Source organism: Oricola indica (assembly GCF_019966595.1).
In the GTDB taxonomy this organism is placed as follows: domain Bacteria; phylum Pseudomonadota; class Alphaproteobacteria; order Rhizobiales; family Rhizobiaceae; genus Oricola; species Oricola indica.
Genome location: NZ_JAINFJ010000001.1, coordinates 111,309 through 224,945, shown reverse-complemented (window position 1 = coordinate 224,945; position 113,637 = coordinate 111,309). Strand labels below are relative to the sequence as shown.

Annotated in this window: 111 protein-coding genes (2 of these 111 running past the window's edge); 75 read left to right on the top strand and 36 right to left on the bottom strand. The window is 61.9% G+C overall.

The annotated features are described in order from the left end of the window. From LC343_RS01100 to hemA, 11 genes are all read left to right on the top strand, one after another. A protein-coding gene (locus tag LC343_RS01100) for an ABC transporter substrate-binding protein (protein WP_223475243.1) crosses the window boundary here: on the top strand, positions 1–1,022 show its 3' portion. It extends 214 nt beyond the left edge of the window; 1,022 of the gene's 1,236 nt are visible here — the last part of the coding sequence; its start codon lies off the left edge, out of view; its stop codon occupies positions 1,020–1,022. Between the two features lie 83 nt (positions 1,023–1,105). After that, positions 1,106–1,996: a carbohydrate ABC transporter permease gene (locus LC343_RS01095; RefSeq protein WP_223475242.1), complete on the top strand. Its 891-nt coding sequence runs from the start codon at positions 1,106–1,108 to the stop codon at positions 1,994–1,996. Between the two features lie 109 nt (positions 1,997–2,105). Then, positions 2,106–2,933 (top strand): carbohydrate ABC transporter permease, encoded by an 828-nt coding sequence (locus LC343_RS01090; protein WP_428982503.1) that lies wholly within the window; start codon positions 2,106–2,108, stop codon positions 2,931–2,933. Between the two features lie 5 nt (positions 2,934–2,938). Then, positions 2,939–4,033: an ABC transporter ATP-binding protein gene (locus LC343_RS01085; protein ID WP_223475240.1), complete on the top strand. Its 1,095-nt coding sequence runs from the start codon at positions 2,939–2,941 to the stop codon at positions 4,031–4,033. Between the two features lie 14 nt (positions 4,034–4,047). Continuing rightward, the gene (locus LC343_RS01080) at positions 4,048–4,434 is read left to right on the top strand and encodes a glycoside hydrolase family 2 protein (RefSeq protein ID WP_223475239.1); all 387 of its coding nucleotides are present in this window, start codon (positions 4,048–4,050) and stop codon (positions 4,432–4,434) included. Beyond that, entirely contained in the window at positions 4,431–5,120 is a 690-nt protein-coding gene (locus LC343_RS01075) for a D-lyxose/D-mannose family sugar isomerase (protein WP_223475238.1), read from the top strand. Before LC343_RS01080 ends, LC343_RS01075 begins: the two co-directional genes overlap by 4 nt. 21 nt (positions 5,121–5,141) lie before the next feature. Then, complete coding sequence (locus tag LC343_RS01070) at positions 5,142–5,897, top strand: sugar phosphate isomerase/epimerase family protein (RefSeq protein ID WP_223475237.1); 756 nt, start codon at positions 5,142–5,144, stop codon at positions 5,895–5,897. An 11-nt stretch (positions 5,898–5,908) separates the two neighbouring features. After that, a complete protein-coding gene (locus LC343_RS01065) occupies positions 5,909–7,039 on the top strand; it encodes a Gfo/Idh/MocA family protein (RefSeq protein WP_223475236.1) in 1,131 nt (376 codons plus the stop codon). A gap of 64 nt (positions 7,040–7,103) precedes the next feature. Then, positions 7,104–8,153 (top strand): L-glyceraldehyde 3-phosphate reductase, encoded by a 1,050-nt coding sequence (mgrA, locus tag LC343_RS01060; protein ID WP_223475235.1) that lies wholly within the window; start codon positions 7,104–7,106, stop codon positions 8,151–8,153. Next, the gene (locus tag LC343_RS01055) at positions 8,150–9,766 is read left to right on the top strand and encodes a glycoside hydrolase family 43 protein (protein WP_223475234.1); all 1,617 of its coding nucleotides are present in this window, start codon (positions 8,150–8,152) and stop codon (positions 9,764–9,766) included. The genes mgrA and LC343_RS01055 overlap by 4 nt, the downstream gene beginning before the upstream one ends. Before the next feature lie 164 nt (positions 9,767–9,930). Then, positions 9,931–11,148, top strand: coding sequence for a 5-aminolevulinate synthase (hemA, locus tag LC343_RS01050; protein WP_223475233.1), 1,218 nt, complete (start codon positions 9,931–9,933; stop codon positions 11,146–11,148). Between the two features lie 3 nt (positions 11,149–11,151). On the opposite strand, the gene LC343_RS01045 is transcribed toward hemA, so the two are convergent. Continuing rightward, positions 11,152–12,264: a YeeE/YedE family protein gene (locus LC343_RS01045; protein WP_223475232.1), complete on the bottom strand. Its 1,113-nt coding sequence runs from the start codon at positions 12,262–12,264 to the stop codon at positions 11,152–11,154. A 114-nt stretch (positions 12,265–12,378) separates the two neighbouring features. Between LC343_RS01045 and LC343_RS01040 the strand changes: the two genes are divergently transcribed. Further along, positions 12,379–13,308, top strand: coding sequence for an MBL fold metallo-hydrolase (locus tag LC343_RS01040; RefSeq protein ID WP_223475231.1), 930 nt, complete (start codon positions 12,379–12,381; stop codon positions 13,306–13,308). Between the two features lie 17 nt (positions 13,309–13,325). On the opposite strand, the gene LC343_RS01035 is transcribed toward LC343_RS01040, so the two are convergent. From LC343_RS01035 to LC343_RS01025, 3 genes are all read right to left on the bottom strand, one after another. Further along, positions 13,326–14,426: a YeeE/YedE family protein gene (locus LC343_RS01035; protein ID WP_223475230.1), complete on the bottom strand. Its 1,101-nt coding sequence runs from the start codon at positions 14,424–14,426 to the stop codon at positions 13,326–13,328. A gap of 111 nt (positions 14,427–14,537) precedes the next feature. Beyond that, positions 14,538–14,879, bottom strand: coding sequence for an ArsR/SmtB family transcription factor (locus LC343_RS01030; protein WP_223475229.1), 342 nt, complete (start codon positions 14,877–14,879; stop codon positions 14,538–14,540). A 95-nt stretch (positions 14,880–14,974) separates the two neighbouring features. Next, the gene (locus tag LC343_RS01025; RefSeq protein WP_223475228.1) at positions 14,975–15,352 is read right to left on the bottom strand and encodes a thioredoxin domain-containing protein; all 378 of its coding nucleotides are present in this window, start codon (positions 15,350–15,352) and stop codon (positions 14,975–14,977) included. A gap of 76 nt (positions 15,353–15,428) precedes the next feature. On the opposite strand from LC343_RS01025, the gene LC343_RS01020 reads away from it, so the two are divergent. From LC343_RS01020 to LC343_RS00970, 11 genes are all read left to right on the top strand, one after another. Continuing rightward, positions 15,429–16,187, top strand: coding sequence for a cytochrome c biogenesis CcdA family protein (locus LC343_RS01020; protein ID WP_428982502.1), 759 nt, complete (start codon positions 15,429–15,431; stop codon positions 16,185–16,187). A gap of 11 nt (positions 16,188–16,198) precedes the next feature. Then, on the top strand, positions 16,199–16,786 hold the full coding sequence (locus LC343_RS01015; protein WP_428982480.1) for a thioredoxin family protein: 588 nt from the start codon (positions 16,199–16,201) through the stop codon (positions 16,784–16,786). Between the two features lie 244 nt (positions 16,787–17,030). Then, positions 17,031–17,495, top strand: coding sequence for a sulfur oxidation c-type cytochrome SoxX (soxX, locus tag LC343_RS01010; protein ID WP_223475227.1), 465 nt, complete (start codon positions 17,031–17,033; stop codon positions 17,493–17,495). A 22-nt stretch (positions 17,496–17,517) separates the two neighbouring features. Further along, positions 17,518–17,973, top strand: coding sequence for a thiosulfate oxidation carrier protein SoxY (gene soxY / locus LC343_RS01005; RefSeq protein ID WP_223475226.1), 456 nt, complete (start codon positions 17,518–17,520; stop codon positions 17,971–17,973). 22 nt (positions 17,974–17,995) lie between these two features. Beyond that, entirely contained in the window at positions 17,996–18,322 is a 327-nt protein-coding gene (gene soxZ, locus LC343_RS01000) for a thiosulfate oxidation carrier complex protein SoxZ (RefSeq protein ID WP_223475225.1), read from the top strand. A 95-nt stretch (positions 18,323–18,417) separates the two neighbouring features. Further along, on the top strand, positions 18,418–19,239 hold the full coding sequence (gene soxA / locus LC343_RS00995) for a sulfur oxidation c-type cytochrome SoxA (RefSeq protein ID WP_223476082.1): 822 nt from the start codon (positions 18,418–18,420) through the stop codon (positions 19,237–19,239). Between the two features lie 112 nt (positions 19,240–19,351). Then, positions 19,352–21,046, top strand: a complete 1,695-nt coding sequence (gene soxB / locus LC343_RS00990; protein WP_223475224.1) for a thiosulfohydrolase SoxB — start codon at positions 19,352–19,354, stop codon at positions 21,044–21,046. A gap of 107 nt (positions 21,047–21,153) precedes the next feature. Then, the gene (gene soxC / locus LC343_RS00985; protein WP_223476081.1) at positions 21,154–22,410 is read left to right on the top strand and encodes a sulfite dehydrogenase; all 1,257 of its coding nucleotides are present in this window, start codon (positions 21,154–21,156) and stop codon (positions 22,408–22,410) included. After that, positions 22,394–23,491, top strand: coding sequence for a c-type cytochrome (locus LC343_RS00980; protein WP_223475223.1), 1,098 nt, complete (start codon positions 22,394–22,396; stop codon positions 23,489–23,491). The genes soxC and LC343_RS00980 overlap by 17 nt, the downstream gene beginning before the upstream one ends. Before the next feature lie 114 nt (positions 23,492–23,605). Next, positions 23,606–24,277, top strand: coding sequence for a c-type cytochrome (locus LC343_RS00975; protein WP_223475222.1), 672 nt, complete (start codon positions 23,606–23,608; stop codon positions 24,275–24,277). A gap of 38 nt (positions 24,278–24,315) precedes the next feature. Further along, entirely contained in the window at positions 24,316–25,587 is a 1,272-nt protein-coding gene (locus LC343_RS00970; protein WP_223475221.1) for an NAD(P)/FAD-dependent oxidoreductase, read from the top strand. Between the two features lie 78 nt (positions 25,588–25,665). Here the strand turns inward: LC343_RS00970 and LC343_RS00965 are convergent, their stop codons facing one another. Genes LC343_RS00965 through LC343_RS00945 form a run of 5 tightly spaced genes read right to left on the bottom strand, consistent with a single transcriptional unit; the run spans position 25,666 to position 29,646 of the window. After that, the gene (locus tag LC343_RS00965) at positions 25,666–27,417 is read right to left on the bottom strand and encodes a SulP family inorganic anion transporter (protein ID WP_223475220.1); all 1,752 of its coding nucleotides are present in this window, start codon (positions 27,415–27,417) and stop codon (positions 25,666–25,668) included. Positions 27,418–27,428: 11 nt separating this feature from the next. After that, a complete protein-coding gene (locus tag LC343_RS00960) occupies positions 27,429–27,845 on the bottom strand; it encodes a protein tyrosine phosphatase family protein (protein WP_223475219.1) in 417 nt (138 codons plus the stop codon). Positions 27,846–27,861: 16 nt separating this feature from the next. After that, on the bottom strand, positions 27,862–28,746 hold the full coding sequence (locus tag LC343_RS00955; protein ID WP_223475218.1) for an MBL fold metallo-hydrolase: 885 nt from the start codon (positions 28,744–28,746) through the stop codon (positions 27,862–27,864). 34 nt (positions 28,747–28,780) lie between these two features. Then, positions 28,781–29,215 carry a DUF6691 family protein gene (locus LC343_RS00950; RefSeq protein WP_223475217.1) on the bottom strand — a complete coding sequence of 145 codons (435 nt, stop codon included), beginning with the start codon at positions 29,213–29,215 and terminating at the stop codon, positions 28,781–28,783. Positions 29,216–29,217: 2 nt separating this feature from the next. Further along, on the bottom strand, positions 29,218–29,646 hold the full coding sequence (locus LC343_RS00945) for a YeeE/YedE family protein (RefSeq protein WP_223475216.1): 429 nt from the start codon (positions 29,644–29,646) through the stop codon (positions 29,218–29,220). Positions 29,647–29,787: 141 nt separating this feature from the next. Between LC343_RS00945 and LC343_RS00940 the strand changes: the two genes are divergently transcribed. The 3 genes from LC343_RS00940 to LC343_RS00930 all read left to right on the top strand — a co-directional run bounded on the left by LC343_RS00940 (position 29,788) and on the right by LC343_RS00930 (position 31,950). Beyond that, entirely contained in the window at positions 29,788–30,081 is a 294-nt protein-coding gene (locus tag LC343_RS00940; RefSeq protein ID WP_223475215.1) for an ArsR/SmtB family transcription factor, read from the top strand. A gap of 98 nt (positions 30,082–30,179) precedes the next feature. Then, positions 30,180–30,983: a 3-oxoadipate enol-lactonase gene (pcaD, locus tag LC343_RS00935; RefSeq protein ID WP_223475214.1), complete on the top strand. Its 804-nt coding sequence runs from the start codon at positions 30,180–30,182 to the stop codon at positions 30,981–30,983. A 160-nt stretch (positions 30,984–31,143) separates the two neighbouring features. Further along, the gene (locus LC343_RS00930) at positions 31,144–31,950 is read left to right on the top strand and encodes a GGDEF domain-containing protein (protein WP_223475213.1); all 807 of its coding nucleotides are present in this window, start codon (positions 31,144–31,146) and stop codon (positions 31,948–31,950) included. Positions 31,951–32,037: 87 nt separating this feature from the next. Here the strand turns inward: LC343_RS00930 and LC343_RS00925 are convergent, their stop codons facing one another. Continuing rightward, positions 32,038–33,156: a 5-methyltetrahydropteroyltriglutamate--homocysteine S-methyltransferase gene (locus LC343_RS00925; protein WP_223475212.1), complete on the bottom strand. Its 1,119-nt coding sequence runs from the start codon at positions 33,154–33,156 to the stop codon at positions 32,038–32,040. 103 nt (positions 33,157–33,259) lie between these two features. Further along, positions 33,260–34,165: an AraC family transcriptional regulator gene (locus LC343_RS00920; RefSeq protein WP_223475211.1), complete on the bottom strand. Its 906-nt coding sequence runs from the start codon at positions 34,163–34,165 to the stop codon at positions 33,260–33,262. A gap of 194 nt (positions 34,166–34,359) precedes the next feature. Between LC343_RS00920 and LC343_RS00915 the strand changes: the two genes are divergently transcribed. From LC343_RS00915 to LC343_RS00885, 7 genes are all read left to right on the top strand, one after another. Continuing rightward, positions 34,360–35,811 carry an aldehyde dehydrogenase gene (locus LC343_RS00915; RefSeq protein ID WP_223475210.1) on the top strand — a complete coding sequence of 484 codons (1,452 nt, stop codon included), beginning with the start codon at positions 34,360–34,362 and terminating at the stop codon, positions 35,809–35,811. Between the two features lie 49 nt (positions 35,812–35,860). Continuing rightward, positions 35,861–37,063 carry an amino acid ABC transporter substrate-binding protein gene (locus tag LC343_RS00910; RefSeq protein ID WP_223475209.1) on the top strand — a complete coding sequence of 401 codons (1,203 nt, stop codon included), beginning with the start codon at positions 35,861–35,863 and terminating at the stop codon, positions 37,061–37,063. 67 nt (positions 37,064–37,130) lie between these two features. Continuing rightward, positions 37,131–37,997, top strand: coding sequence for a branched-chain amino acid ABC transporter permease (locus LC343_RS00905; protein ID WP_223475208.1), 867 nt, complete (start codon positions 37,131–37,133; stop codon positions 37,995–37,997). Next, positions 37,994–38,962 carry a branched-chain amino acid ABC transporter permease gene (locus tag LC343_RS00900; protein WP_223475207.1) on the top strand — a complete coding sequence of 323 codons (969 nt, stop codon included), beginning with the start codon at positions 37,994–37,996 and terminating at the stop codon, positions 38,960–38,962. The genes LC343_RS00905 and LC343_RS00900 overlap by 4 nt, the downstream gene beginning before the upstream one ends. Then, complete coding sequence (locus tag LC343_RS00895; RefSeq protein ID WP_223475206.1) at positions 38,959–39,693, top strand: ABC transporter ATP-binding protein; 735 nt, start codon at positions 38,959–38,961, stop codon at positions 39,691–39,693. Before LC343_RS00900 ends, LC343_RS00895 begins: the two co-directional genes overlap by 4 nt. Then, positions 39,686–41,002 carry an ABC transporter ATP-binding protein gene (locus LC343_RS25200; protein ID WP_338018562.1) on the top strand — a complete coding sequence of 439 codons (1,317 nt, stop codon included), beginning with the start codon at positions 39,686–39,688 and terminating at the stop codon, positions 41,000–41,002. The genes LC343_RS00895 and LC343_RS25200 overlap by 8 nt, the downstream gene beginning before the upstream one ends. Before the next feature lie 31 nt (positions 41,003–41,033). Then, positions 41,034–42,491 (top strand): aldehyde dehydrogenase family protein, encoded by a 1,458-nt coding sequence (locus LC343_RS00885; protein ID WP_223475205.1) that lies wholly within the window; start codon positions 41,034–41,036, stop codon positions 42,489–42,491. 60 nt (positions 42,492–42,551) lie between these two features. Here the strand turns inward: LC343_RS00885 and LC343_RS00880 are convergent, their stop codons facing one another. Genes LC343_RS00880 through LC343_RS00865 form a run of 4 tightly spaced genes read right to left on the bottom strand, consistent with a single transcriptional unit; the run spans position 42,552 to position 47,104 of the window. Then, complete coding sequence (locus LC343_RS00880) at positions 42,552–44,264, bottom strand: thiamine pyrophosphate-requiring protein (protein WP_223475204.1); 1,713 nt, start codon at positions 44,262–44,264, stop codon at positions 42,552–42,554. A 27-nt stretch (positions 44,265–44,291) separates the two neighbouring features. Continuing rightward, positions 44,292–45,647 (bottom strand): TRAP transporter large permease, encoded by a 1,356-nt coding sequence (locus LC343_RS00875; protein ID WP_223475203.1) that lies wholly within the window; start codon positions 45,645–45,647, stop codon positions 44,292–44,294. A 4-nt stretch (positions 45,648–45,651) separates the two neighbouring features. Next, positions 45,652–46,161 (bottom strand): TRAP transporter small permease, encoded by a 510-nt coding sequence (locus tag LC343_RS00870; protein WP_223475202.1) that lies wholly within the window; start codon positions 46,159–46,161, stop codon positions 45,652–45,654. 7 nt (positions 46,162–46,168) lie between these two features. Further along, positions 46,169–47,104 carry a TRAP transporter substrate-binding protein gene (locus LC343_RS00865; protein ID WP_338018561.1) on the bottom strand — a complete coding sequence of 312 codons (936 nt, stop codon included), beginning with the start codon at positions 47,102–47,104 and terminating at the stop codon, positions 46,169–46,171. Positions 47,105–47,628: 524 nt separating this feature from the next. Between LC343_RS00865 and purU the strand changes: the two genes are divergently transcribed. The 3 genes from purU to LC343_RS00850 all read left to right on the top strand — a co-directional run bounded on the left by purU (position 47,629) and on the right by LC343_RS00850 (position 51,261). Further along, positions 47,629–48,486 carry a formyltetrahydrofolate deformylase gene (purU, locus tag LC343_RS00860; protein WP_223475201.1) on the top strand — a complete coding sequence of 286 codons (858 nt, stop codon included), beginning with the start codon at positions 47,629–47,631 and terminating at the stop codon, positions 48,484–48,486. A gap of 328 nt (positions 48,487–48,814) precedes the next feature. Then, complete coding sequence (locus tag LC343_RS00855; RefSeq protein WP_223475200.1) at positions 48,815–50,788, top strand: methyl-accepting chemotaxis protein; 1,974 nt, start codon at positions 48,815–48,817, stop codon at positions 50,786–50,788. Then, entirely contained in the window at positions 50,788–51,261 is a 474-nt protein-coding gene (locus LC343_RS00850; protein ID WP_223475199.1) for a chemotaxis protein CheW, read from the top strand. The genes LC343_RS00855 and LC343_RS00850 overlap by 1 nt, the downstream gene beginning before the upstream one ends. A 21-nt stretch (positions 51,262–51,282) precedes the next feature. Here LC343_RS00850 and betA read toward each other — a convergent pair whose 3' ends face one another. From betA to betI, 5 genes are read right to left on the bottom strand one after another with little or no spacing between them, the layout of a single operon-like run. Beyond that, a complete protein-coding gene (gene betA, locus LC343_RS00845) occupies positions 51,283–52,944 on the bottom strand; it encodes a choline dehydrogenase (protein ID WP_223475198.1) in 1,662 nt (553 codons plus the stop codon). Positions 52,945–52,959: 15 nt separating this feature from the next. Next, the gene (gene betB / locus LC343_RS00840; RefSeq protein ID WP_223475197.1) at positions 52,960–54,423 is read right to left on the bottom strand and encodes a betaine-aldehyde dehydrogenase; all 1,464 of its coding nucleotides are present in this window, start codon (positions 54,421–54,423) and stop codon (positions 52,960–52,962) included. Continuing rightward, entirely contained in the window at positions 54,420–55,064 is a 645-nt protein-coding gene (locus tag LC343_RS00835) for a glutathione S-transferase family protein (RefSeq protein WP_223475196.1), read from the bottom strand. Before LC343_RS00835 ends, betB begins: the two co-directional genes overlap by 4 nt. A 1-nt stretch (position 55,065) precedes the next feature. Then, positions 55,066–56,583, bottom strand: a complete 1,518-nt coding sequence (betC, locus tag LC343_RS00830) for a choline-sulfatase (protein WP_223475195.1) — start codon at positions 56,581–56,583, stop codon at positions 55,066–55,068. Beyond that, positions 56,580–57,170: a transcriptional regulator BetI gene (gene betI, locus LC343_RS00825; protein ID WP_223475194.1), complete on the bottom strand. Its 591-nt coding sequence runs from the start codon at positions 57,168–57,170 to the stop codon at positions 56,580–56,582. The genes betC and betI overlap by 4 nt, the downstream gene beginning before the upstream one ends. 102 nt (positions 57,171–57,272) lie before the next feature. Here betI and choX point away from each other — a divergent pair, with 102 nt between their 5' ends. The 15 genes from choX to gph all read left to right on the top strand — a co-directional run bounded on the left by choX (position 57,273) and on the right by gph (position 69,473). Beyond that, positions 57,273–58,196, top strand: a complete 924-nt coding sequence (choX, locus tag LC343_RS00820) for a choline ABC transporter substrate-binding protein (protein ID WP_223475193.1) — start codon at positions 57,273–57,275, stop codon at positions 58,194–58,196. Between the two features lie 164 nt (positions 58,197–58,360). Further along, the gene (gene choW, locus LC343_RS00815; RefSeq protein ID WP_223475192.1) at positions 58,361–59,200 is read left to right on the top strand and encodes a choline ABC transporter permease subunit; all 840 of its coding nucleotides are present in this window, start codon (positions 58,361–58,363) and stop codon (positions 59,198–59,200) included. Next, positions 59,197–60,231, top strand: a complete 1,035-nt coding sequence (gene choV / locus LC343_RS00810) for a choline ABC transporter ATP-binding protein (RefSeq protein ID WP_223475191.1) — start codon at positions 59,197–59,199, stop codon at positions 60,229–60,231. The genes choW and choV overlap by 4 nt, the downstream gene beginning before the upstream one ends. A gap of 106 nt (positions 60,232–60,337) precedes the next feature. Then, positions 60,338–61,465: an iron-sulfur cluster carrier protein ApbC gene (apbC, locus tag LC343_RS00805; RefSeq protein ID WP_223475190.1), complete on the top strand. Its 1,128-nt coding sequence runs from the start codon at positions 60,338–60,340 to the stop codon at positions 61,463–61,465. Positions 61,466–61,591: 126 nt separating this feature from the next. After that, positions 61,592–61,828, top strand: coding sequence for an Lrp/AsnC ligand binding domain-containing protein (locus tag LC343_RS00800; protein ID WP_223475189.1), 237 nt, complete (start codon positions 61,592–61,594; stop codon positions 61,826–61,828). Positions 61,829–61,890: 62 nt separating this feature from the next. Then, positions 61,891–63,024 carry an ABC transporter substrate-binding protein gene (locus LC343_RS00795; protein ID WP_223476080.1) on the top strand — a complete coding sequence of 378 codons (1,134 nt, stop codon included), beginning with the start codon at positions 61,891–61,893 and terminating at the stop codon, positions 63,022–63,024. Positions 63,025–63,088: 64 nt separating this feature from the next. Further along, positions 63,089–64,009: a branched-chain amino acid ABC transporter permease gene (locus tag LC343_RS00790; protein ID WP_223475188.1), complete on the top strand. Its 921-nt coding sequence runs from the start codon at positions 63,089–63,091 to the stop codon at positions 64,007–64,009. Then, positions 64,009–64,989, top strand: a complete 981-nt coding sequence (locus LC343_RS00785) for a branched-chain amino acid ABC transporter permease (protein WP_223475187.1) — start codon at positions 64,009–64,011, stop codon at positions 64,987–64,989. The genes LC343_RS00790 and LC343_RS00785 overlap by 1 nt, the downstream gene beginning before the upstream one ends. Beyond that, the gene (locus LC343_RS00780) at positions 64,982–65,731 is read left to right on the top strand and encodes an ABC transporter ATP-binding protein (protein ID WP_223475186.1); all 750 of its coding nucleotides are present in this window, start codon (positions 64,982–64,984) and stop codon (positions 65,729–65,731) included. Before LC343_RS00785 ends, LC343_RS00780 begins: the two co-directional genes overlap by 8 nt. Continuing rightward, positions 65,728–66,417, top strand: coding sequence for an ABC transporter ATP-binding protein (locus LC343_RS00775; RefSeq protein ID WP_223475185.1), 690 nt, complete (start codon positions 65,728–65,730; stop codon positions 66,415–66,417). Before LC343_RS00780 ends, LC343_RS00775 begins: the two co-directional genes overlap by 4 nt. A 13-nt stretch (positions 66,418–66,430) precedes the next feature. After that, on the top strand, positions 66,431–67,252 hold the full coding sequence (locus LC343_RS00770) for an alpha/beta hydrolase (RefSeq protein WP_223475184.1): 822 nt from the start codon (positions 66,431–66,433) through the stop codon (positions 67,250–67,252). A 57-nt stretch (positions 67,253–67,309) separates the two neighbouring features. Beyond that, positions 67,310–67,477, top strand: coding sequence for a hypothetical protein (locus LC343_RS00765; RefSeq protein WP_223475183.1), 168 nt, complete (start codon positions 67,310–67,312; stop codon positions 67,475–67,477). A 26-nt stretch (positions 67,478–67,503) separates the two neighbouring features. Then, positions 67,504–68,190 carry a ribulose-phosphate 3-epimerase gene (rpe, locus tag LC343_RS00760; RefSeq protein WP_223475182.1) on the top strand — a complete coding sequence of 229 codons (687 nt, stop codon included), beginning with the start codon at positions 67,504–67,506 and terminating at the stop codon, positions 68,188–68,190. Positions 68,191–68,208: 18 nt separating this feature from the next. Further along, on the top strand, positions 68,209–68,766 hold the full coding sequence (locus tag LC343_RS00755) for a thioredoxin family protein (RefSeq protein WP_223475181.1): 558 nt from the start codon (positions 68,209–68,211) through the stop codon (positions 68,764–68,766). Next, positions 68,763–69,473, top strand: a complete 711-nt coding sequence (gene gph / locus LC343_RS00750; protein ID WP_223475180.1) for a phosphoglycolate phosphatase — start codon at positions 68,763–68,765, stop codon at positions 69,471–69,473. The genes LC343_RS00755 and gph overlap by 4 nt, the downstream gene beginning before the upstream one ends. A gap of 4 nt (positions 69,474–69,477) precedes the next feature. Here gph and LC343_RS00745 read toward each other — a convergent pair whose 3' ends face one another. Continuing rightward, entirely contained in the window at positions 69,478–70,272 is a 795-nt protein-coding gene (locus LC343_RS00745) for an inositol monophosphatase family protein (protein ID WP_223475179.1), read from the bottom strand. 238 nt (positions 70,273–70,510) lie between these two features. Here LC343_RS00745 and LC343_RS00740 point away from each other — a divergent pair, with 238 nt between their 5' ends. Continuing rightward, a complete protein-coding gene (locus tag LC343_RS00740) occupies positions 70,511–70,957 on the top strand; it encodes an SRPBCC family protein (RefSeq protein ID WP_223475178.1) in 447 nt (148 codons plus the stop codon). A 45-nt stretch (positions 70,958–71,002) separates the two neighbouring features. Here LC343_RS00740 and LC343_RS00735 read toward each other — a convergent pair whose 3' ends face one another. Both LC343_RS00735 and LC343_RS00730 read right to left on the bottom strand, forming a co-directional pair. Next, on the bottom strand, positions 71,003–72,394 hold the full coding sequence (locus LC343_RS00735) for a sensor histidine kinase (protein ID WP_223475177.1): 1,392 nt from the start codon (positions 72,392–72,394) through the stop codon (positions 71,003–71,005). Further along, complete coding sequence (locus tag LC343_RS00730; RefSeq protein ID WP_223475176.1) at positions 72,381–73,058, bottom strand: response regulator; 678 nt, start codon at positions 73,056–73,058, stop codon at positions 72,381–72,383. The genes LC343_RS00735 and LC343_RS00730 overlap by 14 nt, the downstream gene beginning before the upstream one ends. Before the next feature lie 165 nt (positions 73,059–73,223). Here LC343_RS00730 and LC343_RS00725 point away from each other — a divergent pair, with 165 nt between their 5' ends. From LC343_RS00725 to cyoD, 7 genes are all read left to right on the top strand, one after another. Continuing rightward, positions 73,224–73,793 (top strand): HdeD family acid-resistance protein, encoded by a 570-nt coding sequence (locus tag LC343_RS00725; RefSeq protein WP_223475175.1) that lies wholly within the window; start codon positions 73,224–73,226, stop codon positions 73,791–73,793. A 1-nt stretch (position 73,794) separates the two neighbouring features. Continuing rightward, positions 73,795–76,467 carry a bifunctional lysylphosphatidylglycerol flippase/synthetase MprF gene (mprF, locus tag LC343_RS00720; RefSeq protein ID WP_223475174.1) on the top strand — a complete coding sequence of 891 codons (2,673 nt, stop codon included), beginning with the start codon at positions 73,795–73,797 and terminating at the stop codon, positions 76,465–76,467. Positions 76,468–76,524: 57 nt separating this feature from the next. After that, positions 76,525–77,208, top strand: coding sequence for a hypothetical protein (locus tag LC343_RS00715; RefSeq protein ID WP_223475173.1), 684 nt, complete (start codon positions 76,525–76,527; stop codon positions 77,206–77,208). An 83-nt stretch (positions 77,209–77,291) separates the two neighbouring features. Next, positions 77,292–78,164, top strand: a complete 873-nt coding sequence (locus LC343_RS00710) for a cytochrome ubiquinol oxidase subunit II (protein ID WP_223475172.1) — start codon at positions 77,292–77,294, stop codon at positions 78,162–78,164. Continuing rightward, entirely contained in the window at positions 78,161–80,254 is a 2,094-nt protein-coding gene (locus tag LC343_RS00705; RefSeq protein ID WP_223475171.1) for a cbb3-type cytochrome c oxidase subunit I, read from the top strand. The genes LC343_RS00710 and LC343_RS00705 overlap by 4 nt, the downstream gene beginning before the upstream one ends. Further along, positions 80,251–80,880: a cytochrome c oxidase subunit 3 gene (locus tag LC343_RS00700; protein WP_223475170.1), complete on the top strand. Its 630-nt coding sequence runs from the start codon at positions 80,251–80,253 to the stop codon at positions 80,878–80,880. Before LC343_RS00705 ends, LC343_RS00700 begins: the two co-directional genes overlap by 4 nt. Beyond that, complete coding sequence (gene cyoD / locus LC343_RS00695) at positions 80,877–81,182, top strand: cytochrome o ubiquinol oxidase subunit IV (RefSeq protein ID WP_223475169.1); 306 nt, start codon at positions 80,877–80,879, stop codon at positions 81,180–81,182. Before LC343_RS00700 ends, cyoD begins: the two co-directional genes overlap by 4 nt. 9 nt (positions 81,183–81,191) lie before the next feature. Here cyoD and LC343_RS00690 read toward each other — a convergent pair whose 3' ends face one another. The 7 genes from LC343_RS00690 to LC343_RS00660 form a co-directional block, all read right to left on the bottom strand. Next, positions 81,192–82,730 (bottom strand): DHA2 family efflux MFS transporter permease subunit, encoded by a 1,539-nt coding sequence (locus tag LC343_RS00690; RefSeq protein WP_223475168.1) that lies wholly within the window; start codon positions 82,728–82,730, stop codon positions 81,192–81,194. Next, positions 82,727–83,731 (bottom strand): HlyD family secretion protein, encoded by a 1,005-nt coding sequence (locus tag LC343_RS00685; RefSeq protein ID WP_223475167.1) that lies wholly within the window; start codon positions 83,729–83,731, stop codon positions 82,727–82,729. Before LC343_RS00685 ends, LC343_RS00690 begins: the two co-directional genes overlap by 4 nt. Before the next feature lie 65 nt (positions 83,732–83,796). Continuing rightward, positions 83,797–83,946: a DUF3096 domain-containing protein gene (locus tag LC343_RS00680; protein WP_223475166.1), complete on the bottom strand. Its 150-nt coding sequence runs from the start codon at positions 83,944–83,946 to the stop codon at positions 83,797–83,799. Next, positions 83,943–84,467 carry a DUF1269 domain-containing protein gene (locus LC343_RS00675; RefSeq protein ID WP_223475165.1) on the bottom strand — a complete coding sequence of 175 codons (525 nt, stop codon included), beginning with the start codon at positions 84,465–84,467 and terminating at the stop codon, positions 83,943–83,945. The genes LC343_RS00680 and LC343_RS00675 overlap by 4 nt, the downstream gene beginning before the upstream one ends. A gap of 87 nt (positions 84,468–84,554) precedes the next feature. Beyond that, entirely contained in the window at positions 84,555–85,337 is a 783-nt protein-coding gene (locus tag LC343_RS00670; protein WP_223475164.1) for a 3-hydroxybutyrate dehydrogenase, read from the bottom strand. 34 nt (positions 85,338–85,371) lie between these two features. Beyond that, entirely contained in the window at positions 85,372–86,109 is a 738-nt protein-coding gene (locus tag LC343_RS00665) for an acetoacetate decarboxylase (RefSeq protein ID WP_223475163.1), read from the bottom strand. After that, on the bottom strand, positions 86,106–87,227 hold the full coding sequence (locus LC343_RS00660) for a patatin-like phospholipase family protein (protein WP_223475162.1): 1,122 nt from the start codon (positions 87,225–87,227) through the stop codon (positions 86,106–86,108). The genes LC343_RS00665 and LC343_RS00660 overlap by 4 nt, the downstream gene beginning before the upstream one ends. A gap of 337 nt (positions 87,228–87,564) precedes the next feature. Between LC343_RS00660 and LC343_RS00655 the strand changes: the two genes are divergently transcribed. From LC343_RS00655 to LC343_RS00610, 10 genes are all read left to right on the top strand, one after another. Then, the gene (locus tag LC343_RS00655) at positions 87,565–88,455 is read left to right on the top strand and encodes a mechanosensitive ion channel family protein (protein ID WP_223475161.1); all 891 of its coding nucleotides are present in this window, start codon (positions 87,565–87,567) and stop codon (positions 88,453–88,455) included. Between the two features lie 91 nt (positions 88,456–88,546). Then, positions 88,547–90,178: an FMN-binding glutamate synthase family protein gene (locus tag LC343_RS00650; RefSeq protein WP_223475160.1), complete on the top strand. Its 1,632-nt coding sequence runs from the start codon at positions 88,547–88,549 to the stop codon at positions 90,176–90,178. A 27-nt stretch (positions 90,179–90,205) separates the two neighbouring features. Further along, positions 90,206–91,918, top strand: coding sequence for a thiamine pyrophosphate-dependent enzyme (locus LC343_RS00645; RefSeq protein WP_223475159.1), 1,713 nt, complete (start codon positions 90,206–90,208; stop codon positions 91,916–91,918). Between the two features lie 195 nt (positions 91,919–92,113). Further along, positions 92,114–93,550, top strand: coding sequence for a cardiolipin synthase (cls, locus tag LC343_RS00640; RefSeq protein ID WP_223475158.1), 1,437 nt, complete (start codon positions 92,114–92,116; stop codon positions 93,548–93,550). 520 nt (positions 93,551–94,070) lie between these two features. Continuing rightward, entirely contained in the window at positions 94,071–95,141 is a 1,071-nt protein-coding gene (locus LC343_RS00635; protein WP_223475157.1) for a substrate-binding domain-containing protein, read from the top strand. Between the two features lie 80 nt (positions 95,142–95,221). Continuing rightward, on the top strand, positions 95,222–96,721 hold the full coding sequence (locus LC343_RS00630; protein WP_223475156.1) for a sugar ABC transporter ATP-binding protein: 1,500 nt from the start codon (positions 95,222–95,224) through the stop codon (positions 96,719–96,721). A 1-nt stretch (position 96,722) separates the two neighbouring features. Beyond that, on the top strand, positions 96,723–97,685 hold the full coding sequence (locus tag LC343_RS00625; protein ID WP_223475155.1) for an ABC transporter permease: 963 nt from the start codon (positions 96,723–96,725) through the stop codon (positions 97,683–97,685). Then, positions 97,682–98,665: an ABC transporter permease gene (locus tag LC343_RS00620; protein WP_223475154.1), complete on the top strand. Its 984-nt coding sequence runs from the start codon at positions 97,682–97,684 to the stop codon at positions 98,663–98,665. Before LC343_RS00625 ends, LC343_RS00620 begins: the two co-directional genes overlap by 4 nt. Beyond that, positions 98,665–99,546, top strand: coding sequence for an SMP-30/gluconolactonase/LRE family protein (locus LC343_RS00615; RefSeq protein WP_223475153.1), 882 nt, complete (start codon positions 98,665–98,667; stop codon positions 99,544–99,546). The genes LC343_RS00620 and LC343_RS00615 overlap by 1 nt, the downstream gene beginning before the upstream one ends. A gap of 169 nt (positions 99,547–99,715) precedes the next feature. Further along, positions 99,716–100,486: a GntR family transcriptional regulator gene (locus LC343_RS00610; RefSeq protein WP_223475152.1), complete on the top strand. Its 771-nt coding sequence runs from the start codon at positions 99,716–99,718 to the stop codon at positions 100,484–100,486. Between the two features lie 144 nt (positions 100,487–100,630). Here the strand turns inward: LC343_RS00610 and LC343_RS00605 are convergent, their stop codons facing one another. Beyond that, entirely contained in the window at positions 100,631–101,179 is a 549-nt protein-coding gene (locus LC343_RS00605; RefSeq protein WP_223475151.1) for a 2,4'-dihydroxyacetophenone dioxygenase family protein, read from the bottom strand. 149 nt (positions 101,180–101,328) lie between these two features. On the opposite strand from LC343_RS00605, the gene LC343_RS00600 reads away from it, so the two are divergent. After that, the gene (locus LC343_RS00600; protein ID WP_223475150.1) at positions 101,329–102,060 is read left to right on the top strand and encodes an SDR family NAD(P)-dependent oxidoreductase; all 732 of its coding nucleotides are present in this window, start codon (positions 101,329–101,331) and stop codon (positions 102,058–102,060) included. Between the two features lie 8 nt (positions 102,061–102,068). Here LC343_RS00600 and LC343_RS00595 read toward each other — a convergent pair whose 3' ends face one another. Continuing rightward, positions 102,069–102,857, bottom strand: coding sequence for an IclR family transcriptional regulator (locus tag LC343_RS00595; protein ID WP_223475149.1), 789 nt, complete (start codon positions 102,855–102,857; stop codon positions 102,069–102,071). A 140-nt stretch (positions 102,858–102,997) separates the two neighbouring features. Further along, the gene (locus tag LC343_RS00590) at positions 102,998–104,311 is read right to left on the bottom strand and encodes an FAD-binding oxidoreductase (protein ID WP_223475148.1); all 1,314 of its coding nucleotides are present in this window, start codon (positions 104,309–104,311) and stop codon (positions 102,998–103,000) included. Positions 104,312–104,563: 252 nt separating this feature from the next. Here LC343_RS00590 and LC343_RS00585 point away from each other — a divergent pair, with 252 nt between their 5' ends. The 4 genes from LC343_RS00585 (at position 104,564) to LC343_RS00570 (ending at position 109,024) form a co-directional block, all read left to right on the top strand. Continuing rightward, entirely contained in the window at positions 104,564–105,580 is a 1,017-nt protein-coding gene (locus LC343_RS00585; RefSeq protein WP_223475147.1) for an ABC transporter permease, read from the top strand. 98 nt (positions 105,581–105,678) lie between these two features. After that, positions 105,679–106,662, top strand: a complete 984-nt coding sequence (locus LC343_RS00580; protein ID WP_223475146.1) for a sugar ABC transporter substrate-binding protein — start codon at positions 105,679–105,681, stop codon at positions 106,660–106,662. 52 nt (positions 106,663–106,714) lie between these two features. After that, on the top strand, positions 106,715–108,259 hold the full coding sequence (locus tag LC343_RS00575) for a sugar ABC transporter ATP-binding protein (RefSeq protein WP_223475145.1): 1,545 nt from the start codon (positions 106,715–106,717) through the stop codon (positions 108,257–108,259). A 3-nt stretch (positions 108,260–108,262) separates the two neighbouring features. Continuing rightward, positions 108,263–109,024, top strand: a complete 762-nt coding sequence (locus LC343_RS00570; RefSeq protein ID WP_223475144.1) for an SDR family NAD(P)-dependent oxidoreductase — start codon at positions 108,263–108,265, stop codon at positions 109,022–109,024. A 65-nt stretch (positions 109,025–109,089) separates the two neighbouring features. On the opposite strand, the gene LC343_RS00565 is transcribed toward LC343_RS00570, so the two are convergent. The 3 genes from LC343_RS00565 to LC343_RS00555 are packed head-to-tail and all read right to left on the bottom strand — an operon-like array spanning position 109,090 to position 111,313. After that, positions 109,090–109,677 (bottom strand): SDR family NAD(P)-dependent oxidoreductase, encoded by a 588-nt coding sequence (locus tag LC343_RS00565; protein ID WP_223475143.1) that lies wholly within the window; start codon positions 109,675–109,677, stop codon positions 109,090–109,092. Further along, positions 109,674–110,456 (bottom strand): SDR family NAD(P)-dependent oxidoreductase, encoded by a 783-nt coding sequence (locus LC343_RS00560; protein WP_223475142.1) that lies wholly within the window; start codon positions 110,454–110,456, stop codon positions 109,674–109,676. The genes LC343_RS00565 and LC343_RS00560 overlap by 4 nt, the downstream gene beginning before the upstream one ends. A 20-nt stretch (positions 110,457–110,476) precedes the next feature. Then, positions 110,477–111,313: a fumarylacetoacetate hydrolase family protein gene (locus LC343_RS00555; RefSeq protein ID WP_223475141.1), complete on the bottom strand. Its 837-nt coding sequence runs from the start codon at positions 111,311–111,313 to the stop codon at positions 110,477–110,479. A gap of 582 nt (positions 111,314–111,895) precedes the next feature. Between LC343_RS00555 and LC343_RS00550 the strand changes: the two genes are divergently transcribed. Then, positions 111,896–113,637: the 5' portion of a thiamine pyrophosphate-dependent enzyme gene (locus tag LC343_RS00550; protein WP_223475140.1), read on the top strand. 610 nt of this gene lie beyond the right edge of the window; only the first 1,742 of its 2,352 coding nucleotides appear in the window; it begins with the start codon at positions 111,896–111,898; the stop codon falls past the right edge of the window.

The following is a 113,637-nucleotide window of genomic DNA, read 5'->3' as shown; positions in this document are numbered from 1 at the left end:
TCAGTCGCATCACCGGCGGCGATCCGATGGGCGCTTTCCAGTTCAACCACGGACGTCAGGCGGAGGATCTGATCGAGGCCGGTCTGCTGCGCGATCTGACCGATATCGCCGAAGCCGAAGGCTGGAAGGAAAAGGTCAATCCGCCGTCGCTGCTCGACGGCTGCACCGTTGATGGACGCATCTACTGCACCCCCGTCAATATCCACTCCTGGCAGTGGCTGTGGCTTTCTCACAAAGCCTATGAGGACGCCGGCGTTCCGGTCCCGACCAATTGGGATGAGTTCGTCGCCGCCGCTCCGGCTCTCAGGGAGAAGGGTATTCTTCCGATGGCTGTGGGTCAGCAAAGCTGGCAGCAGAGCGGTCTTTTCAACGTTCTCATGTCGTCTCTCGTTCCCGTCGAGATCTTCAACAAGGTCTATGGCGACAAGGACGCCGAAGTCGCGGCTGGTCCTGAGGTTGCCCGCGTGTTCAAGGCTGCTGCCGATGCGCGCGAAATGTCGGAGGGCTCGACCGTCCAGTCCTGGAACGAGGCGACCAACCTCGTGATCACCGGCAAGGCCGGCGGTCAGATCATGGGTGACTGGGCACAGGGCGAATTTTCCGTCGCCGATCAGAAGGCGGGCACCGAGTATTCTTGCCTTCCCGGTCTGGGCGTGACTGAAGTTCTCGGCACGGGCGGTGACGCGTTCTACTTCCCGGTCCTGGACGACGAGGAGAAATCGGCGGCGCAGGCCGAACTCGCAGCGCTTCTTCTGAAGCCTGACGTGCAGGTTGCCTTCAACCTGAAGAAGGGCTCGCTGCCGGTTCGTGGCGACATCGATATGTCGACCGCCAATGATTGCATGCAGAAGGGCCTGAAACTGCTGTCCGAAAACAAGCTGGTGCCGGATACCAACCAGCTGCTCACGCCGGACACGACGTCGCAGATCAACGATCTGTTCGCGGAGTTCTTCGCCGACGCATCGATCACGCCGGAAGACGCGCAGGAGCGTTTCGCCGAAATTATCGCCAGCGCTGACTGATCCGCTCAGACACGTATCGTGCCGACCTGCCGCAATGGCGGGCCGGCATCCAGCCGGCCAATAAGAACGCACGGGGAATGCGCATGGCTTCGGGACGCCCGAACCAGCTTTTTCGCAACAAGACGGCGAAGATCGCAGCGATTCCGATGATCCTGACCGCGATGGTGGTCTTCATCGGAGGGACAGGCTGGACGGTCGTCTATTCGTTCACGAAATCCAAGCTGCTGCCAAAGCTGGAATGGGTCGGCCTCGACCAGTATGAACGGCTCTGGAACACCAATCGCTGGATCGTCTCGATCGAGAATCTGGCGGTCTACGGCCTCTCGATGCTGGTCCTCAGTTTCGTTATCGGCTTCCTTCTGGCTGCCCTGATGGACCAGAAGATTCGGTTCGAGAACACGTTCCGGACCATCATGCTCTATCCCTTCGCGCTGTCCTTTATCGTGACGGGTCTGGTTTGGCAGTGGCTGCTCAATCCCGAATTCGGCATTCAGGGGATCGTGCGCGATCTCGGCTGGGAAAACTTTGCTTTCGACCCGCTCTACAATGCTGATCTCGCGATCTTCGGCGTCATGCTCGCCGCGCTATGGCAGGGCTCGGGGCTCGTGATGGTGCTGATGCTCGCCGGGCTTCGCGGCATTGACGAGGAAATCTGGAAGGCGGCGCGGATCGACGGCATTCCGACATGGAAGACCTATCTGTTCATTATCATCCCGATGTTGCGGCCTGTCTTCATTACGGCGCTGGTGCTGATCACCAGTGGTATCATCCGGGTCTACGACCTCGTGGTCGCGCAAACCAGCGGCGGCCCCGGGCTGGCGACCGAAATGCCCGCCAAATACGTCTACGACTACATGTTCCGCGCCCAGAATCTCGGCCAGGCCTTCGCCGCATCGACGATGATGCTGCTCGCGGTCCTGGTTGTGGTCGTGCCGTGGGCCATGATGGAATTCGGGGGCCGGAAAAATGACTGATATCGCCACCGCTACGGCCGCCGCGTCGATCGGCTTGCCCGAGGAAACCCGTACCGACGACGGTCCGCGCGGTCCGCGGCCGGTGCGCGCGCTCTCGCGCCGCAACATCATGCTCTACGGCACGCTGATCGTCGTATCGATCTACTATCTGCTGCCGCTTTACGTGATGGTGGTCACCTCGCTGAAGGGCATGCCCGAGATCCGCGTCGGCAATGTCTTTTCGCCGCCGCTGGAGATCACTTTCCAGCCTTGGGTCAAGGCGTGGGGCGAGGCCTGTACGGGGCTGAATTGCGACGGGCTGAGCAGGGGATTCTGGAACTCCGTCCGGATCACCATTCCTTCCGTGATTGTATCGATCGCGATCGCCTCCGTTAACGGCTACGGCCTCGCCAATTGGCGCTTCAAGGGCGACAATTTCTTCTTCACGATCCTGATCTTCGGCGCGTTCATCCCCTATCAGGTGATGCTCTATCCGGTCGTGATCATTCTGCGGGAAATCGGCCTCTACGGGTCGCTGACGGGTCTGGTGATCGTGCACTCGGTGTTCGGGATGCCTATCCTGACGCTGCTGTTCCGGAACTACTTCACCTCGCTGCCCGAGGAATTGTTCAAGGCTGCTCGCGTCGACGGCGCCGGCTATTGGGGCATCTATTTCCGGATCATGCTGCCGATGAGCCTGCCGATCTTCGTTGTCGCGATGATCATCCAGGTCACCGGCATCTGGAACGACTTCCTCTTTGGCACGGTCTACACCAAGCCGGACTTCTGGCCGATGACCGTTCAGCTCAACAACATCGTCAACTCGGTGCAGGGGGTGAAGGAGTACAACGTCAACATGGCGGCGACGCTGCTGACCGGCCTCGTTCCTCTCGTCATCTATTTCGTGTCCGGCAAGCTGTTCGTCCGCGGTATCGCCGCCGGCGCCGTGAAAGGTTGATTGCAATGCATAGCGTATCCATCCGCGATGTAAGCCTGAATTTCGGGGCTGTCCGCGTCCTGGAGAAACTCAATCTCGATGTCGGCGAAGGCGAATTCCTCGTCCTTCTGGGGCCGTCGGGCTGCGGGAAATCGACCTTGCTCAACTGCATCGCCGGCCTGTTGGACGTGTCCGATGGGCAGATCTTCATCAATGGGAAGAACGTGACGTGGGAGCAGCCGAAGGACCGGGGCATCGGCATGGTGTTCCAGTCCTACGCGCTTTATCCGCAAATGACGGTCGAGGGCAATCTGAGCTTCGGGTTGAAGAACCAGGGCGTTCCGCGCGCCGAAATTCGCGAACGCGTCGATCGCGCGGCGAAGATGCTGCAGATCGAACCCTATCTTCAGCGCAAGCCCGCACATCTTTCGGGGGGGCAGCGCCAGCGCGTGGCCATTGGCCGCGCGCTGGTGCGGGAAGCCGGCGTTTTCCTTTTCGACGAACCGCTCTCCAATCTCGATGCCAAGCTTCGGTCTGAACTGCGCGTCGAGCTCAAGCGGCTGCACCAGAAGCTCGCCCACAACACGATGATCTACGTCACGCACGACCAGATCGAGGCGCTGACGCTTGCAGACCGCATCGCCGTGATGAAGGGCGGCGTCATCCAGCAACTCGCCGACCCGCATACGATCTACAATCGGCCGAGCAATCTCTATGTCGCCGGCTTCATCGGTTCGCCCTCGATGAGTTTCCTCGACGGCGATATCGTCGCCAAAGGCGACGGGCACGTCTTCCGGATCGGAGAAAACGAAATTCCGCTGGACGGCTATGTGGCTGACAACGCGATCAGGCCTGAGGCCGAGGCGGTGTTCGGTGTCCGCCCGGAACACGTGGAAATCGTGCCAGAGGACCAGGAGTCCGCGTCGGCGATATATCCCGGGACTGTTGATCTGGACGAACCGATGGGTGCCGACAGCCTGGTCTGGATCACCTTTGCCGGGCAGACGCTTTCGGCGCGCGTCGATTCTTCACGCCGCTTTTCGCCCGGCGAGAAAGTTCGCCTCGGCTTCAACCTGTCGCTGGCCTCGATCTTCGACAAGCAAACCGAAAACCGCATGTAGGACGCGCTGCCGTCATGAATGCACATGTGACACCTGTCGCACCGCCGCGTCCGGCGGTGGTATCGCCGGATTTATCGGGCCTTTGGGCGCTGTCCAATGACGGTCACGCCCGCTCCATGTCCGAGGCGGCGGCGGACAGCCTGAAGGACAGCGAGTTCATCGGCTGTCGCATAGGTGTCGAGGCGCATTGCGAGGATGCCGTATGGCGTCTAAAACTCCGTGCGGAAAAGCCCGCCTTCTTCGTTTCGATCGAGGCGGACATCCCGGGCCGTTTCTCCGACAACGCCTTCACGCTTTTCCCCGGACACGAAGCAGAGATCGCCTTCACGCCCGAGTTCGCCGGCGCAAAACCGGCTTTCACCGTCCGCGATCTCCACTCTGCAACATGTGGTCCATCATGAAACGCTCGGTCATCAACGACATCATCCGCGAAAGCGACGCCTTCATCCGTTCCTTCGGCTATGTCATGCCGCCTTTTGCATACTGGTCGCCCGACGAACTGAAAGCACGCGTGGCGAGCGACAGCGCCCGCATCCGCGATCATTGCATGGGATGGGACATCACGGATTACGGTCAGGGCCGGTTCGAGGAACTGGGTCTGTTCCTGTTCACGGTTCGCAACGGCAACAACGCGAATGTCGATGCGGGCCGGGGCATGCTCTATGCCGAGAAGATCATGATCTCCGGCGAGAACCAGATCTCGCCGATGCATCGTCACAATCTCAAGACCGAGGACATCATCAACAAGGGCGGCGGAACGCTTGTCCTCGAATTGTTCAAGGCGAACCCGGACGGGTCTATCAGCGACAGCGACGCGGTGCGGGTGTTCACCGACGGGACGATTCGCAGCCTGCCGGCAGGCGGGTTGCTCAAACTGGCGCCGGGCGAGAGCGTGACGCTGGAGCCGGACACCTGGCATGCCTTCTGGGGCGAGGGCGGCAAGGTGCTCATCGGCGAGGTCTCCAACGTCAATGACGACCGGACCGACAATATTTTCCGCGAGCCGATCGGCCGGTTCTCCACTGTCGAGGAGGACGCCGATCCGCTCCATCTCCTCGTTTCCGATTACGACCACTGGCTCAGTTGAGCCTATTCCAGGGATGTTGCGATGACCGAGTTTTCCTACCAGCTCTACAGCTCCAGAAATTTTCCGCCGCTTTCCGAGACCCTCGGAATGCTGGGCCGGCTCGGTTACAAGCAGGTTGAGGGGTATGGCGCGTTGTTCGCGGACAGAGATGCGCTCGACGACCTGAAGGCGGGTCTCGCGGCGAGCGGGCTGTCCATGCCGACCGGGCATTTCGGCCTCGACATGATACGCGACGAACCTCAACGCGTGCTGGATATCGCCGGGGCGCTCGGCATACAGGGTGTTTTCGCGCCATTCATCGCGCCGGACCAGCGCCCGGCGGATGCGGCCGGCTGGCGTGCGCTGGGCGAAGAGCTATCCGCGGCCGCCGCGCCGTTTCGCGATGCCGGACTGACCTTCGGCTGGCACAATCATGATTTCGAGTTCGCGGCGACCGGGACCGGCGAGATGCCGCTTGACCTGATCCTCGCGGGCGATCCGGACCTTGCGCTGGAACTGGATGTCGCCTGGGTGGTGCGGGGCGGGCAGGATCCGCTCGCATGGATCGATAAATATGCCGGGCGCATCGCCGCGGTCCATGTCAAGGACATCGCGCCGCAGGGCGAATGCACCGACGAGGACGGCTGGGCCGATGTCGGCCATGGCGTCATGGACTGGCCGGCGATCATGGCCGCGCTGCGCGAGACGGGCGCTCGCTGGTTCGTCATGGAGCACGACAATCCGAGCGATCACGAGCGTTTCGCGCGTCGCTCGATTGAAACCGCCCGTACCCTTTGAGGAAATCTCTCATGAACAAGCTTCGTGTCGGCATCATCGGATGCGGCAATATCTCGACGTCCTATCTGCGCCTTGCTCCGCTGTTCAAGGCGCTGGAAATCCGCGCCGTGGCGGATCTCAATATCGGGGCCGCGAAGGCGCGTGCCGACGAGTACGGCGTCATCGCGATGGATGTCGCCGAACTTCTCGCCTCAAAGGAGATCGACGTCGTCGTCAACCTGACCATCCCGGATGCGCATTTCACGGTGACGAAGTCGATCCTCGATGCGGGCAAGCACGCTTATTCCGAGAAGCCGCTGGTTCTCTCGCTGGAAGAGGGCAAAGCCCTGCGAACGCTGGCCGACGAGAAGGGCCTGCGGGTCGGGTCTGCGCCTGACACCTTCCTTGGCGGCGCGCATCAGCTGGCGCGGGCGCGTATCGATGAAGGGCTGATCGGCGAGGTCGTTGCGGGTACATGCCATGTCATGTCGCATGGCATGGAACACTGGCATCCGAACCCCGATTTCTTCTTCATGCCGGGTGCCGGTCCGGTGCTCGATATCGGGCCCTACTACATCACAAACCTGATTCAGCTGATCGGTCCGGTGAAACGGGTGGGCGCGCTGACTTCTTCGGCGACGCCGACGCGCACGATCCTCTCCAACCCGCGCAAGGGCGAGGAAATCCCGGTCGGGACACCGACCAACATCCATGCGCTTCTGGAGTTCGAAAACGGAGCGACGATCACACTGTCGGCGAGTTGGGACGTGTGGGCGCACCGCCATGCGAATATGGAACTCTACGGCCTCGAAGGCTCGCTTTTCGTGCCCGATCCGAATTTCTTCGGCGGCGTGGTCGAACATGCCGGTCGTGACGGGAAGATCGCGCCGCTGGAAGCCTGGGAACATCCGTTCGGCGTTGCAAATGAAGAGCATCCCGGCGGCGCCCGGGCGAACTACCGGACGGCCGGTCTCGCTGACATGGCGCAGGCGATCGTCGATGGCCGTGCGCATCGCTGTTCGCTCGACCTTGCCATCCATGCGGTCGATGTGATGACTTCGATCCTCAAATCGGGTGAGACCGGCGGTTTCGTCGAGATGACGACCACATGCGCGCGTCCGGAAGCCTTGTCGCCGGATGATGCCCGAAAACTGATGGGTTGATGCCCGCGTGGCGTGGCCAAGCGGGCGCGCCTGTCAAACGCCAACAGGATTCCAGGGAAACGCCATGACCTATGTGCCCGCCGAAAACCGCTACGAGACAATGGTTTACCGCCGCTGCGGGAATTCCGGCCTGAAGCTGCCGGCGATCTCGCTCGGCCTGTGGCACAATTTTGGCCACGACACACCGCACGATACAAAGCGCGCCATCGTCCAGACCGCCTTCGATCACGGCATCACCCATTTCGATCTCGCCAACAATTACGGTCCTCCCGCCGGCAGCGCCGAGGAGGCGATGGGCGAGTTGCTGAAGACCGATCTACGGGGCTATCGCGACGAACTGATCATCTCGTCGAAGGCCGGCTACATGATGTGGCCGGGGCCGTATGGCGAATGGGGTAGCCGGAAATACCTAATCGCCTCCTGCGACCAGTCTCTGAAGCGGATGGGGCTCGACTATGTCGACATCTTCTATTCGCACCGCTTCGATCCGGATACGCCGCTTGAGGAAACCATGGGCGCGCTCGACCAGATCGTCCGGTCCGGCAAGGCGCTCTATGCCGGGATATCCTCCTACAATTCCGAGCGGACGCGCGAAGCGGTCGCGATTCTCGAGGAGCTGGGCACGCCCTGCGTGATCCACCAGCCGTCCTACAACATGCTCAACCGCTGGGTGGAGCGAGACGGTCTGAAGGATACGCTGCAGGAACTGGGTATCGGATCGATCGCCTTCACGCCGCTTGCCCAGGGCATGCTGACGAACAAGTACCTGAAAGGTATCCCTGAAGACAGCCGGGCCGCGCAAGGCAAGTCGCTGAAGACCGAGTTTCTCAACGAGCAGGCACTTCACCATATCCGAAAGCTCGACGAGATCGCCGGGCGGCGTGGCCAGACGCTGGCGCAGATGGCGCTGGCCTGGGTGTTGCGCGACGGCGGCATCACCACGGCTCTGATCGGCGCATCGCGGCCGGGCCAGGTGATCGATTGCGTCGGCGCGGTCTCCAACCTGGAGTTTTCGGCGGAAGAACTCGCGGAGATCGACAAATATGCCGATGAGGAAAACATCAATCTCTGGGCGCAATCCGCAGAGCAGCAGAAAGGTGCAGCAGAGCGATGATCCGCAACCCGATCCTGCCCGGTTTCAATCCGGATCCGTCGATCTGCCGCGTTGGTGAGGATTACTTCATCGCGACCTCCACATTCGAGTGGTATCCCGGTGTTCAGATTCATCACTCGCGCGATCTCGTGAACTGGACGCTTGTCTCGCGCCCGCTCGCCCGCAAAGGGCTGCTCGATATGCGCGGCAATCCCGATAGCTGCGGCATCTGGGCGCCGTGCCTGTCGCATGCCGATGGCCGCTTCTGGCTCGTCTATACCGACGTCAAGCGCTATGACGGCAATTTCAAGGATGCGCCGAACTACATCACCACCTGCGAGACCATTGACGGCGATTGGTCCGACCCCTGGTACGTCAACAATTCCGGCTTCGACCCGTCACTTTATCATGACGACGACGGCCGCAAGTATTTCATGAACATGCAGTGGAACTATCGCGGTCCCGGAACTGGCGGAAATCCCGAGAATTCAAGCTTCGACGGAATTCTCCTGCAGGAGTGGTCGCCGGAAAAGGGGCTCTTCGGCCCGGTGAAAAACGTCTATCTCGGGACGTCACGCGGGCTGACCGAGGCGCCGCACATCTTCAAGCGCAATGGCTGGTATTACCTGACCACCGCGGAGGGGGGCACAGTCTACGACCATGCCGTGACGATGGCGCGTTCGCGCTCCATCTGGGGGCCGTACGAGGACCATCCGAACAAGTATCTCATGTGCGCGGCGGATGCGCCGGATCATCCGATCCAGAAGACCGGGCATGGTCAGTATGTCGAGACGCATGACGGGCAATTCTACCACACGTTCCTGATGGGTCGGCCCATTCCGGGGCCGGACGGGACGGGCCGCTTCTGTCCGCTCGGACGCGAGACCGGTATCGAGCGTGTCGCATGGGGCGAGGACGACTGGCTCTATCTGGAAGGCGGCGGCATGCTTGTGCGGACGGAACTGCCGGGTCTCGCCGATGTCGAGCCGAACCCGCCTGTCGCCTATCACACCGATTTCACGGGCGGTCAGTTGCCGCCGGAATTTCAATGGCTGCGGTCGCCGGATACGGAAAAGCTTTACCGGATCAACAATGGCTCGCTCAGCCTGTTCGGTCGCGAGAGCATGGGCAGCTGGTTCGAGCAGTCGCTCGTCGCGCGGCGGCAAGAGCATTTCGTCTATACCGCCGAGACTGAAGTCGAGTTCGAGCCGACGACCTATCAGCAGGCGGCGGGGCTCACGACCTATTACAACCGCTTCAAGTTTCACATGCTTCTGGTCACCGACGAGCCGGGGCAGGGGCGGTCGCTTTCGGTCGTCTCATGCCTGGGCGATTTTCCGGACGGAGCGCTGACCTATGCTCTCGACAAGCCTCTTCCCTGTCCGGACGGTCCGATCGGGATGAAGGTCGAGGTCGATCACGCTTTGCAGCAGTTCTTCTGGAAGCAGCCGGGCGGCGAGTGGCAGCCGATCGGGCCAAAGCTCAATGCTGCGATTATCTCCGATGAGGGCGGGCGCGGCGGCCACGGGTCTTTCACCGGCGCATTCGTCGGCATGTTCGCGATGGACATGACCGGGCAGGGCAAGGAAGCGCGGTTCTCGCATTTCTCCTATGTGCCGGAAGGCGCGTCCTGACAGGAAGTCAGCTTCGGAAACAAGGGTTTGCCGGTGCAACCTGCCGGATTGATTCAAGGCGAAGCGGCGTCTGGTTCCAGGTAAAGGGTGCGGTGCAGCAACGAATCCCGGTTGACGCACGTGGAGCTGTATCGCATTTTCCCGAGACATATAGGGAAAACTCTATGCATTTCGAGGACTTTTTCACCGACCGTCTTTCGTCGTTGCGTGATGACGGGAACTACCGAGTTTTTGCGGATCTCGAGCGGCATGCGGGTGAGTTCCCGAAGGCGACGCGGTATCGCGCGGACGGCTCGAAGCAGGACGTGACGGTCTGGTGCTCGAACGACTATCTCGGCATGGGCCAGAACGACAGGGTCGTGGCGGCGATGCACGAGGCGATCGACAAATGCGGCACCGGCGCGGGCGGCACGCGCAACATTTCCGGCACCAACCACTACCATGTCATGCTGGAACGCGAACTGGCCGACCTGCACGGCAAGGAAGCGGCGCTGATCTTCACGAGCGGCTATGTCTCCAACTGGGCGGCGCTCGGCACGCTGGCCTCGAAGATCCCCGGCATCATCGTCTATTCGGACGCGCTGAACCACGCCTCGATGATCGAGGGCATCCGTCATTCGCGCTGCGAAAAGCGCATTTTCAAGCACAATGACTGGAAGGACCTCGACCGGCTGATGAGCCAGGACGATCCGGCGGCGCCGAAGCTGGTGGCCTTCGAGAGCGTCTATTCGATGGATGGCGACATCGCGCCGATCGCGGAGATCTGCTCGGTCGCCGAGAAGCACAATGCGATGACCTATCTCGACGAGGTGCATGCGGTCGGTATGTACGGTCCGCGCGGCGGCGGTGTGGCCGAGCGCGAGGGCCTGATGGACCGTCTGACGGTGATCGAGGGCACGCTCGGCAAGGCCTTCGGCGTGATGGGCGGCTACATCACGGGTTCGTCGAACCTGATCGACTTCGTGCGTTCGTTTGCCTCGGGCTTCATCTTCACCACGGCGCTTCCGCCTTCGCTTGCCGCCGGCGCGACGGCGTCGATCCGGCATTTGAAGGAAAGCCGGGCGGAACGCGAGATGCACAAGGCCAATGTGGCCAAGGTGCGCGCTGCGCTGGACGCGCGTGGTATCCCGCACATGCCCAACCCGTCGCATATCGTGCCGGTGATGGTGGGCGATGCGAAGAAGTGCAAGTGGATCTCCGACATCCTGCTCGACAGCTACGGGATCTATGTGCAGCCGATCAACTACCCGACGGTCCCGGTGAAGACGGAACGGCTGAGGATCACGCCGACGCCGCTGCACACCCAGGCCGACATCGATCACCTCGCCACAGCGCTCTGCGACCTGTGGTCCCAGTGCGCACTCGCAAGGGCGGTGGCGTAGCTTCTATTCTGCTGCGGGAACGCCGAAGGGAGGCGTCGCGGGGGCTGCTTCCTCGTATCGGCGGTCGATCAGCCAATCGGTCACGCCGGCCGACAGCCACATGGAAAACAGCGTGATCCATGCCGTCAGCGCGAAGACCGAGGCTCCGGTGACGCCGGCTCCGACCGCGCAGCCGCCGGCTAGCATGCCGCCGAAACCCATCATCGCCGCACCCAGCAGATAGCGCCGCATCGACGCGCCGTCATGAAAGCCCTGCAGCTTCAACTGTCCGGTCAGCCATGCAGCGAGGAAAGAGCCAGCGAACACGCCGGGCACCAGCCCAACCTCGAAATCGATCATCGATCCGGGCGGCGTCAGGAAAAGCATCAGCGTGTCGGCAGACGGACCGGTGAATGTCAGGGCGTTCATCTGGATCGGCTCGAAGACGATACCGCGCATGGTGTGCGTGAACAGCCATGCAAGCGGCACCATCAGTCCGACGAGGAATGCAGCGAAAGTACGCCACGCGCCGGCGCGGCTCCATGTGGCGGTAATCACCGCGAGGATAAGGGCGATCGCTCCGGCGGATGCTGCCTGGGTCGTGTTCAGGCCTGTCATCACAAGCAGGTCGTTGCCGCCGGTCGATACGGTCGTCAGCGGCCGTGCAAGCGTTTCGCGCACGGGCGACAGGAAGCCGCGCAGGCTGGCCTGCGCGACGACGGCGAAGACGAGGCCGGAAAGAAGCGAGCGCAGATTTCCGGTGGCGGACAGGACGAGGAGGCGGCTGGCGCAGCCGCGCGCCAATACCATGCCGCTGCCGAACAGGAGGCCGCCGAGCGCCGCGCCCGAGAGGCTTTGCGGCGAGGCGATCTGCCTGGCCTCGGTTGTCGCCAGGAGACCGAGGGCGGCGAGCGCCTGCGTCCCGGCGACAGCCGCGGTGAACACAATGAGCCAGATGGTGACTTTCTCGCCGATCTTGCCGCGCGAGAATTCCACCGTGGCGGCACGCAGGCAAAAGCGGCTCTGCTGGGCGAAAGCGCCGAAAAGGGCGCCGATCAGGCCGCCACCAAGCGCTAGCGTCCAGTTCTCGCCGATGCGGTCTATGATTGCGATCAGTCCGTTCGCCAACATTTCCATGGGCATTTCCTCCCGCGAATGGATGACCGAATTAGCGGGTTCAGGCGTTGACCTTGATCAAGCAGGTTCGCATATATTCAAATACGACAATATTTGAAACGCGGGAGGACTACGATGAATATGAAGGATTTGACGCGTCGTGACGCGATGGCACTGATCGGCGCGACGGCTGCCTTGCCGCTCATACCGGGATTGAGCACGCGCGCCGTCGCCGATATCGCGCTCGGCGCGAAGACGGTGACCACCGTCAGCGACGGAAACCTCGTCCTGCCGCTGGATTTCGTGTTTCCGGACGTGCCGCAGGACGAACTGGTGGCCTTGCTCGAAGCGGCCGGGCAGGGCGCAGGCGGCGCGGTCGAGCCCGACTGTAACGTGACGATCCTCAAGGATGGCGACCGGGTCGTTCTCTTCGATGTCGGTTCGGGGCCGAACTTCATGCCGAGCGCGGGCAAGATCCTCGACAATATCGACGCGGCCGGAATCGCGCCGGAAGACGTGACCGACGTGCTGTTTACCCACGCCCATCCGGACCATATCTGGGGCCTGCTCGACGATTTCGACGAGTTCGTCTTCCCGGAGGCGAACTACTACATCAACCAGGTCGAATGGGACTACTGGCGGGCCGACGACACGCTCGATGCGATGCCGGAAGCCAGGAAGAGCTTCGTCGTTGGCGCGCAAAACCGGCTTTCGGCGCTGGAAGACGTCATCCAGTTCTTCAATTGGGGCGACGAGGTCTTGCCGGGAATCGAGGCGGTGGATACGCGCGGGCATACGCCGGGACATACGTCCTTCGCGATCCATGACGGCAGCGAAAGCGTGCATGTGATCGGCGACGCGGCGACGAACTCGATCATCTCGTTTGCGCATCCGGAGTGGCCTTCGGGCTCCGATCAGGACACGGAAACCGGGGTTGCAACGCGTGTCGCCCTTCTCGATCGGCTGGCCGGAGACCAGAGCCGCATTGTCGGTTTCCACCTGCCGGAAGGTGGAATCGGCCATGTCGAAAAAGACGGCACGGGCTACCGTTTCGTGGCGTCGTAGAAGCCGTGTGAGTGGCGTTACTCGGCCGGCTGGCTATGCCGGCCGTGACGGCGCATGAATGCGAAGGGCGTCCCCTCCAGCAGATAGGCGAGGCCCATACGCGCGCCGAAGGCAATGCCGGCCAGCGCAAGCGGCGCGGAAAGCGCCATGACGGATACGGCGCTGACGCCCTGTCCGATGGTGCAGCCGAGCGCGAAGACACCGCCGGTACCCATCAGGAAAGCCCCCACGAGATGGCGGCTCAATTCGCGCGCGTCGTCACAGGCTTCCCAACGCATATCGCGCGAGCGCCATGCGCGCAGGGTCGCGCCAATCAGGACGCCGGCGACGAGGCCGACGCCGTAATCCGGCAGTGTTCCCGTGACCGTGATGATCTGAAGCATGGCGTCGCCGAGCGGCATGACGAAGGATCCGGCCTCGATCTGGACCGGCTGGAAGAGGCGACCGGAATAGGTCGAGGTCACAAACCACCCGCCGGCGATACCGGTGCCGATGACGACGCCCGATACGAGCTTCTCGCGGTCGCGGCGGAACCGGGGGTCGCGGAAGATCCAGTAGAACAGGGCGGCCGCAACCACCGCGGCCGTCGCCAGGGTCAGATCCAGACCGGTATAATGGGAAAGCAGGGCGCCCAGCGATTGGCCTCCGACGCTGCCGAGATCGATCGAAAAGCGGTCGAGAAGGCCGACCCTTACATGGCCGAGGAGACCGCGCTGTGCGGCCAGTGCGGCCAGCGCGATGCCGGTCAGCACGACGAGTGCACGCATGCTGCCGCCGCCCAGCCTGATAATCGCGCCGAAACCGCAGGTGCCGACAAGCGCCATGCCGAATCCGAACATGATCCCGCCGATGATGGCGCCGGCCACGGGCAGGGGCTCGGTCAGGTAGAAGCTCTGCGAGATGTTGATCCAGCCAAGCGCCTGCATGATCTGCGTGAGGACCAGCGCGACCGCGCCCGCCAGTGCCCAGGATCGCAAACCGGTGCTGTCGCCGGCAAACCAGTGACGCTCCAGTGCGGACATGGTGCAGAAGTGGTTGCGTCTGGCGACGTAACCCACGACGGTGCCTATCAATACACCAGAGATCGGCAGCGCCCACGCGCTATCGAGCAGAAACATTCCAACTCCTCCCGCGCTTCTTGCCGGCGCATCGTTGTGGTGAAACTGCCTGTTTTGGCGAAGCTTGGCAAGCAAGCCGCAGCACGCGCCCGGTCGGTTACTTCCGGTTTCCTAGCTGCGCACCGGACGGCAGAATAGTTCGTAGAGTGTCTCGACGACCGACGAGACTTCCTCGCCGGCGACGCTGTAATAGATCATGCGTCCTTCGCGCCGCGTATTGACGAGCCTGTCGAACCGCAGCCGTGCCAGTTGCTGTGACACTGCCGCCTGCGGCATGGACAGAATTTCCTCGAGTTCGGAAACGGATTTTTCGCCCTCCGACAAGATGCAGAGGATCAGCAGCCGGGTCTCATGGGACAGCGCCTTGAGCAGATCGCTCGCCTGTCGCGCCTGCTCGATGAGGGCGTCGGCGTCGGCGATTGGCATTTCCGGGTTGAACTTCGGCAGTGGCATTTTCGTTTCCGATCTTCAGATATCGAATCCGGTATATATAACTCGAAACCTCCACCGTTCCACATGCAATCCCGCAGCCGGAACGCGTGGATTTCTCAACCGGCCGGAGGCCGATCGAGCTTCTGCAACATCTCTCCGAGCAGATACCAGAAAAACTCGTCACCCGTATAACCGCGCATTCGCCCGATTTCCACGCCATTGTCGACCAGCACGAAGGTCGGGGTGAAGCGCTCGACGCGAATACCGGCGAGATCGTCCGGTAGCTTCTTGTGAATGTCGACGCGGCGCAGCGGCGCGATCTGTCCTTCCTCCGTCTTTGGATAGGCCGGGCCGATCTCGGCGTTCCACCGCGCGCACCATGAGCAACCAGCCTGCTCGAACATGATGAGTTCGGCCGCGTTCGCCGGTATCGCGGCCGCCACTGTAAGCGGTATCGCCGCCAGCAACGCCAGTATTGAATTGCGTATTTGCATTTTCCCTGCTCCGCGGGCTTGCCATTGCTCATATACATATAGCATTGTGTGCATGTTTTACAGCCCGCTTGTCCAGATGGCGACGGGGGAGGAGAAATACGTGTTCGATATCGGTTTTGGCGCCGCCTTTTTGGCGGGCCTGTTGTCGTTTGTTTCGCCCTGCGTGCTGCCGATCGTGCCGCCATACCTCGCCTATCTGGCGGGCGTCAGCTTTTCCGATCTGCAGAGCGAAGAACTGGAGCGCGATCGCGCGCGTCGGATCATCTGGTCCGCCATCGCATTCGTCATCGGTTTCAGCACCGTATTCGTCGCGCTGGGGGCGACGGCGAGCATCGTCGGGCAGACGATCGCGCAGTATTTCAACATGCTGTCGATCGTGGCTGGCGTCATCATCCTCGTGATGGGGCTGCATTTCCTTGGCGTGTTCAGGATTGCCTTTCTGTATCGCGAAGCGCGCGTCGATGTGCGCAACAAGCCGGCGGGTTTCATCGGTGCGTATATCATGGGGCTGGCTTTCGCATTCGGCTGGACCCCTTGCGTCGGCCCGGTGCTGGCCGCGATCCTGTTCATCGCGGGGGCCGAGGACACGATCTGGCGCGGTGCCGGCCTGCTGGCGGTCTACTCGCTGGGCATCGGTCTTCCCTTCGTTCTCGCCGCGGTTTTCGCCAGCCGGTTCATCGGCTGGGCGAACCGCTTCAAGCGGCACATGGCAACCGTCGAAAAGGCGATGGGCGTGCTGCTGGTGATCACGGGGCTGTTGTTCATGACCGGTCAGATGTCGAGAATCGCCCAATGGCTTCTCGACACGTTCCCGGTATTCTCAACCATCGGATAGGAGACGAGACCATGAAACGCATGATTGCTTTTGTCGCAATGCTGATGATGGCCGTTGCCACGCCGGCAATGGCCGTCGAGATCGGCGATGACGGACTGCACAAGCAACCCTGGTTCTCTCTGACCTTCAAGGATATCGCCGAGGATATTCAGACCGCGAAGGAAAACGGCAAGCGTCTGGCGATCATTGTGGAGCAGCGTGGATGCATCTACTGCAAGGAAGTTCATGAGGTTGTCCTCGCGGACCCGGAGGTCAGCGATTACATCAAGGAGCACTTCATGGTCGTGCAGTACAACATGCACGGTGCCGAGGAGGTCACGGATACCGACGGCGACGTGCTGACCGAGAAAGAGGCCGCCAAGAAGTGGCGATTGCTCTTCACGCCGACGGTTCTGTTCATGCCCGAAGACCCGCCTGAGGACATGGATGCCGGTCAGGCTGCCGTTGCCATGATGCCCGGTGCATTCAAGAAGGGTACTTTTCTTGAGATGTTCGTCTGGGTGAACGACAAGGGCTACGAAGGCGAAGAGAGCTTTCAGACCTATTACAATCGTCGCTGGCGTGAAAAACATGGCGACGCATCCCAAGCCAATCAGTGATCGCCAAATGGAATATGGCGCGGCTTTTGGGCGGGCGAGGTTCGGGAGAAACCCCGATCAAGTCGCTGGATGTGGAATAGCGACGAATGTCGAATAACAAACATTCAAATAATCATATTCATCCATTGATTGCCGCAAGCGTTTTGGATAGCGTGCGCATTCAGAGTGGTGTGCGGTGAACCCGCGACGCTTGGGATGGGGGCGCCTGTGGAGGGGAGCCCCAAAGGAGGAGGAACGACTGCCCATGGTTTTCAGTACAAGGAAATGGCTTGCAGCGGGTGCGGCAATCGTCGCGACCACCGCCGTGGCCTATAGCGAGACGGCTCCGGGCGACGTCGCCATCGAGGATGGCGTGGTTACCGAATCGCTGACCGGGCAACCGGGTGACGCGATGGCCGGTCGTGCGACATTCGCCGACCGCAAGCTCGGCAATTGCCTCGCGTGCCACGCCGTCAGCGATCAGAGCGAGCAGCTCTTTCATGGCGAAGTCGGTCCGGAGCTCGATGGTGTTGGCGACCGTTGGTCGACCGAGGAGCTTCGCGCGATCGTTGTGAATTCGAAGGCGATCTTCTCGGACGAGACGATCATGCCCGGTTTCTACTCGCTGGATGTCGGCGTTCACGTGCGCGAGGACCTCGTCGGCAAGACGATCCTGACAGCCCAGCAGGTCGAGGATGTTGTCGCCTACCTGGCGACGCTCAAGGAATGATCTTCCAAGGAAGGAGACAGTAATGACAATAACACGGCGTTCCATGCTCACCCTTTCGGTGGGCGCAGCCATCGGGGTTGTCGCCGGAATGCGCTCGGGTCCCGCTTCGGCGACTGCTGAGGATGCCATGGCCAAGGTCATGGAATTCGCTGGCGGCACGGAGCCGGCAACGGGCACGATCACGCTCGATGCCCCCGAAATCGCAGAGAACGGCAATACGGTCCCCGTTTCCGTTTCGGTCGAAAGCCCGATGACGGCTGACGACTACGTGGAGTCGGTGGCGATCTATGCGGACGGCAATCCCAGCCCCGACGTGATCACCTTCAATTTCACGCCGATGAGCGGTGAGGCCTCGGCCACGACGCGCATGCGGCTGGCGAAGACCCAGAACGTGATCGCGGTCGCGAAAACGAGCACGGGTCAGGTGTTCATGGACAAAAAAGAAGTCAAGGTGACCATCGGCGGCTGCGGCGGCTGATCGAGACCGGAGGTTAAAAGAAATGGCATCTGTTAAACCACGCGTCAAAGTGCCCAAGTCCGCTTCTGCGGGTGAGGTCATCACAATCAAGACGTTGATCAGCCACCCGATGGAATCGGGTCAGCGCAAGGATGGCGACGGCAATCCCATTCCGCGGCAGATCATCAACACGTTCACATGCGAATTCAACGGCCAGACGGTGTTCTCCTGCGACATCGAGCCGGCCGTGTCCGCGAACCCCTATCTGGAGTTCACGGCCAAGGTCGGTGAAGCCGGAACGTTCAAGTTCACCTGGGTGGACGACGACGGATCCGTCTACACCGAGGAAAAGGAAATCGCGCTCAACTAAAGCGCTCGGCCTGCGCGGGAGGGCAGGCCGGAACACCCTGGCCGGGAGGAAAACCTTTGAAGCATCAATATCTTGTAACAGCAGCCGCAATCGCGATGGGATGTGCGCTCAGCGCAACGGCCTTTGCTGGCGGGCCTGTCGATGAACAGCTGGTCATCGATGGTGAAATCGAGATGACGACCCGGACGGAATCCGTCGAGGGCCATCCGCTCGATGAAGTCATCTCCGGCTGGCACTACCGCACCAAGGAAACACGGGCGCTCGAGGCGGACACGTTCGAGAACCCCGCCATGCTCTATGTCGAGGAAGGCCAGGACATCTGGAATACCGTCGAGGGCACCGAGGGCAAATCCTGTGCGACCTGCCACGGAGACGCTTCAGAATCCATGGCCGGCATCGGTGCGCATTATCCCAAATGGGATGCGGATAGCGGACGCCCGATCAATATCGAGCTGCAGATCAACAAGTGTCGCGAAGAGAACATGGGCGCCGAGCCCTATGCTTTCGACAAGGGCGGCCAGAAACCTTTGACGGCGTTCATCAAGCATCAGTCGCTTGGTCAGCCGGTTTCCCTCGATCTCGCTGAAGGCGAAATGCAGAGCTGGTGGGAGAAGGGTGAGGAACTCTACTACACGCGCACGGGTCAGCTGAACCTGTCCTGCGCGACGTGTCACGAGAACTACAACGGCTACTATATCCGCGCCGACCATCTCAGCCAGGGTAACGCAAACGGATTTCCGACCTACCGCCTCAAACAGGCGAGCCTGGTCTCGATCCACAACCGTTTCCGTGGATGTATCCGTGATACGCGCGCCGAATTCCCGGCCGCATTCTCGGACGAACTCATGGCGCTCGAGGTCTACGTGACCTGGCGCGGCACCGGACTCTCGGTCGAAACGCCGGCGGTGCGCCAGTAGGCGCATGGCCCTGAACCGGCCGGGATCCATGATCCCGGCCCGCTCATTCTAAATCATCGTTGTTCACCGGCTGGCGGCCGGACGGATAACTGTTGTCTGGAGTTGGACTGGCATGTTTTCACGTCGCGAATTTCTCATGGCATCCGTCGCAGCGGCCGCAGTCGCCGGACCGGGAATGACCGGGCAGTGGTCGCGGGCGATGGCGCAGCAGGCGCTTACCGAAGACGAACTGCTCTCCTTCGACGCGACGGGCAATGTCACGCTGATCCACATCACGGACATTCACGCGCAGCTGAAACCGCTCTATTTCCGCGAGCCGTCGATCAATCTCGGCGTCGGAGAGGTCACCGGGCTTCCGCCACACGTGACCGGCGCCGATTTCCTCAAGCTCTACAATATCGAGCCGGGTACGCCGCATGCCTATGCGCTGACCTCGGAAGATTTCGTTTCGCTCGCCAGGACCTACGGCAAGATGGGCGGCATGGATCGTGTCGCGACCGTGATCAAGCGGATCCGCGCCGAGCGCGGCGACGACAATTGCCTGCTGCTCGATGGCGGCGACACGTGGCAGGGGTCCTATACCTCGCTGCAGACCGAAGGCGCCGATATGGTCGAAGTGATGAACGCGCTTCGGCCCGACGCGATGACCGGTCACTGGGAATTCACCTACGGGGCGGACCGCGTGACGGAACTGGTGGAGAGCCTTCCCTTCGCCTTCCTCGGCGGTAATATCTACGACGCCGAATGGAACGAACCGGCATTCGAAGCCTACCGGATGTTCGACAAGGGTGGCGTGCGCGTCGCCGTCGTCGGCCAGGCTTTCCCCTACACGCCGATTGCCAATCCGCGCTGGATGTTCCCGAACTGGTCGTTCGGAATCCGCGAGGAAGACGTCGCGGCGAATGTTGCCGCCGCGCGCGAGGAGGGGGCCGATGTTGTGGTCCTGCTGTCGCACAACGGTTTCGACGTCGATCGCAAGCTGGCGTCGCGCGTGGAAGGTATCGACGTCATCCTCACCGGGCACACCCACGACGCGCTGCCGGAGCCGGTGATCGTCAACAACACGCTGGTGATCGCCTCGGGCTCCAACGGAAAGTTCGTTTCACGCGTCGATCTCGACGTGCGTGACGGTGCGGTGCAGGGCTACAAGTACCGGCTCATCCCGATCTTCTCCGACGTGATCACGCCTGATGCCGAAATCGGCGCGCTGATCGACAAGGTGCGCGCGCCCTACGAAGCGGAGCTTTCGCGCGAACTCGGCACGACGGAATCGTTGCTCTATCGCCGCGGCAATTTCAACGGCACCTTCGACGACCTGATCTGCGATGCGCTGCTGGCTGAACGCGACGCGGACATCGCTTTGTCGCCGGGCTTCCGATGGGGCACGAGCCTGCTGCCGGGTCAGACAATCACCGTGGAGGACCTGCACAACGCGACCTCCATGACCTACCCCTCCGCCTATCGCTCCATGATGACCGGTTCGCTGATCAAGGACATCATCGAAGATGTCGCCGACAATCTGTTCAACACCGATCCCTACTACCAGCAGGGCGGCGACATGGTGCGGATCGGCGGCATGGGCTACCGGATCGATATTCACGAACAGATGGGATCACGCATCTCGGACATGACGCTGCTCGCGACGGGAGAGGCGATCGAACCGGGCAAGGAATATGCCGTTGCCGGCTGGGCTTCCGTCAACGAAGACACGGAAGGTCCGGCGATTTGGGATGTGGTGGAAAGCTACCTGGAAAAGAACCCCGTCGTGCAGATTCAGGAAAATACCTCGGTCATCGTCGAGGCCTGATTGCGGGAAACATGCATTCGACAGAATGGTTTTTTCCTGATACATAGATATAATTGAATATGTCAGCGATCCGGGAGGAACGTGTGAGCAAGAAGACCAAAGAAACCATGGATGGCGCAGCCGCTTCGCGGCGACGTTTCCTGCAGGCGGGCATCGCAGGCGGTGCTGCTCTTGCGACAGCCGGCGCGGCGCGTGCCGCCGGCGACCCGGTCATTACCGAGGTTCAGGACTGGAACCGATATCTCGGCGACGGCGTCGATGCGGCGCCCTACGGAATGCCGTCGGAATTCGAGTCTCATGTCGTTCGGCGCGACGTGCCGTGGCTGACCGCCGATCCGGTGTCCTCGATCAACTTCACGCCGCTGCACGAACTCGATGGCATCATTACGCCGAACGGATTGTGCTTCGAGCGCCATCATGGCGGCACGGCGATCATCGATCCGGCGGACCATCGCCTGATGATCAACGGCCTGGTGGATACGCCGCTCGTCTTCACCATGCAGGATCTGATGCGCTTCCCGCGTGAAAACCGGGTCTACTTCCTGGAATGCGCCGCCAATTCGGGCATGGAATGGCGCGGCGCGCAGCTCAATGGCTGCCAGTTCACGCATGGCATGGTTCACTGCGTGGTCTACACCGGCGTACCGCTGAAATATCTCCTCGAGGAAGCGGGCGTCAAAACCAGCGGCAAATGGGTGTTGGCCGAAGGCGCGGACGCAGCTGCGATGACCCGCTCGATCCCGATCGAAAAGGCGCTGGACGACTGCCTCGTCGCCTTCAAGATGAACGGCGAAGCGCTCCGCGCCGAGCAGGGCTATCCGGTGCGTCTGGTGGTTCCGGGCTGGGAAGGCAACATGTGGGTCAAATGGCTGCGCCGCCTCGAAGTCGGCGACGAGCCATGGGCGCAGCGCGAGGAAACCTCCAAATACACGGACCTCCTGGCAAACGGGAAGGCGCGCCGACACACATGGCTCATGGACGTCAAGTCCGTGATCACCACTCCGAGCCCGCAGGCACCGATTACCCACGGGCGCGGCCAGACGGTGATCAGCGGTCTCGCATGGTCCGGAAACGGCCGGATCAAGCGCGTGGACGTTTCGCTCGACGGCGGCCGCAACTGGCACGAGGCGCGTGTCGACGGGCCGTCTTTGTCGAAGGCGCTTCACCGTTTCTATTACGACTTCCAGTGGGATGGGTCGGACATGCTGATCCAGTCCCGCGCGATGGACGAGGCCGGCTTCATTCAGCCGACCAAGAATGAGCTGCGCGCTGCCCGCGGCGAGAACTCCATCTATCACAACAACGGCATCCAGACCTGGCATGTCAAAGCTGACGGAGCAGTCGAGAATGTTGAAGTTTCTTAAGTCAGGGCTTCTCGCCACCGCTGTTCTGGCCGTCCCGGTCGCTGCGCATGCGGCAGACGTGGCCGATGGCGAGAAGGTGTTCCGCAAATGCGCCGCATGCCATTCCGTTGGCGAGGGCGCGAAGAGCCGGGTTGGTCCCCATCTCAACGATCTTTTCGGGCGTCAGGCCGGCACGGTCGACGGCTTCAAGTATTCGGCCGCCATGGTAGCCGCTGGCGAATCCGGGATCAGCTGGGACGAGCAGACGCTGACGCAGTACCTCGTCAAGCCACGGGATTTCGTCAAGGGATCGAGAATGGCATTCGCGGGCCTGCGCAAATCGGCCGACGTCGCCAATGTGATCGAATATCTCAAGACCTTCGACGAGAAGATGGCATCGAGCCTCGGTAGCGCCGAGGCCGAAATGGAAGAGGCCGAGGTCGAGACCGCGATGGCCGACAAGCCTGCGCTCGCGGCTGATATGCCGCTTCCCGAGCATGACGGCGCGTTCAAGCTGGGTCGGGCCGCCACGGAAGACGAAGTGGCCGCATGGGATATGGACATCCGTCCCGATGGTGTCGGATTGCCGGTCGGCTCGGGTACGGTCGCCGATGGCGAAGTGCTCTACACAGACAATTGCGCGGTGTGCCATGGTGATTTCGGCGAGGCGGTCGGCCGCTGGCCGGTGCTCGCGGGTGGCCAGGACACGTTGACCGATGACCGTCCGGAAAAGACGATCGGCTCCTATTGGCCCTATCTCTCGACGGTTTACGACTATGTCCGCCGGGCCATGCCCTTCGGCAATGCGCGGTCGCTTTCGGATGACGATGTCTATGCCATTACGGCGTATCTGCTCTATCTGAACGATATCGTGGAAGACGAGGAGTTCGAGCTCTCCAACGAGAACTTCACCGACATCCATCTGCCGAACGAAGAGAACTTCATCCCTGACGACCGGGAGCAGGAAGCGCACTACGCCGACAAGTCGGAGCCGTGCATGACCGACTGCAAGCCGGATCCGGTGGGGATCACCATGCGCGCACGCGTGCTGGATGTGACGCCGGACAGCGAGGAAGAAAATACGGGTGGCGCAATCGACTAGGTAACACCGTTCGATATGCGCACCGGCTCTGGGAGGAAGCCGATGCGGAATGGATTAGACAATCGGAATGCCGTCGCCTGTTTGCTCGCGATCGGGTTGCTGTGCGCGGCGTTCATGACGACTTCCTCCCTGGCGCTCGCCGAAGAAACGCCCTATGCGGCCGGCGAGCGCCTTTTTTCCCAATGCAAGACCTGCCACGAGGTGGGCGAGGGCGCCCGCCACAAGATCGGCCCGCATCTCGACGGCATCATCGGCCGCGTGGCGGGAACGATGGACGGCTTCAAATATTCCACGGCGATGCGCGAAGCAGGCGAGGCGGGACTTGCCTGGGACCGCGAAGCGCTCGATTCCTATCTCGCCAAGCCGCGCGACTTCATCAAGGGCAACCGCATGTCCTATCGCGGGATGGGCGATGCCGAGGACCGCGAGACTCTTATCGGCTGGCTTGCCAATGTCTCGGTGAGCGTCCCCGGGGCGGTCGTCGAGGACAAGGCCGAAGAAGCGCATGCGCCGAGCAGTTTTGCCGACATCGTTCTGGCGATGGAGGGCGATCCGGAATACGGCGAATATCTCGCCGGAGAATGCGTGACCTGCCACCAGGCCAGCGGTCACGCTGACGGTATTCCGTCCATCGTCGGGCTGCCGCGCGACTACTTCGTGACCGCGCTGTTTGAATACAAGACCAATGTGCGCAGCAACGAAGTCATGAAGCTTCGGGTCAACAATCTGGCCAATGAAGAGATCGCCGCGCTGGCGGCGTATTTTTCGGAACTGGAACCGCAATAACTGCAAGGGCTCTAGGGCCAGAAAAGGGAGGAATTCTCATGACACGGATTACCAGACGGCGTTTAGGCCTGTTGATGGGAGCCGGTGCGGCGACCTTCGCCATGCCGACCTATCTGCGGGCGCAGGACAAACCCAAGGTCGTCGTGATTGGCGGCGGAGCGGGCGGCGCCACCGCGGCGCGCTACCTTGCCAAGGACTCGGAGGGCGCTATCGATGTGACGCTGATCGACGATTCCGACCAGTTCACCACCTGCTTCTTCTCCAATCTCTATCTGGGAGGCTATCGCGACTTCGGGTCGATCACGCATTCCTATGACAAGCTGCAGTCCGATTACGGGATCACAAAGGTCACCGGCATGGCCGTCGGCGTCGATCGGGATGCGAAGACCGTGCAGATGGCCGATGGCGCGACCATTCCCTATGACCGGCTGGTCGTCTCGCCGGGTATCGACCTGATCTGGGACTCAGTGGAGGGCTATTCGGAGGAAGCCGCCGCGATCGCGCCGCATGCGTGGAAGGCCGGGCCGCAAACGCAGCTTCTGAAGGAAAAGCTCGACGCGATCGGCAATGGCCAGCAGATCGTCATGGTGGCACCGCCCAATCCGTATCGTTGCCCGCCTGGCCCGTATGAGCGCGTTTCGATGATGGCGCATGTGCTGAAATCGAAGGGCGTCGATGCGAAGATCATCGTCCTCGATCCGAAGGACAAGTTCTCCAAGCAGGGCCTCTTCGAGGAAGGCTGGGCGAAGTACTATCCCGGTATGATCGAGTGGTACGGCCCGACCGTTCATGGCGGCATCGAGAGCGTGGATGTGGAGGCGGGCACGGTCGAAACCGGGCTGGACACGTTCAAGGGCGATTTGCTCAATATCATCCCAGCGCAAAAAGCGGGCATGATCGCCGCCGAGGCGGGACTGACCAACGACAGCGGTTTCTGTCCGATCGACGCGGCATCGATGCGTTCCACGGAGGATGACAGCATCTTCGTCATCGGCGATGCGTCGATCGCTGGCGCGATGCCCAAATCGGGCTTCTCCGCCAACAGTCAGGCCAAGGTGGCGGCGATGAACATTCGCGGCGACCTGATCGATGCCAAGGTGTTCCCGGCGAAATATTCCAATACCTGCTGGAGCCTTATCGAGAGTGATGACGGCGTGAAGGTCGGTGCGCAATATGCGCCGCAGGACGGCCAGATTGCATCGACGTCCTCCTTCATCAGCCAGACCGGCGAGGACGAGGAGACCCGCAAGGCGACCTACGAGGAATCGATCGGCTGGTATGCGGGTATCACGTCCGACATGTTCGGCTGATACCGATGGCACCGAACCGAAAAGGCCGCGCATCGCGCGGCCGTTTTGCCTTGGTTCTGATACCGTGCGAGGTCTCGCTCAGGCGGCTTGCGGTGTCTCATCCGGCCCGTCGGTCAGGCTGCGGACCGCCTGGTGCTGGCTCAGAAAGACCTTGCCGTTCAGGTGGTTGAAGAAATCGCAGCGCTTCAGCCTATCCATGACAGGTCCTTTGACCTCGCTCATGTGGAACTGGACGCCGAGCGATTTCAGGCGCTCGTTGATCGCTTCCAGAGATTCCAGCGCGCTCATGTCGATGGCGTTGACCGCCGGGCACATCAGGATCACGTGTTTCAGTTTCGGCCGCTGCGCCACCATGTCGTAGATCCGGTCTTCGAGGTAGCGCGCATTGGCGAAATAGAGGCTTTCATCGACGCGTACGGTCAGGATGCGATCATCGGTGATGACCTCGTGGCGCAGCACATTGCGATAGTGTTCCGTGCCGGGAACCTGGCCGACAACAGCCATGTGCGGTTTCGAGCTGCGATAAAGATGGATCAGGATCGACAGCGCCACGCCCGCGGTCACGCCGATCTCCACGCCGATCAGCAGCGTGGCGAGGATCGTCGCGGAGACCGCGGCGAAATCGGCGCGTGAATAGGCCCAGGTCTTCTTGAGGATGGAGAAATCGACCAGCGAGAGCACGGCGACGATGATCGTCGCGGCGAGCGTTGCCTGCGGCAGATAGTAGAGAAGGGGAGTCAGGAACAGCGAGGCCATCAGAAGGCCGAGCGCGGTGAAGGCGCCGGCGGCGGGCGTTTCGGCTCCGGCGTCGAAATTGACGACCGAACGGGCGAAGCCGCCGGTGACCGGATACCCGCCGGTGAATGCGCCGCCAATATTCGCCATGCCGAGGCCGATCAGTTCCTGGTCGGGATCGATGCGTTGGCGCTTTCTCGCGGCAAGCGTCTGGGCGACGGAGACCGATTCCACGAACCCGATGATCGAGATCAGGACCGCCGAACCGACCAGGCTCGCCCACATGTCGGGCGAGAAGGACGGTGCGGTGAGGGGCGGCAGGCCCTGGGGAACCGCGCCGACGGTGCGCACGCCGTACTCGTCCAGCGAGAACAGCCAGGTGACCAGGGTCGTCACGGCGACCACGGCGACGGGGCCGGACTTCGCGGCGACATCGGCAAGACGGGGCTTCATGCCCCTGGCGATCAGCAGGGGCTTCAGACCCTTCCTGACCCAGAACAGCGTTGCTGTCGCGAAGACGCCGATAACCAGCGTAATCCAGTTGATGTCGCCCAGGTGTTCGGCGAGCGAAACGAGAAGCTCGAGCAGGTTGTGGCCCGATGCGCTGACACCGAGAATATGCTTGAGCTGGCTTGCGGCGATAATCATCCCCGAAGCGGTGATGAAGCCGGCGATGACCGGATGTGAGAGGAAATTGGCGAGAAAGCCGAGCCGGAAGATGCCAAGGCCGAGCAGGAACAGGCCGGACAGGAAGGCCAGCGTGATCGCGGCGGCGATGTATTCCGGTGTCCCGGTCTGGGCGATATTGCCCACGGCGGTCGCCGTCATCAGGGACACAACCGCCACGGGGCCGACAGCAAGCGCCCGGCTGGTGCCGAAGATGGCATAGAGGACGATCGGCAGGATCGAGGCATAAATGCCCATCTGTGCCGGCAGGCCTGCGAGCAGGGCATAAGCCAGCGACTGCGGGATCAGCATGATCGTCACGATCACGGCGGCCAGCGAGTCGTTCGTGAAGGCATTGCGGTCGTAGCTCCGTCCCCAATCGAGGATCGGAATCCGGCGCGTGATCGCCGGGGGCAGTTTGACGTTCATCGGTCTGGCTTTCAGCCGGGCAGGCTTTCCAGGAGGTTGGTCATGTCGTACCCGTTGCGCGCTGCGGCGTCTCTCAGTTCCTCTTTCGGCGTTCCGGCGAGAACGCCGGAAATCGTCCAGAGCATCGTGCAGCGCGTGCCGGTGCGGCAGTAGGCGAAGACGGGGCCTTCGCTTGCGGCGAGGATATCGGCGAACTGGCGGGCCGCTTCTATGCCCATGGTCGCCGAGGTCACGGGCAGGAATACGGTTTCCATGCCCGCGGCGCGCGCAGCGGCGGCGATCTGCTCGAATTCCGGCTGGCCCGCATCCTCGCCATCGGGGCGGTTGCAGACCAGCGTCTGGTAGCCGAGCCCGGCGATCGCTTTTACGTCGTCGAGCGCGATCTGCGGGCTGACCGCGAGCCTGTCGTCCAGTTTCCTGACATCCATCGGAGAAATCCTCGCCTTAGAGTGCGTTGACCGGGACCTTTAGCATCGGACGGCCGTCCTTGTCCTTCGGCACCTCGCCGGCGCGCATGTTGACCTGCAGCGACGGTATGATGAGCCTCGGCATGGAAAGCGTGGCGTCGCGTTTGGTCCGCATCTCGACGAACTCCTCTTTCGACTTGCCGCCGCCGACATGGATATTCTGCGCTTTCTCTTCTCCAACCGAGGTCTCCCACTCGATCTCGCGACCGTTCGGTCCGTAGTCGTGGCACATGAACAGTCGCATCTCGTCGGGAAGGGCCAGAACTTTCTGGATGGAATCGTAGAGGGTCGCGGCGTCACCACCGGGGAAGTCGGCACGGGCCGAACCGCCATCCGGCATGAAGAGCGTGTCGCCGACAAAGGCGGCATCGCCCATCACATGGGTCATGCAGGCCGGAGTGTGGCCCGGCGTGTAGATGGCGAAGGCCTGCAGGTTTCCGATCGTGTAGGTGTCGCCGTCCTTGAACAGGGCGTCGAACTGCGATCCGTCACGCTGAAATTCCGTGCCCTCGTTGAACACCTTTCCGAAGGTGTCCTGCACGACCATGATCTTGTCGCCGATGCCGATCTTGCCGCCGAGCTTCTGCTGGATATAGGGCGCGGCCGAGAGATGGTCGGCGTGGACATGGGTCTCGATGATCCATTCGAGCTCAAGGTCGTTCGCCGTGACGTAGTTGATCAGCTCGTCGGCGTGATCGTAGGTAATGCGGCCGGCGGCGTAGTCGATGTCCATGACGGAATCGACGATTGCGCAGGCATTGCTGTCCGGATCCTTGACGATGTAGCTGATCGTGTTGGTTGCCGGGTCGAAGAAGGCCTGGACTTCGGGCTTGATGTCCATGTTCACGGGATAATTCGACATAGTGGTCTCCTTTTCCTGATGCGGTGCGACGTCGTCAGATCGTCGCGGTTTTCAAAACGGTCACCTGAAGGAAGCGCGCGGCCAGGATGCCGGCGACCATGGCGGCCATGAATATGAAGGTTTCCGGCTCTGCAAGCCCCAGCGCTGGGATCGCGCCTCCGGGGCAAAACCCGGTGATGCCCCAGCCAATGCCGAAGATCGCCGCGCCGCCGATCAGGCGGGCGTCTATCGTGCGGTTGCCCGGCACGTTGTAAGCCCGCTCGTAGAGGGGGGCGGGCATGCGGCGGAAAACGATGCGATAGCCGATTGCCGTGGTGACGAGAGCGCCGACCATGACGAGCAACAGGCTCGGGTCCCATGTGCCGGCGATATCGAAGAAATTCAGAACCTTGGCGGGGTTGGCCATGCCGGAAATGGCGATGCCGAGCCCGAAGATCGCGCCGATGACGAGTGCCGAAAAAAGACGCATGGTCACGCGCCTCCCAGGACATGACGAACCACGTAGACCGTGGCGAAAGTCGAGGCCATGAAGACGCCGGTCGCAACGATCGAACGCGGCGAAACCCGGGCCATGCCGCAAACGCCGTGGCCGCTCGTGCAGCCCGAACCGAGCGTCGCGCCGAAGCCGACGATGAGGCCGCCAACGATCAGGGCAAGCGTGGACGGCGGGACGTCGAAGGGGATTTCATAGCCAGCGGCCACCAACACTGCAGGTGCCAGAACCGCGCCGGCGAGAAAGGCCGCGCGCCAGGTCCAGTCGCTCGAGAACGGCGGCAGTACGCCGCCGACGATGCCGGTCATCCCGGCGATACGTCCGTGCAGGGCCATCAGCAGGACTGAAGCGATACCGATCAGCACACCGCCGACGATGGCCAGAATGGGGGTGAATTCCGTTTCCATGTCGGTTCGTATTATCCTTGTTCGTCATATGGCGTTCGCAGCCCGATTCGCGCCAACCGAATGTCCGCGGTTCCCGACTTGCTAAGCGCCGACACCTCACATATATTTACGATTACAAATATGCAAGAGCGTGAATATAAAATGGACATTACGGCTCTGGAAGACAAGATCTTCGATGCCTCGAAACTGCTGGAGATGATGGCTCATCACCAGCGGCTGAAGATTTTGTGTCTGCTGACCGACGGCGAACGAAGCGTCTGCAGCCTCGCTGACGATACCGGGCTTACCCAGCCCGCCATCTCGCATCATCTCAAGAAACTCAGGGACTCCGATCTGGTCAAAACGCGGCGCGACGCGCAGACCATCTTCTATTCCCTGAAGGGGCAGGAGGTTGAATCCGTTCTGCGGACGCTGAACGGTCTCTACTGCAACTGACGTCCGGTCTCGGCGCGGCGTGAACGGATACCGGGTGTTTGCATCTTCGACATGCGTTCCGATAAGGATGCGTTTGTTCGAAACGGGAGCTAAGTCCGGTGCAGTTCGCCTTTCTCAACGGTATCGCAATTCACTACCAGACGATCGGTGCGCCGAAGGGCAAGCCGACGCTGGTTTTTGCAAATTCGCTGGGTACGGATTTTCGCATCTGGCGCGACGTCATCGTTCGGCTGGCCGGCGATTATGCCATCCTGACCTATGACAAGCGCGGCCACGGCCTATCGGATATCGGTGAAACACCCTACGATATGGACGATCACGTGTCCGATCTCGAGGCGCTGCTCGATCATCTCCAGGTCCGGGATGCCATTATTTGCGGATTGTCAGTCGGGGGCGTCATCGCGCAGGGGCTCTATGCAAGACGCAAGGACCTCGTCCGGGCGTTGATCCTGTGCGACACTGCGCCGAAGATCGGTGACGCGGACAGCTGGAATGCGCGCATTCGCACTGTCGAAGAAGACGGTATCGCCGCACTTGCCGACGGCATTCTCGAACGCTGGTTCACGCCGGCGTTCCGCCGTCCGGACAACGCCGAGTTCATCGGATACCGCAACATGCTGACGCGCTCGCCCGCCGCCGGATATGCCGGGACCTGCGCGGCGCTGCGCGATTGCGACTATACCGATCAGGCAAGGCAGATCGGCGTTCCGACCCTTTGCGTCGTTGGCGAAGAAGACGGCTCGACTCCGCCCGAGCTGGTGCTCGATATGGCGAAACGTATCCCCGCTGCGCGCTACGAAGTGATCGAGGACGCCGGCCATATTCCGTGCGTGGAGCAGCCCGATGCGCTCGTAGCCGTCATGCGCGCCTTCATATCGGGGCTCGATGCCAGTGGCACATAGCCCGGCGTGACGGCATGGATGTGAACCAATCGTTTACCATTCCGCAGCGTAATTTCTTCCACCTTTGATCCATCAACTATTTCCTGCGCGTAGGCATGTAGGATGGGATGATCTATCGGTATGCGAGTTCCGATCCCGTCAAACAGGTGTCTGGAGTCTGATGAAAAACGCGTTTACCTCGACAAAGCGCAGGAGTGTTTACGCGGTTACGATCGTCGGGACGCTCTTTTGCATCGCGGCCACGTTTATCGTCGATTATCCGAATCTGAAGGAATTGTCGGGCTGGACGCTGCAACGGACCTTGTTGGTCGATTTTTTCCTGCCGACCTTTCTGGCCGTGCCGATTCTGTATTTCTTCATGTCCAAGATACGCCAGCTGAATTTGGCGCGCCGGGAACTGGAACTCCTGGCGTCGACGGACAGCCTGACACGTATCCTCAATCGTGGCGCATTTACCATGCTGGTCGATGCCTACCTTGAATCCGTCAACACCCACGATCCGATGCCCTCGGGCGCTTTTCTGGTGGTCGATGCGGACCACTTCAAGCTGGTCAATGACCGACTCGGGCATACCGCCGGCGACGAGGCCCTCAAATCGATCGCCGATACGCTTATGTCCCAATTGCGAGAAAAAGACCTGGTCGGACGCATCGGGGGAGAGGAGTTCGGCATCTTCCTGCCCAATTCCGAGCCGCATCAGGCGGAGAGCGTCGCCGAGCGCATCAGGTTGGGCGTGCGCGATATCGATTTTCGCCCGGAAGGCGATTCCTATGGCCTGTCCGTGAGTATCGGCGGGGTCACCTATGATCGTGCGACGAGTTACGACGAGTTGTTCCAGGCCGCGGACCAGCGTCTCTATGCCGCCAAGAAAGGCGGACGGGACCGGGTCGATATGGGCCTGCTCTCGGCGTTCCTCGAGAATCGGAACAACATGTCCATAGCGGCGGCGGTGCTGAGCGCCGGCTGACCGGCGCGACCGACAAAGACTGTTACAGTTGAAAAAGGCGCGGCGTCCGATAGACGCCGCGCCTTTTGTTCGTTTCCCAGCAGGGTATCAGGCGTCGACGCCGCCCCAGATCTCTTCGGCGGTTTTCACGACCAGTTCCAGCTTGCGGCGCTGGTCGTCCGGTGTGATCGCGTTGCCTTCCTCGGTGGACGCGAAGCCGCATTGCGGAGCAATGCCCAGCTGGTCGATATCTGCATATTTCGAGGCTTCCTCGAACTTCTGCTTCAGCCAGTCCATGCTTTCCAGATCCGCCGTCTTGGTCGTGATGAAGCCGGGCAGGACGCGCTGCTTGCCCTTCGGCAGCAGTTTCAGCGGTTCCAGGCCGCCGGCGCGGTCGGTGTCGTATTCCATGAAGAAGATGTCGACGCCGGTCGAGAAGATCGCCTCTGCGGCCTGATCGTAAGCGCCTTCGGCGGCATGGGTCGAGCGGAAGTTGCCGCGGCACATATGCATGCCGATCACCATGTCGTCGGGCCGGTCCTTGATCGCTTCGCGCAGCATCCAGGCGTAACGCTCGATCAGCCAGTCCGGATCCTGGCCGGCTTCCACCTTGGCTGCGCGGTGCTTCGGATCGCACAGATAGGCAAAGAAGATGTCGTCCATCTGCAGATAACGGCAGCCCGCGTCATAAAAGGCGCCGACGGCTTTCTTGTAGGTCGCGGCGAGATCGTCGAACAGAACCTGCGGGTCCTTGTATTCGGCCGGATGGATATCCTCGACCGCCGTGCGGAAATGGCAGCAGGAAGGACCGGGGATCGAAATTTTGGGAGTCACGCGGGTGTTTTGCGCCACGAACTTGAAGTGCTCGATCATCGGGTGATCGGCAGGAAAGTCCAGCTTCTGCGTGATGGTCGGATAGATCGGACGCAGTTTTACGCCGGCGAACTGCACACCTTCGTCGCGTTCGTCGAGATCCAGACCGGTCAGTGCGCCCATGAAATCGTAGTGCCAGAAGGAGCGGCGCATTTCGCCGTCCGTGACAGCGAGCAGGCCGACTTCCTCCTGCATGGCGATCACGTCCTTGACCGCCTCGTCCTCGACGGCCTTGAGCTCGTCGGCGGTGATCGAATGGTCCTCGTAGAACTTCTTGCGCGCGGCCTTGACCGAGTCCGGGCGTAGCAGGCTGCCGACATGGTCGGCGCGGAAGGGCGGTTTGGCTGCGGTCATCGGATTCTCCCCATGCAAGATTTTGTTCTGATATGAGCGCTTGTTACCACGCTTGCGGCCTCCCGCAACAGCTATTGCGGGATCGGACCACATGCACTTCCGCTCACGGCCAGTCGGCGAAGCTCGGCGGCGAGAAGTCGCCGCTGTCAGGCGTGACAACGGCCATCATCTTGCGGAAACGGCCGGGTGGCAGACCGGTCATCCGGCGAAAGAAGTTGGAAAAATGCGCCGGATCGCGAAAGCCGAGCGAATAGCTCAACTGCTTGATGGAGAGCGTGGAGCGTTCGAGACCGAGCGCGGCTTCGCGGGCCAGCCGCTCCGCGATCAGCGATTTCGGTGTCTTGTCAAGCTCGCGCACGCAGATGGCGTGGAGGCGGTCATGGGTGATCCCGAGTTCCTGAGCATAGTGGCCGACCGGGTGATGTGCGCGGAAGCCCGCTTCCAGCAACTGGCGAAAGCGTTGCAGGTAATGGGCGTTGTTGCCGTGGGTGAAACTGGCGACCTCGTCGATGCCGGATGCCCGAAGGATGGTGACGAGGATGATCCGCAGATGTGCGACGATCATCATGCCCGTTGCCGCCTGCGGCGTGGTCACGTCGTCAAGAATGCTGTCCAGATGCCGGCGGACGGCGTCATGCGCGCTGCGGTCTTCCTCGAAGGAGCGTGTCCAGTCGCTGTCGAAAAGCGCGTGCAGGGCGGCCGACTCGAAGAAGTCTCCGATCGAGCGCACGAGCGTTTCCTCCGCGATCTCGGCAATGAAGCCGGCTGAACCGGCCTCCATGACGAGGCGAAAATCTCCGGCGGCCTGTCGCCATGCTATGGAAGGGCCGGATAGCGCCGTTTCGGATCCGCGTCCCTCAATCCGGGCGTCGCCGTCTGCCAGAAGGAACAGGATATGCGCCTTTTCACCGACGCCGCGCTTGAGCGTCTCGATGCGCCTCTGAAGACCGCTTTCAAGGCGACTGACATAGATCGGCAGCTTGGTGAAATGCGGGAGTTCGCTGGCCATTAACCGCTTTTCCGTTTTCGGATTTCGAAGTCAATCTAGACCAAAAATACGCAATAATCGACCAATAATCCGCATTTCCTTTCGCCGCATCCGCGTTATCTTTTCTTTCAAGCCTGAATTGCGGCGTGTCAGATGAGCGCGCCCACAAAGAACCGGCCGATTTGTCGGACGAAAAAGGCATCAAGGGAGGAGGAATGCTGGAAACGGCGCTCCTGATAGACAGCAACGCGGTCTCTGCGACCGGCGGCGAGACCTTCGAACGTCTCGACCCGGTTTCGCACGAGGTCACCACACGCGCTTCCGCCGCAAGCACGGACGATGCCGCGCGGGCCGCGAACGCTGCCGCCCGTGCTTTCCCCGGATGGTCGCAGACGCCGCCGAGCGAGCGTCGCGACATCCTCTTCAACGCGGCTGATCGGCTGATCGCGCGCACGGACGATTTCGTCGAGGCGGTCATTTCGGAAACCGGTGGGACGGCCGGATGGGCGCAGTTCAATTGCCGCCTGTCGGCCAATATCCTCAAGGAAGCGGCGTCTATGGCGACGCAGGTGACGGGGGAGGTCATACCGGCCGACAAGCCGGGCTCCTTTGCCATGGCCGTCCGCCAGCCTTGCGGCGTCGTCTTCTCTATGGCGCCCTGGAACGCCCCGGTCATCCTGTCGACGCGCAGTGTCGCGATGCCGCTCGCCTGCGGAAACACGGTGGTCATGAAGGCCTCCGAGCTTTGTCCGCGCACGCATGGCCTTCTCGGCGAGGTCCTGAACGAGGCGGGGCTGCCGAAGGGCTGCGTTAACGTCATCCACTCGGCGCCCGCCAAGGCGCCGGACATTGTCGAGGCGCTGATCGCGCATCCGGCGGTCCGCCGGGTCAATTTCACGGGGTCGACGCGCGTTGGCCGGATGATCGCTGAGAAAGCAGCGCGCCACCTGAAGCGCTGCCTTCTGGAACTTGGCGGCAAGGCCCCGCTGATCGTGCTCGACGATGCGGATATCGACGCGGCTGTCGATGCGGCAGTGTTCGGCGCGTTCTTTCATCAGGGCCAGATCTGCATGTCGACCGAGCGCGTCGTCATCGACGAGAGCATTGCCGACGAATTCGTGGAGAAATTTCGCGCACGCGCCGACGCTATCCGCGCCAGCGACCCGCGCAATCCGGACTGCGTGCTGGGCGCCATGATCACCGAACAGGCAGCGCAACGCGTCAAGGGGCTGATCAACGACGCATCGATGAAAGGTGCCACGCTGGTGACCGGCGGCCGGCAGGAAGGCGTCTTCGTCGATCCGGCCATTCTCGACAATGTCTCGCCCGCCATGCGCGTGTATCACGAGGAAAGCTTCGGGCCGATCGCCTCGATCATCCGCGTCAGCGGCGACGAAGAAGCGATTTCGGTTGCGAACGACACTGAATATGGCCTTTCGGCTGCGGTTTTCAGCCGCGATGTCTCGCGGGCGCTCGCGGTCGCACAGAGGCTCGAAACCGGTATTTGCCACATCAACTCCGCGACCATCCATGACGAACCGCAAATGCCGTTCGGCGGGGTCAAGGCATCCGGCTACGGCCGTTTCGGCGGTAAGGCCGGGATCGAGGAATTCACGGAACTGCGCTGGATCACGATCCAGAACGGGAGGGCCCAGTATCCGATCTGACCGGATCGGACCGGGTGGAATGAAACCGACGTTCTCAAGGGAGGAACCAATGGAACGCAGAACTCTTATCAAGACCTTCGCGGCATCTCTTCTTGCCGGCGCTGTGCTGGCGGGACCGGCTCTCGCCGAAGGCACGATCACCATCGGCGCGAGTGCGCCGAAGACCGGCCCGTTGGCGGGCGGATCGGCCGTGACCTACTGGCCGGCCATCCAACTCTGGGTGCATGATGTCAATGAGCGCGGCGGCATCGATGTTGGCGGCGAAAAGATGAAGGTCGAACTCATCGAATATGACGACCGCACCTCCAACGAGGAAGCGATCAAGAACATCCAGCGACTCGCGACGGTGGACAAGGTCGACTTCATCATCCCGCCCTACGGAACCGGCATCAACCTCGCCACCGCGCCGCTGATCGCAAAATACGGCTATCCGCACATCGCGGTGACGGCCGTGACCGACGGCGTGGACGAGTTCGCCGCGCGCTGGCCCAACAGCTTCTGGACGCTGGGCACTTCCGAAGGCATGGCGACCTCGCTGGTCGATGTCATGAAGAAGATGAAGGATGCGGGCCAGATCAACGAGAAGGTCGCGGTCGTCAATGTCGCCGACGCCTTCGGCATCGAACTGGCCAATGCCGGCAAGCCGGCATTCGAGGAAGCCGGTTTCGATATCGTCTACGAGACGTCCTATCCGCTGCAGCAGCAGGACTTCGCGCCGATCATCTCCAGCGCGATGAATGCCGGCCCGGACAGCTTTGTTGCTTTCTCCTATCCGGCCGACACATTCGGCCTGACCAAGCAGGCCGCGATCGCCGAAATGCCGGTGAAGGTTTTCTACACCGGTGTCGCGACCGCGTTCCCGGCATTTGCCGGAGCCAACGGCGCGGCGGCGAACGGCGTCATGGGTGTCGGCGGCGTGAACGCGTCCACCGAAGCCTATCAGGACTTCGCGAAGCGTCAGGAAGAAGTCACGGGCGTCGCGCCCGATTTCTGGGCGAGCCCTGTGCAGTATGCCAGCCTTGAAGCCCTCGAACAGGCGATCACGGCTGCCGGCTCGATCGACAAGGCGGCTGTCATCGAGGCTCTGAAGAGCGGCACCTTCGACACGATCATGGGTGAGTGGAAGTTCGACAACAACGTCATCCGCAGCTTCTGGACCGTCGGCCAGTGGCAGGACGGCGCATTCCAGGGCATCGCGTCGAAGGGCGCGGGCGGCGAAGCCGAACCGATCGTCAAGTCGGGCTGGAAGTAAGCATTCCGCTTAACCACAAAACCGGTGCGGCCTTCGCCGCACCGGCGAAAACGAATAGAATTCTGCCATGGATATTCTGATCACGGGAACGGTGCTGGGAGGCACCTATGCGCTGATAGCGCTCGGGCTGACGCTGCAATACGGCGTCGCCCGGATCATGAATCTCGCCAACGGAGAAAACCTCGTCCTGGCGTGTTTCTGCGCGTTCTGGCTCTACACGGCCGCATCGATCAATCCCGTGATCGGCATCGCCATCATCGCGCCGGCGGCCTTCCTGCTCAACTGGCTGATCTATGTCTACGCGATGAAGCCGCTGGTCGACCGCGCGAAGAACCGAGGTCAACTGGAAGTCGACAGCATCCTCGCGACCTTCGGGCTTATGTTCATCATGCAGGGCGTGATGCTGCTGGTCTTCGGCGGCAGCTATTTCTCCTACAATTTCCTGTCCGAGCCGGTGCGCATCCTTGGCGCCAATTACGGGCTCAACCGCATCGTTGCGCTGGGCGCCGCCGTTGTGATCGCCGCCGGTCTCTACCTCTTCCTCTACCGGACGCGTTACGGCACGGCGATCCGCGCGGTCTCGGTCAGCCCGTCTTCCGCGAGCCTTGTCGCCATCAATGTGCCGCGCGCTTCGGCCTTCGCCTTCGCGCTGGGTGGCGCTCTGACGGCCGCTGGTGGCGCGCTGTTGTCGACTTTCTACACCTTCAACTCGTCGATGGGCGTGATCTTCACCATGAAGGCGCTGATCATCGTGATCATGGGCGGAGTGGGTGACGTGCGCGGTGCGGTCCTGGCTGCTTTGCTGCTTGGCCTCGCGGAAACAGCGGTTGCAAGCCTGATCGACCCCGGCCTGACGCTGGCGGCGACTTATACGCTTTTCATCATTGTGCTGCTGATCCGTCCGCAGGGTATCTTCGGAAGGCAGACAGCATGACCCGGTTCAGCGAAAAGGAACAGCGTGTCGCTGCCTTCGCCCTGCTTGGTTTTGGCGCTGCGGCTGCGATTCCGCTCGTCGATGACGGTTATTACCTCTCGCTCTCGGTCAACATCGCCATGTACGCCGTGCTTTGCACCGCGTGGACGTTGTTTTCCGGACCAACGCATTACATTTCGCTGGCCACGGCTGCGTTTTTCGGGATCGGCACCTATACGGTTGGGCTGGGTATCGACAGCCTGCCATTCCCGCTCCTGCTGGCGATCGCGGGCATTGCGGCTGCCATCCTGGCCGGGCTCGTCGGGGTGGCGACGCTGCGCTTGTCCGGCGTGTACTTCGTGATCTTCACGCTTGGCCTTGCGGAACTCGTGCGCCAGGTCGTGACGTGGCTGCAGACCAATTTCACCACGTCGGTCGGTCTCTATGTCTTCACGGACATGACGGAGAAGCACATCTTCTGGATGCTGCTCGCACTGGCCGCGATCGTTTATGCGACCGGATGGCTGATCAACCGTTCGCGGCTGGGTTTTGCCATGCGGATCATCGGCAATGACGAGACGGTTGCGCGCCATGTCGGCATCGACGTCGCCCGCTCCAAGGTCATCCTGTTCATGGTCTCCGGCGCGTTCATCGGCATTACCGGTGCAATCCTCGCGCCGCGTTTCGCCTATGTCGAACCGCCATCCGCCTTCAATCCGGTGATCTCGTTCCAGGTGGTGATCATGGCGCTGCTCGGCGGGACCGGCCGGCTTTGGGCGCCGTTGCTCGGGGTAATTCCCTTCACGATCCTGTTCGACAGGATCTCGTCGAGTTTCCCTAACCACACCAGCCTCCTGATCGGCGTCGCCTTCATGGCTATCGTCTACTTCCTGCCGCGCGGCGTGATCGGGCTGATCGAGGATTTTCGTAAGCCTCGTGCCGGCAAGGCGGGCACGGTGGCGCCAGTGCCGGAGGCGGCGGAATGACGGGCAGGGCGCTTCTTTCGGTCGAGACGGTTCGCAAGGCGTTCGGCGGCCTCGTCGCCATCAACGATGTCGATTTCACGGTCAAGCAAAGCGAACTGATTGGCCTGATCGGGCCGAACGGCTCCGGCAAGACGACCATGATGAACCTCATCTCCGGCGCGCTGAAACCGACGTCCGGGACAATCCGTCTCGACGGAGAGGCGATATCCGGCTTGCCGGCGCACAAGATTTCGCAGCGCGGCGTTGCGCGGACCTTCCAGCTCGTGCGCATCCTGCCGTCGCTGAGCGCGGTGGAGAATGTGATCGCGGGCGCGGTGTTCGGCCATATTCGCGCCTGGGGCGACGATGCCTACCGCGAGGCGGAAGTCCTGCTGGAGCGGGTCGGTCTCGGCGGGCGTGGTTCCGCGCCGACCGGATCGATGACCTATATCGACCAAAAGCGGCTTGAACTGGCGCGGGCGCTGGCATCCAATCCGCGTCTTCTCCTGCTTGACGAATGGCTCGCCGGTCTCAATCCGAGCGAACTCAAGATCGGCATCGAACTCATCCGCGACCTGCGCGAGGACGGACGTACGATCATCATGGTGGAGCACGTCATGGATGCGATCCGCTCGCTCTGCGACCGCTGTGTCGTGATGTCCAGCGGCGTGAAAATCGCGGACGGTTCGGTGCATGACGTCCTGAACCAGCCCGAGGTCGTCACGGCATATCTGGGAGCCGACGATGCTTGAAGTCCGAGGACTGTCCGTCTCCTACGGCGCGCACCGGGCACTCGAAAACGTGTCCATCCGCGTCGCGAAGGGTGAAATCTGTGTGATCCTCGGCGCAAACGGCGCGGGCAAGAGTTCGCTTCTGAAAGCCATCGGTGGCCTGGTGACCGCGAGCGGCGGTACGCAAATTCTCGTCGATGGCGAAGAGATCACCAATGCCAAGCCGCACAGGATCGTGGAGGCGGGGCTGGCCCTGGTGCCGGAAGGCCGGGGCATCTTCGGCGAGATGACAGTGGCCGAGAACCTGCAACTCGGCGCATACGGCCCGCAGGCGCGCAAGCACGAGGCGAAACGCCGCGAGGAGATCCTGCGACTGTTTCCGCGCCTTGGCGAACGCCGTTCCCAGATCGCACGGACCATGAGCGGCGGCGAGCAGCAGATGGTCGCCATCGGCCGCGCGCTGATGTCCAATCCGTCTATCCTCATGCTGGACGAGCCGTCGCTCGGCCTGTCGCCTTTGCTGACCAAGGATCTGTTCAAGTCTCTGAAGGCGGTGCGCGAAACCGGCGTCGGGATCCTTCTGGTCGAACAGAACGCCAAGCAGAGCCTCGCTATCGCGGACCGTGGATACCTGATCGAGAACGGGCACATCACGGGCGAGGGTACGGGCGCCGAACTGATCCGCGATCCGGCGGTTCAGGCGGCGTATCTCGGAGGTGCGGCATCCGCACCCACAATGCCGCCAGCGCGCTACGACATCGCCGATATCGGTTTGCTCAATGACGCAGAGGACGACTCCGTTGCGACATTGGTGGAGCGCGCGACACGCATACAGCGCAATCATGTCGTGACGCTTCGCGAGCGCTCGAAAGGCCACGCCAACGGGCATGGTCATCCGGCCGCACAACAATTGGAGACGGGGGGAAAACCGATCATCATGTCCAGCCAGGCCAGTGAACTCAGCAGGCGGGCGGCGGATTTCGCCGACAAGGCAGTGCGCCGCCAGCGTGCGTATGTCGAAGCCAATCGCGTAGTGATCCAGTCCGTCCCGGTTTCGAAGCAGTCTGCTCCGAGGCCATCCGCGCCTTCTGGCGCTGTTCATGTTTCCGCTCCGGTCGCGCCCGACCTTCCGGTTGCCGACTTCGTGAGGCGCGCGGAGGCGATCCAGAAGAACCACGTGAGCGCCGTCCGGGACGCCAATCCGATATCACCGGATATCAACGGCGACGGCAGGAAGATCAAGCTGAAGGGCAAGCGAAAGAAGCTTGCAAAGAAAGCTGCAAAATTGGCCCGAAAGGCCGAGAAACTCGCCGAAAAGGCGATGCGATAATTATTCGACGAAACCAGGAATGGAGAACGAGATGGCTCGCGTAATGGATGGAATGTATATCGGAGGCGGCTGGACGACCAAGTCGGAGACCTTCCCTGACTACAACCCTTCGGATGGATCGATCTGGGCGAATGTCCCGGATGCTTCGGTCGAGGACACGAGGAAAGCGATCGAGGCGGCGCATGAGGCGTTTCCCGAGTGGGCGGCCATGCCGTTCAACCAGCGTTCGCATCTCCTGATCAAAGCCGGCGAGATCTTCGAGAAACGCCGCCAGGAAATCGCCGAGGCGGTGATGGCCGAGGGCGGTGGCTGGTTCGGCAAGGCGATGTTCGAGACCGGCTACACGGCCGAACTCTTCCCGGCTGCCGCAGCTGCCAATTACGGCTCGATCGGCGATGTCATGCCGTCGGAATACGGAAAGCTGTCCATGGCTGTCCGGCGTCCGATGGGTGTCGTATCCGTGATCAGCCCCTGGAACTTCCCGCTTATCCTGACCGGTCGCGGCATGCTGTTCCCGCTGGTCGCCGGTAACACGATCGTGCTCAAGCCGTCAGAGGACACGCCCTATATCGGCGGCCTGCTCTGGGCCGAGATTTTCGAGGAAGCCGGCCTGCCGAAGGGCGTGCTCAATGTCGTCACTTGTTCGCGCGAAAGCGTCGCCGCGGTCGGAGACGAACTGATCGAGAACCCGCTGGTGAAGGGCATATCGTTCACCGGATCGACGGCTGTCGGTCGGCTGGTTTCGGCCAAGGCCGGCGCACATCTGAAGAAGTGCTGCGTGGAGCTCGGCGGCAAGAACTCGATGATCGTGTGCGACGATGCGGACATGGAGCGCGCGGTACAGGCGGCGAATTTCGGTTCGTTCATGCACCAGGGGCAGATCTGCATGTCGATCGAACGCCTGATCGTTCACGAGGATGTCTATGACGACTTCATCGAGAAGTTCATTCCGCGCGTGAAGAAACTGACGGTCGGCGAAACGACGCAGAAGGAAAACATCCTCGGCCCGGTTATCAACGACCGCGCCGCCGAAAGGATCAAGCGCCATTTCGACGACGCCAAGGCCAAGGGTGCGACCGTGCTCGCCGGTGGCGATATCGACGGGCGCTTCATCAGCCCGACGGTGTTCGCCAATGTGACGCCGGACATGCTGATGTACCAGGAAGAAACATTCGGTCCGGTCTGCTCGATCTTCAAGGTCTCGAGCGACGAGGAAGCGGTGCGGCTCGCCAATGACAGCGAATACGGCCTGACGGCCGGCGTGATGTCCGAGGACGAGGGAAGGGCGCTTGCGATCGTCAACGGTCTCGATACGGGCAACTGCCACGTCAACTGCTCGCCCGTGAACGACGAGCCGCATGTCCCGTTCGGTGGCTTCAAGGCATCCGGTTCGGGTAAGCATGGCGGCAGGTGGTCGATGGAGACATTCACCGAAACGCGCTGGATCACGCTCGATCGCGGCGGACGGCCGTTCCCGCCGGTCTTCTAAGGCTGCTGGATCGAATTGAAGAACGCCGGGTTTCGACCCGGCGTTTTTTATTTGGCTGTTTCAGTCCGGCAGGACACGCACGTCGAGTAGTGCTGTGCGCCGGTTTTCACGCACGACCTTCAGCGCCTGTTCCAGAACCTTCGGAAGCTCCGCAGGGTCGGTGACCTTGCGCGCCCACGCGCGGCTGGCTGCAGCGGTGTTGGTGAAGTCGGGCGAGGGTTTCAGGGCCGTCAGCGGCATTTCATTGGCGCGCGAGGCAAAGCCGCTCGGATACATGCCGGTGACCGAAGCACGCACGGCGCCCCATTCCTCGTTGTTGAGGATGATGATCAGCACGGGCAGTTCGAGCGCCTCGGCGATCTGGTGGCAGGCCGTGGGGTTGGAGAACATGTAGGAACCGTCGCCCATCGTGGCGACGCAGACGCGGTCCGGTTCGGCAAGCTGGGCGCCCAGCGCCGCGGGAAAACTCCATCCGAGGCCGCCGGAGTGCGGCTCCTGGAACCACGAATTGTGGTCGGTGCGTTTCAGTGTGCCGAGCGACGTCCCGAGTTCGGAAAAGACGCTCGACTTGATGCCGTCCAGCGCCTCGCCGAGGCAATGGCTGACATGGGCCTTGGTGATGCCGCGTGCCGTGTCCGATGTCGCCTTTTCGGCGAGCGTTTCGCGATTATGCTTCGAAGCCGCCGCAAGATGCTGGCGGCGGGCGGCGATCGCGCTGTCGTCGCGCCGAAGCTCCTCCATGGCGTCGATCAGTGCCGGAACAGTCAACGAAGTTTCACCCGCAATCGTGAGATCGGAGGGGAAATTGCGGACCGGGAAACGGCTGAAAACGGGATCCGGACCGATATTGATGACTTTTGCACCCTCGTTGAGCTTGTGCTTGTCGGGCCACCAGGGGGCGATGCAGTTGAGCACCACGACGACATCCGCCTTCTCCATCCAAGGCCCCGGGTCGGCGCCGACATGGCAGGGATGGTCGGTCGCGATCGCGAGATGCGTCGCCCACCATGAACAGACGGCAATGCCCCAGTCCTCCGCCCATTTCGCGAAGGCCTTGAAGCTCTTGCGGTCGCCCGCGCCGCGTTGCGCGATGACGAGCGGGTTCTTCGCTTCGGCAAGCCACTTTGCGGCGGTTGCGATATCGGCGGGATTGGCGGCGCCTGTGACCGGCTGGATCGTCGTCGGCCCTTCAAGGCCGTCGCGAGGTGTCGGCTCGCACAATGTCTCGCGCGGCAGCGACAGATAGACCGGACCCTTCGGCGTCGAGTTGGCGATGGAGTGCGCGCGGTCGAGCAGGCCGGCGATCTGCTCGGGGAACTTCAGTTCGTAGTCCCACTTGCAGGACTCGCGCACCAGAGCGGTCTGGTCGCGCATTTCCTGACCCCAGCCGATCGGTACCGTCCGTGCACCGAAACGGTCCGCCTCCGTCACCGGCGTGCGGCCGGACATCAGCAGCATCGGGATCTGTTCGCAGGCGGCGTTGATGGCACCGGTCGCGCCGTTCGAAAGGCCGACATTGGTGTGCAGCATGACGGCCTGCGCCTTGCCGCTCATCAGGTAGTAGCCATGCGCCATGCCGAGCGCCGCGTGCTCGTGCGGGATAATGAGCGCCTTCGGCAGGTCGATATCCTTGGCGGCGGCCTCGGCCAGCCCCTCGATGATCGGTGGAAAATCCGTGCCTGAATTGGCGAAGACGTAGTCGACGCCGAGGGCTTTCAGGCGCGTGAAAATCGCACCGCCAGCCGTAATGTCACCCGAAGCAGTGTGCTTCATTCGTTCAACCTCGGTCCTGTTTCTTCGTTATCCGCTCAGAAGCCGTGGCAACCAGAGCGTTATTGCCGGGAAAGCCAGAAGAATGGCCACCCGGATCATTTCCGCGGCGAAGAATGGCATAACACCCTTAAAAGTTTCACTCATGGGCGTGTCTTTTGCCAAGGCGGAGATAACGAAGACGTTCATACCCACTGGAGGCGTAATAAGCCCCAGTTCGACAACGATGAGTGCGAGGATGCCGAACCATATCTTCAACTCCTCGGAGCTCATTCCAAAGCCAGCGCCTTCCGCGCCCTGATAGATGCCGCCATTCAACTCCAGCAGCACCGGCCAGAAGAAAGGGATGACAAGAAGAATCATCGAAAGGCTGTCCATCAGGCAGCCGAGCAGGATCAAAGCCAGGAGCAACAGGATGAGCACGACCATCGGCTCGAAACCGGAATTGACCATCCATTCGGCGGTTGCCTGCGGCAGGCCGATGCGGCTCATGAAAATCTTCATCAGTTCCGCGCCGAGCAGGATCAGATAGATCATGCCAGTCGTGCCGGCCGTCTCCTTGAGGGAGTCCATGAGTTCGCGGATGCCGATCGTGCGCGTGAAGATACCATAGATCCAGACCAGCGCCACGCCCACCGCCGCGGCTGGCGTCGGATTGAAGAAGCCGCCATAGATGCCGCCGAGGACAAGACCGAAGATGATCATGACCGGGATCAGTCCGATTGTGGCGTCCCTGAACTCGCCGACATTGACGCCAGTGTGACGTGGTCCGGCGTCCGGCTTGATGGCGACGTAGATCGCAATCGTCAGGATGAACAGGACGACCGCGAGCAGGCCGGGCAGCATTGCCGCAGCGAACATGGTCACGATGTTCGCTTCGACGATCAGCGCATAGATGATCAACACCACCGAAGGCGGGATCAGGATGCCGAGCACGCCGCCGGCGGCCAGCGATCCGGTTGCCAAGGCGCCGGAATAGTTGAAGCGCCGCAACTCGGGCAGGGCGACCTTGCCCATCGTGGACGCGGTGGCCAGTGACGAGCCGCAGACCGCGCCAAAGCCCGCGCAGCCTGCAATGGCGGCCATTGCCGTGCCGCCGCGCATCCATCCGAGCCATGCATTGGCGCCGCGAAACAGCGCCTGGCTGAGACCGGCGCGTGAGGCTAGCGCACCCATCAGTACGAACATGGGGACGACCGAGAGCCCGTAATTGGAGAACACGCCCCAGCCGAGCGTCTTCAACTGGCTCAGGACGAGCAGCGGGCCGTTGATGAGCATGACCCCGACGCCGCCGACAAGGATCATGGCGTAGGCGATCGGAATTCGGATCGCAATCAGTGCGATGAGAACGATGAGGCCCGTGACGCCGAGAGTGATGGGGTCCATCGTGCTAGTCCTTGACCATGGCGTTCAGGGAATTGACCACCGATGCGAAGCTGGCGAGAACCAGCAGGGCAAGCGAGAGCAGGCATGCGCCGTATGCCCACCACAGCGGTATCTGCAATATTGCCGTCGAGGTCTCGTATGTGCGCTGGTCGAGCATGCCGTAATACATGCGCCAGAGCAGCAGCCCACCGAAACCCAGGGCCACCAGTGCGCCGAGCAGCGAGAAGACCGCAAGCCAGAAGCGCGACGCAGCGGCCGTGAAAATGTCGGCGGTGACGTTGAGCCCGGCGATCTGGCAGTAGGGAAGGAAAGCGAATGCGGCGATGGCAACGCCGAGTTCCGTGATTTCGAAGTCGCCCGGCAGCGACTTGTTCATGACCGCAGCGGCGACCACGGATGCGACGTTGAAAACAACGACGGCCAGCAGAACAAATCCTCCGAGGATCGCCCAGCCGGTGGACAAGCGAAGGACGAGGCTGTGAAGCCTCGTCCCGGATTCGACATTGGATGCCATATCGTTCCTATTCGGCGTTCTTGGCGATCAGTTCCTTGGCCTTGGCCACGAGACCGGCGCCGTCGATGCCCTTGCCGTTGACTTCCTCGATCCAGCGTTCCTGCACCGGAACGAGCGTGTCGAGAAACACCTGCGTTTCCTCTTCGGTTAGCATGATGTGGGTCTTGCCCGCATCCGTAGCCATCTTGATGCCGAAGTCGTCGCCGGCGCGCCATGCCTCGGCGACCTTACCCCACCAGTCGCGGCCCGATGCGTCGCGGAACGCTTTCTTGATGTCGTCCGGCAGGCTGTTCCAGCGTGCCTGGTTCATGGACACTTGGAAAGTGGTGGTACCGAAACGCGTCTCGTCATGGCCTTCGATGAAGTAGTCGATCTGCTCCTGAGCCTTGATCACCGGGATGATTTCCCAGGGAAGCAGTGTCGCGTCGACGACCTTCTTGGAAAGCGCGCTGGGCACTTCCGGAACAGGCATCGCAAGCGCCGATGCGCCAAGCGCCTCGATCACCCACGCGCCGGTGCGGTTCGGGATACGGATCTTGAGACCCTCGGTGTCCGCGGGAGAACGGATCTCCTTGTCGACCGACATGATCGCCTGGCCAGCATGGACGTGGAGCCACATAACCTCGAGGCCCTTGTAGTCGTCCTTCAGGCTGTCCTCGAACATGTCGTACATGGCGAGGTTGGCTGCCTTGATGTCGTTCAGAAATACGCCCGGCAGTTCGAAGACCTCGGTACGCGGGAACTGGCCCGGCGTGTAGCCGTTAACGGTCCAGATGAGATCGACCACGCCGTCACGCGCCTGCTGTACCAGTTCGGGCGGGGTGCCGCCGAGGGTCATCGCCGGGTAGATCTCGATCTTCACGCGACCGCCGGAGTTTTCCTCGACCTGCTTTACCCAGGGCTCGAGCATGCGGGTCTGTGCCGGCGCCGTGGCCGGGAGCATTTGGTGAAGCTTGAAGGTGAATTCCTAGGCGGATGCCAGGGACGTGCCCGCAAGTGCGATAGCGGCGCCGAGTACGGCAGCACCCGCCAGTTTCAGAGTTTTCATGTGTATCCTCCTCTTATGGGTGTTCTAGTCGGTGATCGATTGCAGGCGCGGCGAGCATGGCGCTGCCGAATCTCAATTCGGATTTGGAAAACACCTCCCAGTCGATCCCGTCAGCCTATTTCAAGCCTTTTTCCGGCCGGATGTCACCAACCGTTTGCCGTCGGATTCCTCAAAAGCCGCGGTCTACGGGTTCTAGCGCAATTCACATTGCAAAAACTTGGGAAAAAATTGTAAAAAAGACGGGTAATTTTACGTCAGAAACTCGACGGCCATCTCATATTATAAGAAAGTTGAATGGGTTCGCTTGCGAATCCGAGCGCGAAACGCGTATGGAAATGCCGTCATCCGATCATCGGCCTCGCACGCGAGCAATCCGCTTCGCATGCTGCCAGTTCAAGCAAGCCGGAAAGTGAGAAGCCATGTCTGCGCACCATTTCGTCGTCACGCTGACCTGTGAAGATCGGCCGGGCATCGTCGCGGCGGTGACCACCGAACTCGCGGCGGCTGGCGCGAACATCGCCGAATCGAACCAGTTCTGGGACCGGACCACAAACCGGTTTTTCCTGCGCATCGCCCTCATGGCGCCGGAAGGAGTCGATCTTGCGGCGATAGAGCGCGCCTTGCGGCCGACCTCGCAACGCTTCGACATGAAGGTTTCGGTCTCGGATCTGGCCGAGCGTCCGAAGGTCATCGTCATGGTCTCCAAATCCGACCATGCAATGCTGCATATTCTCTACCAGATCCGTGTCGGCTGGCTTCCGGCCGAGGTCGTCGCCATTGTGTCGAACCACGAGGATTCGCGGCAGACCGCCGAGATCGAGGGCATTCCCTATCACTGCTGGAAGGTGACGAAGGAAAACAAGGCCGAGCAGGAAAGCAAGTTGCTCGCACTGGTCAAGGAAACCGGCGCCGAACTGGTCGTTCTGGCGCGCTACATGCAGATCCTGTCGAACGAGACGTCCAACCGACTTTTCGGATCGGCGATCAACATCCACCATTCCTTCCTGCCGAGCTTCAAGGGCGCGCGGCCCTATCATCAGGCACATGAGCGCGGCGTGAAGCTGATCGGCGCGACCGCTCACTACGTGACACCGGATCTCGACGAGGGACCGATCATCGAGCAGGAAACCGAACGTGTCACTCATGCCATGACACCCGACGATTTCGTCGCGACCGGGCGTGACATCGAAAGCCGCGTGCTCGCCCGTGCCGTCAAGCTGCATCTGGAGCGGCGGGTGATGCTGAATGGGCACAAGACGGTGGTATTCGCCAAGTAGGCATGCCGTCGCGTACGTTACGTCGCAGGTCGCCTTGAAAACCGCCGGGTTTGGCCCGGTGGGGCGGCGATATTGCGGATATCCCGATTAAGATAATTTTATCGTTTCTGCGGCGTAGTGGGGCGGGCAATTTACGCCACGGCATCCTTCGGGATGTATCGACATGATGTCGTTTCGTCAGCTTGGCGCTACAGGTCGCGGAAACGGCACCCCGCAAATTCCTCTGATCTGCATTTCCGGCGCTCGCATTCACGCGGGGACTTCGTCCCGCCCGCTGCCGAAGACGTCGGTCTGCCTTCATGTCATCGAAGTGTATCAAGAGGAATTCATGAGTTTCCTTTCCCGTTTCGGCCTTGTCCGTATCGTCACCGCATCGACCGGTTTCATCATCGTCCTCTCATTGCTGGCGGTATCGGCCGCCGTCTACATGATCGTCTCGGATCGTATCGCCAGCGAAGCCGTTCACCGGCAGGATGCGAGCCTCCGCGTCGCCGCAACGATCGCCGAACGCGACATTCCGGGGACGACAGTGACCTGGGCGGCGGACGGCAATGTCGACCGCATCGTCATGGAGGAAATCCCGCAATCCTTCGCAACCCATGACATGATCGACAGCGTCGGCCGCATGACCGGCGAAACGGCGACGGTTTTTGCCTGGGACGCGGAAAGCCAAGATTTCTGGCGCCGCACGACCAATATCGTGAAGCCGGACGGCAACCGCGCGGTCGGCACGCAACTCGGTCAGAGTGGCGCGGTCTATCCGGTCGTCACCAGGGGCGAGACCTTCCGCGGCGAGGCGGTCATTCTGGGAACACCCTATTTCACCATTTATCAGCCGATCTTCTCGCCGTCCGGCGATGTCACGGGCATCCTCTATGCCGGAGTGCAGAAGTCGGTGATCACGGCCCTGGCAGGTGAGATGTCGTCGGCGCTTGCGATTGCATCGCTTGCCGTACTTGTCGCCGCCATCATCGCAATGGCGTTTCTGTCGCGTGCGATCCTGCGGCCGATCCCGCGTTTGACGGAGACGGCACAGGCGCTGGCCGAGGGCAAACTGGATATCGAAGTCCCGCACACGGAAGCGAAGAACGAAATCGGTGCGATGGCGCGTGCGCTTGAAATCTTCCGCGAGAACGCGCTCGCCAAGCAGCGCGTCGAGCGGGAGGCCGAGGAGAGCCGCTCGATGACCGAGACGGAGCGCCAGCAGAACGACGAGACGCGCCGGGAAGAAGCGGCCCGTGTCGATGAAGTCGTCAGCCGTCTTGGCGAGGGCCTGCAGCGTGTGGCGGAGGGTGACCTCTCCGTGCGCATCGAATCTCCGTTCATCGAAAGCCTCGACACGATTCGGATGGACTTCAACTCGGCCATCGCGAAGCTTCGCGAGACGCTCGAGGACGTGCGCGACAACACCGAGGTTATCGAAAGCGGCGCGGTTGAAATGCGCAGCTCCGTTGACGAGCTGTCGCGGCGCACCGAACAGCAGGCGGCTTCGCTCGAAGAGACCTCCGCCGCTGTCGAGGAAATTGCGGCCACGGTCACCAGCGCGGCCGAGATGGCCCGTGAGGCCAGCGAAAAGGTCGCCTCGACAAAGGCCGAGACGGAGTCCTCCAGCAAGATCGTCGCTGATGCGGTGTCCGCGATGGGACAGATCGAGCAGGCTTCGGGCGAAATCTCCAACATCATCAACGTGATCGACGAGATCGCCTTCCAGACGAACCTGCTGGCCCTCAACGCCGGTGTCGAGGCCGCGCGGGCGGGCGAGGCGGGCAAGGGCTTTGCCGTTGTCGCGCAGGAAGTGCGCGAACTCGCGCAGCGTTCGGCGGGCGCCGCCAAGGAGATCAAGGACCTGATTACAAAGTCGGGCCGCGAGGTTTCCACCGGCGTCGAACTCGTCAACCGCACCGGTGCGGCGCTTTCGGAAATTTCCGAGAAGGTGAATGATGTCAACGACCGCATCCAGTCGATCGCCACGGCCGCGAGCGAGCAATCGACCGGCATCAAGGACATTTCCAACTCGATCAATCAGCTCGATCAGGTGACGCAGAAAAACGCCGCCATGGTCGAGGAAACAAACGCGCTGACCCACAGGCTTTCCGACGAAGCCGGCGACATGAAATCCAAGATCGCCACTTTCCGTCTCGGGGGGCAGCCGAAGGTCGCATCCGCCCCGCGGCCTGTGCCTGCCGGGGAAGCGGCACGGACCGTCGCATCGCCTGCGCGGGCGATGGTCGGAAACATTGCGCGGGCGTTCAACGCCAAGTCCAACCTCGCTACCAATCCTGACGAATGGGAAGAATTTTGATGAGAGATAGCAATATGAACACGTCGGAACCGATCCTGAAGATCATTTCGTTCCGCCTTTCGGACCAGGTTTTCTGCCTTGATATCATGGCGGTAAAGGAAATCCGGGTCTGGCAGAAGGCGACGCCGCTGCCGCATTCTCCGGATTACGTGCTGGGCTTCATCAATCTGCGCGGCAAGGTCATTCCGGTGGTCGACATGGCGCTTCGCCTCGGTCTGCCTGCGATCCAGCCGACCGAACAGAGCGCCATCATCGTGATCGACGAGGGCGATCGCGGCGTCGGCATCCTGGTCGACAGCGTGTCCGACATGGTCACCGTCAAGCCGGAAGAAATGCAGCCGGTGCCGGACGTGATGAGCGCGGAAGAAAAGGCGCTGACCCGCGGCATCGTGCCGGTCGGTGACGACATGGTCTGCTTCCTTGACCTGAAGACACTGTTCGACACCGTTCAGGAGAACATGGAAGCTGCCTGACGCAGAGTTGTTCGAGCCGCGTCAGCGGTCCGACGTCTGCCAGCGCGGATTGATCCAGGGTTCGGAATTTTCCGGGGGCAGGGGCGTTCGGCCGAGAATATGGTCCGACGCCTTTTCACCGACAAGGATCGATGGCGCGTTGAGATTGCCGTTGGTGATGCGCGGGAAGATCGAGGAGTCGGCGACCCGCAGGCCCTCGACGCCGATCACCCGGCATTCCGGATCGACCACCGCCATGGGATCGTCCGCCCGGCCCATCCGCGCCGTCCCGCAGGGGTGATAGGCGCTTTCCGCGTGCTCGCGGATGAAACCATTCAGTTCCTCGTCCGACTGGAGCGATGCCCCAGGCTGGATTTCCTTGCCGCGATAGGGATCGAACGCCGCCTGACCGAAAACTTCCCGTGTCAGGCGGATGCAGTGACGGAAATCCGACCAGTCCTGTTCATGGCTCATATAGTTGAACACGATTTTCGGCGGTTGCTTGGGGTCCGATGAACGCAACGTGACGCTGCCGCGCGAGGGTGAGCGCATCGGCCCGACATGCGCCTGGAAACCGTGACCTTCCGCCGCCGCCTTGCCATCGTAGCGCACAGCGATCGGCAGGAAGTGATACTGGATGTCGGGATAGTCGACGCCGGGTTTCGAGCGCAGGAAAGCCGCGCTCTCGAACTGGTTGGACGCACCGGGTCCGTTCTTGGTAAGAAGCCACAGCGCCCCGACCCATGCCTTGCCGAACAGGTTCCAGTATTTGTAGAGCGTGATCGGCTGGGTGCTGGCCTGCTGGATATAGAGTTCGAGGTGGTCCTGCAGGTTCTCGCCGACGCCCGGACGATTGGCGACCATGTCGATGCCGTGTTCGGCCAATTGCGCTGCAGGACCGATGCCCGACAGCAGCAGGATCTTCGGCGTATTGATCGAGGAGGCTGCGACTATGACTTCATTGCGCGCGGTGAGGGTCTCGACCTGTCCACCGCGTTCGATCTCGACGCCGGTCACGCGACCGTTCTCGACGACCACTCGCCGCGCGAAGGCGCGCACGAGCGTGCAGTTCTGACGCTTCAGTGCCGGCTTCAGATAGGCATTGGCGGTGGACCAGCGGCGGCCTTTCCAGACCGTCTGCTCCATCGGGCCGAACCCTTCCTGTTTCTCGCCATTGTAGTCTGGCGTGATCTCGAAACCGGCTTGCTTGCCAGCCTCGACGAATGCGTGGAAGAGGGGATTGTCGCGCTTGCCCCGGGTGACATGCAGAGGGCCGGATTTTCCGCGCCAGGACGGATCTCCGCCATGGCCGCCGTCGTGCCAGTTTTCCAGCCGCTTGAAATAGGGCAGCACGTCGGCATAGGCCCAGCCGGCCGCCCCGCTTTCAGCCCAGTGGTCGTAATCGCGCGCATGGCCGCGCACATAGACCATGCCATTGATCGAGGACGATCCGCCGATGACATGGCCGCGCGGTGTGGCCAGCCTGCGCCCGCCGAGATGCGGTTCCGGTTCAGACTGGTATCCCCAGTCGTACCGCTTCATGTTCATCGGGTAGGAGAGGGCGCCCGGCATCTGGATGAAGGGGCCGGCGTCCGTCCCACCGGCCTCGACGACGATGACGGAATGCTTGCCGTCCTCGGTCAGGCGGTACGCCATGGCCGAACCGGCCGAGCCGGAGCCGATGATGATGTAATCCGCTTCCATGGCATTCCCGTTCCGTCAGTAAGGGCTGTCGACCGGTTCGAGACCGACATAGACGCTCTTGACCTGGCTGTAGGCGTCGATCGCGGCGGCCGCGTTCTCGCGCCCGAAGCCGGAGGCCTTGACACCACCGAAGGGCATGCCGGCAGGCGTCAGATTGTAGGTATTGATCCAGCAGGTGCCGGCCAGCAGCCGTGCAACCGCCTTGTGGGCCCGCGTCATGTTGGCGGTGAAGACGCCCGCAGCAAGGCCGAATTCGGTCGCGTTGGCGCGCGCGATCACCTCGTCATCGTCCTCGAAATCAAGCACCGACATGACCGGCCCGAAGATTTCCTCTTTCGCGATGGTCATGTCGTCCGTGACGCCGGTGAAAACCGCCGGTTCGATGAAGTATCCGTTCTCGAAACCCTGGATGGAGGGAATGCCGCCGCCGATTTCCAGCGTCGCGCCTTCGGTCTTTCCGGTTTCCACATAACCCATCACTTTCTCGCGCTGTGTGGCCGAGACCATCGGTCCCAGCTGCACGGCTTCGTCCATCGGATCGCCGATGACGATCGAGCGGGTGCGTTCGACCAGACGTTCAACGAAGCGGTCGCGGATCGCGCGATGCACGAAGACGCGGGTCCCGTTCGAGCAGATCTGGCCCGTCGAATAGAAGTTGCCGAGCATCGCGCCGCCGATGGCGTTCTCGATATCGGCATCCTCGAAGACGATCAGGGGCGACTTGCCGCCGAGCTCCATGGTGACATGACGCAAGCCCTCAGCCGCACTCGCATAGACCTTGCGGCCGGTGGGCACAGAGCCCGTCAGCGACACCTTGGCGACGCGCGGATCGGTCGTCAGCGCCGCGCCGACATCGCCATAGCCCTGGACGACGTTGAGCAGACCGGCGGGCGCGCCGGCGTCGATCAGAATCTCTGCCAGTTTCAGGGCCGACAGCGGCGTCATTTCCGATGGCTTGAAGATCATCGCGTTGCCACAGGCGAGCGCAGGCGCAGCCTTCCACGACGCGATCTGGATCGGGTAGTTCCACGCACCGATCCCAACGCATACGCCAAGCGGTTCGCGGCGGGTATAGGCGAAATCACCGCCCAGTTCGACGGTCTCGCCACCAATGGTCGGCGTAATGCCGCCGAAATATTCCAGCGCGTCGGCACCCGACATGGCGTCGGCGACAAGCGTTTCCTGCAAGGGCTTGCCGGTGTCGTGCGTCTCGATTTCCGAGAGCTCGCGGTTACGGTCGCGCATGATGTCGGCGGCGCGGCGCAGCACGCGGCCGCGCTCGGTCGGCGACCGCGCCGCCCATTCGGCTTGCGCTCGCACGGCGCTTTCGAGCGCCTGACTTATGACGGTGTCGGTTGCCGAGTGAATGGTCGCGATCGTTTCGCCGGTCGCGGGATAGATGACGTCGATCGGGCGGCCAGTTGTGTCTTCAACCGGATTACCGTCGATGAAATGGGAAGCGGGAGGCTGGTATTTCATGAGCTCGGTCTCAGGGATTCGTAGGATACCATGACATGCTGGCGATAAGCCTCGCGTGCATGAAGGCGCGTATAGTAGGTATCGAGCGCCGGCGTTTCAGCACGGTCGATCGGCAGGGTGTAGTAGCGATACAGAAGGTGGCCGGTCATCATGTCGGCGAAGGATGGCGCATCGCCGCCGATGAAGGCAGTGCCGGTGAGGCGATTGTCCAGCATGCGGGCCAGTGGCTTGAGCCCCTCTACCCCGGCTCCGATTTGTTGCTCATTGCGCTGTTCTGGTCGCAGGCGGACGAGAGGCCCGAAGACCTGTCCAATCAGCGTCGGGTAAAAGGTCGTCTTGGTCCATTCCGCCCAGATATCCTGGCTCGCGCGTAGCGCTGGGTCGGCTGGCCAGAATTGTTCGTCGCCGTACCGGGCTGCGAGATAGCGAAGAACTGCCGGGCTCTCCCAGAGCGGAGGTCCGTCTCCGTCGATGACGACCGGCACCAGGCCGTTCGGGTTCATTGCGAGGAATTCCGGTGTGTCGTTGCCGCCGAAGGCACCGCCGTAATCGAGCCTTTCGCAATCGAGGCCAAGTTCGGCAATCGTCCACATGACCGTTTGTACATTGGACGAGGTGGCACGTCCGTAAACCGTCAGCATGTCAGTCCCCCCGCGGAAAGCGCTGGCTTTCTTCAAGAACGTTCAGGTCCATGTGATTGCGCATATAGCGTTCGGACGCCTTTTGTAGCGGCTGGTAGTCCCAGGGATAATAGGCCCCGTTGCGCAGGGCCTCATAGACGACCCATCGCCGCGCCTGGCTCTGGCGCACCTCCGCGTCGAAGGCCGCCATGTCCCAGAACCGGCCGGCTTTCCGGGCGAATTCGGAGGCCGTTTCGGCATGGTCGGGGGCGTGCGCGAGGTTCGTCAATTCATGCGGATCGGCTTCGAGATCGAAGAGCTGTGGCTCGTCCAGTTCGCAATGGGTGTATTTCCACTTGCCTTCGCGGATGCAGACGAGCGGGGCGTAGGAGCCTTCGGCGGCATATTCGATGCGTACGGGCGTTTCGCGTTTGGTCCCGTTCATTGCGGGCACGAGCGTTTCGCCATCCGTCCAGGGCATGATTTCGGCAATGTCGATGCCGGCGAGATCGCAGACGGTCGGCGTAACGTCCATCGTGCTGACAGGCTCGGTAACGCGGGCCGGCGAGACGCCGGGTGCTGCGATCATCAGCGGCACGCGCGACGAGCCCTCGAAGAAGCTCATCTTGAACCAGAGGCCGCGTTCGCCCAGCATGTCGCCATGGTCGGACACGAACAGGATGATCGTGTTGTCGGCCTGGTGCGTGGTTTCCAGCGCCTCCAGGATTTCGCCGATCTTGTCGTCGAGATAGGAGATGTTGGCGAAATAGGCGCGGCGCGAACGCCGGATATTCTCGTCGGTGATGGTGAAACTGCGCCAGTCATTGGCGTCGAAGATCCGCTTCGAGTGATCGTCCTGTTCCTCGTAGGGGATCGACGGGACGACCGGGTCGAGATGTTCGCAATCCTCGTACAGGTCCCAATATTTGCGCCGCGCGACATAGGGGTCGTGCGGATGTGTGAACGAGACGGTGAGCATCCATGGCCGTTCGTCACGCCCGCGTGCCAGATCATAGACCTTGCGCGTTGCGTGATAGGCGACCTCGTCGTCATATTCGAGCTGGTTGGTGATCTCAGCGACGCCTGCGCCGGTGACCGAGCCCATGTTGTGATACCACCAGTCGATGCGCTCTCCCGGCTTGCGATAGTCCGGTGTCCAGCCGAAGTCGGCCGGGTAGACGTCGGTTGTCAGGCGCTCCTCGAAACCATGCAACTGGTCGGGACCGACGAAATGCATCTTGCCGGAGAGGCAGGTCTGGTAGCCGGCGCGGCGAAGGTGATGCGCATAGGTCGGAATGTCGGACTGGAATTCTGCGGCATTGTCATAGACGCGGGTGCGGCGCGGCAACTGGCCGGCCATGAAGCTGGCGCGGCCGGGCGCGCAGAGCGGAGAGCCGGTATAGGCATTGGCGAAGCGGACAGAACGATCCGCCAGCTTGCGCAGATTGGGCACATGCAGCCAGTCGGCGGGACCGTCCGGGAACAAGGTTCCGTTCAACTGGTCGACCATCAGGATCAGGATATTCGGTGCGGAGGTCACTTTCGCGTCTCCCTGTTCAGGCACATCTCGAGATATTCGCAAACGAGGCGCATGGTTCCCATGCGATCGGGCACGTGGTCTTGCAAAGCGTGGCGGATATAGAAGCCGTCGATCATGGACGACAGGCCCTGGGCGATGCGCCGGGCGGTATCCTCATCGACGAGTTTGCGGAGGTTGTAGACGAGATTGGAGTCGAGGCGCCGGGCGTAAATCCTGAGGAGCCGCGCCGCCTCCGGCGATTTCTGCGCCTGGACATAGAAGGCGAGCCAGGCCGCGACGATCTCGCGGTCGAACTGGTCGGGTCCGAAACTGGCGGCGATAATCGCGTGCAGTCGCTGGACCGGATCGGTCTGCGATTTCAACCGGTTCTGCACATCCGAGCCGAAGTCCGACAGGATGCGCCGCATGGCGGCGAGGAAGATCTGTTCCTTGGAGCCGAAGTAGTGATGGGCGAGGGCGGGCGATACGCCGGCGCGGCGCGCAATGGCGCTGACCGTCACCTCAAGCGAACCAGATGCCCCGATTTCGGCAATGGTCGCGCTGACCAGCGCGTCCCTGCGAATTGGTTCCATACCGACCTTGGGCACCGCACTCTCCAATCCTCACTTGCCATCCATCCCTAATTGTTTTTTAATTGATCCGTCAATCAATAAAAACCGCCAGTTATCACCAGCTATCAGGAGTAACAGATGAGCATTTTGAAAAGCACATTGACCGGGGCGATCGCGCTCGTCGCATCCTCCGGGACAGCGCTTGCCGCATGCGACGAGGTCGTGTTCTCGGATGTCGGCTGGACCGACATCACCACCACGACGGCGGCCACCAAGCAGGTTCTCGAAGCGCTCGGCTATGAAGTCGATGTTAAGGTCCTGTCGGTTCCGGTCACCTTCGCATCGCTGGAAAAGGACGATGTGGACGTCTTCCTCGGCAACTGGATTCCGGCGCAGAACGCCGCGATCAAGCCGTATCTCGACAGTGGCGAAATCGAACAGGTCGCCGTCAATCTCGAAGGCACGAAATACACGCTCGCAACGCCGACCTATGCATGGGAAGCCGGCCTGAAGAGCTATGCGGACATTCACAAATTCGCCGACGAACTCGACGAAAAGATCTACGGCATCGAGCCGGGCAACGAGGGCAATGGCTACCTGGTCAGCCTGACCGAGGAGAACAAGTTCGACCTCAAGGACTTCGAGATCGTCGAAAGCTCGGAGCAGGGCATGCTCGCGCAGGTCGCTCGCGCCTATGACAAGAAAGAGCCTGTCGTGTTCCTCGGCTGGGAACCGCACCCGATGAACGCCAATTTCGACCTGAAATACCTTCCGGGCGGCGAAGACTTCTTCGGCGGCGAAGGTGTGGTCTACACCACGACCCGCAAGGGCTACACCGAGGAATGCCCGAATGTCGGCAAGCTCCTGACCAATCTCAAGTTCTCGCTTCCGATGGAAAACGAGATCATGGGTGCGATCCTCGACGATGGCGAGGATGCCGACGACGCGTCGCTTGCCTGGATGAAGGCAAATCCGGACGTCCTCGACGGCTGGCTCGACGGCGTGACGACCAAGGACGGGGAGCCGGGGCTTCCTGCGGTGAAGTCCGCCTTCGGCCTCTGAAACTAACGGGCCGGGCTTGAAAAAGCCCGGCCTTTTTCATTGCGGGATTCGCGAATCCCGAGACTTCGGATTGATTTCGAACGCATTGCGTAAAACCATCGGCCCGCGCCCGCCATCTGCGGCTGGCGCGGAACATGATCGCCGCGACATCGGAGGGGTACTGAATGGAATGGTTGACTGACCACAAGATTCCGGTCGGCAAGACCGCGAAATCCGTGTTTGACTGGCTCCAGCACCATGGCGCCTGGTTTTTCGACGGACTGGCGGAATGGATGGAACGCCTGATCGACGGGATTCTCTGGGTTCTTCAGTCGCCCCATCCGCTGATCATCGTGGCCGTTTTCGTCGGGCTCACCTGGTATTTGCAGCGCAGCTGGAAAATCTGCCTGCTCGTCTTTCTCGGCTTCCTGTTCATCATCAACCAGGATTATTGGGAGGAGATGACGGAGAGCCTGACGCTGGTTCTGTCCTCCTGCCTCGTCTGCATGGCGATCGGCGTTCCGATCGGGATCGCGGCGGCGCACCGGCCCCGGCTTTACCAGTTCCTCCAGCCGTTGCTCGACCTGATGCAGACGCTGCCGACCTTCGTCTACCTCATCCCGGCGATCGTCTTCTTCGGCGTCGGCATGGTGCCGGGCCTTCTCGCAACCGTGATCTTCGTTCTGCCGGCTCCTATCCGCCTGACCTATCTTGGCGTGTCCTCGACACCGACGCCGCTGCTCGAGGCGGCCGAGGCCTTCGGTGCCAAGGGATGGCAGAAGCTGGTAAAGGTGGAGTTGCCCTATGCGCTGCCACAGATCATGGCGGGTCTGAACCAGACCATCATGCTGTCGCTGTCGATGGTGGTGATCGCGGCGCTTGTCGGCGCCAACGGTCTCGGCGTGCCGGTGATGCGCGCGCTCGGCCAGGTCAACACCGCGCTCGGTTTCGAGAGCGGCTTCATCATCGTCGTCGTCGCTATCATTCTCGACCGGATGCTGCATCTCGGAAAGGACCGGACATGAGCAAGGCTGTTGTTTTCGACAATGTGAGCATCGTCTTCGGTTCGGACCCGAAATCCGCTTTGCCGATGATGGACGAGGGCAAGGACCGCGCCGAAATCCAGCAGGAAACCGGTCAGGTGCTGGGCGTGCACAACTGTTCCATCGAGGTGGAGGAAGGCGAAATCCTCGTGCTGATGGGGCTTTCCGGTTCCGGAAAATCCACGCTTCTTCGGGCGGTCAACGGGCTGAACAAGGTTGTGCGCGGCTCGGTGCTGATCAATGACGGCGAGGGGATGACCAACATCACCGAAGCCAATGCCGCGACACTGCGCGACATGCGGCTTCACCGCGTCGCCATGGTGTTCCAGCAATTCGGCCTGCTGCCATGGCGCGATGTTCTGGACAATGTCGCTTTCGGTCTCGAACTCGACGGCATGGTAAAGCGCGAACGCGAGGAGAAGGCGCGCGCGCAGCTCGATCTCGTCGGTCTGAGCGACTGGGCCGATCACAAGGTTTCCGAATTGTCGGGCGGCATGCAGCAGCGTGTCGGGCTTGCGCGGGCATTCGCCACGGAAGCGCCGATCCTGCTCATGGACGAGCCATTCTCGGCACTCGATCCGCTGATCCGCACGCGCCTGCAGGACGAACTGCTCGAACTCCAGGCCAATCTGAAGCGCACGATCGTATTCGTCAGCCACGACCTCGACGAGGCGTTCAAGCTGGGCGGACGGATCGCGATCATGGAAGGCGGACGCATCGTGCAATGCGGCACGCCGCAGGAGATTATCCGGAATCCGGCAAACGAATATGTCGCCGATTTCGTCGCGCACATGAATCCGCTTGGCGTGTTGTGTGCCGAAGACGTGATGATCGACGGCGATCTGCCGGAAGATGCGCGCTCGGTTGCCCATGACACGGCCGTCGCGGAAATCATGGACATGTTCCTGTCGAACGACGAACCGCTGCTCGTGACCCGGTCCGGCACACGGGCGGGGATCGTCACGCCGAAGAGCTTCATGGCGGGACTTGCCGGCAAGCCGACGGTCTCCTGATCCGCGCCGCGGTTGCGATTTTGATTCAACAACCGCGGCCACCCCATTGGAACGTCATCGCAAATCGCCTATTTGCGAACGAGAGACGCAATCGAAGGGGAAGACTTTGGCTATCAGCAAGGATCACGTTCTGGAGCAACTGCGGCGGGTCAAGGGGCCTGATCTGGACGGCAACGTCGTGGATCTGGGGCTTGTCTCCGAGATCGTCATCGCCGGTTCGAAAGTCTTTTTCTCCATTACCGTTCCCGCCGAAAGGGCCGAAGAACTCGAACCGCTGCGCGAAGCCGCCGAGAAGGCGGTGCTCGGTATCGACGGTGTCGAGAAGGCCGGCGTGGTTCTGACCGCCGCAAAGAAGGCCGGCACGCCCAATCCGCAGCCGCAACCTGCGCCACAGCCGGCGCGACAGGCGCCGCCGCAGGGCGGGCTGCGCAAGCCAGCCGGCGTTCCGGGCATCCGGTCGATCATCGCGGTCGCTTCGGGGAAGGGCGGGGTCGGCAAGTCGACGACTGCCGTCAATCTTGCCCTTGCATTGAGCGGTCTCGGTCTCAAGATCGGTATCCTCGACGCCGATATCTACGGTCCCTCCATGCCGCGCCTGATGGGAATTTCCGGCAAGCCGACCACCGTTGACGGCAGGACGCTCAAGCCTATGGAGAATTACGGGCTCAAGGTGATGTCCATGGGCTTCCTCGTTGAAGAGGATACGCCGATGATCTGGCGCGGGCCGATGGTGATGTCGGCGCTCAACCAGATGTTGAAGGAAGTCGAGTGGGGCGAACTCGACGTGCTGGTGGTCGACATGCCGCCCGGCACGGGCGATGCGCAGCTGACCATGGCGCAGAATGTGCCGCTTGCCGGGGCCGTCATCGTCTCGACCCCGCAGGATCTTGCGCTTATCGACGCCCGCAAGGGCCTCAACATGTTCCGCAAGGTCGAGGTTCCGGTGCTCGGCATCATCGAGAACATGAGCTATTTCATCTGTCCCGACTGCGGATCGCGCCACGACATCTTCAGCCATGGTGGTGCGGGCAAGGAAGCGGAGCGTCTGGGTGTGCCGTTCCTCGGCGAGGTGCCGCTGACGATGGATATTCGCGAGAAATCCGACGCAGGCACGCCCATCGTCGTTTCCGATCCGGAGAGCCCGCATGCGGCGGTCTATCGCGATATCGCCCGCACGGTTCAGGAGCGCATCGGCGCGACGGCGCAGTCCGCCCCGTCGATCGTCTTCGACTAGGCAGGCAATCCGTTCGAGGAAAAATGCTTCAAGCTTGAAACTTCTCGGTTGCTTTTGTGATTTCAATCTTCAAGGATAGGGCCAAGCACAGCCTGTCCGCGCCGGGCCACGTCAGGGGAACGTTCCATGAATTGCGTATTTGTTCAGTTGCGGTGTCGTCCGGGCAAGGCCTACGAGGTCGCCGACAGGGTCTATGAGCGCGAGATCGCGTCAGAGCTCTATTCGACAAGCGGCGACTATGACCTGCTGATGAAGCTGTACATTCCAAGTGACGAGGATGTCGGCAAATATATCAACGACCACATTCTCGACATCGAGGGCATCTCGCGCTCGCTGACGACACTCACATTCAAGGCGTTCTGACGGCGGTCCCCCAAGGGCCGCCGTTTCCGCTTCAAATCACAACCGGGAGGCAACACATGAAAATGATAAAGAGCACACTGGCCGCAGTGGCGATGTTGGCGGCGACGACGGCCGCCTACGCGGAACCGGTCAAGGTCGGCATGATCACGACCCTTTCGGGCGGTGGTGCCAGCCTCGGCATCGATGCGCGCGACGGTTTCATGCTGGCGATCAAGAATTCCGGCAATTCCGACGTCGAGGTCGTCATCGAGGACGACCAGCAGAAGCCAGATGTCGCGGTTCAGCTCGCCGACAAGATGATCCAGTCGGACAAGGTCGATATCCTGACCGGCATCATCTGGTCGAACCTCGCCATGGCGGTCGTTCCCGCAGCGGTGGCACAGGGGAAATTCTATCTGTCCGTCAACGCCGCTCCGTCGCAACTGGCCGGTCCGGGATGCGACGCGCATTACTTCTCGATTTCCTATCAGAACGACAATCTGCACGAAGCCGCCGGCGCCTATGCCAAGGAAGCCGGCTACAAGAACATGTTCATCCTCGCGCCGAACTATCCGGCGGGCAAGGATTCGCTGTCCGGCTTCAAGCGCTTCTATGACGGTGAACTGGCCGGCGAGATCTACACGCAGCTCGGCCAGACCGACTATGCCGCCGAAATCGCACAGATCCGCGCTTCCGGCGCCGATGGCGTATTCTTCTTCCTGCCGGGCGGCATGGGCATCGCCTTCATGAAGCAATACGCTCAGTCGGGTGTCGACACGCCGTTGATCGGGCCGGCTTTCTCGTTCGACCAGAACATCCTTCAGGCGGTCGGCGACGCGGCGCTCGGCGTCAAGAACACCGCAAACTGGTCGAAGGACATCGACAACGAGGCCAACAAGGCATTCGTGGAAAGCTACCAGGCCGAATATGGCCGGCTGCCTTCTGTCTATTCATCCTATGGATACGATACGGCCAACCTGATGCTCTCCGCACTGGACAAGGCGTCCGTCTCCGATGCCGATGCCTTCCAGAAAGCGCTCGAGGAAGCCGATTTCGACTCGGTTCGCGGCAAGTTCTCCTTTGCCTCCAACCACCATCCGATCCAGGACATCTATGTGCGCGAAGTGGTCAAGGAAGGTGACATCCTGACCAACAAGATCGTCGCCACCGCGATGACCGATCGCGACAACGCCTATGTCGGCGACTGCAAGATGTGATTGACATGGCGCGGGCCGGTTCGCCGGCCCGCTACCGCATTCCAGCCCCCGGGACGGCGTCGCCGTGAGCGCAGCCCTTTTAATCGAACAGGCTCTCAACGGGCTGCAATTCGGCGTCATGCTTTTCCTCATGGCGGCGGGATTGACGCTGATCTTCGGCGTCATGGGGCTGATCAATCTCGCCCACGGTTCCCTCTACATGGTCGGCGCTTTTGCCTGCGCGGCGGTTGCGACCGCCACAGGCTCCTTCTGGCTGGGTCTCGTGGCGAGCCTCGTCGCCGCGGCGCTTGCCGGCGCGATCATGGAGATCGTCGTGATCCGTAGGCTCTACCGTCGCGATCACCTCGATCAGGTGCTTGCGACATTCGCGCTGATCCTGATGTTCTCCGAAGGCACGCGCTGGCTGTTCGGCTCGTTCCCGCTCTATCTTGATGTGCCCGAAATTCTCTCTGGCGCTGTGGCGCTGCCGGGCGGGGTTCAATATCCGCTCTACCGGCTGGCCATCATCGTTGCCGGCATCGGCGTTGCGATCCTGCTCTTCCTGCTGATTGGCCGGACGCGGCTGGGAATCCAGATCAGGGCGGGCGAGGCGGACCGGGAGATGATCGCCGCGCTGGGCGTCGATATCAAACTGCTCTACACGGCCGTTTTCGCGCTCGGTGCGGCGCTTGCCGGCTTTGCGGGAGGGCTGGTCGGCACGATCCAGTCTGTGCAGGTCGGCATGGGCGAACCTGTGCTGATCCTGGCTTTCGTTGTCATCGTCATCGGCGGTATCGGCTCGATCAAGGGCGCCTTCATCGGTGCGCTCCTCGTCGGTATCACGGATACGCTCGGGCGTTTCCTTCTTCCGGTCTTCTTCGGAGCCTTCATGAACGCATCGGATGCGACCGCCGTCGGTTCGGCGCTGGCCTCCATGCTGATTTACATCCTGATGGCGCTTGTGCTCGTGGTGCGGCCCGGCGGGCTCTACGGGGCGGGCACCTGATGTTTCGCGAAACGACGGTCAACACCGCGCTTGTCGCGATCCTCGTCGCAGTGCCGCTGGTAGCCCAAGCGGCAGGCGAGCCCTTCATCATCACGCTGGCGACCAAGGTGGCGATCTTCGCGATGGCGGGCGTCGGCCTCAACATCGCGCTTGGCTATGGCGGGCTGGTGTCATTCGGCCATGCCGCCTTTTTCGGAATCGGCGGTTATGCGGCTGGCATCCTCGCCAGCCACGCGCAGAGCTACACGCCGCTCATGACATGGCCTTTCGCGATCGGTGGCACGCAGCAGATGCTGATCATCTGGCCGGTCGCGCTTGCCGCCTCCGGGATCGCGGCGCTGGTGATCGGCGCGCTCAGCCTGCGCACGAGCGGCGTCTATTTCATCATGATCACGCTCGCCTTCGCGCAAATGGTCTTCTATTTCGCGGTCTCCTGGCCGGCCTATGGCGGCGAGGACGGGTTGCCGATCTATGTCCGCGACAAGTTTCCCGGACTGAACACGCTCGATCCGCTGCAATTCTTCGCCGTCGCCTTCGCCTGCTTCCTGCTGGCTGTTCTGGTTTCTGTCGTGCTGTCGCGCTCGCGCTTCGGCCTTGCGCTGCAAGGCGCCCGGCAGAATGTCGAGCGAGTGCGCGCCGTCGGGATCGATCCCTATCGCCTGCGTCTCGTGGCATTCGTCATCTCCGGCATGATCACCGGGCTTGCCGGCGCGCTCTATGCCGATCTGAACCGCTTTGTCAGTCCGTCGATGTTGTCCTGGCAGACATCGGGCGAGATCATGGTCTTCGTCATCCTGGGTGGTGTGGGCCGGCATTTCGGGCCTCTAGCAGGCGCGGCGCTGTTCATCCTGCTGGAACACGAACTCGGCAGCGTCAGCGAGTACTGGCAGTTTCTGCTCGGGCTCCTGCTTCTCCTCGTCGTGCTCTTCGCCCATGGCGGGCTGATCGGCGTCCTGACAAGGAGGCCGCATCGTGACTGATCCGGTCCTCGAAATTCGCAAGCTGACGAAACGGTTCGGCGCGCTCACGGTCAGCGACGGTATCGATTTCGATCTTCGTCCGGGCGAGATTCATGCGTTGATCGGTCCAAACGGGGCCGGGAAGTCGACCTTGATCAAGCAGATATGCGGGGAGTTACACCCGGATGCCGGCGCCATACTGTTTTCCGGGCGCGACCTGGCCGGCGAAGGGTCGGTGGCGCGGGCGCGGCGCGGTCTGGCGCGGACCTTCCAGGTTTCCTCCGTCGCACCGGAATTCACGGCGCTGCAGAATGTCGTCCTCGCGGTTCAGGGCGCGAGCGGCGCGACCTTTCGTTTCCTTCGTCCGGCACTTGGCGATGCGGCGCTGACCGGGCCGGCACGCGCTTTCATGGAGCGCGTGGGCCTTTCGGGCCGGGAGAACGTACCGGCTTCGATCCTGTCGCATGGCGAAAGGCGTCGCCTCGAGCTGGCGATGGCGCTGGCGATGGAACCTCGCGTCTTCCTGCTCGATGAACCGATGGCGGGGCTCGGGCCGGAGGGGTCGCAGGAGATGACCGCGATCCTTTCCGACCTGCGCCATGAGGCGCCGATCCTGCTCGTGGAACACGATATGGACGCCGTCTTCACGCTGGCCGACCGGATCTCGGTTCTTGTTTACGGGCGCATCATCGCGACCGGCACGGTCGATGAAATCCGCGCGAATGCCGAGGTGCAGAGCGCTTATCTGGGAGACGACGCATGAGCGCGCTCCTGGAATTGTCCCGCGTCACCGCCTTCTACGGCGAATCCCAGGCTCTGTTCGGTGTCGATCTTCAGGTCGGCGAAGGCGAGGCGGTTGCGCTGATGGGGCGCAACGGCATGGGCAAGACGACGACCATCCGCACCATCATGCGCATGCTGCGCCATAGCGACGGCTCGATCCGCTTTTCGGGCAGGGACCTCGGCCCGCTGGCTTCGCACCGCGTCGCGCGCGCGGGGATAGGCCTCGTGCCCGAAGGGCGGCGGTGTTTCGCCCCGCTGAGCGTCGAGGAGAACCTTGTTTCTGCAGCGCGATCCGGACCATGGGACATCGCCGCGGTGACGCGGCTGTTTCCTCGATTGGGCGAGCGTCTGTCTCAAAAGGCAGGGCTGCTCTCCGGCGGTGAGCAGCAGATGCTCGCGATCGGCCGCGCTTTGATGACCAATCCGCGGCTGTTAATCCTGGACGAGGCGACAGAAGGGCTTGCCCCGGTCGTGCGGCAAGAAATCTGGGCGGCGATTCGCGACCTGAAATCGGCAGGGCTGTCGATCCTCGTCGTTGACAAGTCTATCCGCGAACTCGCTTCCGTCGCCGACCGTTGCGTGGTTCTGGAAAAGGGTGAGAGCGTGTGGGCCGGTGCGACCGGTGACCTGACGCACGATGTGACCGCCCGCTATCTCGGCGTGTGAGGAGGCCGTATCGATGACTTTGTTTCGTGTCGAGGATTGGGATAACGCCTACGCCAATGGTCCGAACATCGCCGGTGGTGAACGCTGGCCGGATGCCTGGACCGGGCCGGCGGAAGACTTTCGGCGACTGGCCGCGAAGAAGTCGACCACGGACATCGCCTATGGCGAACACCCGCGCGAAACCATGGACCTGTTCATGCCGGACGAAACGCCCAGGGGACTCTTCGTCTTCGTGCACGGCGGTTTCTGGATACGGTTCGACAAGTCGACATGGTCGCATTTTGCAGCGGGCGCGTTGGCGTGCGGCTGGGCGGTGGCCATGCCGTCCTATCCGCTCTGTCCCGAGGTGCATGTCCGCGAGATCGCCCAATCCATTTCGCGCGCGGTCGCCTTGGCATCGGCGCGGATCGACGGGCCGATCCGGCTGGCGGGGCATTCCGCCGGCGGGCAGATCGTCGCCCGGTTGCTATGTGGCGGAACAGGCCTTCCGGACACTGTTCTGGATCGTATCGACCGGGTCATGCCGATCTCGGGCGTGCATGATCTGAGACCGATGATGCGGACGCAGTTGAACGACACGATCGGGCTGGATGCGGCGGAGGCGAGGGCGGAAAGCCCGGCGTTGCTGGAACCGGTGGTCGATGTGCCGGTTATCTGCTGGGTTGGCGCGGGCGAGCGGTCGGAGTTTGTGCGCCAGAATGCACTGCTCGCCAATGTATGGCGTGGCCTAGGCCTGGCGACCGAGTGCGTCGAGGAGCCTGACAGGCATCATTTCGACGTGATCGACGGTCTCCGTTCGAGCACGTCACCGATGTCGCGGGCATTGTTTGCCTGAAACGGCCTATAGCGACGAACGCGCCCTGCAATATCTGAGGATGGACGCGAAAAAGCGATGGCCGAGTTACAACGATTGGGAATATCGAGCTATTGCCTGACACTGGATCCGGAGGCGGATCGATATGTCGCGCGCATATTCGGGTTGAACAACTATACAATCAGCCGCCAGGTGGAACGCCTGCCGGACAAACTGCCAAGCCTTTTTGCCAACCTCACCAGGTAGGCAATCCCGATCGGAGGACCTTCGCCATGGCATCCAAAACCCTCATTGCACCGTCGGTGCTTTCGTCCGACTTCTCGAAGCTCGGCGACGAGATCGAGGCGGTCGTGCGCGCCGGCGCGGACTGGATTCATCTCGATGTCATGGACGGGCATTACGTTCCCAACATCACCTTCGGTCCGCCGATCATCAAGGCCGTGCGCGACCGGACCGACAAGGTGTTCGACTGCCACCTGATGATCGAACCCTGCGATCCGTTTCTAGGCGCGTTCGCCGATGCCGGATGCGACATTATCACCGTTCACGCGGAGGCGACGAAACATCTGGACCGGTCGCTTCAGGCGATCCGCGATCTGGGCAAGAAGGCCGGCGTGTCGCTCAATCCGTCGACGCCGGAAAACGTGATCGAATATGTGCTGGACCGGCTGGATCTCGTCCTGCTGATGACGGTTAACCCGGGTTTTGGCGGGCAGGCCTTCATACCGTCGGTTGTCGAGAAGACCCGGCGGATCAAGGACATGATCGGCGACAGGCCGATCGATATCGAGATCGATGGCGGCGTGACGCCACAGACCGCGCCGCTGGTCGCTGCCGCCGGCGCCAATGTGCTGGTGGCCGGATCTGCCGTCTTCAAAGGCGGCGAGGTGGCGGCTTATGCCGCGAACATCAAGGCGATCCGCGAAGCTGCCGACGGTGCGGTCCGCGCCGCCGCCTGACGGACAAGGAGCGTTTGAATGGCCTCGGTTCCACCGATTTGCGATTTTGGTTGGAAGGCCGTCGATGCGCGGCTGATGAGCACGGAAGGCCGACCCTTCTCGATTTTCGATTGCGCCGGGCCGAACGGGCTGGTGGTCGCCTTCATCTGCAATCACTGCCCCTATGTGAAAGCGGTGATCGACCGTGTCGTGCGCGATGCGCGCGATCTCGAGGCGCTCGGTATCGGCTTCGTCGCAATCAATTCCAATGACGCCGACGCCTATCCGGCCGATTCCTTTGAGCGGATGAAAGACTTTGCCGCCGTGCACGCCTTCTCCTTCCCGTATCTGCATGACGAGGACCAATCCGTTGCGCGGGCCTATGAGGCGGTTTGCACGCCGGACTTCTTCGGCTTCAACAGTGATATGGAGCTGCAATATCGCGGCCGGCTCGATGCTTCGCGCAACAAAGCTGGCGATGCCGACCTGCGCCGCGATCTTTTCGAGGCAATGCGCGGGGTCGCCGAGACGGGCGAGGGGCCGCGCGAGCAAATCCCGTCCATGGGCTGTTCGATCAAGTGGAAGGAAACGGCATGAGCTCGCACTTCGCGCAGGGCGGCGACCGATGCGGCTGGCCGCAGGTCGTATTGTTCGATCTCGACGGGACGCTGATCGACTCGGTGCCGGACATCGCGGCGGCGGTCAACGACCTCCTCGCCACCGAAGGCAAGGACGCCCTTTCGGTCGACGAGGTGCGCATGATGATCGGAAACGGCGTGCGCAAACTGGTCGAGAGGGCCTTTGCCGCCCGCGACATCGTACTCGAAGGCGATACGCTCTCCGCCATGACGGATCGCATGATGGGGATCTATGGCAAGCACCTCACAAACGAAACCACGCTGATGCCCGGTGCCGAGATGCTGGTCACGGCCTATGCGCGGGCCGGCGTGAAGATCGCGGTCGTCACCAACAAGCCGGAAGGGTTTGCGCGTACGATCGTTGAGCATTTCGGGCTCGGCGGTTCGGTCCACGCGATCGTTGGCGGCGATACCGGCCCCGCGCGCAAGCCGGCGCCGGACATGCTGCTACATGCGCTCGAGTTACTCGGTTTTGGCGCGCATAGGGCACTGATGGTCGGCGACAGCCCGGCCGACATCGAGGCGGCGAAAGCGGCTCCGATGGCGTCGATCGCGGTACGTGGCGGCTACACGACCGTGCCCGTCGACGAGCTTGGCGCGGATGTCGTCATCGACGATCTAACGCAGGTGCCACAGGCGATCGAGCGCTTGAAGGAGCCGGTGTGACCGGTCACAATCCGTAGGCGTCGCGCGCAATGGTTTCCAGATGCGGATAGACATTCGCTCCGCCTGCGATCACGACGGTTCCCTCCGTGACGACGGTGGCCGGGTCCGTCGGCATGATCCGGCCGCCAGCCTCCTCGATCATCAGCAGGCCGGCGATGCAGTCCCAGGAATTCATGTGCTGTTCGATATAGCCGAGCAGACGGCCCCCGGCGACATAGGCGAGCATCAGCGCGCCTGACGCATTGCGGAAGAACACGCCACCTTGTGCGAGAAGATCGGTGATCGCCTGGATCGCGGGTGCCGTTTCCTGTCGGACGGCGGCGAAGCCGATCGCCACGGATCCTTCCGAGAGCGAACTGGCGGCGGTCGTGCGTATCGGCTTGCCGTTGACGAACGCGCCCTTGCCGCGTTCCGCCCAGAATGTCTCGCCGGAGCATGGCTCGCAGATCACGCCGATTTCCGTCACGCCTTCTTTCGCGCAGGCCAGAACAACGCACCAGGCCGGGATGCCGCGCACGAAATTCGCGGTTCCGTCAATCGGGTCGATCACCCAGACGCGGCCGCTGGTGCCGGCGACCGGCGCATGCTCTTCGCCGACGATCCCGTCTTCGGGATAGGCCTTGGCTATTTCTCCGCGCACGAAAGTCTCGACGTCCCTGTCCGCATTGGAAACGAGGTCCTGATGACCCTTGCTTTCGATGGTCAGCGTGTCGAGTGAGCGGAAATGCGAAAGGCCGAGTTCGGCGGCCCTGCGGGCCAGGTCGATGGCAAAGACGAGGCGATCGGAGCTGTCGGTCATGGGATCCGTTTCGGGCAGTTGGGACGGCGGAATGATGCGCCCCAGCCCATATCCGGTTTTCTGCCGAATGCAAAATGACGGTCGGATCGCACCAGCGGAGCGGCCGCGCGCTCAATCGGGACGAATACCGGTGCGCCGGAAGGCGCTGTTTTTCCGGCCGGAGATTTCAGTGGTTAAACATGTGCGGGTGACTGTGCTACAAGGCCGGTCCCGCCGTGGAAAATCGAGGAACCAGCCCATGGAAATGAAAGACGAAATCCGGATCGAAGCCCCGCGCGACCGCGTCTATGAGGCATTGAACGATCCGGAGGTTCTCAAGGCCTGCATTCCCGGCTGCGAGGAACTCGAGAAGAACGCGGATGACGAACTGGAAGCGAAGGTGACGCTGAAGGTCGGGCCGGTGAAAGCGAAGTTCGGCGGCAAGGTGACACTGGACAAGAGCCAGGCGCCGGAGCGGTTCTCGCTGGCCGGCGAGGGGAGCGGCGGCGTCGCCGGTTTCGCCAAGGGCGGCGCGGACGTCGAACTGGAGGAAGACGGCGACGCGACCATATTGCGCTACACGGCGAAAGCCGATGTCGGCGGCAAGATCGCCCAGCTCGGCAGCCGCCTGATCAGTTCCACAGCCAACAAGCTGGCTGGCCAGTTCTTCACGAAGTTCAAGGAAGAAGTCGAGGGAGACGGCTGAGCCGCGCTTTCGGGCCTGTGCCGATCGACAGTCGCGCAAATGGTCTCAAGTTTCAGACGACTGCTGGTTTGAAGCGACCGGCAGGGTTACCTCGACGATCAGGCCTGGATGGTTGTCCTTGAGCGTGACGCTTCCCCCATGTTTCTCGACAATCGCCTGCACGAGGGCCAGACCCAAACCGCTTCCCGGTTTTGTCCGACTGGGATCGAGTCGGTGGAAGGGTTCGAAAACGCGCTGCTTCGCGTCATCGGGAATTCCGGGTCCCGTATCGGCCACCGTGAGCCGTATGTGTCCGTCCGTCCGGCGCAGTTTCGCCTCGATCCTGTTGCCGGCGGCGCCGTGGGTGACCGCGTTCTGTAGCAGGTTTACCACCAACTGCTGCAGCATCTGGGCGTCGCCCGTGACCCCGTAGTCCTGCCCGGCATCTGTCTCGAACGACAAGCTCTGGTCCTCATCCTCCGCAATCAGGGCGAAGGTCTCTGTCAATTCGGCTGTCAGGGCTTTCAGATCGACATGGGCGGTCAGATGTTCTTCCCCGGTTGCTTCGATCCGGGACAGTTGCAGGTACGATTCGAAGATGACGCGCATGTTCTCAAGCTCGTCCTGCGTGTCGGCGAGGGCTTCGGATGGATCTTCGTCCCGGTCCACCATCTCCATGGCTTTCCCGAGCGAGAGATAGGCGCGGCCCAGCGGCGATTTCAGATCGTGCGCGGTGGCGGCGGCCGTGTTGCGCGTTGTGGCGATCATCCGCGACAGCCGGTCCAGATGCAGGTTGATCTCCCGTGCGATCCGGTCGATTTGCGTCGATCCGCCGTCATCGGAAATCCGGGCCGCCATGTCCCCGTCGCTGGCTTTCGACAAGGCGGTTTCGATGTCCCGCAATCGCCGGAGGCTCTTGTTGCTGAGAAAATACCCGAACGACAGCATCGTCAGCACGATAAGGAATCCGCTCAATGCCAGGGTTCGGAAGATCAGGACTTTCGTGCGGTCGAGCAGGTCGAGACGTTGTCCGATGACGAGGACGCCGTCACCCAGCGGGCCGGAAACATAGACGTATTCATGGCTGATATCGTCCGGCGAGGCGAGGGCATGGTCCAAAGGGCCGACCTGCAGGCCCTGGCCCTCCGGCCGTGTCAGAAGGTTTCCGGCGATGACATCGTCTTCCGGCCCGAAAAGGGCCGCGGCGTGATGCCCGTTCGTTGAAACGCGCGCGACCTTCTCGATCGTCGCGGTCACGTGGCTCCTGCCTTCGTTCGCGTGGTCGGTAGCGATGATGTTCCAGCGCTGCTGCACATCGTCGCCGAGTTCGGCGATGAGGCTGCGCTCGACATAGACCAGCGCCGCCCAGCCACCCAGCACGAGCACGACAACGAACGCGAAAGCGGATCGCAGGACCGCCGAAAACGCGGCGCCTGAAAGGACGTCACCGCGGTCCATGCATCGAATACCCTGTATTGCGGATCGTGTGGATCAGCGGTGTGCCGAACGGCTTGTCGATCTTGGCGCGCAATCGGCTCATATGCGTCTCGACGACTGTGGTGTTGGGCTCGAAATTGAAGTTCCACACCCGCTCCAGCAGCAATGTGCGGGTCACGACCCGGCCGGCATTGCGCATGAGGATTTCCAGGATGGTGAATTCCTTGTTGTGCAGCTCGATCACGGTGCCCTGGCGCATGGCGGTGCGTGACAGAAGATCGAGTGTCAGGTCGTGCACCTTCAGGACTGCATCGGCGGATGTCTCGGTCTTGCGGCGGACGATCGCATCGATGCGGGCGACAAGTTCGGAGAAGTGGAACGGTTTGGTGAGGTAGTCGTCGCTGCCTGCCGCGAGACCTTCGACACGGTCATCGACCTGTCCGAGCGCTGTCAGGAAAAGAACCGGGATGGATTTCTTCGAGGCCCTGAGCGCCTTCAGCACCGACAGCCCGTCCATTCCCGGCAGCATGCGGTCGAGGATCGCCAGATCGCAGTCGTTATAGAGGCAATAGCTGAGCGCGTCCCTTCCATCGGCGACGTGATCGACGGAATGGCCGTGTTCGGACAGGCCGGCGACGATGTAGTCGGCCATCTTGGCATCGTCTTCGGCGAGAATGATTTTCATCGGCGTCCAACTCCTTGCGGCCATCTAACGAAAATCTGCCCCCTTGTGCCAGCGAAACGGCGTTCTTTGCATGGATGTAAGATTCGCGTGAGTTTCGGGCGATGGCGCGCGCGTAGTGCTTTCTCGTGCCCGATGGAACGTTGCGGGCGCAACGGAGAAACACCAATGCAAACTCATCCGAACGATCTGAAAATCGCGTTGCCTCCGGATGCCGGTCGGGCAGGCTTCAAACATTTGGGCCTGGTCGGCATCATCCTTGCGGTGCTTGGAGTGCTCGCCATTCTACTGCCTTCCGTCGCAACCTTCGGGGCAGAGCTTCTGGTGGCGTGGATGCTGACCCTGTGGGGGGCTGTCGGCCTCTGGTTTTCGTGGGCAATTCGGCCCGCGCCGGAATGGCGCTACGGTGCCGCGGCATTTGGACTTCTGTTTGTTCTCGGTGTCGCACTTGTCCTGTTTCCGCTGGCGGGCATCGCTGCGCTAACCGTCCTGATGATGCTGTCTTTCCTGATGGAAGGTGTTCTCTCCATCCTCTTCGGGCTACGCAGCAGCGCGCATGTCTCAAACTGGGGGTGGCTCGTGTTCAGCGGCCTGTGTTCCTTCGTCGCCGGCATCGTGATCCTGTTTGGTTGGCCCTGGACTGCAAGCTGGACGCTGGGCCTGATGTTGGGTTTGAACTTTCTCTCGACCGGCCTTTCTCTTGTCATGTTGTCAAAATCGGCATGGGCCGAGAATTGACATGAACGCCAAGACCGGACGCGAATTCAGCGGAAATTCCGCAAAAGAAGAGCTCCAGCGATCGCCCTTCGCCAGGAACGCGTCGATGGCCGCCGCCGAGACGCCGACAAGACTGTCCCGGGTGATCCGCGCGTTCGAACACCCGGCAGTCAAGATCGCGGTTCCCGTCATCATCGGCATCCTTGCGGTGTTCGTGCTGCACAAGCTGGCCAGCCATGTGCGGTGGGTCGACGTGAAAGCCGACATCGCGGCAGCGCAACCGGCTGTGCTTCTTGCCGCGCTAGCCTGCACCGCACTGAGCTTCGTCGGCATCGCAGCCTACGATTTTCTTGCGATGCGCGCCGTCGCTCCGGGCAGGATGCCCGCGCGGGTATCGATGATCGCCGGGGCTGCGGGCTATGCGATATCCGGCTTGCTCGGGGTTTCGTATCTGACGGGTACGGCCGTTCGCTATCGGGTCTATTCCGCGTTCGGGCTGGATCTGGTCAAGATCACCGCGATTGTCGCGATTTCGTGGTCGGGCTTCGTGTCCGCGCTGGTCCTGGGGTTCGGAGCGCTGCTGGCGCTTCACCCTGCCGGGTTGAGCGCGGTCATCAATGTTCCACCTGCGCTCGAGACCTCGCTTGGACTTGTCCTGCTTGCCGGGTTCGGCGGGTATCTGCTCTGGTTGGCCTCGGGCAAAAGGCAGGTGAAATCGGGCGAATACAGTGTCGATCTGCCGGGGGCAGCGCAGGCTGCCGGTCTGACGCTGGCGGGTATCCTCGACGTTTCAGGTGCGGCCCTGACGCTCTATGTGCTGATGCCGCCCGACCTTGTGCCGAATATAGCCGTGTTCGCGACGGTTTTCATTGCTGCGGTCGGGCTCGGGATCCTCAGTCACGCGCCCGGCGGGCTGGGCGCGTTCGAAGCGACCATCATCGCCGGGTTCGGTGCCTCCGGTCGCTCGGATGTTCTGGCCTCGCTGCTGCTCTATCGCCTGATCTACACCGTCCTCCCATTCGCGGTCTCAGCGTTCGGCCTCGCCATCGCTGCTGCACTGGCCAACAGGGGACGGCTTCAGGTTACATCGAGTGTCCTTTGGCGTGCCCTGAAACCCGTGGTGCCGATCCTTGCGTCAGCGCTCGCCATGCTTGCCGGCATCGTCCTGCTGGTCTCCGGAAACTTGCCTGCCGAAGGCAGCCGGCTGGATATCCTGCGCGACGTCGTTCCGCTGGGCGTTATCGAAGCCTCTCATCTTGCCGGAAGCCTCGCGGGCGCTTTGCTCGTCGTCGTGGCGGCGGGGCTCTACCGCAAGCTATACCGCGCGTGGCTGTTTGCCATGGCGCTTATTGGCGTCGGTTTTGTCGCATCATTGGCCAAGGGGCTGGACTGGGTCGAAGCCGTGTCCATGGCCGCAACGCTCGTGACATTGGGGCTTCTTCGCCCCGCCTTCTATCGCGCCGAAGAAGTTTCGCTCTTTCGACTGGATCGACGGTGGATCCTCAGCATCCTCGTGCTGGCCGCGGCGATCCTTTGGATCGGGTTCTTCGCCTATGACCATGTCGAGTACCGGAACGCCCTGTGGTGGCAGTTCAGCTGGAACGGCGATGCTTCGCGGTTTCTGCGGGCCAGCCTGGTTATGGCGATCGTTCTGGTCGTGGTGGTGGTCAACTCGCTCATCAACCACCGTCCAGCGGTTCGCGAGACGCGCGAGATCCCCGATGTTGTGAAACAGCTGGTGGCGCAAAGCGAGGACACCGAAGCCAATATTGCCCTGACCGGGGACAAGCAGTTCCTTGTGTCGGACGATGAAACCGCCTTCATCGCCTATGCGGACACGGGCACATCGTTGATCGCCAATGGCGATCCCGTTGGCGACAGGAAAGCTGGAGAAGCCCTGATCTGGGCGCTGCGGGAACGCGCCTATCGGGCCGGCAAGCGGGTGGCGTTCTACGCGGTATCGCCGGACTACCTGCCGACCTATCTCGATCTGGGGCTATCGATCCTCAAGATCGGCGAGGTCGCGCGGGTGAATCTGCAAGGCTTCACGCTCGATGGATCAAAACGCAAGGATCTACGGCAGGCGCGCAATCGTGCCGGGCGCGACGGCTTTGTCTTCGAGGTGATCCCGCGCGTCGAGCTGGACCCGATCCTGCCGGATTTGCGAGCCATCTCCGATGCCTGGCTCGCGCGCAAACAGGGTGAGGAGAAAGGCTTTTCCCTCGGGGCCTTCACAGAGGACTACATGCGCAATTTCGACGTGGCCGTGTTGCGCGATCCAGAGGGCCGGATCGTCGCCTTTGCCAATCTGTTCCAGGGGGCCAATCGGCACGAACTCTCGCTCGATCTCATGCGCTATCTGCCCGACGCGCCGCATTTCGCCATGGATGCGTTGTTTGCCGAAATGATGCTCTGGGGCGCGGCCGCGGGCTTTCGCTGGGCCTCGCTGGGGGCAGCACCCTTCGCAGGCGTCCAGAACCGCAAGCTTGCGCCATTGTGGAACCGCATCGGCGGCTTCATCTACGAGCATGGCGAGCATTTCTACCGGTTCGAGGGGCTGCGGGCCTACAAGGAAAAGTTCGACCCGGTCTGGTCGCCGAACTACCTCGCTTGCCCGGGCGGACTGGCCGCGCCGAGAATCCTCTATGAGGTCAACGTGCTGGTCTCCGGCGGGCTTCGCGGCCTGATGAAGTAGGGAAGTCTGCGGATGAACGTCAAATCCGAGACCCATGCCTCCCGGACAGGCGCGAAGGTGATCCGATGGCTGCCGTTCACGCTCGCCTTTCTCGCGGTGATGCTGGTGGCCAATGCGCTTGCCGGGACGTTTTCAGGGCAAATCGATCCCGATGCGCTCGCCACATGGGGCATTAGCGTGGACGCCATCCGCGGCGGCGATCCGTTGCGATTTGCCACCGCCATCTTCCTCTCGCACGATCTGCCGATGTTGCTGCGCCAACTTCTCTTCGCGGCCATCGTGATCGGTGCCGCGGAATGGCTGTGGGGCAGTTGGCGCACCGCCGGGCTGTTCTTTGGCATCGATATCACCGCGACCGTGATCCTGCTGGCCACCGTAGCCCTGATCCCCGGCCTCGCTGCGCTCAAGGGGGTCACGGATGTCGGCATGTCTATGGGAGGGTTTGGGTTGATCGGGGTCTTGGTCGCCTCAACGCGGAAAGGTGTATTCGGGCTGATCGCTGTCCTTGGCTTCGTGGCGGCGAAATATGCGATCGCGCCGGATCCGCTTGCGGACGGGGGTCATGTCATCGCTGTGGTAATCGGCTTTGGCATCGGTCTTTGCGGATCGCGGATCCCTGGCCTTGCCAATGAACCGGAAACCGTCCAGCAATTGCCTGTGTTTGGTCGAGCAGGTTGGCACTCCGCCGAACGGCGTTCCGAGAGGTCTGCCGAGGCGAGGCAGCAGGACGAAAAGCGATGAAATTCCGGCACCTATCCAGGATTGTCTCGTTAGCAGGCTGCCTTGCCCTTTCTGCGTGCAGCGGGACGCAGGACACGTTCCTGTTGCCGGGCGGGCCCATTGCGGCGGCGCAACGCGCGGAGCTGATCAAGATCCTCGGTTGGACGATGATCGCGATCCTGCCTGTCTTCATGCTCGTGCCCGTCTTCCTGTGGCGCTACCGGTACCGAAACCGCAACGCGCGCTACACACCGGACTGGGACAGGTCTTGGCTGCTGGAGGTGCTCATGTGGGGTGTGCCGCTGGTCATCGTGGCGGTTCTGTCGACGCAGCTCTATCGCACCACCCACGCGCTCGACCCCTATAAGCCCATCGCGTCCGACAATCCGCCGCTTCGCGTCGAGGTCGTTGGCCTCGACTGGAAATGGCTGTTCATCTATCCCGATCTCGGCATCGCCACGGTCAATGAACTGGCCATTCCGGAGAAGACGTCTGTCGCGCTCGACCTGACGACCGACACGGTCATGCAGTCCTTCATGATCCCGGCGCTGGCGGGGCAGATCTATGCCATGCCCGGCATGCGTACGAAGCTGCACCTCCTTGCCGACGCGCCCGGGCGCTTCGAGGGCGAGAACACCCAGTTCAACGGCACCGGGTTTCCGGCCCAGAAGTTTCAGGCCATCGCGATGACGCAGGCCGCCTTCGACGCGTGGGTTGCCAAGGTCAGGGCGGGTGGTCAGCCGCTGACTTCCGATAGCTATGCCGTGGTTGCCGAAGCCTCGACCGGGGCTGAGGCGCAGAAGCGGCTTGATGCGCAGACACTGCCCGCGGGCGTCATCCATTTCGCGACGGTCGAGGACGATCTCTTCAAGACCGTCCTGCACCGCTACATGCATGGAACGCCCGTGCCGCCGTCCGCCCAGCCCGGCGCGATCGGCTATGACCCGCAGGCCGCGACAGGGGAGCAAGACCGATGAGCAACGCGATCCTGGGTCGTCTCGACCTCTCCTCCCTGTCCATCTGGCGGGCCATCGAGAACCCGACCGGCAGCGAGTTGATCGGGGCGGGGGCAGCAATGCTGGTGATCGTTGGGGGGCTCGCCGCGGTCATCCTTCTGACCTGGTTCCGCCTCTGGAAGCCACTCTGGCGCGACTGGCTGACGAGCGTCGATCACAAGCGGATCGGCATTATGTACTGCGCACTGGCGCTGATCATGCTGGCGCGCGGCGTCATCGAGGGCGCGCTGATGCGAACCCAGCAGGCGTTCGGCCTGCATGGCGGTTTCCTTGCGCCGGATCACTTCTCCGAACTGTTCAGCACCCACGGCACCATCATGATCTTCTTCGTCGCGATGCCGTTCATCGCCGGCGTGATCAACTACGTCATGCCGCTCCAGATCGGGGCGCGGGACATGGCATTCCCGGTGATGAACCAGATCAGCCTCGGCCTGACGGCGACGGGGGCGGCGCTGGTGATGATCTCCCTTGTGCTGGGTGAATTCTCCACCGGCGGCTGGGCCAATTACCCGCCTTACACCGGCGGGGATTTCCAGCCCGGTCCCGGGCCGGACTACTGGATCTGGGCCATCGTCCTTGCAGGCATCGGCACAACGCTGTCGGGAATCAATTTCGCCGTAACGATTTACAAGGAACGCGCGCCCGGTATGGATTTTTTGCGCATGCCGATCTTCTGCTGGACCGTCATCTGCACCTCGATCATCATGGTTTTCGCGCTGCCCCCGCTGACCGTGGCGGCACTGATGCTGGCTGCCGACCGGTATCTCGACTTTCATTTCTTCACGAATGATCTCGGCGGCAACATGATGAATTACGTCAACCTGTTCTGGTTGTTTGGCCACCCCGAGGTCTATCTGCTGGTCATCCCCTGCTACGGCATTTTCTCCGAAGTCATCTCGACCTTCTCGGGCAAGCGGATCTACGGCTACATGTCGATGGTCTATGCAACCATGTCGATCGCAGTGCTCAGCTTCTGCGTCTGGCTGCATCACTTCTTCACCATGGGGCAGAGCGCCAGCATCAACGTCGCCTTCGGCATCGCCTCGATGGCCATTGCGGTGCCCACCGGCATCAAAGTCTACAACTGGATGGCGACCCTCTTTCGCGGACGGGTCCGCATGACGGTGCCGATGATCTACGCGACCGGGTTCTTCTACCTATTCGTGGTCGGCGGCCTCACCGGCGTCATGCTGGCCAATCCGGTGATCAGCTTTCAGGTGCACAATACGCTGTTCCTCGTGGCGCACTTCCACAACGTGATCATTCCCGGCGTGCTGTTCGGGCTCTTGGCGGGGTATCACTACTGGTTTCCCAAGGCCTTCGGCTTTCGCCTGCACGAAGGCTGGGGCAGGGCCGCCGCGCTGTTATGGATCGCCGGGTTTTCGTTCACCTTCCTGCCGCTCTACTGGCTGGGACTTCAGGGCATGCCGCGCCGGTCGGTGACCTTCAGCGATCCCGCATTCCAGCCCATGATGTGGCTGGCGCTCTTCGGCGCGGCGCTGATCGTGTCTGCGCTCGGCTGCATTGCAGTCCAGCTATGGATCAGCATCCGCAAACGCGACCAGCTGGCGGTACCGCTTGGCGATCCATGGAACGGGCGGTCGCTGGAGTGGTCCATCCCGGCTCCGCCACCTGCCTATAATTTCGCGGTGCTGCCGCAGGTCTGCGCGCGCGACGACTTTGCCGAGGCCAAGGCGGACGGCCGCGCCTATAGAGCCCCGGGCCAGTACGAAGACATCGAGATGCCGGACAACACCGCCATCGGCATGATCGTCTGCGTCTGCGCGACCTTGCTGGGGCTGGCTTTGGTCTTCTGGATCTGGTGGCTGGCGATCTTGTCCTTCGCGGCGATGATCCTCGCCCTGATCGGTCGCACCTTCCGTGTCAATGCCAGGCATGTCATCCCCGCCGCCGAAATCGCCGCGGAACATCGCGCCTGGCTTGCACGGATCGAGGCCGCTCCGGCGGTGGACCGGCTCGAAGAAACCCATGAACGCAATTTGGGCCGCGCCGTTCTCGAACAGCCCGGACGGTTGGAGGCTGCGCAATGAGCACCCCGAACCTTCATCCCGGACTGAACCTCGGCACACGGCACGGCGCCGCGCATGAAGGGGCGGAAACGATCGTCTTCGGGTTCTGGATTTTCCTGATGAGCGATCTGGTGATCTTCGGGCTGGTCTTTGCCTCCTATCTCACGGTCGCCAACCCGATGGGCATGGCGGGCGGCCCCGGTCCGGCCGATGCCTTCGACCTGCGCAGCGTTTTTATCCAGACCATGATCCTGCTCACCAGCAGCCTGACCTTCGGCTTCGCCACGCTGGCGATGCGGCATGAGCACGGGCGCAGAGCGATCGCGGTCTGGCTTGGCGTGTCGCTGCTCCTGGGTCTCGGATTCCTTGTGATGGAGCTGCGCGACTTCGCGCATATGATCGAGGTTGGCGCGGTGCCGCAGCGCAGCGGTTTCTGGTCGGCCTTCTGGGGCCTTGTGCCGCTTCACGGGCTGCATGTGGCCATAGGCTGTCTGTGGATCGTGGTGATGCTGGTGCAGATGGCGGTGCTGGGTTTGATCCCGGTCGTCAAGACGCGATTGCTGAGGCTGGGGCTCTTCTGGCACTTCCTCGACCTGATCTGGGTCGCGATCTTCTCCATCGTCTATCTCGGAGGGCTGATGCCATGACCGATCCCGACCATCGCAGCGAAGCGCGGCTTTACCTTGCGGGCTTCGGGCTGGCGCTGACGCTGACCCTCATCCCCTTCGGGCTTGTGCACTGGCGGCTGATGCAGGGCAGGGCGCTGGCGATCACGATTGCGGTCCTCGCCGTGGCGCAGATCGTCGTGCATCTGCGGTTTTTCCTGCACATCAATCTGTCGCGTCAGAAACGCGAGGATCTGCAGCTGATCCTGTTCACCGTGCTGCTGCTGGCGATCATGGCGTTCGGTACGCTGTGGATCATGGGCAACCTCGCCACCCGGATGTAGCCCGCTCCCTCAGTGCGCCATGGCCGGGGCGGCATTCGCGGCCGGCCGTTGCAGGATCAGCACCACGGGCAGCATCAGAAAGGCCGCGATCCCGGTCAGCAGGAAGGCGTCCTGAAACGCCAGCAGGCTGGCCTGTTGCTGGACCTGCCCGGCGATCTGCGCGGCGCCCTCGGCCGAGGACGGGTCGAGGTTCAGCGGCGCAAGCCAGGATCGGGCAGCCGCGTCGAAAGGCGTGATACCCGAGGCCAGTGTCGCGTAGTGGTACTGCATCCGGCTGGCGACCTGCCAGCCGACCAGAGCGATACCGATCGATGAGCCAAGCGAGCGCGTCACCCCGTAGATGCCCGAGGCCTCGTCCTGCCGATCCGGCCCGATGTTCTGGAAGGCTAGGGTCGACATCGGCACGAAAAACAGCCCCATGCCAAGGCCCGAGACGATGCCGGGCCACGCCAGATCCCAGAACCCGGCATTGAGGTTGAGAAGGCCCAGAAGGATATTGCCCGATCCCGTCAGGATTAGCCCCACAAACAGGATTTTTCGTGGATCGAAGCGCGTGACCAGTACCGAACCGGTCAGGACCATGGAAATGCCTCCCGCGATCCCGCGCGGGATGAAAAGGAATCCCGCATCCAGAACCGGATAGCCCAGCAGGCCCTGTACAAACAGCGGCAGGATCGCGATGGACCCGAACATCGCCACGCCGAAGCCCATGATCGCCATATTCGCCCCGGCAAAGCTGCGGTCACGGAAGAGCGAGAGGTCAATGATATTGTCCTTTTTGCCCCACCCGCGCAGAACGAAAGTCGCGGCGCAAGCGATCATCGTGATCGCAGCCACCTGGATGAGCCTTGAGGCGAACCAGTCGCGGCTTTCTCCCAGGTCCAGCATCAGTTGAAGGCAGCCTATCGCGCCCACCATCAGCGCCAGCCCGGCCCAGTCCACCTTGATCCGCTTCGTGTCCTCTGACTTGAGCTCTCCGGACATCATGGCCAGCGCGAAAGCAGCGATCGGCAGGTTCACGTAGAAGACGGCACGCCACGAGAAATACTCGGTCAACAGCGCACCGAGTGTCGGCCCCAGCACCGGCGCGACAACCACGCCCAGGCCGAAAAACGCCATGGCCTGCCCGCGTTTCTCTTTCGGGAAGCTTTCGAAGAGGATCGACTGCGACAAGGGGATCAGGAAGGCGCCGAAGATGCCTTGCCCAAGGCGGCAGGCAACCATGATCTCGACACTCCACGAAAGCCCGCAAAGTGCCGAGAACGCGGCGAAGCCGACGATAGCGGAGATGATCAGCCGCCGCCCTCCGATCATGCGAACAAAAAAGCCGGTGAGCGGCATGACCACCACCGAGGCGACGATGTAGCTGGTGAGGATCCAGACCGTCTGGTCGTTGGTGATGCCGAAGGCGGCCTGGATCTGGGGCAGCGCCACGTTGACGATGGTGCTGTCGAGCACTTCGAGCACAGCCGTCAGGACGACGGCCAGCACGATGGTCCAGCGCACCGCGTCCGGGGTTGGATTGCCCGGGGCAGAGGCGTCGCTCATTTTGCGCTGTCCAGGCCGGAAGTGTCGACGGTCGCGCTGGTGCTTGCGCCGATGCGCAACTGCATCGCGGGGTCGTCTGGAAGGCTATCGAGACCTATGCGGACCGGAAAGCGCTGCGTGACCTTGACCCAGTTGCCGCTCGCATTTTGCGGCGGCAGCAGCGAAAAGACCGCGCCCGAGCCGGCACCAAGGCTCTCGACCGTTCCGTCAAGCGACAAGCCCGGATACATGTCGATGCCGATCTTCACCGGCTGGCCGGGGCGCAGACGTGCAAGGTCGGTTTCCTTGAAATTCGCATCAATCCACCATGACCCGTCCTCGACCAGCGAAAAGAGGGGCTTGTCGGGAGCGACCACCGCGCCCGGCCTCAAGTCGAGATTGGCGATCCAGCCCGACACCGGGGCCGTCACCTTCGCCCGTGCAAGGTTGATCCTCGCGAGGGTCAGCTGCGCCTTTGCGGCGCGCACCGTGGGATTGTCGTCGCCGGGCGTTCCGGCGCGTTCGCGCGCCGCCGCGAGCGCGGCTTGTGCGGTGTCGAGCGCAGCCTTGGCCTGATCGCGCGTCGTGGTGGCCTGATCCAGCGCAGCCTGAGCGACGTCGCCCTTCTTGAACAGCTTCGCCGTCCGATCATAATTGCTCTGCGCATCGGTAAGGGCGGCCCGTGCGCTATCGACCTTGGCGGAAACCGAGGACAGGTCGGTGATTGCCGCGCCGGTTTGCTGCAGAGCGGTTTCATAACCGGCCTGTGCGGCCTCGACCGATGCCTCCAGATCGTCGGTCTCGATCCGGAACAGCAGATCGCCTGCCTTCACGTGCTGGTTTTCGGACACCGCGACCTTTTCGATCCTGCCGCCGACTTGCGGCGCGATGGTCAGTACATTGGCCTTGAGATAGGCGTCGTCTGTCGAAGGGTGGATGCGTTCGTGCTGCCACCACAGCCACAATCCGCCGCCAACGGCGACGACTGCGACTACGAGAATAATCGGCTTGAGATGTTTCATGACGGGTCCTGATGGAACGGGTGCGGACCCCGATCAGAGGGGTCCGCAGTCAAATGATCCGGCGCTCAGGCGCCAAGGAAATGCGGGAACAGTCCGGCCAATCCGATAAGGATCAGATAGGCGGCGATCACGTAGTTGAGGATACTCGGAACGATCAGGATCAGGACACCCGCGATCAGCGCCAGAAGCGGCTGGATGAAGAAGACCGTGGTCATTGCTGTCCCGGCGCGGATGCGACGACCTCGGCCTTGTGCGCGTCGTCGAAGGCCTTCCTCAGATGGTTTTCGGCATCTCTGTCGAGGTTGGTGCGCAGCACCTGGCCGCCATGTTCGCCCAGCCGCTCGATGACCTTGTCGGACGCATTGGCCCGCACCATCATGAACAGCGCGGCCTGACCCGGTTGCAGGACACCGGCCACGTCCTTCATGAAGCCGTCATTGATCCCGTAATCGGTGAGCGCGCCCGAAAGCGCACCCGCCCCGGCACCCACGGCGACGCCCAGAAGCGGATTGAAGAAGATCATTCCGATCAGCAAGCCCCAAAACGCTCCGCCGGTGGCCCCGGCGGTCCACATGTTGACCATCTGGTTGAGCTTGACGTTGCCTTTTTGGTCCGCCACGGCGACGACCGCGTCGGCCACATCGACCAGGTATTCCCGGGTCATGGTCATCAGTTCGGTGCGGGCCTCTTCGGCCTTTTCGGGTGTTTCGTACCCGATGACGATCAGTTCTGACATGGTATTCTCCTTTTCAAGGTTGTGTGGGTGTCGGGTGGACGGGTCGTGAGAGGTATCGAGGCCGTCCACCCTTTGCCGTTCAGGCGGTCAGTTCATGTACCAGCCGTGACTGACGACCAGCGACTGGCCGGTGAGCGCGTTGGTGGGGAAGGCGGCGAAGACATGGGCGACCTCGGCCACGTCCTCGATGGTCGTGAATTCCTGGTCCACGGTCTCGCCCAGCATGATCTTGTTGACGACCTCCTCCTCGGAGATGCCCAGATCGTGCGCCTGCTCGGGGATCTGCTTTTCCACCAGCGGCGTCTTGACGAAGCCGGGGCAGATGACGTTGGCGCGGATGCCGTGCTTCGCGCCTTCCTTCGAGATGACGCGGGCGAGCCCGAGCAGGCCGTGTTTCGCCGTGACATAGGCGGATTTGAGAGGGCTCGCTTCCTTGGAATGGACAGAGCCCATGAAGATGATCGAACCCGAGCCGGCCTTCTGCATGTGCGGCATCACGGCCTTCGACGTCAGGAAGGCCCCGTCGAGATGGATTGCCAGGAGCTTCTTCCACTGGTCGAAGGGAAAATCCTCCAGCGGGTGCACGATCTGGATCCCGGCGTTGGACACCAGTACGTCGATCTTGCCCCAGTTTTCGACCACCTTGGCGACACCGGCATTGACCTGTGCCTCGTCGGTGACATCCATCTCGACGGCCATGGCTTCGCCTGGCCCCTGGGCGGTCAATTCGTCGGCGGCTTTCTGAGCTGCGTCCAGCTTCAGGTCGGCGATGACGACCTTCGCGCCGTCGGCCACATAGCGCTTGGCGATACCGTGTCCGATGCCGCTTGCGGCGCCGGTGATGATGCAGACTTTGTCCTTGAGGTTCATGGTCTTGTCTCCTTGTCGATGGTCGAATTGGGGGTCAGGCGAGGTAGTCGTGAACGACTTCGCCGAGGCCGAGGGTCAGGTCGGTCAGCAGGTGGACGGCGGATACGACCTCCAACACCGGCAGATCGGCCACCGGGGCCAGCGCGTGTTGGTGCAGCTCAAGGCCCGCCGGGCCTTCCCAGGCGCCTTTCAGCGTCACGTCCTTGGTGTAGTAGCGCACGAGTTCGCAGATCCGTGGCGTGCAATCGACGTGCGGAATGACCTTGAGCATGAAGTTCGGCGCATCGAAGCCCTTCAGCACGGTGTCGTGGTCCAGCTCGCGGTGCTTGTAGCCCATCGTGCCGGTCGCGACCCGCACCGAGCCCACGTCGAGCGTGCCGACCAGCGTGTCCTTCTCGACCCTCAGGGCCGGATCGGCGAGCTTCTTGGGGAAGCCCCAGATTTCGCGGCCTCCGGCGATCGGGGCGTCGTCGTTGAGAAACATCGAGTGGAGGTAGCCGCCTGCGACGCCATCCAGCGTGACCGGGATCACCTGGCCGCTTTCGGTGTAATCGCCGAAACCGGTGCTGTCGGGCATGCGGATGAATTCGTACTTCACCAGCGGCTCGGTGACCTGCAGCGGTTCGGGCACGACCCGGCGCAGGGCGTCCATGTCGGTGCGGTAGGTGATCGTCAGGAATTCGCGATTGACGAAGCGGTACGGCCCTTTGGGATAGGACGGGCTGGTGACCGGCATTGCGAAGGCGTTGGCGACGAGGTCATGGGCGTTCATTTTGAGACTCCTTGGTCTTCAGGTGTTCCGAGATCGAAGACGTGCAGGCCGTCAGCCCCCACGCGGCGTGATTTCCAGGACTTGTGAGAGAGTGTGCGGGTGACGTCCCTGATCCCTGCGGCCCAGTGGTCGGACTTCGACTGGCGCGAGAACTCGTAGTCCTTGCCGCTGCCCTCGAAGCCTTGTTTGCGGTGGATCAGGTGGACCAGCGTGACCGGGCAGGACGGGCCGGCCCGGCGCAGCAGTGCCAGATCGGGGTCGTCCTTCAGCGCGTCAGGCAGTTTCGCTTCAAGTCGCGCGGCCGCGGCTTGCAGTGCGTGCAACTGGCGGTACCTATCCGTGGTCAGGCGGGTCCGGCTGGAATAGCGGATGTCCTTTTCGCGCTGCTGTACGCCGATGACATCCTTTGGAAGTTCGCCCCGCGCATTGAAAAGATCGACCTGGAACACACACAGTGGCTGGTCGCCCTCGACCTGTTCCATGACGTATTGCAGAGGGGTGTTCGACACGAGGCCGCCGTCCCAGTAGTAGCGCCCGTCGATTTCCACCGGCGGAAAGCCCGGGGGCAGGGCGCCGCTGGCCATGATGTGGCGGGCGTCGATCCGCGTGGTGCGGCTGTCGAAATACCTGAAGTTCCCGGTCTCGACGTCTGTGGAGCCGACACACAGGCGCGGTCCCGTGTCATTGAGAAGGTCGAAATCGACCAGCTCGTTCAGCGTCGTCTCGAGCGGGGCTGTGTCGTAGAAGCTCAAGGCCGGCGCGGAACCGAACGGCCAGAACGCGGTGGGCGGCCACGGCCTGAAGAAGCCCGGTGCACCCGCCATCGTCACCTCGGCCGCGGCGAGTTCGGAAAAGGCGCGGCGTCCGGCGGGTGTCCAGAAAGGTGCCGATAGCGGCAGGTTCGACGTGATCCTGTCCCAGAAGGTCTCCAGCGCGGCGACGCGGTCTTCCTTGCGGTTTCCGCAGATAAGTGCCGCGTTGATCGCACCGATCGAAATGCCTGCGATCCAGTCGAAGGAAAACCCGGCCTCGTCCAGGGCCGCGAATGCGCCGGACTGATAGGCACCGAGCGCTCCGCCTCCCTGCAATACCAGCGCGTTCAGTTCTTTCGAGGCCATGTCGGTGGTTCCCTGGATGCTGCAATTCGTGTCGTTGCAAAAACATCTAGGCGCGCTCTCCTGCACCAGCTTTTCGGAAACCTTACATGTGCGACAAGTTCGCCAAGTCCTTCTGTGGAAACGAGAAAACCCGCCGTCCAAGATGGCGGGCCCGCAGCATTGATCTTGTCTATGCCTGGATACCGCCAAGCCGTCCCTTCAGCGGACAGGTCTCTGGCGGAGGCCCTGAAGGCCATGTCATGGCTCTGTTCTCAAGGACGCGCACACCGCACTGGAAGGTTGCGCCTGCTGCTGTAGTGTGTCCGCGGATAAACCCTCATCGCGCAAGGAGAAATGGATGAACCGGGAAATCGTGCAGGGCTGGGCGATGCATCTGCGTCCCGACACTTGGTCGGGCGCCCTGATCATCCTGGCGTTGTTCTGGATCGGCGGTCTGCTGCTGTCACACATTCTCAAACGGATGATCCATGTGATCGTAGAGCGCGACCACGATAATCGCCTCGACCGCATGGCGATTGCGTTCCTTTCGAAAGTCGCGAGCGCCTTCGTCTGGATCCTGATCTTCATGCTTTATGCGCACATGATCCCGGCCCTTGACCGTCTTGCCACCGCGCTGCTGGCGAGCGTTTCGGTTGCTTCGGTGGTTTTCGGCCTGGCCGCGCAATCGACCTTGTCGAATTTCGTGGCGGGCTTCAGTCTGATTTTTTATCGCCCGTTCCGGCTCGGCGACAAATTGCAGATCAGCGCGCCGACCGGCGTGGAAACCGGCATCGTGGAGGACGTGTCGCTCGGCTACACGATCCTGAAAACCTACGACAATCGCCGGGTAATCATCTCCAATTCTTCGATATCGAGCGCGACCATGGTCAATCTGTCAGCGCGGGAACTGCGGACCATGGCGATGATTCCGATCTCGGTCAGCTACGATTCCGATATCGATACCGCGCGCGCGCTGATCCTGGAGATTGCATCGGGAATTTCCGATATTGAAGAAGTCGTCAGCTGTCCGGTCACCAATCTGGGCGCCTCGAGCGTCGATTTCAGCCTGCGCGTGTGGTGCGCGGATTCCGGTGTTGCGGCCGGGGTCAGGAATGAAGTGCTCGAAGCGGTGAAGAAACGGTTCGATGCGGAAGGGATCGAGATTCCCTATGCCTATCAGAATGTCCTGATCAAGGAATTGCCGGAGCGCGAAAACGACGCCTCGAGCACGGACATCACAAAAAAGTAAGATTGCAGAAAAACTCAAACAAGGCCGGCCTTGGATCATTTGGCCGACCTTGGCGTTATCGCATTGATTGCAGGACAGGAATAAAGCCCCCATGAACAACAGCCTGATGAGCCTTCTCGACATGTCCAAACGGGCGGTGGTGCCGATCGTCGCGGCGGTCCTGGCTGTGGTTTCCCTAGCCCTCGGATGGTTCTGGATCGGTCTGGCAATGGCGCTTGTCGTGGCGCTCGGGCTTTACGATGTCTTTCAGTCGCGCTGGACGATCACCCGCAATTATCCCGTCGCGGGCCGGATCAGGTGGCTGTTCTATGACCTGCGCCCCTATCTTCACAGCTATATCGTCGAGGACGATCTTGGCGGAACGCCCTTTTCCCTTGCCGCTCGGCGACTTGTTCATGCCCGCGCCGAGGGGCAGACCGACACGCAGCCTTTCGGAACAGAGCGCAACACCGAAGAAGACACCTATCACTGGGTCGGGCACTCCATCGCGCCCACCAGGGACCCGGTCAAGTCACCTCGTGTGGATGTCGGCTCCGATCAATGCAGCAAGCCTTACTCGGCGTCGGTTCTGAACATATCCGCCATGAGCTTTGGGGCTCTTTCGGCCAATGCCGTACGCGCCCTGAACCTGGGCGCCAGAAAGGGCGGATACTATCACGATACGGGGGAAGGAGGGCTCTCGCCCTATCACCTCGAAAACGGTGGCGACATCGTGTGGGAGCTCGGGTCAGGCTATTTCGGAGCACGCGACAAGGACGGCAATTTCGATCCCGGCAAGTTCGCCGAAACCGCGCAGCGCGACGAGGTCAAGATGACCGAGATCAAGCTGAGCCAGGGAGCGAAGCCGGGCCATGGGGGCCTTTTACCCGCCGCCAAGGTGACCGAGGAAATCGCAAATATCCGGCAGGTTCCCGCCCATCAGGATTGCCTTTCGCCGCGCGGCCACTCCGCCTTTTCCACGCCAATCGAGATGCTCGAGTTTGCCGCGAAGATGCGCGAGTTGTCCGGAGGCAAGCCCGTAGGACTGAAGCTTTGCATCGGGCAGCCGCACGAACCTTTCGCCATCATGAAGGCAATCATCGAAACGGGAATCCATCCCGATTTCATCGTTGTCGACGGCGGCGAGGGCGGTACGGGCGCGGCGCCGCTCGAACTGTCCGACTGGGTCGGTATGCCTCTGTCCGAAGGGTTGATCCTGATGCGCAACGCACTCGTGGGTGCAGGTGTCAAATCACGGATCAGGCTGGCGGCCAGCGGTAAAGTCTATTCCGGCATGGGGCTGGCACGAAACATCGCGCAGGGCGCCGATTGGTGTAACGCGGCGCGCGCCTTCATGTTTTCGGTCGGCTGCATCCAGGCCCAACGCTGCCACCTCGGCACGTGTCCCACCGGTGTCACCGCTCAGGACCCGGGCCGGCAGCGGGGTCTGGTGCCGGAGGTCCAGGGCGAACGGTCTGCCCGGTTTCACGACAAGACTGTCGATGCCTTGATGGAGATCGTTGCGTCCGCCGGACTGAACCATCCCGGCGAGTTGGAGCCGCACCATCTGATGCATCGCAGCGGGCCTGAAAAGGCCGTGCCGATGGATCAGGTTCATCCCTTCCTCCCCGAAGGTGCGCTTCTCGATGCGCCGGACGACACGATTTACGCCGATTTCTGGCGCGCGGCGCAGGCGGAGAGTTTCCGTCCCGCCATCGACCTTGCCCGGGCACGGTCGAGATAAACAAAGCATTCTGGAAGGACAGAAGAGATGACCAAGGTTTCCGATATCGTCGTGGACGCCCTTGTCGAGGCAGGCGCAAAGCGCTGCTGGGGCATCGTGGGCGACACCATCAATCACTTTACCGATGCGGTGCGCCGGTCCGACCTTCGCTGGGTGCATGTGCGCCACGAAGAAGCGGGCGGGCTGGCTGCGGGCGGCGAGGCCTATTTCACCGGCGAACTGGCTGTTTGCGCGGGCACCTGTGGACCGGGATCGCTGCACTTCGTCAACGGGCTTTTCGAGAGCCACCGCAACGGCGCTCCGGTCGTTCTCATCGCTTCGGACGTGGCGCGCCCCGAGGTCGGGCTGGGATTCCCGCAAGAGGTGGACCAGCGCAAGATCTACGAGCAGCACAGCGTGTTCTGCGAATATATCTCTCATCCCGATCAGGCGCGCCGCATCACCGTGCAGGCCGCGCAGGCAGCGCTGACCAAGGGCGGCGTTGCGGTCGTCATCGTCAATGGCGACATGTTCGAGGAAGATACGAAAGATGACCTTGCCTGGTCCGTCCATCGCCCGAAGTCGCGCCTGCGTCCCGCCGACGAAGAGCTCGACGCGCTCGCCGAGCGGCTCAATTCGGCGGGAACCGTCACGCTTTATGCCGGGATCGGCGCCCGCGAGGCCAAGCCCCAGCTTGTGGCATTGGCCCGGAAACTTGCCGCGCCGATCGCCCACACCAGCCGCTCGAAGGAATTCATCGAGCCCGACAATGACTACAATGTCGGCATGATCGGCATCCTGGGCAACAAGGCGGGTGTCGAAGCCGTGGACGCGGCCGATGTGATGCTCTGCCTGGGCACGGATTTCGCCTACACGCAGTTTTATCCGGGCTCGGACAAGATCATCCAGGTCGACCGCGACCCGGCGCATATCGGACGGCGCGCGCCGGTTGGGATGGGCCTTGTCGGCGATGTCGGTCCGACCATCGACGCGCTGCTCGACCGGCTGGACCAGAAGGACGACACCTCGCATCTGGAGGCCGCGCGCAAGCGGTGGAAGAAGGACCTCGAAGGCTATGAGGACGAGGCCGAGGAAAGCGATCCGTCGCTGATCCACCCGCAATTCGTCACCCGAACGCTCGACCGTCTGGCGGCTAAGGATGCGGTCTTCACCGCCGATGGCGGATCGCCCATGGTGTGGCTGCTGCGCCATCTGACGGCGAACGGCAAGAGGCGTTTCCTGACCAGCCTGCTGCACGGCACGATGGCCAATGCCTATCCGCAGGCCATGGGGGTGGCGGCTGCCTATCCCGGCCGTCAGATCATCTCGATGAGCGGCGACGGCGGCATGACCATGCTGATGGGCGACCTGCTGACGCTCAAGCAGGAGAAACTGCCGGTCAAGATACTGATCTACAACAACGGTTCCCTCGGCTTTGTAGAGATGGAGCAGAGGGTCGAAGGCTTGCTCGACAGTTTTACCGGGTTGGAAAACCCCGATTTCGCAAAGCTGGCCGAGGTTTGCGGGCTGCAAGGCTGGAGTGTCGAGAATGCAAACGACCTGGAGGCGGCGATGACACAATGGCTCGCTGCCGACGGTCCGGCCATCCTTGATGTGCGCGTGAACCGGATGGAGCTGGTCATGCCACCCAAGGTGGAGGCTGGTCAGGTTGCCTCGACCACGCTGTTCGGCGTCAAGGCCGTACTCGATGGCCGTGCGCGCGAGGTCGTCTCGCTTCTGCGCGACAATTTCCTTCGATAGGATCGCGATATTGACCAAGGTGCGGGCGAGGGGCGTGGCGACAGCGGCACCCCTTGCATCGCAGCCGGTCTCGCCGTGTATCTCGAAGGCGACGGCGTCGCTCACCTTCGCGGCGCATGTCCATCGATCCTTTCTTGCGCTACGTATACCGGATCATCCGCCCATGGTGAGCGGGATTGCATTCACGGAGACCGCATGATGGCGACGCTGCTGCTCGCCCTTCATTTGCTGATCATCATCGCTTTCACATTCCGCATCTTGTTGCGGGATGATCTTTCCCCGCAGGCGCGGCTTGCGTGGTTCGTTGTTCTGGTGGTGCTGCCCTATATCGGCAGCGTCGTCTATTTTTTGTTTGGCGAAATCGACCTTGGGAGCCATGCGGACAAGCGACACAGGGAAATTTTCGATCAGATCCGCGCCCATGCGTCCCACCTGATGGGAGCGCCGGAGGATACAGAACGACTGATCGATCCATTCTACAAGCCGGCGTTTCGATATGCGGGTTCGATCAACGGATTCCATCCGGTTGCCGGAAATCGTGCCGAATTGATGGCCGACGCGGCCGAAACGAATGCGCGCCTGATCGCGGATATCGACGCTGCGCAAAGCCATGTTCAGGTGCTCTATTACATCTGGTTGGACGACCGGACCGGAACGGACATCGCGCACGCCTTGATCCGCGCCGCAGAGCGCGGGGTCACCTGTCGGGCAATGGCGGACGGCCTGGGATCGCGCGCTTTGATCAAGTCGCCACTTTGGCAACAGATGAAAGATGTGGGGGTGCAGATGGCTGTGGCCCTGCCGCTGGATAATCCGGTCCGCACGCTGCTGAAGAGTCGCATCGATCTGCGCAATCACCGCAAGATCACGGTCATAGACAGCAAGATCACCTATTGCGGTAGCCGAAACTCCGCCGACCCGGAATTTCGTGTCAAAGCCAAATATGCCCCCTGGGTCGATATCATGCTGCGGTTCGAAGGCGCCATCGTCGCGCAGAACGAATTGCTGTTCATCAGCGACTGGATGCAGGCAACCGGCGACACGCTCGATGATTTCACCGTGAGTGCGAGCCCGGTCGAAGACGGGTTTCCCGCGCAGGTGATGGGGGACGGTCCAACCGAGCGCCGGGGTGCCACGCCTCAGCTCTTTGCTGCCCTCATCTCGTGCGCGCGAGACAGTCTGACGCTATCAACCCCGTATTTCGTGCCGGATGCGACGGTGCTCGAAGCCTTGTGTTCCGCGGCGCATCGCGGGGTGGCGGTGACGCTTATCTTTCCCAAGGTGAACGATAGCTGGATCGTCGCGGCTGCGAGCCGGAGCTATTATCGCAAACTGCTGTCGGCCGGATGCGAGATCCATGAGTTCAAAGGTGGTCTCCTGCACGCCAAAACGCTGACACTGGACGGCAAGGTGTGTCTCATCGGATCATCGAACCTCGATATTCGCAGCTTCGATCTGAACTATGAAAACAACATCCTGCTGCAGGATCAGGGCGTGACCCGCGCCGTGCGCGACCGCCAGGAGGACTACATCCTCCAATCGGATCCCGTAACCCTTGGTCTGGTCGCCGCATGGCCTGCGTATCGGCGCATCTGGAACAATGTAATCGCCACGATTGGCCCTGTCCTCTAGGTGAAGGCGACGAAATTTCCGTCTGACAGCAATTCGTCGCGAACAGCTGAGCTTGCCCTGACCGGACTTCGGCCTCCATTGGCAGAGCGTCGCTGAGCTGCCCCAATGCTCCCGGCAGAAGACCAAGTTCAAAATGATCTGGCGTACTGGAATTGAGGAAGAGCAGGGCTGTTGCTGGCCGAGAAACCCCTTCGGCTCCGTCAACATCGTAGCCCTCACGATTTCGCCTCAGATGATCACATCATCATGAAATCCCAGCACTGCGGATCGTCGGCGCGGAAGTGCCGGTGGGCTCGGACGACTTTCGGCGGTGTCCGTCTGTCCCAAAGGTCCGGCATCCAGAAGATTGACATAAGAGTATACTAGTATAATCATAAAGGGACGCTCTGGACGGATCCGGAGTGTGACATGACGTTGAGATTACGTTGAGGAGGACCGGACTCTCGCTGCGCGCAACGCGGCGAAACTGCATTTATCGACATCGACATCGACATCGACATCGGAATCGGGAGGAGAATCCATGTTATTGCCTATTTTTCGAAAACAGGGCGCACTGGCGCTCGCGCTTATGCTGGGAGTTGCCGGCGCGGGGTCCGCAATTGCCGCCGACGAACCCACCTACGAAATCTTCCTATCGAACAACTTCGTCGGAAACGACTGGCGTCAGCAAATGCTGCGCTCGGCCGAGGCCGTCATTGACAAGCCGCCACTGGCTGGCCGGGTGAATTTGCGCATCGAGAACGTCGAGAATGCGGTTCAGACGCAGATCACGTCGTTGAACAACATGATACGGGCGCGGCCGGATGCCATCCTGATCGATTCGGCCTCGGCCGAGGGTCTGAACCCGACCATCCGCAAGGCCTGCGCGGCCGGTATTCTGGTTATCAGCTTCGACCAGGTGGTGACAGAGGATTGCGCTTATGCGCTCGCCTCCGACTGGGATGTGATCGCGGAGGTGACCGCCGAATGGCTGGCCGAGCAGATTGGCGGCGAAGGGAAGGTGATCGTCGACCGCGGCTTGGCCGGAGCGCCAATCTCCGCGCAATTGCAGGGTGGTTTCGAGAGTGTACTTGAGGGATATCCCGGCATCGAGATTGTCGGCTATTTCAATGGTGATTACGCTCTCGGGCCCGAACAGGCAGGTGTCGCGGCGCTGCTTGCCGCCAATCCGCAGATCGATGGCATCCTGACGCAGGGTTATGGCGCAGGCGCGCTTCAGGCGCTTCAGAACGCCGGGCGTCCATTGGTGCCAATCGTGGGCGGTTCCTACAACACTTCGGCGCTGGCCTGTGCGACGACCGAGGGGGCCAACTGTATCCTGATGTCGAACCCTGCCTATCTTTCGGCCGAGGCAATCAAGCTGGCGGTCGAAATCCTCGATACCGGCGTCCGTCCCGAGGAGCGTGTGATCACCTTCAAGGGGCCGATGCTGACGAACAACCCGGTGCCCTCGAAGTTGCATCCGGACCAGCCCATGGAGAAGCTGGAAGTCGGCGTTAACGCCTTTCCCGACCAGCCGCCCGGGCTTGGCATGCCGATTTCGCCCGAATGGGTCGAGATCACGGCAGAGGAAGCCGCCGGAACCAACTGAACGGCACCTTGCTTCCCTTCCCGGCGCCTCGTACGCCGGGAAGGGAGTTTTCACCCACAGTCAACAGTGCAGAAGTGCCCATGGACCTCATCGAAGTCAGTGGCCTGACAAAGCGTTATGGCGGCATTGTCGCGCTCGAACAGGCATCCTTTTCGGCAAGGGCGGGTGAAGTGCACGCCCTGATCGGCGAAAACGGAGCCGGCAAGTCGACTTTCATCCAGATTCTGGCCGGTGCGGTGGCGCATGATGGTGGAGACGTGCTGTTCGACGGCGCTCACTACAATCCAGCCAATCCCGACGATGCGGAGACCACCGGAGTCACGGCGGTTTTCCAGGAGTTGTCGCTGATCCCGGACCTGACCGTGGAGGAGAATATCTGGTTTCGCCGTGAGCCTCGCCGTTGGTGGGGTGCGGCCGACAGGCGTGAACTCAGGCGCAAAACACTGGATTTGTTCGAGAAGTACGAGTTTCCACCTATTCAGGCGGATCGCGACGTGCGTCGCCTGACTCTGGCGGAACAACAAATCGTCGAGATTGCCAAGGGATTGGCCAAGTCCACGCGTGTTCTCATATTGGACGAAGCAACGTCCGCGCTGCCCGCGAAAGAAACGGAGTGGTTGCTGAAGCTCACGCGCAAGCTGGCGGAAGAAGGGCTCCTTGTCATTTTCATCTCGCACCGTATGGGCGAGGTACGTTCGATCGCCGACCGCATGACCATCTTTCGGAACGGATCAACCGTTGCGACCCACGTCACCGACGAGGTCAGCGATGACGAAATCGTGGCGCAAATGATTGGCCGGCAGATGGACCGGCTCTATCCCGAGCGCCACGACACGACCACGGGCCGGATCGCGCTGAAGGTTTCGAACCTCGAATGCGGCTCGCGTCTGCGCGGCGTCGGTTTCGAGTTGCGCGAAGGCGAAGTTCTGGGTGTCGGAGGCCTGCAGGGCCACGGGCACCGCGAATTGTTCCAGTCTCTCTTCGGGGCCAGTCGGTCCACCGGCGAGGTCGAACTTTGGGGCCGGGCCGCTCGGTTCAACTCTCCCAACCAGGCGCTCTCGGGGCGAGACGGCATCGCGCTCGTGCCCGAGGATCGCGGCGGGCAGGGGCTCCTCAACTCGATGAGTGTTCGCGAAAACCTGACCCTTTCCGTACAGCGCCGCATGACGTGGTGCGGTCTTGTCGATTCGAAACGCGAAGCGGCTCTGGTGCGCGAGATGGTCGATCTCCTTTCGATCAAGGTCGAAACGCCAGAGCAGGAGGCGGGAACGCTCTCGGGCGGCAATCAGCAGAAAGTGGTTTTCGGCAAGATGCTCCTGACCGAAGCGCGGGTTCTCCTGCTTTACGACCCGACCCGGGGTGTCGATGTGGGCACCAAGAGCGAGATCTTTCAGCTCATGCGCGACCTTGCCGCACAGGGCTACGCCATCCTGTTTCATTCCAGCGACATGCCGGAACTGGTCCATGTCTGCGACCGTGTCATGGTTCTGCGCGCCGGCCATGTCGCGGCACTGCTGGACCGCAGCGCGATATCCGAGGAAGCAATTTTGCGCGCTGCCGTCCTCGAGAAGGATACCTGACATGAGTACCAGCCTGCGCAACTACCTTCTGGACAAGGCACCGTTCCTGACCGCCTGCGTCATGCTCGTGGCGATTCTGGCGACGTATGCGTCGCTGCAGCGCGGCGTGTTCTCCATAGACGAGCTGAACCTTGTGACCGGCTCGGCAATGACACTGATCCTTGTTGCCACTGGACAGACAATCGTGATCCTTCGCGGCGGCATCGACCTTTCCGTCGGCGGCATGGTCAGCCTCGGAACGGTGATCGCGGCCACCCAGTTTGGCACTGATCCCGTCAACATCGTCCTTTGGTCCTCGGCAATCCTGTTACTTGGCTTCCTGATCGGAGCGGCCAACGGCGTCATGATCAACTCTCTGCAGCTCCAGCCCTTTCTGGTGACACTGGCGACATGGTCGGTTCTCAGCGGAGTGGCGATGATCATCCTGCCGACCGATGGCGGATCGGTTCCCGATTGGTGGATCGGATTCGGCTACAGCGAATTGCTGGGTCTCGCCGGGCCGGTCTGGATGATGATCGCCCTGATCGGCTTTTGGTTCTGGTTCAAATCCACTCGGCTGGGTACGACGATCCGGGCCACCGGATCGAGCGAGAAATCGGCATTCCTGTCCGGTGTGTCGATCATGCGGGTGGACATCGCCGCCTACGGGCTTTCCGGATTTTTTGCCGCTGCCGGCGCGCTTTACCTGACGACGCAGACAGGGGGAGGCTCGCCCATCATCGGCAAAGACTACATCCTTCCCTCGGTTGCCGCGGCGGTGATCGGTGGGGTCAGCCTTTTCGGCGGGCGTGGCGGCCTCATGGGCACGGTTGTCGGTGCCTTCATCCTGATCCTGATTGGCAGTCTGGTCTTCGCCTTGCGCATCTCCAGCCATTGGCAGCCGGTGCTCTCGGGCATGATCCTTCTGGTCGCGGTCCTGACCAGTTCGCTGACAGAGAAGACCGCGAAAGGGCAAGCGCAATGAACGGTTTTCTTGTCCGCAATCGCGCTGTCCTGCTGGCTTACGGCGCGGTGGTGCTCCTACTCCTCGTTACAGCGGCTTTCTCACCGGGATTCTTGTCCGCGGCCAATATAAGGGCGACCCTGGTTCTCGCCGCCTTCGTCGGCATTGTGGCGCTGGGCCAGACCTTCGTCATCATCGGGGCGGGCATCGATCTGTCGATCCCCTGGGTTCTGAATACGGCCGCGATCCTGATGACCATGCTCTGCGCGTCCGAGAACCTGCCGCTGCTCTGGGTCATGCCGCTGATGCTCGCCCTGGGCGGTGGTATAGGATTGTTCAACGGTGTCGGTGTGGCCTATTTCGGAGTGCCGGCGATCATCATGACCTTGGCAACGAACGTGATGCTGCAAGGGCTGATCCTGGTCTTTACGGGCGGCTCGCCGACACCGCTCGCGCCCGACGCCATCCGGTTCCTCGCCGTCGGGCAGCTCGGCCAGGTCCCCGTGATCGTCGTGATCTGGGCGGTGCTGGGCGTGGCAGCGACGGTGCTCTTGTCCAAGATGTCATTCGGGCGTCACCTCTACGCTCTCGGCGGCAATGAGACCGTGGCCGAGTTCTCGGGTGTCCCGACACGCCGCACCAAGATCCTGACCTATGTGGGCTCGGGCATGACGGCAGCCTTTGCCGGGATGCTGATGACTGGCTATTCGGGCCAGGCCTATCTCGGCATGGGCGACCCGTACCTCTTCACCTCCGTGGCGGCGGCGGCCATCGGCGGGGCGTCGATCCTCGGTGGAACGGGCCACTACGTTGGCACAGTCGCGGGCGCGCTGGTGCTGACCATCCTCACCGGCCTCCTGCCGGCCCTGAACCTCTCCAGCGGAGCGCTTCAGGTCGTCTATGGCGCCGTGATCCTGATTACCGTCGCGCTGAGCAGCGATGGCGTAAGTGCTACATGGGCGGCTCTGTTCGGCCGCCGTAAAACACAAGGAGCCAAGTGATGGTGGAAATCACCTGCATCCACGACGCGGGCGCGCAGTTGGGCGAAGCTACAATCTGGGATCCCGACGCGGCTGTCCTGTGGTGGATCGACATTTGGGGACAGCGCATTTTTCGCACCAATCCGGCAAGCGGCCGAACCGACAGTTGGGAGACACCCGAATATCCGGGCTGCATAGGCCTGCGGAAATCCGGCGGGCTTGTTCTGACAATGCGCTCCGGCTTCTATTTCTTCGATCCGGAGACCGCTGAATTCACCGCTGTCGCCGACCCCGAATCCCATCTTCCCGACACAAGGTTCAATGACGGAAAGCCCGACCGTCAGGGGCGCTTTTGGTCTGGTACGATGTTCGAAGCTCCGGGCAAGGAGCTGGAATTCATCGGGTCGCTTTACCGGATGGATACCGACTTGACCGTGCACCGGATGATCGATGGCATTGGCTGCTCCAACGGGCTTGCCTGGAGCCCCGATAGCACCCGGATGTATTTCTCGGACAGCCATACGCCGGTTGTGAATGTCTACGACTTCGACGCCGCCACAGGCGAGATCGAAAACGGGCGGACCTTCATCGAGTTTACCGAACCCGGCGACATCGCGGATGGCACCACGGTCGACGCGGAAGGGTGTTACTGGGTGACCATTCCGTTCAAAGGCCGGGTCGATCGGTACGATCCCGACGGTATCCGGATGGCAAGTATCACCATGCCGACCGATCTCCCCACCTGCTGCGAATTCGGCGGGCCGGACCTGGACGTGCTCTATGTCACGACCGCGGTGCTGAAGCGTCCGATGGAGGAACTGAAGGGGCAGACCAGTCCGGGTGGACTGTTCGCGCTGGACGTCGGCGTGAAAGGGTTACCGCTCCCGGCTTTCGAGGGGTAGGTCTACGGATCGGCACATGGCTTCGCCTGAACCTATGCGAGGCACCGGAGCGGACGCCCACGCGACTGGCGCGACTAAGGTTGCGTGTGAAAACAGCGGCGCTGGTTACACATAAGCCAAGCAAGTATGATAATAGCTGAAGAGATTCAGATATCCGAGCAGGTAAAGAATGGTCTCCGCCGCTTCAATCATCGACCGTTTTCCGCGTAACAAGCTCTCGCGAGAGGACGGGCCACTCTATCAGCAGCTGGCTGATCTGATTCGCGGAATGATCGTCCGGGGCGACATCGAGGTCGGAACCGACCTGCCCAAGGAAGCGGAGATTGAGGCGCATCTCGGCGTGAGTCTTATCACGGTGCGACGGGCTCTTCGCGAGCTGGAAGACCTCGGATTGATCCAGAAACGCTCGGCCAAACCGGCCAAGGTGACGGCAAAGAGCCCGACTGTGCGGGCCGGAACGCGGTATGAATCGCTGGAAGATCTCGTGGCGTCGACCAGCGGTACGGTTCTGGTTATCAATTCCTACGCGCTGGAGAAAAGTCCGCTGGCAGAGGCGCATTTTGGCCTCGCGCCGGGCGAGGCGGGCTGGTGTCTGCGCGGCCACCTGTCCAAAGACGGCCAGATCAAGACACTGATCACCACCTTTTTCCCGCCTGACATCGGCGAGAAGATGAAGGTGTCGGATTTCACCGACAAACTGGTTTTCCGAAACCTGCAACGTTGCCTGAGCATACGGATCGAGCGAGTCCTGGTTACGGCTCGCGCCGAGGTGGCAAGCAAAGCGCAAGCGCGCGAGTTGGGTGTCGCTGCCGGTAGCCCGCTGATGTCGACCGAGATGGTCTACCTCACGGACAAACAGCGCGCGGTGGAGGTGACGATTACCGCCGCGCCGTCGGAACATTTCGTCCTTTCCTACGACATCCCTCTCGAAGAAAGCTGACGGCCTCCGCGGAGGGGACCTCCGCTCCGTCGCCGCATCCCTCCTTATCCGCTCGGCCGTGTGGACCGAGCGGACGTCCGAAGCCGCTGCGACAGCGGCGCTTACGGCGTCAGCTGTCGCGAAGCGATGTTTGTTCGCCTTGCATCAACGGATGAATTGATCGACAAAATCCGCGCCCAATCCAATGGAATCGTAGTGGGCTCGGCACATGTCGATTTTGGTGAAGACATCTTCGTAGCCGATGTTTTTGCCCCAAGGGTCGACGTAGTACATGCAGCCGTTCACGTTGAAGAGCGTGATCATCTCCTCGACGTCTTCATCGACGACCAATGTGTGGGTGTCGCCAGGTGGCTCGAACACGTAGCCGCCTTCGGTCGCGATCCAGTCATGCTCAAGATAGCGCCAGCTCCCTTTGATCACATAGCCATGAACCGGGGCAGGGTGACGATGGCGGCTGAGCACGCCAGAGCGTCTCACGCGCAACAGGTTCATCCAATAACCGGCCGACACATTCAGGCAGAGCGGGCGGAACCAGACATTCTCGGATTGTGGCACCCAGACCCTTTCATCATCGGGAACGGCGGATGGGACGACCAGATCCGGCCGCATCTCGCGCGGCTGGTCGAACTGATAAGGCATGGTTTTCTGCGTAGCCTCGGCGTTTTCGCCGGGGACTGCTTTGCTCTGGCTCATGGCATCTCCTCGAGCGGATCAAAAACGATCCAATAATGATGTCCAATATGTAGACATGATTATCATAATGTGGATATTAGCCGTAATCAATAGGCCCAATTTTGCGAATTGGGCCGGTTCGGCATCCGACACTCACTCAGGACGTTTTGATGGAAAATCGCGCAAGCTATGACTTCTCGGGCCGTGTTGCGGTGATCACGGGTGGGGGCACCGGCATCGGTGCGGCGATCGCTACGCAATTGCGATCGTGTGGCGCGACCGTGATTGTCTGGGACCTCGACCCCGGCGGCCTGCCTAAAGAGCAGGCCATCGCTGTTGATGTATCCGACCCCGTGTCCACGGCAAACGCGGCCGCGGAGACCCTGCGGCGCCATCCGAAGATCGACATTCTGGTCAACAATGCCGGTTACGCCGGCCCCACGGCCAGTCTCGAGGAGTACCCTCTCGACGCCTGGCAGCGCATCATGGATGTCAATCTCGGCGGCGTGTTCCATGTGACGCGGAGCCTGTTGCCGGCGCTGAGAAACGGATCCGGCGGGCGCATCGTCAATATCGCCTCACTGGCCGGTAAAGAAGGCACGCCCAATGCCGGGCCCTACAGCGCAAGCAAGGCAGCCGTGCTGGCCTTGACCAAATCGTGGGGCAAGGAGCTTGCGGGCAGCGGGATTCTGGTGAACGCGATTGCTCCGGCTGCGGTCAGGACCAGCTTGCTGGAGCAGATGAGCAAGGAGCATGTCGACACGATGATCGCCAAATCGCCGCTTGGCCGTCTGGGGGAGCCGGACGAAGTGGCCGAGATGGTGCTGTGGTTGTGTTCCGACTCCTGCACCTTCAACACCGGTGCGGTGTTCGACCTTTCCGGCGGTCGGGCGACCTATTGAGCGATGCGCTAAAGCCCCAGCTGCCGACTCATGTCCTGAGCGATACCCGAGACGCAGTTTTCGATGGCGGTTAGCGCGGTTTCCGGGGCGAGCTCGTCGAAGCGATAGCGTGGAAGGCTGAGACTGACACACCCAAGCACTTGGCCCGAACCGACGATCGCCTTCCCGTAGCAGCAGATGTCGAGTTCGCTTTCCTGCAAGTCGAGGGCGTATGAACGTTCGCGCGTCAGCGCGATTTCGGCATCGAGCTTCTGGTGATCGGTAATGGTATGCGGCGTGAAGGACGAAAGCGTGAGGCCGGCGGTCAGTTCGTGTTGCCGGTCCACCGGCTGCGCGGCGAGCCAGGCCTTGCCGACCGCGCTGGCGTGCAGCGATACGCGGGTTCCAAGCCTTGAGGTCATTCGCACCGCCCGGCGGCTTTCCAGCTTGTCCACATAGACCATTTCCGAACCGGCGTTGATCGCGAGATGGACGGTCTCGTCAAGCTGTTGGTTCAGCTTCTCGATATGGGGTCGCGCTACCCTGCGCAGTTCAAGCTCGTCCCAACTTCGGTAGGCGAGGCTGATGAGCCGTGATCCAAGCGCCAGACCGCGCATGCCGGCCTGTTCCGCCAGCATCCCTTCCTGCAGCAGCGCCGAGACGATGCGATGCGCGGAGGGGCGGGGTATGCCGGTGGCCTGCGCGATATCGGTGACGCTGACCCGGCCCGGGGCATCGGCAACAAACTGCAGGACGCGGACGAATTTTGAGAAGGATGCGGTGCCGCGAATAGGCTGCTGGTCTTCGGTTGGGGGCACGGCGGGCAATCGGGATTGTCGGTGAGCTGTAGACACGCAGTCTAGTGATGGCGCCACCCCAAGACAAGCTGGCTCGGAAGGCGACCATGTGGCCGACATTGCCACTGTCGATGCCCGAGTCCCAGCCGGTTTTTCCAGATCTACCCGGCGGCGAGAATACGCCCGGGATTCAGGATGCTGCCCGGATCGAGCATTCGCTTGATATCGGCCATCAAGGCAATTTCGTTCGGTGATCGGGTGAGATCCAGATAAGGCTGCTTCAGCCTGCCGATCCCGTGCTCGGCCGAAACCGAGCCACCGAAATCCGCCACGACACCATAAACAGTGTCCGAGACGGTCTTCCGTGTCTCCGGTCCGGACTGTTCGGGCATGACATTGACGTGAAGATTGCAGTCGGCCAGATGGCCGAAAACCACCCATGGCACGCCGGGAAAGGTTTCGCCGATTCTGTGTCGAAGGGCCTCGACCGCGGCTTCCATCCGCTCAAGCGGAATCGAGATATCGAAGCCGATCATGGGCGGGAAGTGCCGACCGTGTTCGTAAACCGACTCGCGCAGACTCCAGAAACTCGCGCGTTCGGCATCTGATTGTGCAATCACGGCGTCGAGAACCAGACCAGTCTCGAGGTTGGTCGATAGGGCTTCGATGAAGCCGTCATCGCCGGTGCCAGGCGCTTCGATCAGAAGGAAAACCCCGTCACCGGCGGGGACCGGGGCTGTCAGGCCCATAGTGCCGGTAGCGATGTCATAGAACTCCCGCCACATCGCCTCGAAGACGAGAAGGCCGGCAGGCAATCGTTTGCCCAATTCGCCGAGAAGTTTCAGCGCGGCGGCCGTATCGGCAACTCTGACCAAGGCGGAATCGATCGATTGCGGCAATGGATGCAGGGCAAATGTGACCTGCGTCACGATGCCAAGCGTTCCTTCCGATCCGATGAAAATCTGGGTCCAGTCATAGCCGGTGTTGTTCTTGAGCATCTTTCCGGGCGTGCTGACGATGCGTCCGTCGGCCAATACCACCTCCAGTCCGCGTACATTGGCGCGCGTCATGCCATAGCGTAGCACCTGATTTCCGCCGGCATTGGTCGCGACCGTGCCGCCGACGGTGCAACTGCCGCGTGCGCCCAGATCGACACCAAGCAGCAGGCCTGCATCGTTTGCCGCCTCCTGCGCCATCTGCAACGGTGTTCCTGCCAGCGCCGTGATCGTGCCGCCCAGCAAGTCGATTTCCACTATGCCGACCATGCGTTCGAGCGAAATCGCGATCTCACCCTCGAGAGGATGCGCGCCGCCTGCAAGTCCGGTCATGCCGCCCTGTGGAACCACCGGCCGTCCATGGTCATTGCAAAGGGTCAGAGCGGCGGATACCTCGGCGCTGCTGCGCGGAAGAATCAGGGCCGCCGGGGCAGTGGGCGGCAGACCGGCCGCATCAGCCCAGTTTCGCGAGGGAATCATATCTCCGGTTCGTACCGAATCTTTGCCCAGGGTTGCCTGCAATTCGGCGATCAGGGAATCTTCCACATCAAATCTCCCATTGTTGATAATGGTTTACCGTCGCCGTCCAACGCGACCGGGGCTTATCCGGAAAAATGCACAGCGAAACCTCAATAAGCGATTATAATAGTATACTACAATGCCGAAGTGTGCTAACAACCCACAAATTGGAGGACTGTGCTTCGGCGTGGTACGTGCAAAAGGGAGAAGCGGATGGCCGAGGCCGATGGGGCTTTGATGCCGGGCGCACAGAGTTCAGCTTTGCGTAAAATCACGATGCGTCTGGTCACCGGAGGTGAGGTCGGCGTGATCGCAGCGCTGGTCTTGCTGGCCGGCTTTTTCTGGATGATCGAGCCCGCTTTCATGTCGGCTCGCAATGTTCGTGCGATTCTCAATGTGGTCTCGTTCGTTGGCATCATAGCCATCGGGCAGACGGTTCTGATGGTTTCCGGTGAGTTCGACCTTTCTGTCGGCTCGGTAGCGGGCCTTTCCGCAGTGGTGGCAGCCAAGCTGATGACGGCTTTGGCGTTGCCGGTGCCGATCGCGCTCCTTGGCGGCGTCGGCGTGGGACTTCTCCTGGGCCTGGTCAACGGGCTGGTCGTGGTCAAGCTGGGTATCCCGGCTTTCATCCAGACCCTGGGCGTCCTGTTTGTGGGCCAGGGGCTCATTCAGGTCGTAACCGGTGGCTACCCCGTCTATCCGCTCCCGGAAGCGGTTACCGCCATTGGCCGTACCAATCTTGGTTTTGGCCTTGGCTGGAGTTTTGCCTTTTTCATCATGGCTCTGATCGTCGCGGACACGGTGCTGCGCAGAACCGCGGTCGGCCGCAATCTGTATGCGACCGGTGGCAACAAGGAGGTTGCGAGGCTCGTCGGTATCAACACCGACCGCTACAAGATTGCCTCCTTCATGACGGTTGGCGCATTGGCCGCGGTCGCGGGGATGTTTGTCATGGCCGACATGTCAACCGCGACGACAACGGTTGGTTCGGGCTGGGAGCTTGTGGTTATCGCCGGTGTGGTGGTTGGCGGGGTCTCGCTGTTCGGCGGGGCGGGTACCGTGGTTGGCGGGGTTATCGGAATCCTGCTGCTGCGCGTCGTCCAAAGTGGGCTGGTCATTATCGGTGTCGATGCCAACTGGCAGCAGATCGCGGTGGGCGTGATCATGGTGCTGGCGGTTGGGCTGGACATTCTGCGGCGCCGCTATCTGGCGAGCGGTAACGCGGGATAGGCGGCTGACGCCGCTTCCCAAGAAGGAGGCGCAGCCCATTGGGTTTGCGTGGGTACGACCGCTCGAGAAACGGGCGGCGACAATAGAGAGGAGACATCATGTTGAAATTCAAGGGACTGCCCGGTGTGTTCGGTCGAACCGCACTGACCGGAGTACTGTTGGTATCCGGTCTGGGGCTGGTCGCGCCGGCCGTTGCAGATGATACCGTGCGCCTGCTGTGGGTGCAGCCGATGCGCGGCCATCCGGTTCATCGCCTGATGCAGGCCGGATTTCTAGAGAAATGCGCTGAACTGGAATATGAGTGCGAAGTCGTCGGCGACCCGAGCGCAACCAACTGGGACGTCGCAGCGACGATCCCGCTCGCCGAAGCCGCATTGGCGCGGACCGAATACGATGCAGTCGGCGTCTATGGTCCCGACCCGGCAGTCTATTCCTACATGACGGATCTGGCCGGCGAGGGCCTGCCTGTCGTGACGTGGCATGTTCTGCCGGAAGAGGGCTCGGTTCCCGGCCTTGCCGCCGCCATCGGCGAGGATATCTCCAATGCCGGTTACAATGCCGCGATGGCAATCGGCGAACAGCTTGGCGGCAAGGGAACCGTCGCGCTGACGCAAGGCGCATCGAACGATACCGAGAACACGATGTCGGACGCGTTTCGGGCCACGATTGCCGAGCATTTCCCGGACATTGTTGTCCTGCCAACCGAGATGGAAGGCTTCGATCCGTCGGCCGCGGAATCCAAGGCCGTGGCGATGTTGCTTGCGAACCCGGATGTCGCGGCGGCGTTCGGCACGACGGGCAACTCGATCCAGACCTGGGCATCCGCGTCGCGGAAGGCAGACCGGGATCTGGTCATCATCGGCATGGACTACATTCGCCAGAACCTCGATCTGGTGCGCGACGGTGAGGCCTACGGCCTTGTCGCCCAACCGCTCTACGAGGAAAGTGCGCTTGTAGCGGAACTGCTTGGCCGCCTGGCGCAGGGTGAGGAGGTCGACTACCTGAACCCGCTCCCGGCGCCGGTCATCACCGCGGATGACCTGCAGCCCTATTACGAAATGCTGGACCGCGCGGGTCAGTAAGCCGGTCTTCCGGGCGGGGTCTCTCCGCCCGGATTGGCCCAAGGAGAATGCCGTGAGTGCCGACTACGCCATCGAAACCCGTGCCATCTGCAAATCCTTCGCTGGAGTCCAGGCTCTGCGCGGCGTGGACCTGAAGGTTCGTCGAGGCGACATTCACGCGCTTCTGGGTCAGAACGGTGCCGGCAAGTCGACGCTGGTCAAGATCATGAACGGTGTCTATCGCGCCGGTGCCTACGAAGGCGAACTTCTGCTTTCCGGCAAGCCCTGCGCCTTTCGCTCGCCCGATGACGCTCGTGGCGCGGGCATTGGCTATGTTCCGCAGGAAATCGAGGTTCTGGATCAGCTGACCGTCGCGGAGAATGTCTTCGCCGGGCATATGGGCGTTGGCGGGATTGGTGTGAACCGTCCTCTCGTGCTCGAGAAAACGCGCGAGATCTTCTCCGAAATGGGCATCGCCATCAATCCGCGCGCCATAGTCGCCTCGCTCACCGGGGCGCAGCGTCATCTGGTGATGATCGCGCGCACCATCTCTGCCAATCCTGACGTGCTTATGCTGGACGAACCGACATCGTCGCTGTCCGGTCAGGAAGTTACCGCGCTGTTCGCGGTCCTTCGCCGGCTCAAGGCCCAGGGCAAGACCATCATTTACATCACTCACCGGCTTCCCGAAGTGCTGGACCTGTGTGACCATGCCACGGTGTTGCGCGATGGGCGGGTCGGTGATGAATTCGACCGTGCCGAGTTCGATCAGGACAAGTTCATCTTCGCGATGTCGGGCCGCCGCTTGCAGCAATTGTTCCCCGAGCGGACCGATGAGCCGACGGAACACAAAATGCTGGAGGTGGTGGGTTTGAACGTACCCGGGCATACCGGCGCCATTTATGGCGCGCGCGATGTGTCCTTCCACGTTGCCGCCGGCGAGATCGTCGGCCTTGCCGGATTGCTCGGTTCGGGGCGGAGCGAAATCCTGCATGGGATTTATGGCCGCGTGCCAGCCACTGGCACGATCAAGGTCGATGGCACTCCGATCCGGATCGCATCGCCAAGGGACGCGCGTGCTGCCGGCATCGCTCTCCTGACGGAGGACCGCAAACATGACGGGCTTTTGTTTAACCTGCCGGTGGGCATGAATATCACGATCGGCAATCTTTCCGCAGTCTCCTCCAACTTCTTCGTCGATGCCGATCGCGAGATGGCGGAGATCGAGAGGGCGATGCGCGAGCTGTCCGTCAAGGCGCCGTCTGCCACGTCCTCGGTCGCGCAGCTTTCCGGGGGCAATCAACAGAAGCTCCTTTTTGCACGCGTTCTGATGCGGACGCCGCGCATCCTGCTGCTGGACGAGCCGTCCAAGGGGGTCGACGCCGCGACGCGCGCCGAGATCTATCGGTTGATCGTCGAGTTGGCCGGCAAGGGTGTGGCGCTTCTGATCGTATCTTCGGAGCTGGAGGAATTGATCGGGCTGTGCGATCGTTGTCTGACCGTCGCCGATGGCGAAATCGTTGGCGAGTTCCGGCGCGGTGAGGGCGATGAGGAGCGTGTTATGCGCGAAGTGGCTGAGGCGCAGGCCCGAAATCTGGCCATGGCCATGGAGGCCTGAGTCTTGCTGGCTGGCAAGCGCATCCTTGTGACCGGAGGTGCCACCGGTATCGGTGCGGCGACCTGCCGGCATCTGCTCGAAAATGATGCTCAGGTTGCAGCGGTGGGGCTTGACGGTGCCGCCGGTCGTGCGCTGGCGTCCGAGTTGGACGACGGGTCCTTCCTGTTTCACGAAGCCGATCTGACGCGCGACGCGGATGTTCGCGCCGCCGTTGCTGCAGCAACCGATGCCTTCGGCGGGCTTGACGGTGTAGTCAATGCCGCGGGGATATACCCGACCGGAAAGCGGCTCGAGGAACTTTCCGACGAAGAATGGGACAGGACACTTGCCGTGAATCTGACCGCCGTCTTCCGGGTCTGCCGGGCCACCTTGCCCCTGTTGCGCGCGGCGGGTGGCGGTTCCGTTGTCAACATTGCCTCGGTTCACGCCGAAGCGACCGTGCCCGGCGTGCCGGCCTACGCCGCGACCAAGGGGGCGATTGCCGCGTTGTCGCGACAGATGGCGCTGGACTATGCGTGCGACCGGATCCGGGTCAATTCGGTCATTGTCGGCTCGGTTGCCACGCGCATGACACTGGACGGGTTGGACGAGGCCGGCGGCGCGGAAGCGGTTGGCCTCAGCTTCTCGCAGGACAAGATCGGCAGGATCGCGGAACCGTCCGAGATTGCGGCTGTCATCGCCTTCCTGCTTTCCGACGCGTCGAGTTTCGTGACCGGAAGCGCGGTTCGAGCCGACGGCGGCCTGCTTGCCAGACTGCTGCCTTGAACAGACGGGTAGGGCGCGACCGCGAGGTGGGTCGTGCCTTCAGCCGCTGTGGAGGACAGAGACGGTCAGAAGCTGCGGCCATAGCCGACACTCCATCCGCCATCGACGGGAAGCAATTGTCCGTTCAGATAGCTGTTGAGCGGATCGCACAGGAACAGGGCCGCATTACAGATGTCGTCGATTGTTCCCGCACGGCCAATCGGGGTGTGGCCTATCATCACCGTGTCGCCGGCGCAGGCCGGGTCGCCGATTGTGCCGGCTCCTATCCCGTTCACAACCACCTCCGGTGCGAGCGACATGGCAAGGCCTCGCAGAGCGGCCAGAACGGCGGCCATCTCGACCGAATAGTCCGGATGCCGCCGCATCGGAATGGCCGCCATGGCCGACATCAGAAAGACGATACGACCGGAACCACGGGCCTTCATGGCCAGGCCCGTTTCCCGCGCCTGTGCATGCAGTTCCGACCAGTCGAAGCCGCCATCCGGAATGAGGGGGAGGGCGACGATCAGGATGTCGGGTAATTCCGTGTGATCTCGGGCGACCGTCGCGCCGTTCGCAGACAGCGCTTCGCCCAAAGCTTCGGTTACGCGCGTCACCACACCCGTCATGGCCACCAGTTTGCCATCAAGCTCGATTCGCATTTCGGTCCTCATATCGGATATCCTGCGGTCCATCCGCCATCAACGGTGAGCGTCTGGCCGTTCACATAGGCCGCAGCCGGAGAAGCCAGGAAAAGCACGGGCTCGGCGATCTCTTCCGGCGTGCCGGGACGGCCCATCGGCACCTGGGCCATGAATTCGGCGGTGCGCCCGGCGAAGGAGCCGTCCTCGCTGTAAAACAGGGCGCGTGTGCCTTCGGACAGAACAGAGCCGGGCGCGATCGCGTTTACCAGCACACCTTGCGGCGCCAGTTCCAGCGCCATCGACCGTGTCAGGTGGATGAGCCCGGCTTTCGCTGCCACGAAAGGGCTTTGCAGGCGCATCGCGGCGAGGCCGACCACCGAGGCGATGTTGATAATCCGTCCGCCCGCCCCCCGCGCCAGCATTGGCGCCAGTGCAGCCTTGCTCATCAGATAGGTGCCATCCAGATCGACCCGCAGAATCCTGTCCCATTCCGCGCGCGGGAAGACGTCGATATTGACCCGATGCGCATGGGTGTTGATGCCGGCATTGTTCACCAGAATGTCGATCTGGCCGAAGTGGTCGAGTATGGCGGCAACGCCCGAGGCGACGGACGCCTCATCGGCGATGTCGATGTGGCAGGCCATCGCGCGGGGCAGGGTGGCAGCGAAAGCCTCGGCGCCGGCGAAGTCGATATCGGCGATCACCACGCGCGCGCCATTGTCGGCCAGTCGCCGCGATATCGCGCGGCCTATCGCCCCCGCCGCACCGGTGACGATCGCGACCCTTCCTTCCAGATCGATCTGCATCATGCCCTCCCTAGTTCGCCGAATTATTCAGCGGTGACCACTTGCCTTTGTCGACCGAGCCCGTCGATTCCCAGCTCTACGATATCACCCGCTTTCAGATAGCGCGGCGGCGTCATTCCGAGGCCGACGCCCGCCGGCGTGCCGGTCGTGATTATGTCCCCGGGATGGAGCGTGAAGAAGGTGCTGAGATAGGAAATCAGGAACCGCACCCCGTAGATCATGTTGCGCGTGCTGCCGTTTTGCATCGTCTCGCCATTGACCGAAAGCCAGAGTGCCAGATCCTGCGGATCGCCAATCTCGTCCGGTGTCACGAGCCAGGGGCCGATCGGGCCAAAGCTGTCGCAACTTTTTCCCTTCGTCCATTGGCCTGCCCGGTCAGACTGATAGCTGCGTTCGGAAACATCGTTGATCAGACAGAACCCGGCGACATGATCGAGCGCCTCAGCTTCGGTGACATATTTTGCCGCGCGCCCGATCACGACTCCGAGCTCGACCTCCCAATCCGTTTTCTCCGAGCCACGCGGCAGGACAATCGGGTCGTCGGGTCCGGAAATGCTCGACGTGGCTTTCATGAACAATACCGGCTCGGGCGGGACCGCGAGATTGCCTTCGGCGGCGTGGTCGGCATAGTTGAGACCGATACACATGAATTTCCCGGTCTCCGCTACGCAGGGCCCGATCCTGGGATTGCCCTCGACCAGCGGCAGGCTGGCTGGATCGAGCGATCCGAAGCGGTCGAGATTGGCCAACATTGCCCCGTCGATGTCGTCGCAATGCTCCGCCAGGTCGCGCATATTGCCCGCAGCGTCAAGCATTGCTGGCCGTTCGTCGCCCTTAGGGCCATAGCGCAGGAACTTCATTTTTTCTCCCTTGTCGCGGCGTTGTCTTGCCGCCTATTTCAGTCGGTGCCTTCCAGCTCCGCCCATTCGCGATCGCCTGATGCCATCACCTTTTTGCCGAGTTGCGCGGGGTGCCGCGGTCGTCGCCGGTATTGACGACAACGACCGCGGCGGGCGCCGTGTGCCGGATGCCGAACCGGGGATCGGCGGCGACGCGGCGCTGGGAGGTCAGTGTTAGCGCGCGAGCCACATCAGCCGCCCTTACCGGCGCTGAACCCGCGTCTCGCTGAGTTGCATTGGCTGAGGTCGGCAACCTCCGGGCGTTGTACCTCGCCGCAGCCTGTTCGGATGTCATGGGGCTTCCATTCTCGACATTAAATTATAATAGTATATTATCATGAATGGATCGGGCCAGGTCAAGCGATGCTGCGTCCGTTCGCTTCGCCCGTGGAAATTTCCGAATTGCCATTATGCTATTATACTACTATGTGAGTTTCGAGAGATAGGCGAGGCCTGATCGTCGAAGGAGGAAACTTGGACCAGAGTTCACGTGCGGCTCAGTCGCGGAATGGAAGCCAGGCGAATTTGCCGGCTGCATCCACAATGCTTGGTTTGTTTGAGAAGATGGTGCTCTTGCGCAAGTTCGAGACTGTCGCGCAGGCTGCATGCCGCAAGGGCGAAACGCCGGGCTTCCTGCACCTCTATCTTGGACAAGAGGCCAGTGCGGTCGGCGTTTGTGCGCATCTTCAACACAGTGACTGGGTGACATCCACCCATCGAGGTCATGGGCACGCGCTGGCCAAGGGCGCTGATCCGGCCGGCGTCATGGCGGAGCTTTTCGGCAAGGTCGACGGTATCTGCGGCGGTCGTGGCGGCACGATGCACCTTTACGATCGCAGCGTCGGGCTATTCGGCACCAACGGTGTCGTCGGCGCCGGCATCGGTCAGGCTGTCGGTATCGGCCTTGGCGCGCGAGCCCTTGGAACAGATGCGATCGGCGTCACCTTTTTCGGCGACGGGGCCAGCAATCACGGTGCCTTCCACGAGGCGCTGAATTTTGCGGCGATCCAACGGGCTCCGACGATCTTCGTTTGTGAAAACAACCTCTACGCGACAGCGACGCCCCTAAGCGAAACGACGTTGAACACCGACATTGCCAGCAAGGCCGCAAGCTATGGCATGCCCGGCGTTTCGGTTGACGGGAACGATGTGTTTGCCGTCTGGACGGTGATGGCCGAGGCGACGCAACGCGCACGCTCGGGCAAGGGGCCCACGCTGATCGAAACGCGTACCTATCGCACGGTCGGTCACCATGAAGGCGATCCCGTTGCCGGCACTTACCGCTCGCAGGAGGAGATCGACGAATGGAAGGCGCGCGATCCCATCGACCGGTTCCGCAAGAAGCTGGTCGAGGAATACCGCATTGCGAGTGTGCAGGAACTGACGGATATCGAGACGCGGATTGACGAGATCATCGACGAGGCGCTGGAATTCGCGCGTCGTTCGCCGATGCCGGATCCGGCGTCGGTCCGCCGCCATGTCTTTGCCGAGCCAATCAACCCGCCCGTTGCGCTGGCCGCGCCCGCCGCCGGCGCGAGCCGCGTGCAGGGATGGCTGGAAGCTGTGCGTGACGGCATCGCCGAGGAGATGCGCGCCAATGACGCCATTCTCTATTTTGGCGAGGGCACCGGCGAGCGGGGCGGCAGCTTTGCCCACACCAAGAATCTCTGGGCCGAGTTCGGTGCCGAACGCATGATCGATACTCCGATCTCGGAACAGGCCTTTACGGCGGCGGCCATCGGCGCTTCTGCCATCGGTGCGCGGACCGTGTCCGACGTGATGTTTGCCGATTTTGCTTTCGAGGCGGCGGGGCAGATCCTGTTGCAGGGTGCCAAGCTGCGATACATGTCGAATGGCGGCATGAACGCGCCTTTCGTGTTGCGCGCCGGGGCGGGTGCTTTGCGCAGTTCGGGTCCGCACCACAGCGGTGCTTACCATCCGATCTTCGCACAAATGCCTGGGCTGATCGTGTGCGTGCCCTCGAATCCGGCCGACGCAAAGGGACTGATGAAGACCGCGCTGCGTGCTTCGGACCCGGTCGTCATGCTGGAGCCCAAGGCGCTTTACGCATCGAAGGGGGAAGTTCCCGAGGGCGAGCACTACGTCCCCTTTGGCGTCGCGCGGATCGCGCGCGCCGGCCAGGACATCACCATTGTCGCCAGCGGACAGCTGGTTGGTCAGGCGATGAAGGCGGCCGAAACGCTGGCCGCAGCTGGGATCGAGGCAGAGATCATCGATCCTCGCACGATCGTGCCCTTCGATATCTATGCCGTGGTGGAGAGCGT

What these genes read in the sequence shown, in the direction of transcription:
- LC343_RS00580 (WP_223475146.1), top strand. Translation starts at nt 105,679, where the DNA reads ATGTTGAAATTCAAGGGACTGCCCGGTGTGTTCGGTCGAACCGCACTG.
- LC343_RS00925 (WP_223475212.1), bottom strand. Translation starts at nt 33,156, where the DNA reads ATGACCGCAGCCAAACCGCCCTTCCGCGCCGACCATGTCGGCAGCCTG.
- LC343_RS00945 (WP_223475216.1), bottom strand. Translation starts at nt 29,646, where the DNA reads ATGGAAACGGAATTCACCCCCATTCTGGCCATCGTCGGCGGTGTGCTG.
- mgrA (WP_223475235.1), top strand. Translation starts at nt 7,104, where the DNA reads ATGACCTATGTGCCCGCCGAAAACCGCTACGAGACAATGGTTTACCGC.
- LC343_RS00910 (WP_223475209.1), top strand. Translation starts at nt 35,861, where the DNA reads ATGGAACGCAGAACTCTTATCAAGACCTTCGCGGCATCTCTTCTTGCC.
- LC343_RS00900 (WP_223475207.1), top strand. Translation starts at nt 37,994, where the DNA reads ATGACCCGGTTCAGCGAAAAGGAACAGCGTGTCGCTGCCTTCGCCCTG.
- LC343_RS00650 (WP_223475160.1), top strand. Translation starts at nt 88,547, where the DNA reads ATGAACAACAGCCTGATGAGCCTTCTCGACATGTCCAAACGGGCGGTG.
- cyoD (WP_223475169.1), top strand. Translation starts at nt 80,877, where the DNA reads ATGACCGATCCCGACCATCGCAGCGAAGCGCGGCTTTACCTTGCGGGC.
- LC343_RS01075 (WP_223475238.1), top strand. Translation starts at nt 4,431, where the DNA reads ATGAAACGCTCGGTCATCAACGACATCATCCGCGAAAGCGACGCCTTC.
- soxB (WP_223475224.1), top strand. Translation starts at nt 19,352, where the DNA reads ATGTTTTCACGTCGCGAATTTCTCATGGCATCCGTCGCAGCGGCCGCA.
- LC343_RS25200 (WP_338018562.1), top strand. Translation starts at nt 39,686, where the DNA reads ATGCTTGAAGTCCGAGGACTGTCCGTCTCCTACGGCGCGCACCGGGCA.
- LC343_RS00590 (WP_223475148.1), bottom strand. Translation starts at nt 104,311, where the DNA reads ATGATTCCCTCGCGAAACTGGGCTGATGCGGCCGGTCTGCCGCCCACT.
- LC343_RS00975 (WP_223475222.1), top strand. Translation starts at nt 23,606, where the DNA reads ATGACGACTTCCTCCCTGGCGCTCGCCGAAGAAACGCCCTATGCGGCC.
- LC343_RS01085 (WP_223475240.1), top strand. Translation starts at nt 2,939, where the DNA reads ATGCATAGCGTATCCATCCGCGATGTAAGCCTGAATTTCGGGGCTGTC.
- LC343_RS00735 (WP_223475177.1), bottom strand. Translation starts at nt 72,394, where the DNA reads ATGGACCGCGGTGACGTCCTTTCAGGCGCCGCGTTTTCGGCGGTCCTG.
- rpe (WP_223475182.1), top strand. Translation starts at nt 67,504, where the DNA reads ATGGCATCCAAAACCCTCATTGCACCGTCGGTGCTTTCGTCCGACTTC.
- soxC (WP_223476081.1), top strand. Translation starts at nt 21,154, where the DNA reads ATGGATGGCGCAGCCGCTTCGCGGCGACGTTTCCTGCAGGCGGGCATC.
- LC343_RS00940 (WP_223475215.1), top strand. Translation starts at nt 29,788, where the DNA reads ATGGACATTACGGCTCTGGAAGACAAGATCTTCGATGCCTCGAAACTG.
- LC343_RS00775 (WP_223475185.1), top strand. Translation starts at nt 65,728, where the DNA reads ATGAGCGCGCTCCTGGAATTGTCCCGCGTCACCGCCTTCTACGGCGAA.
- LC343_RS00675 (WP_223475165.1), bottom strand. Translation starts at nt 84,467, where the DNA reads ATGTCAGAACTGATCGTCATCGGGTACGAAACACCCGAAAAGGCCGAA.
- LC343_RS00615 (WP_223475153.1), top strand. Translation starts at nt 98,665, where the DNA reads ATGGTGGAAATCACCTGCATCCACGACGCGGGCGCGCAGTTGGGCGAA.
- LC343_RS00785 (WP_223475187.1), top strand. Translation starts at nt 64,009, where the DNA reads ATGTTTCGCGAAACGACGGTCAACACCGCGCTTGTCGCGATCCTCGTC.
- LC343_RS00635 (WP_223475157.1), top strand. Translation starts at nt 94,071, where the DNA reads ATGTTATTGCCTATTTTTCGAAAACAGGGCGCACTGGCGCTCGCGCTT.
- LC343_RS00665 (WP_223475163.1), bottom strand. Translation starts at nt 86,109, where the DNA reads ATGAACGCCCATGACCTCGTCGCCAACGCCTTCGCAATGCCGGTCACC.
- LC343_RS01095 (WP_223475242.1), top strand. Translation starts at nt 1,106, where the DNA reads ATGGCTTCGGGACGCCCGAACCAGCTTTTTCGCAACAAGACGGCGAAG.
- LC343_RS00960 (WP_223475219.1), bottom strand. Translation starts at nt 27,845, where the DNA reads ATGGATGTCAGGAAACTGGACGACAGGCTCGCGGTCAGCCCGCAGATC.
- LC343_RS00585 (WP_223475147.1), top strand. Translation starts at nt 104,564, where the DNA reads ATGGCCGAGGCCGATGGGGCTTTGATGCCGGGCGCACAGAGTTCAGCT.
- hemA (WP_223475233.1), top strand. Translation starts at nt 9,931, where the DNA reads ATGCATTTCGAGGACTTTTTCACCGACCGTCTTTCGTCGTTGCGTGAT.
- LC343_RS00725 (WP_223475175.1), top strand. Translation starts at nt 73,224, where the DNA reads ATGCAAACTCATCCGAACGATCTGAAAATCGCGTTGCCTCCGGATGCC.
- LC343_RS00885 (WP_223475205.1), top strand. Translation starts at nt 41,034, where the DNA reads ATGGCTCGCGTAATGGATGGAATGTATATCGGAGGCGGCTGGACGACC.
- LC343_RS00870 (WP_223475202.1), bottom strand. Translation starts at nt 46,161, where the DNA reads ATGGCATCCAATGTCGAATCCGGGACGAGGCTTCACAGCCTCGTCCTT.
- LC343_RS00740 (WP_223475178.1), top strand. Translation starts at nt 70,511, where the DNA reads ATGGAAATGAAAGACGAAATCCGGATCGAAGCCCCGCGCGACCGCGTC.
- LC343_RS00645 (WP_223475159.1), top strand. Translation starts at nt 90,206, where the DNA reads ATGACCAAGGTTTCCGATATCGTCGTGGACGCCCTTGTCGAGGCAGGC.
- LC343_RS00980 (WP_223475223.1), top strand. Translation starts at nt 22,394, where the DNA reads ATGTTGAAGTTTCTTAAGTCAGGGCTTCTCGCCACCGCTGTTCTGGCC.
- LC343_RS00970 (WP_223475221.1), top strand. Translation starts at nt 24,316, where the DNA reads ATGACACGGATTACCAGACGGCGTTTAGGCCTGTTGATGGGAGCCGGT.
- LC343_RS01070 (WP_223475237.1), top strand. Translation starts at nt 5,142, where the DNA reads ATGACCGAGTTTTCCTACCAGCTCTACAGCTCCAGAAATTTTCCGCCG.
- choV (WP_223475191.1), top strand. Translation starts at nt 59,197, where the DNA reads ATGAGCAAGGCTGTTGTTTTCGACAATGTGAGCATCGTCTTCGGTTCG.
- LC343_RS00800 (WP_223475189.1), top strand. Translation starts at nt 61,592, where the DNA reads ATGAATTGCGTATTTGTTCAGTTGCGGTGTCGTCCGGGCAAGGCCTAC.
- LC343_RS01040 (WP_223475231.1), top strand. Translation starts at nt 12,379, where the DNA reads ATGAATATGAAGGATTTGACGCGTCGTGACGCGATGGCACTGATCGGC.
- LC343_RS00600 (WP_223475150.1), top strand. Translation starts at nt 101,329, where the DNA reads ATGGAAAATCGCGCAAGCTATGACTTCTCGGGCCGTGTTGCGGTGATC.
- LC343_RS00655 (WP_223475161.1), top strand. Translation starts at nt 87,565, where the DNA reads ATGAACCGGGAAATCGTGCAGGGCTGGGCGATGCATCTGCGTCCCGAC.
- LC343_RS00795 (WP_223476080.1), top strand. Translation starts at nt 61,891, where the DNA reads ATGATAAAGAGCACACTGGCCGCAGTGGCGATGTTGGCGGCGACGACG.
- LC343_RS01030 (WP_223475229.1), bottom strand. Translation starts at nt 14,879, where the DNA reads ATGCCACTGCCGAAGTTCAACCCGGAAATGCCAATCGCCGACGCCGAC.
- LC343_RS00620 (WP_223475154.1), top strand. Translation starts at nt 97,682, where the DNA reads ATGAACGGTTTTCTTGTCCGCAATCGCGCTGTCCTGCTGGCTTACGGC.
- LC343_RS00610 (WP_223475152.1), top strand. Translation starts at nt 99,716, where the DNA reads ATGGTCTCCGCCGCTTCAATCATCGACCGTTTTCCGCGTAACAAGCTC.
- LC343_RS00955 (WP_223475218.1), bottom strand. Translation starts at nt 28,746, where the DNA reads ATGTCGAATTATCCCGTGAACATGGACATCAAGCCCGAAGTCCAGGCC.
- LC343_RS00755 (WP_223475181.1), top strand. Translation starts at nt 68,209, where the DNA reads ATGGCCTCGGTTCCACCGATTTGCGATTTTGGTTGGAAGGCCGTCGAT.
- soxY (WP_223475226.1), top strand. Translation starts at nt 17,518, where the DNA reads ATGACAATAACACGGCGTTCCATGCTCACCCTTTCGGTGGGCGCAGCC.
- LC343_RS00850 (WP_223475199.1), top strand. Translation starts at nt 50,788, where the DNA reads ATGAGAGATAGCAATATGAACACGTCGGAACCGATCCTGAAGATCATT.
- LC343_RS00565 (WP_223475143.1), bottom strand. Translation starts at nt 109,677, where the DNA reads ATGAGGACCGAAATGCGAATCGAGCTTGATGGCAAACTGGTGGCCATG.
- LC343_RS00835 (WP_223475196.1), bottom strand. Translation starts at nt 55,064, where the DNA reads ATGCTGACGGTTTACGGACGTGCCACCTCGTCCAATGTACAAACGGTC.
- LC343_RS00555 (WP_223475141.1), bottom strand. Translation starts at nt 111,313, where the DNA reads ATGAAGTTCCTGCGCTATGGCCCTAAGGGCGACGAACGGCCAGCAATG.
- LC343_RS00705 (WP_223475171.1), top strand. Translation starts at nt 78,161, where the DNA reads ATGAGCAACGCGATCCTGGGTCGTCTCGACCTCTCCTCCCTGTCCATC.
- choW (WP_223475192.1), top strand. Translation starts at nt 58,361, where the DNA reads ATGGAATGGTTGACTGACCACAAGATTCCGGTCGGCAAGACCGCGAAA.
- LC343_RS01090 (WP_428982503.1), top strand. Translation starts at nt 2,106, where the DNA reads ATGCTCTACGGCACGCTGATCGTCGTATCGATCTACTATCTGCTGCCG.
- LC343_RS00920 (WP_223475211.1), bottom strand. Translation starts at nt 34,165, where the DNA reads ATGGCCAGCGAACTCCCGCATTTCACCAAGCTGCCGATCTATGTCAGT.
- LC343_RS00875 (WP_223475203.1), bottom strand. Translation starts at nt 45,647, where the DNA reads ATGGACCCCATCACTCTCGGCGTCACGGGCCTCATCGTTCTCATCGCA.
- LC343_RS00685 (WP_223475167.1), bottom strand. Translation starts at nt 83,731, where the DNA reads ATGAAACATCTCAAGCCGATTATTCTCGTAGTCGCAGTCGTCGCCGTT.
- LC343_RS00770 (WP_223475184.1), top strand. Translation starts at nt 66,431, where the DNA reads ATGACTTTGTTTCGTGTCGAGGATTGGGATAACGCCTACGCCAATGGT.
- LC343_RS00690 (WP_223475168.1), bottom strand. Translation starts at nt 82,730, where the DNA reads ATGAGCGACGCCTCTGCCCCGGGCAATCCAACCCCGGACGCGGTGCGC.
- LC343_RS01015 (WP_428982480.1), top strand. Translation starts at nt 16,199, where the DNA reads ATGAAACGCATGATTGCTTTTGTCGCAATGCTGATGATGGCCGTTGCC.
- LC343_RS00765 (WP_223475183.1), top strand. Translation starts at nt 67,310, where the DNA reads ATGGCCGAGTTACAACGATTGGGAATATCGAGCTATTGCCTGACACTG.
- LC343_RS00915 (WP_223475210.1), top strand. Translation starts at nt 34,360, where the DNA reads ATGCTGGAAACGGCGCTCCTGATAGACAGCAACGCGGTCTCTGCGACC.
- LC343_RS00605 (WP_223475151.1), bottom strand. Translation starts at nt 101,179, where the DNA reads ATGAGCCAGAGCAAAGCAGTCCCCGGCGAAAACGCCGAGGCTACGCAG.
- LC343_RS00905 (WP_223475208.1), top strand. Translation starts at nt 37,131, where the DNA reads ATGGATATTCTGATCACGGGAACGGTGCTGGGAGGCACCTATGCGCTG.
- LC343_RS01065 (WP_223475236.1), top strand. Translation starts at nt 5,909, where the DNA reads ATGAACAAGCTTCGTGTCGGCATCATCGGATGCGGCAATATCTCGACG.
- gph (WP_223475180.1), top strand. Translation starts at nt 68,763, where the DNA reads ATGAGCTCGCACTTCGCGCAGGGCGGCGACCGATGCGGCTGGCCGCAG.
- LC343_RS00965 (WP_223475220.1), bottom strand. Translation starts at nt 27,417, where the DNA reads ATGAACGTCAAACTGCCCCCGGCGATCACGCGCCGGATTCCGATCCTC.
- choX (WP_223475193.1), top strand. Translation starts at nt 57,273, where the DNA reads ATGAGCATTTTGAAAAGCACATTGACCGGGGCGATCGCGCTCGTCGCA.
- LC343_RS01055 (WP_223475234.1), top strand. Translation starts at nt 8,150, where the DNA reads ATGATCCGCAACCCGATCCTGCCCGGTTTCAATCCGGATCCGTCGATC.
- LC343_RS01020 (WP_428982502.1), top strand. Translation starts at nt 15,429, where the DNA reads ATGGCGACGGGGGAGGAGAAATACGTGTTCGATATCGGTTTTGGCGCC.
- LC343_RS00660 (WP_223475162.1), bottom strand. Translation starts at nt 87,227, where the DNA reads ATGGCCTCGAAAGAACTGAACGCGCTGGTATTGCAGGGAGGCGGAGCG.
- soxZ (WP_223475225.1), top strand. Translation starts at nt 17,996, where the DNA reads ATGGCATCTGTTAAACCACGCGTCAAAGTGCCCAAGTCCGCTTCTGCG.
- LC343_RS00670 (WP_223475164.1), bottom strand. Translation starts at nt 85,337, where the DNA reads ATGAACCTCAAGGACAAAGTCTGCATCATCACCGGCGCCGCAAGCGGC.
- LC343_RS00625 (WP_223475155.1), top strand. Translation starts at nt 96,723, where the DNA reads ATGAGTACCAGCCTGCGCAACTACCTTCTGGACAAGGCACCGTTCCTG.
- LC343_RS00745 (WP_223475179.1), bottom strand. Translation starts at nt 70,272, where the DNA reads ATGACCGACAGCTCCGATCGCCTCGTCTTTGCCATCGACCTGGCCCGC.
- soxA (WP_223476082.1), top strand. Translation starts at nt 18,418, where the DNA reads ATGGGATGTGCGCTCAGCGCAACGGCCTTTGCTGGCGGGCCTGTCGAT.
- LC343_RS00630 (WP_223475156.1), top strand. Translation starts at nt 95,222, where the DNA reads ATGGACCTCATCGAAGTCAGTGGCCTGACAAAGCGTTATGGCGGCATT.
- mprF (WP_223475174.1), top strand. Translation starts at nt 73,795, where the DNA reads ATGAACGCCAAGACCGGACGCGAATTCAGCGGAAATTCCGCAAAAGAA.
- LC343_RS00560 (WP_223475142.1), bottom strand. Translation starts at nt 110,456, where the DNA reads ATGATGCAGATCGATCTGGAAGGAAGGGTCGCGATCGTCACCGGTGCG.
- betA (WP_223475198.1), bottom strand. Translation starts at nt 52,944, where the DNA reads ATGGAAGCGGATTACATCATCATCGGCTCCGGCTCGGCCGGTTCGGCC.
- LC343_RS00855 (WP_223475200.1), top strand. Translation starts at nt 48,815, where the DNA reads ATGAGTTTCCTTTCCCGTTTCGGCCTTGTCCGTATCGTCACCGCATCG.
- LC343_RS01025 (WP_223475228.1), bottom strand. Translation starts at nt 15,352, where the DNA reads ATGCAAATACGCAATTCAATACTGGCGTTGCTGGCGGCGATACCGCTT.
- LC343_RS01035 (WP_223475230.1), bottom strand. Translation starts at nt 14,426, where the DNA reads ATGTTTCTGCTCGATAGCGCGTGGGCGCTGCCGATCTCTGGTGTATTG.
- LC343_RS01080 (WP_223475239.1), top strand. Translation starts at nt 4,048, where the DNA reads ATGAATGCACATGTGACACCTGTCGCACCGCCGCGTCCGGCGGTGGTA.
- LC343_RS00930 (WP_223475213.1), top strand. Translation starts at nt 31,144, where the DNA reads ATGAAAAACGCGTTTACCTCGACAAAGCGCAGGAGTGTTTACGCGGTT.
- LC343_RS00895 (WP_223475206.1), top strand. Translation starts at nt 38,959, where the DNA reads ATGACGGGCAGGGCGCTTCTTTCGGTCGAGACGGTTCGCAAGGCGTTC.
- cls (WP_223475158.1), top strand. Translation starts at nt 92,114, where the DNA reads ATGATGGCGACGCTGCTGCTCGCCCTTCATTTGCTGATCATCATCGCT.
- LC343_RS01045 (WP_223475232.1), bottom strand. Translation starts at nt 12,264, where the DNA reads ATGGAAATGTTGGCGAACGGACTGATCGCAATCATAGACCGCATCGGC.
- LC343_RS00950 (WP_223475217.1), bottom strand. Translation starts at nt 29,215, where the DNA reads ATGCGTCTTTTTTCGGCACTCGTCATCGGCGCGATCTTCGGGCTCGGC.
- betB (WP_223475197.1), bottom strand. Translation starts at nt 54,423, where the DNA reads ATGAAATACCAGCCTCCCGCTTCCCATTTCATCGACGGTAATCCGGTT.
- LC343_RS00700 (WP_223475170.1), top strand. Translation starts at nt 80,251, where the DNA reads ATGAGCACCCCGAACCTTCATCCCGGACTGAACCTCGGCACACGGCAC.
- LC343_RS00730 (WP_223475176.1), bottom strand. Translation starts at nt 73,058, where the DNA reads ATGAAAATCATTCTCGCCGAAGACGATGCCAAGATGGCCGACTACATC.
- LC343_RS00680 (WP_223475166.1), bottom strand. Translation starts at nt 83,946, where the DNA reads ATGACCACGGTCTTCTTCATCCAGCCGCTTCTGGCGCTGATCGCGGGT.
- LC343_RS00865 (WP_338018561.1), bottom strand. Translation starts at nt 47,104, where the DNA reads ATGCTCCCGGCCACGGCGCCGGCACAGACCCGCATGCTCGAGCCCTGG.
- LC343_RS00880 (WP_223475204.1), bottom strand. Translation starts at nt 44,264, where the DNA reads ATGAAGCACACTGCTTCGGGTGACATTACGGCTGGCGGTGCGATTTTC.
- soxX (WP_223475227.1), top strand. Translation starts at nt 17,031, where the DNA reads ATGGTTTTCAGTACAAGGAAATGGCTTGCAGCGGGTGCGGCAATCGTC.
- purU (WP_223475201.1), top strand. Translation starts at nt 47,629, where the DNA reads ATGTCTGCGCACCATTTCGTCGTCACGCTGACCTGTGAAGATCGGCCG.